The 111,056-nt window shown below is 71.3% G+C and carries 113 protein-coding genes (1 of these 113 only partly in view); 61 read left to right on the forward strand and 52 right to left on the reverse strand.

Going from position 1 to position 111,056, the window contains the following annotated elements; genetic code table 11:
- Positions 1 to 109: 109 nt before the first annotated feature.
- A complete protein-coding gene (locus tag ACFU8V_RS05995; protein WP_378869757.1) occupies positions 110 to 955 on the reverse strand; it encodes an SDR family oxidoreductase in 846 nt (281 codons plus the stop codon).
- A gap of 93 nt (positions 956 to 1,048) precedes the next feature.
- On the opposite strand from ACFU8V_RS05995, the gene ACFU8V_RS06000 reads away from it, so the two are divergent.
- From ACFU8V_RS06000 to glmM, 7 genes are all read left to right on the forward strand, one after another.
- Positions 1,049 to 1,414 carry a helix-turn-helix domain-containing protein gene (locus ACFU8V_RS06000; protein ID WP_025104389.1) on the forward strand — a complete coding sequence of 122 codons (366 nt, stop codon included), beginning with the start codon at positions 1,049 to 1,051 and terminating at the stop codon, positions 1,412 to 1,414.
- Positions 1,415 to 1,512: 98 nt separating this feature from the next.
- On the forward strand, positions 1,513 to 3,051 hold the full coding sequence (locus ACFU8V_RS06005; RefSeq protein ID WP_378869761.1) for an APC family permease: 1,539 nt from the start codon (positions 1,513 to 1,515) through the stop codon (positions 3,049 to 3,051).
- A 38-nt stretch (positions 3,052 to 3,089) separates the two neighbouring features.
- Positions 3,090 to 3,938 (forward strand): tRNA pseudouridine(38-40) synthase TruA, encoded by an 849-nt coding sequence (gene truA / locus ACFU8V_RS06010; RefSeq protein ID WP_378869764.1) that lies wholly within the window; start codon positions 3,090 to 3,092, stop codon positions 3,936 to 3,938.
- 53 nt (positions 3,939 to 3,991) lie between these two features.
- Positions 3,992 to 4,660 (forward strand): endonuclease/exonuclease/phosphatase family protein, encoded by a 669-nt coding sequence (locus ACFU8V_RS06015; protein WP_378869767.1) that lies wholly within the window; start codon positions 3,992 to 3,994, stop codon positions 4,658 to 4,660.
- Between the two features lie 191 nt (positions 4,661 to 4,851).
- Complete coding sequence (gene rplM, locus ACFU8V_RS06020; RefSeq protein WP_025104385.1) at positions 4,852 to 5,298, forward strand: 50S ribosomal protein L13; 447 nt, start codon at positions 4,852 to 4,854, stop codon at positions 5,296 to 5,298.
- Positions 5,299 to 5,324: 26 nt separating this feature from the next.
- Complete coding sequence (rpsI, locus tag ACFU8V_RS06025; protein ID WP_025104384.1) at positions 5,325 to 5,810, forward strand: 30S ribosomal protein S9; 486 nt, start codon at positions 5,325 to 5,327, stop codon at positions 5,808 to 5,810.
- 14 nt (positions 5,811 to 5,824) lie between these two features.
- Entirely contained in the window at positions 5,825 to 7,183 is a 1,359-nt protein-coding gene (glmM, locus tag ACFU8V_RS06030; RefSeq protein WP_062766240.1) for a phosphoglucosamine mutase, read from the forward strand.
- 21 nt (positions 7,184 to 7,204) lie between these two features.
- Here glmM and ACFU8V_RS06035 read toward each other — a convergent pair whose 3' ends face one another.
- Both ACFU8V_RS06035 and ACFU8V_RS06040 read right to left on the reverse strand, forming a co-directional pair.
- The gene (locus ACFU8V_RS06035) at positions 7,205 to 7,666 is read right to left on the reverse strand and encodes a VanZ family protein (RefSeq protein ID WP_366216112.1); all 462 of its coding nucleotides are present in this window, start codon (positions 7,664 to 7,666) and stop codon (positions 7,205 to 7,207) included.
- 47 nt (positions 7,667 to 7,713) lie between these two features.
- The gene (locus ACFU8V_RS06040; RefSeq protein WP_366216111.1) at positions 7,714 to 8,649 is read right to left on the reverse strand and encodes a Ppx/GppA family phosphatase; all 936 of its coding nucleotides are present in this window, start codon (positions 8,647 to 8,649) and stop codon (positions 7,714 to 7,716) included.
- 28 nt (positions 8,650 to 8,677) lie between these two features.
- Here ACFU8V_RS06040 and coaA point away from each other — a divergent pair, with 28 nt between their 5' ends.
- The 8 genes from coaA to ACFU8V_RS06080 all read left to right on the forward strand — a co-directional run bounded on the left by coaA (position 8,678) and on the right by ACFU8V_RS06080 (position 17,375).
- Entirely contained in the window at positions 8,678 to 9,631 is a 954-nt protein-coding gene (gene coaA, locus ACFU8V_RS06045; RefSeq protein WP_025104380.1) for a type I pantothenate kinase, read from the forward strand.
- 63 nt (positions 9,632 to 9,694) lie between these two features.
- Positions 9,695 to 11,542, forward strand: a complete 1,848-nt coding sequence (glmS, locus tag ACFU8V_RS06050) for a glutamine--fructose-6-phosphate transaminase (isomerizing) (RefSeq protein WP_062766244.1) — start codon at positions 9,695 to 9,697, stop codon at positions 11,540 to 11,542.
- A gap of 105 nt (positions 11,543 to 11,647) precedes the next feature.
- On the forward strand, positions 11,648 to 12,007 hold the full coding sequence (locus ACFU8V_RS06055; RefSeq protein ID WP_025104378.1) for a holo-ACP synthase: 360 nt from the start codon (positions 11,648 to 11,650) through the stop codon (positions 12,005 to 12,007).
- Positions 12,004 to 13,110: an alanine racemase gene (gene alr, locus ACFU8V_RS06060; protein WP_338565508.1), complete on the forward strand. Its 1,107-nt coding sequence runs from the start codon at positions 12,004 to 12,006 to the stop codon at positions 13,108 to 13,110. The genes ACFU8V_RS06055 and alr overlap by 4 nt, the downstream gene beginning before the upstream one ends.
- Positions 13,107 to 13,598 carry a tRNA (adenosine(37)-N6)-threonylcarbamoyltransferase complex ATPase subunit type 1 TsaE gene (gene tsaE / locus ACFU8V_RS06065; protein WP_374460673.1) on the forward strand — a complete coding sequence of 164 codons (492 nt, stop codon included), beginning with the start codon at positions 13,107 to 13,109 and terminating at the stop codon, positions 13,596 to 13,598. The genes alr and tsaE overlap by 4 nt, the downstream gene beginning before the upstream one ends.
- Positions 13,595 to 14,440 (forward strand): response regulator transcription factor, encoded by an 846-nt coding sequence (locus ACFU8V_RS06070; RefSeq protein WP_378869777.1) that lies wholly within the window; start codon positions 13,595 to 13,597, stop codon positions 14,438 to 14,440. The genes tsaE and ACFU8V_RS06070 overlap by 4 nt, the downstream gene beginning before the upstream one ends.
- A gap of 209 nt (positions 14,441 to 14,649) precedes the next feature.
- Positions 14,650 to 16,242, forward strand: a complete 1,593-nt coding sequence (locus ACFU8V_RS06075; RefSeq protein WP_378869780.1) for a sensor histidine kinase — start codon at positions 14,650 to 14,652, stop codon at positions 16,240 to 16,242.
- Positions 16,239 to 17,375, forward strand: coding sequence for a hypothetical protein (locus ACFU8V_RS06080; protein WP_378869783.1), 1,137 nt, complete (start codon positions 16,239 to 16,241; stop codon positions 17,373 to 17,375). The genes ACFU8V_RS06075 and ACFU8V_RS06080 overlap by 4 nt, the downstream gene beginning before the upstream one ends.
- A gap of 15 nt (positions 17,376 to 17,390) precedes the next feature.
- Here the strand turns inward: ACFU8V_RS06080 and ACFU8V_RS06085 are convergent, their stop codons facing one another.
- Complete coding sequence (locus ACFU8V_RS06085; protein ID WP_025104372.1) at positions 17,391 to 18,059, reverse strand: FadR/GntR family transcriptional regulator; 669 nt, start codon at positions 18,057 to 18,059, stop codon at positions 17,391 to 17,393.
- 278 nt (positions 18,060 to 18,337) lie between these two features.
- Here ACFU8V_RS06085 and ACFU8V_RS06090 point away from each other — a divergent pair, with 278 nt between their 5' ends.
- The gene (locus ACFU8V_RS06090; protein ID WP_378871801.1) at positions 18,338 to 20,032 is read left to right on the forward strand and encodes a 2-isopropylmalate synthase; all 1,695 of its coding nucleotides are present in this window, start codon (positions 18,338 to 18,340) and stop codon (positions 20,030 to 20,032) included.
- Here the strand turns inward: ACFU8V_RS06090 and csrA are convergent.
- Genes csrA through ACFU8V_RS06150 form a run of 12 tightly spaced genes read right to left on the reverse strand, consistent with a single transcriptional unit; the run spans position 20,029 to position 29,257 of the window.
- Positions 20,029 to 20,280, reverse strand: coding sequence for a carbon storage regulator CsrA (csrA, locus tag ACFU8V_RS06095; RefSeq protein ID WP_378869786.1), 252 nt, complete (start codon positions 20,278 to 20,280; stop codon positions 20,029 to 20,031). The genes ACFU8V_RS06090 and csrA overlap by 4 nt on opposite strands.
- A 4-nt stretch (positions 20,281 to 20,284) precedes the next feature.
- Complete coding sequence (locus tag ACFU8V_RS06100; protein WP_025104369.1) at positions 20,285 to 22,348, reverse strand: flagellar biosynthesis protein FlhA; 2,064 nt, start codon at positions 22,346 to 22,348, stop codon at positions 20,285 to 20,287.
- Positions 22,345 to 23,436, reverse strand: a complete 1,092-nt coding sequence (locus tag ACFU8V_RS06105) for a flagellar biosynthesis protein FlhB (RefSeq protein ID WP_025104368.1) — start codon at positions 23,434 to 23,436, stop codon at positions 22,345 to 22,347. The genes ACFU8V_RS06100 and ACFU8V_RS06105 overlap by 4 nt, the downstream gene beginning before the upstream one ends.
- Positions 23,433 to 24,194, reverse strand: a complete 762-nt coding sequence (locus ACFU8V_RS06110) for a flagellar biosynthetic protein FliR (RefSeq protein WP_378869790.1) — start codon at positions 24,192 to 24,194, stop codon at positions 23,433 to 23,435. The genes ACFU8V_RS06105 and ACFU8V_RS06110 overlap by 4 nt, the downstream gene beginning before the upstream one ends.
- Positions 24,195 to 24,198: 4 nt before the next feature.
- The gene (gene fliQ, locus ACFU8V_RS06115; RefSeq protein WP_025104366.1) at positions 24,199 to 24,471 is read right to left on the reverse strand and encodes a flagellar biosynthesis protein FliQ; all 273 of its coding nucleotides are present in this window, start codon (positions 24,469 to 24,471) and stop codon (positions 24,199 to 24,201) included.
- Positions 24,468 to 25,277, reverse strand: coding sequence for a flagellar type III secretion system pore protein FliP (gene fliP / locus ACFU8V_RS06120; protein ID WP_378869793.1), 810 nt, complete (start codon positions 25,275 to 25,277; stop codon positions 24,468 to 24,470). The genes fliQ and fliP overlap by 4 nt, the downstream gene beginning before the upstream one ends.
- Positions 25,274 to 25,759, reverse strand: coding sequence for a FliO/MopB family protein (locus ACFU8V_RS06125; RefSeq protein WP_378871804.1), 486 nt, complete (start codon positions 25,757 to 25,759; stop codon positions 25,274 to 25,276). Before ACFU8V_RS06125 ends, fliP begins: the two co-directional genes overlap by 4 nt.
- Entirely contained in the window at positions 25,756 to 26,415 is a 660-nt protein-coding gene (gene fliN, locus ACFU8V_RS06130) for a flagellar motor switch protein FliN (RefSeq protein WP_378869796.1), read from the reverse strand. Before fliN ends, ACFU8V_RS06125 begins: the two co-directional genes overlap by 4 nt.
- Complete coding sequence (locus tag ACFU8V_RS06135; RefSeq protein WP_164498194.1) at positions 26,412 to 27,332, reverse strand: flagellar motor switch protein FliM; 921 nt, start codon at positions 27,330 to 27,332, stop codon at positions 26,412 to 26,414. The genes fliN and ACFU8V_RS06135 overlap by 4 nt, the downstream gene beginning before the upstream one ends.
- Before the next feature lie 49 nt (positions 27,333 to 27,381).
- Entirely contained in the window at positions 27,382 to 28,191 is an 810-nt protein-coding gene (locus ACFU8V_RS06140; protein ID WP_025104361.1) for a flagellar motor protein MotB, read from the reverse strand.
- The gene (locus ACFU8V_RS06145; RefSeq protein ID WP_025104360.1) at positions 28,188 to 29,003 is read right to left on the reverse strand and encodes a motility protein A; all 816 of its coding nucleotides are present in this window, start codon (positions 29,001 to 29,003) and stop codon (positions 28,188 to 28,190) included. Before ACFU8V_RS06145 ends, ACFU8V_RS06140 begins: the two co-directional genes overlap by 4 nt.
- Positions 29,003 to 29,257 carry a flagellar FlbD family protein gene (locus tag ACFU8V_RS06150; protein ID WP_025104359.1) on the reverse strand — a complete coding sequence of 85 codons (255 nt, stop codon included), beginning with the start codon at positions 29,255 to 29,257 and terminating at the stop codon, positions 29,003 to 29,005. The genes ACFU8V_RS06145 and ACFU8V_RS06150 overlap by 1 nt, the downstream gene beginning before the upstream one ends.
- A 217-nt stretch (positions 29,258 to 29,474) precedes the next feature.
- Between ACFU8V_RS06150 and ACFU8V_RS06155 the strand changes: the two genes are divergently transcribed.
- Positions 29,475 to 30,851, forward strand: coding sequence for a M23 family metallopeptidase (locus ACFU8V_RS06155; protein WP_036292979.1), 1,377 nt, complete (start codon positions 29,475 to 29,477; stop codon positions 30,849 to 30,851).
- Positions 30,852 to 30,948: 97 nt separating this feature from the next.
- On the opposite strand, the gene ACFU8V_RS06160 is transcribed toward ACFU8V_RS06155, so the two are convergent.
- From ACFU8V_RS06160 to ACFU8V_RS06235, 16 genes are all read right to left on the reverse strand, one after another.
- Positions 30,949 to 32,109 carry a flagellar hook protein FlgE gene (locus tag ACFU8V_RS06160; RefSeq protein WP_025104357.1) on the reverse strand — a complete coding sequence of 387 codons (1,161 nt, stop codon included), beginning with the start codon at positions 32,107 to 32,109 and terminating at the stop codon, positions 30,949 to 30,951.
- A 25-nt stretch (positions 32,110 to 32,134) separates the two neighbouring features.
- Complete coding sequence (locus tag ACFU8V_RS06165) at positions 32,135 to 32,593, reverse strand: flagellar hook assembly protein FlgD (protein ID WP_378869801.1); 459 nt, start codon at positions 32,591 to 32,593, stop codon at positions 32,135 to 32,137.
- 14 nt (positions 32,594 to 32,607) lie between these two features.
- A complete protein-coding gene (locus ACFU8V_RS06170; RefSeq protein ID WP_025104355.1) occupies positions 32,608 to 33,984 on the reverse strand; it encodes a flagellar hook-length control protein FliK in 1,377 nt (458 codons plus the stop codon).
- Positions 33,981 to 34,403 carry a hypothetical protein gene (locus tag ACFU8V_RS06175; protein ID WP_025104354.1) on the reverse strand — a complete coding sequence of 141 codons (423 nt, stop codon included), beginning with the start codon at positions 34,401 to 34,403 and terminating at the stop codon, positions 33,981 to 33,983. The genes ACFU8V_RS06170 and ACFU8V_RS06175 overlap by 4 nt, the downstream gene beginning before the upstream one ends.
- On the reverse strand, positions 34,400 to 35,692 hold the full coding sequence (locus ACFU8V_RS06180; protein ID WP_025104353.1) for a FliI/YscN family ATPase: 1,293 nt from the start codon (positions 35,690 to 35,692) through the stop codon (positions 34,400 to 34,402). Before ACFU8V_RS06180 ends, ACFU8V_RS06175 begins: the two co-directional genes overlap by 4 nt.
- Complete coding sequence (locus tag ACFU8V_RS06185) at positions 35,689 to 36,297, reverse strand: FliH/SctL family protein (RefSeq protein ID WP_025104352.1); 609 nt, start codon at positions 36,295 to 36,297, stop codon at positions 35,689 to 35,691. Before ACFU8V_RS06185 ends, ACFU8V_RS06180 begins: the two co-directional genes overlap by 4 nt.
- Complete coding sequence (fliG, locus tag ACFU8V_RS06190; protein WP_025104351.1) at positions 36,287 to 37,291, reverse strand: flagellar motor switch protein FliG; 1,005 nt, start codon at positions 37,289 to 37,291, stop codon at positions 36,287 to 36,289. The genes ACFU8V_RS06185 and fliG overlap by 11 nt, the downstream gene beginning before the upstream one ends.
- Complete coding sequence (gene fliF, locus ACFU8V_RS06195) at positions 37,288 to 38,910, reverse strand: flagellar basal-body MS-ring/collar protein FliF (RefSeq protein ID WP_025104350.1); 1,623 nt, start codon at positions 38,908 to 38,910, stop codon at positions 37,288 to 37,290. The genes fliG and fliF overlap by 4 nt, the downstream gene beginning before the upstream one ends.
- On the reverse strand, positions 38,910 to 39,170 hold the full coding sequence (gene fliE / locus ACFU8V_RS06200) for a flagellar hook-basal body complex protein FliE (RefSeq protein WP_051582258.1): 261 nt from the start codon (positions 39,168 to 39,170) through the stop codon (positions 38,910 to 38,912). Before fliE ends, fliF begins: the two co-directional genes overlap by 1 nt.
- Positions 39,171 to 39,211: 41 nt before the next feature.
- Entirely contained in the window at positions 39,212 to 39,607 is a 396-nt protein-coding gene (locus tag ACFU8V_RS06205; RefSeq protein ID WP_025104348.1) for a flagellar basal body rod protein FlgC, read from the reverse strand.
- Complete coding sequence (gene flgB / locus ACFU8V_RS06210) at positions 39,604 to 39,945, reverse strand: flagellar basal body rod protein FlgB (RefSeq protein WP_025104347.1); 342 nt, start codon at positions 39,943 to 39,945, stop codon at positions 39,604 to 39,606. The genes ACFU8V_RS06205 and flgB overlap by 4 nt, the downstream gene beginning before the upstream one ends.
- Positions 39,946 to 40,057: 112 nt before the next feature.
- Entirely contained in the window at positions 40,058 to 40,354 is a 297-nt protein-coding gene (locus ACFU8V_RS06215; protein WP_025104346.1) for a hypothetical protein, read from the reverse strand.
- Positions 40,351 to 40,737, reverse strand: coding sequence for a flagellar export chaperone FliS (gene fliS / locus ACFU8V_RS06220; protein WP_025104345.1), 387 nt, complete (start codon positions 40,735 to 40,737; stop codon positions 40,351 to 40,353). The genes ACFU8V_RS06215 and fliS overlap by 4 nt, the downstream gene beginning before the upstream one ends.
- A 2-nt stretch (positions 40,738 to 40,739) precedes the next feature.
- Positions 40,740 to 42,128, reverse strand: a complete 1,389-nt coding sequence (gene fliD / locus ACFU8V_RS06225; RefSeq protein ID WP_025104344.1) for a flagellar filament capping protein FliD — start codon at positions 42,126 to 42,128, stop codon at positions 40,740 to 40,742.
- 88 nt (positions 42,129 to 42,216) lie between these two features.
- Complete coding sequence (locus tag ACFU8V_RS06230; protein ID WP_025104343.1) at positions 42,217 to 43,047, reverse strand: flagellin; 831 nt, start codon at positions 43,045 to 43,047, stop codon at positions 42,217 to 42,219.
- A gap of 81 nt (positions 43,048 to 43,128) precedes the next feature.
- Entirely contained in the window at positions 43,129 to 43,932 is an 804-nt protein-coding gene (locus tag ACFU8V_RS06235; protein WP_025104342.1) for a sigma-70 family RNA polymerase sigma factor, read from the reverse strand.
- Positions 43,933 to 44,150: 218 nt separating this feature from the next.
- On the opposite strand from ACFU8V_RS06235, the gene flgN reads away from it, so the two are divergent.
- The 10 genes from flgN to ACFU8V_RS06285 are packed head-to-tail and all read left to right on the forward strand — an operon-like array spanning position 44,151 to position 52,353.
- A complete protein-coding gene (flgN, locus tag ACFU8V_RS06240; RefSeq protein ID WP_025104341.1) occupies positions 44,151 to 44,633 on the forward strand; it encodes a flagellar export chaperone FlgN in 483 nt (160 codons plus the stop codon).
- 13 nt (positions 44,634 to 44,646) lie between these two features.
- Entirely contained in the window at positions 44,647 to 46,056 is a 1,410-nt protein-coding gene (gene flgK, locus ACFU8V_RS06245) for a flagellar hook-associated protein FlgK (RefSeq protein ID WP_085605847.1), read from the forward strand.
- Between the two features lie 13 nt (positions 46,057 to 46,069).
- Positions 46,070 to 46,951: a flagellar hook-associated protein FlgL gene (gene flgL, locus ACFU8V_RS06250; RefSeq protein ID WP_060923324.1), complete on the forward strand. Its 882-nt coding sequence runs from the start codon at positions 46,070 to 46,072 to the stop codon at positions 46,949 to 46,951.
- Entirely contained in the window at positions 46,948 to 47,319 is a 372-nt protein-coding gene (locus tag ACFU8V_RS06255) for a flagellar assembly protein FliW (protein ID WP_085605846.1), read from the forward strand. Before flgL ends, ACFU8V_RS06255 begins: the two co-directional genes overlap by 4 nt.
- Before the next feature lie 57 nt (positions 47,320 to 47,376).
- A complete protein-coding gene (gene tsaB, locus ACFU8V_RS06260; protein ID WP_025104337.1) occupies positions 47,377 to 47,994 on the forward strand; it encodes a tRNA (adenosine(37)-N6)-threonylcarbamoyltransferase complex dimerization subunit type 1 TsaB in 618 nt (205 codons plus the stop codon).
- Complete coding sequence (gene rimI, locus ACFU8V_RS06265; RefSeq protein WP_025104336.1) at positions 47,991 to 48,479, forward strand: ribosomal protein S18-alanine N-acetyltransferase; 489 nt, start codon at positions 47,991 to 47,993, stop codon at positions 48,477 to 48,479. The genes tsaB and rimI overlap by 4 nt, the downstream gene beginning before the upstream one ends.
- A complete protein-coding gene (tsaD, locus tag ACFU8V_RS06270) occupies positions 48,476 to 49,564 on the forward strand; it encodes a tRNA (adenosine(37)-N6)-threonylcarbamoyltransferase complex transferase subunit TsaD (RefSeq protein WP_025104335.1) in 1,089 nt (362 codons plus the stop codon). The genes rimI and tsaD overlap by 4 nt, the downstream gene beginning before the upstream one ends.
- A complete protein-coding gene (locus tag ACFU8V_RS06275; RefSeq protein WP_025104334.1) occupies positions 49,561 to 50,043 on the forward strand; it encodes a hypothetical protein in 483 nt (160 codons plus the stop codon). Before tsaD ends, ACFU8V_RS06275 begins: the two co-directional genes overlap by 4 nt.
- An 11-nt stretch (positions 50,044 to 50,054) precedes the next feature.
- Positions 50,055 to 51,176, forward strand: a complete 1,122-nt coding sequence (locus tag ACFU8V_RS06280) for a hypothetical protein (RefSeq protein ID WP_157544437.1) — start codon at positions 50,055 to 50,057, stop codon at positions 51,174 to 51,176.
- Complete coding sequence (locus ACFU8V_RS06285; RefSeq protein WP_338565537.1) at positions 51,160 to 52,353, forward strand: hypothetical protein; 1,194 nt, start codon at positions 51,160 to 51,162, stop codon at positions 52,351 to 52,353. Before ACFU8V_RS06280 ends, ACFU8V_RS06285 begins: the two co-directional genes overlap by 17 nt.
- Positions 52,354 to 52,362: 9 nt before the next feature.
- On the opposite strand, the gene ACFU8V_RS06290 is transcribed toward ACFU8V_RS06285, so the two are convergent.
- Positions 52,363 to 53,562: a class I SAM-dependent methyltransferase gene (locus ACFU8V_RS06290; protein WP_378869820.1), complete on the reverse strand. Its 1,200-nt coding sequence runs from the start codon at positions 53,560 to 53,562 to the stop codon at positions 52,363 to 52,365.
- Between the two features lie 156 nt (positions 53,563 to 53,718).
- Between ACFU8V_RS06290 and groES the strand changes: the two genes are divergently transcribed.
- The 3 genes from groES (at position 53,719) to ACFU8V_RS06305 (ending at position 56,483) form a co-directional block, all read left to right on the forward strand.
- Positions 53,719 to 54,015, forward strand: a complete 297-nt coding sequence (gene groES, locus ACFU8V_RS06295) for a co-chaperone GroES (protein ID WP_017203655.1) — start codon at positions 53,719 to 53,721, stop codon at positions 54,013 to 54,015.
- Between the two features lie 134 nt (positions 54,016 to 54,149).
- On the forward strand, positions 54,150 to 55,082 hold the full coding sequence (rarD, locus tag ACFU8V_RS06300; protein ID WP_378869823.1) for an EamA family transporter RarD: 933 nt from the start codon (positions 54,150 to 54,152) through the stop codon (positions 55,080 to 55,082).
- 144 nt (positions 55,083 to 55,226) lie between these two features.
- Positions 55,227 to 56,483, forward strand: a complete 1,257-nt coding sequence (locus tag ACFU8V_RS06305; protein ID WP_025103729.1) for an ABC transporter substrate-binding protein — start codon at positions 55,227 to 55,229, stop codon at positions 56,481 to 56,483.
- A gap of 65 nt (positions 56,484 to 56,548) precedes the next feature.
- Here the strand turns inward: ACFU8V_RS06305 and ACFU8V_RS06310 are convergent, their stop codons facing one another.
- From ACFU8V_RS06310 to ACFU8V_RS06325, 4 genes are read right to left on the reverse strand one after another with little or no spacing between them, the layout of a single operon-like run.
- Entirely contained in the window at positions 56,549 to 57,316 is a 768-nt protein-coding gene (locus tag ACFU8V_RS06310; protein WP_025103730.1) for an ABC transporter ATP-binding protein, read from the reverse strand.
- Complete coding sequence (locus tag ACFU8V_RS06315) at positions 57,313 to 58,311, reverse strand: ABC transporter ATP-binding protein (RefSeq protein ID WP_126894304.1); 999 nt, start codon at positions 58,309 to 58,311, stop codon at positions 57,313 to 57,315. Before ACFU8V_RS06315 ends, ACFU8V_RS06310 begins: the two co-directional genes overlap by 4 nt.
- Positions 58,301 to 59,278, reverse strand: coding sequence for a branched-chain amino acid ABC transporter permease (locus ACFU8V_RS06320; protein WP_025103732.1), 978 nt, complete (start codon positions 59,276 to 59,278; stop codon positions 58,301 to 58,303). The genes ACFU8V_RS06315 and ACFU8V_RS06320 overlap by 11 nt, the downstream gene beginning before the upstream one ends.
- A gap of 3 nt (positions 59,279 to 59,281) precedes the next feature.
- On the reverse strand, positions 59,282 to 60,568 hold the full coding sequence (locus ACFU8V_RS06325) for a branched-chain amino acid ABC transporter permease (protein WP_085605837.1): 1,287 nt from the start codon (positions 60,566 to 60,568) through the stop codon (positions 59,282 to 59,284).
- 316 nt (positions 60,569 to 60,884) lie between these two features.
- On the opposite strand from ACFU8V_RS06325, the gene guaB reads away from it, so the two are divergent.
- On the forward strand, positions 60,885 to 62,387 hold the full coding sequence (guaB, locus tag ACFU8V_RS06330) for an IMP dehydrogenase (RefSeq protein ID WP_025103734.1): 1,503 nt from the start codon (positions 60,885 to 60,887) through the stop codon (positions 62,385 to 62,387).
- 72 nt (positions 62,388 to 62,459) lie between these two features.
- Here the strand turns inward: guaB and ACFU8V_RS06335 are convergent, their stop codons facing one another.
- The gene (locus ACFU8V_RS06335; RefSeq protein WP_378869830.1) at positions 62,460 to 62,870 is read right to left on the reverse strand and encodes a hypothetical protein; all 411 of its coding nucleotides are present in this window, start codon (positions 62,868 to 62,870) and stop codon (positions 62,460 to 62,462) included.
- Positions 62,871 to 62,970: 100 nt separating this feature from the next.
- Here ACFU8V_RS06335 and ACFU8V_RS06340 point away from each other — a divergent pair, with 100 nt between their 5' ends.
- From ACFU8V_RS06340 to ACFU8V_RS06420, 17 genes are all read left to right on the forward strand, one after another.
- Positions 62,971 to 63,282 (forward strand): DUF2277 domain-containing protein, encoded by a 312-nt coding sequence (locus ACFU8V_RS06340; RefSeq protein ID WP_378869833.1) that lies wholly within the window; start codon positions 62,971 to 62,973, stop codon positions 63,280 to 63,282.
- A 138-nt stretch (positions 63,283 to 63,420) separates the two neighbouring features.
- Positions 63,421 to 64,467, forward strand: a complete 1,047-nt coding sequence (locus tag ACFU8V_RS06345; RefSeq protein WP_378869836.1) for a response regulator — start codon at positions 63,421 to 63,423, stop codon at positions 64,465 to 64,467.
- Positions 64,467 to 65,456 carry an ATP-grasp domain-containing protein gene (locus tag ACFU8V_RS06350; RefSeq protein ID WP_378869839.1) on the forward strand — a complete coding sequence of 330 codons (990 nt, stop codon included), beginning with the start codon at positions 64,467 to 64,469 and terminating at the stop codon, positions 65,454 to 65,456. Before ACFU8V_RS06345 ends, ACFU8V_RS06350 begins: the two co-directional genes overlap by 1 nt.
- Positions 65,453 to 66,166, forward strand: a complete 714-nt coding sequence (locus tag ACFU8V_RS06355) for a PHP domain-containing protein (protein ID WP_378869842.1) — start codon at positions 65,453 to 65,455, stop codon at positions 66,164 to 66,166. Before ACFU8V_RS06350 ends, ACFU8V_RS06355 begins: the two co-directional genes overlap by 4 nt.
- Positions 66,166 to 67,653, forward strand: a complete 1,488-nt coding sequence (locus tag ACFU8V_RS06360; RefSeq protein WP_249520989.1) for a glycosyltransferase family 2 protein — start codon at positions 66,166 to 66,168, stop codon at positions 67,651 to 67,653. Before ACFU8V_RS06355 ends, ACFU8V_RS06360 begins: the two co-directional genes overlap by 1 nt.
- Entirely contained in the window at positions 67,650 to 67,793 is a 144-nt protein-coding gene (locus ACFU8V_RS06365) for a hypothetical protein (RefSeq protein ID WP_157524008.1), read from the forward strand. Before ACFU8V_RS06360 ends, ACFU8V_RS06365 begins: the two co-directional genes overlap by 4 nt.
- Complete coding sequence (locus tag ACFU8V_RS06370) at positions 67,790 to 68,137, forward strand: response regulator (protein WP_025103741.1); 348 nt, start codon at positions 67,790 to 67,792, stop codon at positions 68,135 to 68,137. The genes ACFU8V_RS06365 and ACFU8V_RS06370 overlap by 4 nt, the downstream gene beginning before the upstream one ends.
- Positions 68,134 to 69,954, forward strand: a complete 1,821-nt coding sequence (locus ACFU8V_RS06375; RefSeq protein WP_085606878.1) for an ATP-binding protein — start codon at positions 68,134 to 68,136, stop codon at positions 69,952 to 69,954. The genes ACFU8V_RS06370 and ACFU8V_RS06375 overlap by 4 nt, the downstream gene beginning before the upstream one ends.
- Positions 69,955 to 69,987: 33 nt before the next feature.
- Positions 69,988 to 70,233, forward strand: coding sequence for an AbrB/MazE/SpoVT family DNA-binding domain-containing protein (locus tag ACFU8V_RS06380; RefSeq protein WP_025103743.1), 246 nt, complete (start codon positions 69,988 to 69,990; stop codon positions 70,231 to 70,233).
- Entirely contained in the window at positions 70,230 to 70,595 is a 366-nt protein-coding gene (locus ACFU8V_RS06385) for a type II toxin-antitoxin system VapC family toxin (RefSeq protein WP_025103744.1), read from the forward strand. The genes ACFU8V_RS06380 and ACFU8V_RS06385 overlap by 4 nt, the downstream gene beginning before the upstream one ends.
- An 80-nt stretch (positions 70,596 to 70,675) precedes the next feature.
- On the forward strand, positions 70,676 to 72,364 hold the full coding sequence (locus tag ACFU8V_RS06390) for an ABC-F family ATP-binding cassette domain-containing protein (protein WP_025103745.1): 1,689 nt from the start codon (positions 70,676 to 70,678) through the stop codon (positions 72,362 to 72,364).
- A gap of 45 nt (positions 72,365 to 72,409) precedes the next feature.
- Complete coding sequence (locus ACFU8V_RS06395) at positions 72,410 to 73,525, forward strand: GuaB3 family IMP dehydrogenase-related protein (protein ID WP_025103746.1); 1,116 nt, start codon at positions 72,410 to 72,412, stop codon at positions 73,523 to 73,525.
- Positions 73,526 to 73,582: 57 nt separating this feature from the next.
- Positions 73,583 to 74,341: an SURF1 family protein gene (locus tag ACFU8V_RS06400; RefSeq protein ID WP_085606918.1), complete on the forward strand. Its 759-nt coding sequence runs from the start codon at positions 73,583 to 73,585 to the stop codon at positions 74,339 to 74,341.
- Positions 74,342 to 74,582: 241 nt separating this feature from the next.
- The gene (locus ACFU8V_RS06405; RefSeq protein WP_378869850.1) at positions 74,583 to 79,223 is read left to right on the forward strand and encodes an ExeM/NucH family extracellular endonuclease; all 4,641 of its coding nucleotides are present in this window, start codon (positions 74,583 to 74,585) and stop codon (positions 79,221 to 79,223) included.
- 103 nt (positions 79,224 to 79,326) lie between these two features.
- Positions 79,327 to 79,839: a DUF3817 domain-containing protein gene (locus ACFU8V_RS06410; protein WP_062635876.1), complete on the forward strand. Its 513-nt coding sequence runs from the start codon at positions 79,327 to 79,329 to the stop codon at positions 79,837 to 79,839.
- The gene (guaA, locus tag ACFU8V_RS06415) at positions 79,836 to 81,422 is read left to right on the forward strand and encodes a glutamine-hydrolyzing GMP synthase (RefSeq protein ID WP_378869853.1); all 1,587 of its coding nucleotides are present in this window, start codon (positions 79,836 to 79,838) and stop codon (positions 81,420 to 81,422) included. The genes ACFU8V_RS06410 and guaA overlap by 4 nt, the downstream gene beginning before the upstream one ends.
- Before the next feature lie 8 nt (positions 81,423 to 81,430).
- Entirely contained in the window at positions 81,431 to 82,816 is a 1,386-nt protein-coding gene (locus ACFU8V_RS06420) for a glycosyltransferase (protein ID WP_378869856.1), read from the forward strand.
- Positions 82,817 to 82,876: 60 nt separating this feature from the next.
- Here ACFU8V_RS06420 and ACFU8V_RS06425 read toward each other — a convergent pair whose 3' ends face one another.
- Complete coding sequence (locus tag ACFU8V_RS06425) at positions 82,877 to 84,967, reverse strand: glycoside hydrolase family 10 protein (protein ID WP_085606870.1); 2,091 nt, start codon at positions 84,965 to 84,967, stop codon at positions 82,877 to 82,879.
- Positions 84,968 to 85,150: 183 nt separating this feature from the next.
- Between ACFU8V_RS06425 and ACFU8V_RS06430 the strand changes: the two genes are divergently transcribed.
- Positions 85,151 to 85,579 (forward strand): YciI family protein, encoded by a 429-nt coding sequence (locus ACFU8V_RS06430; RefSeq protein WP_085606868.1) that lies wholly within the window; start codon positions 85,151 to 85,153, stop codon positions 85,577 to 85,579.
- A 13-nt stretch (positions 85,580 to 85,592) separates the two neighbouring features.
- On the forward strand, positions 85,593 to 86,894 hold the full coding sequence (locus ACFU8V_RS06435; RefSeq protein WP_378869861.1) for an RNA polymerase sigma factor: 1,302 nt from the start codon (positions 85,593 to 85,595) through the stop codon (positions 86,892 to 86,894).
- Positions 86,895 to 86,990: 96 nt separating this feature from the next.
- Here the strand turns inward: ACFU8V_RS06435 and ACFU8V_RS06440 are convergent, their stop codons facing one another.
- Positions 86,991 to 87,263, reverse strand: a complete 273-nt coding sequence (locus tag ACFU8V_RS06440) for a GlsB/YeaQ/YmgE family stress response membrane protein (protein ID WP_025103755.1) — start codon at positions 87,261 to 87,263, stop codon at positions 86,991 to 86,993.
- Between the two features lie 160 nt (positions 87,264 to 87,423).
- A complete protein-coding gene (locus ACFU8V_RS06445; protein WP_303708602.1) occupies positions 87,424 to 88,344 on the reverse strand; it encodes a Bax inhibitor-1/YccA family protein in 921 nt (306 codons plus the stop codon).
- A gap of 92 nt (positions 88,345 to 88,436) precedes the next feature.
- Here ACFU8V_RS06445 and ACFU8V_RS06450 point away from each other — a divergent pair, with 92 nt between their 5' ends.
- The gene (locus ACFU8V_RS06450) at positions 88,437 to 89,423 is read left to right on the forward strand and encodes a glycerophosphodiester phosphodiesterase family protein (RefSeq protein ID WP_338565567.1); all 987 of its coding nucleotides are present in this window, start codon (positions 88,437 to 88,439) and stop codon (positions 89,421 to 89,423) included.
- Positions 89,424 to 89,433: 10 nt separating this feature from the next.
- On the opposite strand, the gene ACFU8V_RS06455 is transcribed toward ACFU8V_RS06450, so the two are convergent.
- Positions 89,434 to 89,832, reverse strand: coding sequence for a YccF domain-containing protein (locus ACFU8V_RS06455; protein ID WP_060922036.1), 399 nt, complete (start codon positions 89,830 to 89,832; stop codon positions 89,434 to 89,436).
- An 89-nt stretch (positions 89,833 to 89,921) separates the two neighbouring features.
- Between ACFU8V_RS06455 and ACFU8V_RS06460 the strand changes: the two genes are divergently transcribed.
- From ACFU8V_RS06460 to ligD, 6 genes are all read left to right on the forward strand, one after another.
- On the forward strand, positions 89,922 to 90,911 hold the full coding sequence (locus tag ACFU8V_RS06460; RefSeq protein WP_085606864.1) for an ABC transporter ATP-binding protein: 990 nt from the start codon (positions 89,922 to 89,924) through the stop codon (positions 90,909 to 90,911).
- Complete coding sequence (locus ACFU8V_RS06465; protein ID WP_126894123.1) at positions 90,908 to 91,924, forward strand: ABC transporter permease; 1,017 nt, start codon at positions 90,908 to 90,910, stop codon at positions 91,922 to 91,924. The genes ACFU8V_RS06460 and ACFU8V_RS06465 overlap by 4 nt, the downstream gene beginning before the upstream one ends.
- A 133-nt stretch (positions 91,925 to 92,057) precedes the next feature.
- Entirely contained in the window at positions 92,058 to 95,183 is a 3,126-nt protein-coding gene (locus ACFU8V_RS06470; RefSeq protein WP_378869870.1) for a lamin tail domain-containing protein, read from the forward strand.
- Positions 95,184 to 95,267: 84 nt separating this feature from the next.
- Positions 95,268 to 97,721, forward strand: a complete 2,454-nt coding sequence (locus tag ACFU8V_RS06475) for an ATP-dependent helicase (protein ID WP_378869873.1) — start codon at positions 95,268 to 95,270, stop codon at positions 97,719 to 97,721.
- A 44-nt stretch (positions 97,722 to 97,765) separates the two neighbouring features.
- Positions 97,766 to 98,905, forward strand: a complete 1,140-nt coding sequence (locus tag ACFU8V_RS06480) for an SseB family protein (protein ID WP_085606857.1) — start codon at positions 97,766 to 97,768, stop codon at positions 98,903 to 98,905.
- A 63-nt stretch (positions 98,906 to 98,968) separates the two neighbouring features.
- Positions 98,969 to 100,039, forward strand: coding sequence for a non-homologous end-joining DNA ligase (gene ligD, locus ACFU8V_RS06485; RefSeq protein WP_085606856.1), 1,071 nt, complete (start codon positions 98,969 to 98,971; stop codon positions 100,037 to 100,039).
- A gap of 6 nt (positions 100,040 to 100,045) precedes the next feature.
- On the opposite strand, the gene ACFU8V_RS06490 is transcribed toward ligD, so the two are convergent.
- Positions 100,046 to 101,089: an ATP-dependent DNA ligase gene (locus tag ACFU8V_RS06490; RefSeq protein ID WP_025103765.1), complete on the reverse strand. Its 1,044-nt coding sequence runs from the start codon at positions 101,087 to 101,089 to the stop codon at positions 100,046 to 100,048.
- A gap of 43 nt (positions 101,090 to 101,132) precedes the next feature.
- Positions 101,133 to 102,584 (reverse strand): NAD(P)/FAD-dependent oxidoreductase, encoded by a 1,452-nt coding sequence (locus ACFU8V_RS06495; protein ID WP_303708612.1) that lies wholly within the window; start codon positions 102,582 to 102,584, stop codon positions 101,133 to 101,135.
- 65 nt (positions 102,585 to 102,649) lie between these two features.
- Between ACFU8V_RS06495 and ACFU8V_RS06500 the strand changes: the two genes are divergently transcribed.
- Together ACFU8V_RS06500 and ACFU8V_RS06505 are read left to right on the forward strand one after the other, a co-directional pair.
- A complete protein-coding gene (locus ACFU8V_RS06500; RefSeq protein ID WP_085606851.1) occupies positions 102,650 to 103,132 on the forward strand; it encodes a hypothetical protein in 483 nt (160 codons plus the stop codon).
- Positions 103,132 to 103,683 carry a GNAT family N-acetyltransferase gene (locus ACFU8V_RS06505; protein WP_303708613.1) on the forward strand — a complete coding sequence of 184 codons (552 nt, stop codon included), beginning with the start codon at positions 103,132 to 103,134 and terminating at the stop codon, positions 103,681 to 103,683. The genes ACFU8V_RS06500 and ACFU8V_RS06505 overlap by 1 nt, the downstream gene beginning before the upstream one ends.
- On the opposite strand, the gene ACFU8V_RS06510 is transcribed toward ACFU8V_RS06505, so the two are convergent.
- From ACFU8V_RS06510 to ACFU8V_RS06545, 8 genes are all read right to left on the reverse strand, one after another.
- Entirely contained in the window at positions 103,680 to 104,915 is a 1,236-nt protein-coding gene (locus ACFU8V_RS06510; protein ID WP_249520975.1) for an acyl-CoA dehydrogenase family protein, read from the reverse strand. The two genes, ACFU8V_RS06505 and ACFU8V_RS06510, sit on opposite strands and share 4 nt — an antisense overlap.
- Before the next feature lie 67 nt (positions 104,916 to 104,982).
- Positions 104,983 to 105,648 carry a TetR/AcrR family transcriptional regulator gene (locus tag ACFU8V_RS06515; RefSeq protein WP_025103770.1) on the reverse strand — a complete coding sequence of 222 codons (666 nt, stop codon included), beginning with the start codon at positions 105,646 to 105,648 and terminating at the stop codon, positions 104,983 to 104,985.
- Positions 105,649 to 105,657: 9 nt separating this feature from the next.
- Positions 105,658 to 105,945 carry a hypothetical protein gene (locus ACFU8V_RS06520; RefSeq protein ID WP_338565580.1) on the reverse strand — a complete coding sequence of 96 codons (288 nt, stop codon included), beginning with the start codon at positions 105,943 to 105,945 and terminating at the stop codon, positions 105,658 to 105,660.
- Complete coding sequence (locus ACFU8V_RS06525) at positions 105,942 to 106,385, reverse strand: hypothetical protein (protein WP_303708614.1); 444 nt, start codon at positions 106,383 to 106,385, stop codon at positions 105,942 to 105,944. The genes ACFU8V_RS06520 and ACFU8V_RS06525 overlap by 4 nt, the downstream gene beginning before the upstream one ends.
- Entirely contained in the window at positions 106,382 to 106,666 is a 285-nt protein-coding gene (locus ACFU8V_RS06530; RefSeq protein ID WP_126894112.1) for a hypothetical protein, read from the reverse strand. Before ACFU8V_RS06530 ends, ACFU8V_RS06525 begins: the two co-directional genes overlap by 4 nt.
- Complete coding sequence (locus ACFU8V_RS06535) at positions 106,663 to 108,141, reverse strand: TNT domain-containing protein (RefSeq protein ID WP_338565581.1); 1,479 nt, start codon at positions 108,139 to 108,141, stop codon at positions 106,663 to 106,665. The genes ACFU8V_RS06530 and ACFU8V_RS06535 overlap by 4 nt, the downstream gene beginning before the upstream one ends.
- Positions 108,138 to 108,467 (reverse strand): type VII secretion target, encoded by a 330-nt coding sequence (locus ACFU8V_RS06540; protein WP_025103775.1) that lies wholly within the window; start codon positions 108,465 to 108,467, stop codon positions 108,138 to 108,140. The genes ACFU8V_RS06535 and ACFU8V_RS06540 overlap by 4 nt, the downstream gene beginning before the upstream one ends.
- Positions 108,467 to 108,880, reverse strand: a complete 414-nt coding sequence (locus tag ACFU8V_RS06545; RefSeq protein ID WP_378869886.1) for a YbaB/EbfC family nucleoid-associated protein — start codon at positions 108,878 to 108,880, stop codon at positions 108,467 to 108,469. Before ACFU8V_RS06545 ends, ACFU8V_RS06540 begins: the two co-directional genes overlap by 1 nt.
- A gap of 170 nt (positions 108,881 to 109,050) precedes the next feature.
- Between ACFU8V_RS06545 and sucC the strand changes: the two genes are divergently transcribed.
- Positions 109,051 to 110,217 (forward strand): ADP-forming succinate--CoA ligase subunit beta, encoded by a 1,167-nt coding sequence (gene sucC, locus ACFU8V_RS06550; RefSeq protein ID WP_025103777.1) that lies wholly within the window; start codon positions 109,051 to 109,053, stop codon positions 110,215 to 110,217.
- 28 nt (positions 110,218 to 110,245) lie between these two features.
- On the forward strand, positions 110,246 to 111,056 hold the 5' portion of the coding sequence (gene sucD / locus ACFU8V_RS06555) for a succinate--CoA ligase subunit alpha (protein WP_025103778.1). Its footprint extends 92 nt past the window's final position; only the first 811 of its 903 coding nucleotides appear in the window; it begins with the start codon at positions 110,246 to 110,248; the stop codon falls past the right edge of the window.

Below are 111,056 nucleotides of genomic sequence, written 5' to 3' on the forward strand. Positions count from 1 at the left end.
GAGGAGATGGCGGGACGGGAAACCCCCCTCACGTAGAACCCGAAGGGAGCCGCGCAGCAGAAAGAAGAGAGAACACCCCCCCCCCCCCCCCCCCCCCCCCCTCCACGGGTCACACCAGGGCGCGGAGGCCCTCGACGAGCGGGGTCGTCGGGCGGCCGATGAGGCGGCGGAGGGTGCCGTCGGTGTCCGCCAAGGCGCCGTCGCGGATGCCGGCGTCCAGGGCGACGACGAACCCGGCGGTGCCCTCGTCGAGGCCGGCGGCGCGGAGCGCGGCGAGCTGCTCGTCGGCGGAGAGGGGGACGAACACGACCTCGCGGCCCGTCACCTCGGTCATCGCGGCGGCGAGGTCGGCGTAGGTCCATGCGACGTCCCCGCCGAGCTCGTAGACCGCACCGAGGTGTCCGTCCTCGGTGGCGACGACGGCGGCGGCCTCGGCGTAGTCCTTCCGGCTGGCGGAGGCGACGCGGCCCTCTCCGGTGCCGGCGCTGAGGGTGCCGGTCTCCGCTGCACGAGCCAGGTCGGCGGCGTAGTTCTCGGTGTACCAGTTGTTGCGGAGGATCACCGCGGGAAGACCTGCAGCCGCGATGAGCTCCTCGGTGGCCTTGTGCTCGGGAGCCAGGACGAGGGAGCTCGTGGTGGCCTTCGGAGCGCTCGTGTAGACGAACTTCGACACCCCGGCATCCTTCGCGGCCTCGATGACCGCCTGATGCTGCGCGACGCGCTGGCCCACCTCCGAGCCGGAGACGAGCACGACGGTGTCCACGCCGTCGAGCGCCGCCGCGACCGACGCCGGGTTGGTGTAGTCGAGACGGACGACGGGCACGCCGAGGTCGGCCCCCTTGGCGAGGTCGCGCGCACCGGCGCGGATCGTCTGCGGGTCGACGCCGCGCGCGAGCAGGGCGGCGACGATGAGGCGGCCGAGGTGACCGGTCGAACCGGTGACGAGGATGGTCATGGGAGTCCTTTCGTTGCTGACTCCCCGGACAACCCCGGCAGCCGTGCTCCGCATTCCTTTCGGCGGGTACCCACTTTTCGGTAAGGTACCCACATGACGGTGAGTTTTGCGCAGATCCGCGATTCCCAGCCCGCTCTCTTCGATCAGGGATGCGGGACACGCGTCATCCTCGACCACATCATGAGCAAGTGGGGCGTGCTCGTACTCTCCTGTCTCTCCGACGGCACGCGGCGCTGGGGCGAGCTGCGTCGGGAGGTGGACGGCATCAGCGAGAAGATGCTCGCGTCGACCTTGCGGACCCTCACCGACGACGGCCTGGTGCATCGGGAGTCGCTGCCGACGGTGCCGCCGCATGTCGAGTACAGCCTCACGCCTCTCGGGCGTGACCTGATGGAGCGGATGCTTCCGCTGATGGAGTGGGTCGCGGCGCACGCCGACGGAATGCTCGGTCGCGACTGACCCACGGAATCCTTCGCGTATCTGAACGCGACGCATGGATTCCGTTGCAGAAACAAAAGGATTGACGGGATACCGCAGCGAGCCGTACTGTTCAGGACATGGCAACGACGCCCATCCACCTCGAACGCCCCGACGGCAAGGGCCTGGCCGCAGGCACCCTCGGCCTGTGGGGCTCCACCGTCATCGGGCTCGCCTCCACGGCCCCCGTCTACTCGCTCGTCGCGACGCTCGGCTTCGTCGTGCTCGCCGTCGGCGCGCAGGCGCCGATCGCCTTCATCATCGCCTTCGTGCCGATGCTGCTGATCGCCTTCGCCTATCGCGAGCTCAACAACGCCGTCCCCGACTGCGGCACCACGTTCACCTGGGGCACCAAGGCCTTCGGGCCGTGGGTGGGCTGGATGGGCGGCTGGGGCGTCGCGGTCGCCGGCATGGTCGTGCTCGCGAACCTCGCGCAGATCGCCTCCGTGTACTTCTGGTCGCTGATCGGGCAGGACCTCGAGAACAACGACTGGCGCGTCGTCGTCGTGGCGGTTCTCTTCATCGCGGCGATGACCTGGGTGAGCTGGCGCGGGGTCGAGATCGGCGAGCGCATTCAGAACGTGCTCCTCGCGATCCAGTACCTCGCGCTGGCGATCTTCATCGTGGCCGCCCTCTGGCAGTTCTTCACGGGCGACGCCCCCGACGCCACCCCGTTCTCGTGGGAGTGGCTGAACCCCTTCGGCTTCACCGACTGGTCGGGCTTCACCGAGGCGATCCTCCTCGCGCTCTTCATCTACTGGGGATGGGACACCTGCCTCGCCCTCAACGAGGAGACGAAGGACCCGAAGCGCATCCCCGGCCGCGCCGCGGTGCTCACGTGCGTCATCCTCCTGGTGACGTACGTCGCGGTGACGATCGCCGCGATGATGTACGCCGGACTCGGCGAGGACGGCACGGGACTCGGCAACGAGGCCAACGCCGACGACTTCTTCCTGGCCATCAAGGACGGGCTGCTCGGACCGTTCGGCTGGGTGCTGGTGGTCGCGGTCATCATCTCGGCGATCTCGTCCACCCAGACGACCATCCTCCCGACCGCCCGCGGCACGCTCGCGATGGGCGTGTACCGGGCGCTCCCGGCGAAGTTCAAGGACGTGCACCCGGTCTACAAGACGCCGTCGTTCTCGACCATCGTCATGGGCGTGGTGGCTTCCCTCTACTACGTCGGCATGACCTTCATCAGCGACAACATCCTGCAGGACTCGATCCTCTCGCTGGGCCTCGCGATCGCGTTCTACTACGCCATCACCGGTTTCGCCTGCGTCTGGTACTTCCGTGCCGACCTGCGCCGCTCGACCCGCGACCTGTTCTTCAAGGGCATCTTCCCGCTGCTCGGAGCGCTGCTGCTGACCGGCGCGTTCGTGCAGTCGGCGATCGACATGTGGGATGTCGACTACGGCTACACCGTGCTCTTCGGCATCGGCGGCACGTTCGTGATCGGCATCGGGTCGCTGGCGATCGGCCTCGTCCTGATGTTCCTCTGGTACCTCTTCCCGCGGTCGAAGCGGTTCTTCCGGGGCGAGAGCCTGAACCGGGAGACCGAGGTGATGGTGCCGGAGGAGCCGGGCGCGATGATCCGCTCGGTCGACGGCGGCATCTGAGGCGCAGGGTGCGCGCGCGGCTGTCCTAGGCTGGCCTCGTGCGCATCCGGCTCGACATCGCCTACGACGGCACCCATTTCCGCGGGTGGGCCACGCAGCCCACGCTCCGCACGGTCCAGGGGACGCTGGAGGCGGCGCTCGCCCGGATCGTCGGCTCCGACGTGCGGTTCGTCGTCGCCGGACGGACGGACGCCGGCGTGCATGCGAGCGGACAGGTCGCGCACGTGGATCTCGACGAGGCGCAGTGGGCCCGGATCCAGGCACGACACGGCCGCGCCGCCGAGGATCCCGCGGCCAGCATCGCGGCGCGCATGCGCGGGGTGCTCGGCGCCTACCCCGACGTGTCGGTCGTGCGCTCCTCCCTCGCCCCCGAGGGCTTCGACGCGCGCTTCTCCGCGGTCTGGCGACGCTATCGGTACCGGCTCGCCGACGACCTCGCCGGCTATGACCCGCTGCGGCGTCTCGACACCACGACGATCCGCGGTCGGCTGGACGCCGAGGCCATGGACGCCGCCGCCCGGACCCTCATCGGTCTGCACGACTTCGCCGCCTACTGCAAGCCGCGCGAGGAGGCCACGACCATCCGCACGCTGCTCGACTACCGGTGGCAGCGGGACGCGGACGGGGTGCTCGTCGCGGAGGTGAAGGCCGACGCGTTCTGCCACAGCATGGTGCGGGCCCTCGTCGGCGCCTGCGCGGCGGTGGGGGAGGGGCGCCTCGACGTGGGCGACCTCGTCGTGCTCCGCGATGCCCTCACGCGGACCAGCGAGTTCAAGGTGCTCGCCGCCCGCGGGCTCACGCTCACCGAGGTCGGATACCCCGCCGACGATCTCCTCGCCGCGCGGGCAGCCCAGACCCGCGCCCGCCGGGACCACGAGACCGACTGATCGTCCGGATCCGGAGCCGGGGCACAGATGGGGCGGGTAGCGTGGGGACGATCATGAAGGTCATCTCCTACAACCTGCGCAAGCACCGGGCCGCCGGCGAGCTCGCGGCGCTCGTCGATGAGCATGATCCCGACATCCTCTGCCTGCAGGAGTGCGACGTCCCGGAGCTGCCGGACCGAATCGGCGGCCTCGTGCTGGCGGATGCGACACAGGGCAACCGCCTCGGTCTCGCGCTCTTCTATCGCGAGAGCACCTACCGCCTGCACGGCATCCGTACCCTCGGCCTGAAGAAGTCGCTGCACGATCGCATCGCGAAGCCGGCGCACGAGCGCGTGCTCGGCGCGCGCCTGCGCGACATCGACGACGGCGGCGAGTTCATCGTCGCGTCCTTCCACGCCGCGCCCCTGACGGCGTTGAACTCGTTGCGGCGGCATCAGATCCGTGCGGCGCTCGCCGAGCTCGCGACGCTGGGCGAGGGACTGCCGCAGCTCATGGTGGGCGATTACAACTACCCCGTGTTCAAGGAGAACCTCGGGCAGGCCGTGCGCGACCAGGGCTACGCGCTCTCCCTCAGCGACGACCACACCTACACGCGCTACCGCGTCTTCCGCGGGCACTACGACTTCGCGACGTCGTCCGGCTTCGAGATCGAGCGCATCACCACGCTGCCGCAGCGCTCCAGCGACCACCGCCCGATCCTCGTGACGGTCCGCCCGGACTGAGTCCGGGCGCCGGCGGGTTTGGGAATGCCGTTCCGGTGGCGTATGCTGACTCTTTGGTGCCCTTCCCTGTCCTGCGGGGAAGACGCACATCCGAACGTGAGCCCTCCACTGGCGTGTTCCTCCCCGTAGGGAAGAACCACCCCGGAGTGGGATTCACGAACACCTCCGTTCGACAAGAAAGCAGCACTATCGTGACGCGCACTTACACCCCCAAGGCTGGCGAAGTCCAGCGCGACTGGGTCGTCATCGACGCCACCGACGTCGTTCTCGGCCGTCTGGCTTCGCACGCGGCGACGCTCCTGCGTGGCAAGCACAAGCCGACCTTCGCCAACCACATCGACTCGGGTGACTTCGTCATCATCGTGAACGCCGACAAGGTCGCGCTCACCGGTCAGAAGCTCCAGAAGAAGATGGCGTACCGCCACTCCGGCTACCCGGGTGGCCTCAAGGCCGTCAGCTACGCCGAGCTCCTCGAGAAGAACCCGGTCCGCGCCGTGGAGAAGGCCATCCGTGGCATGCTCCCGAAGAACAGCCTGGGCCGCCAGCAGCTGTCGAAGCTGAAGGTGTACGCCGGTGCCGAGCACCCGCACGCCGCGCAGCAGCCCCAGCCGTACACCCTCGACCAGGTCGCCCAGTAAGCGCCGTACAGACTAAGGACATACTCGTGGCTGACATCCAGGACTCCACCGAAAACCTCCAGAACTTCTCGACGTCGACCCCGGAGACCGACGCGGTCGAGGCGGCTCCCCGCCCCGTGCTGAGCGTCCCCGGCGCCGCTGTCGGCCGTCGCAAGCAGGCCATCGCCCGCGTGCGTCTGGTTCCCGGCTCGGGCACCATCACGGTCAACGGCCGCACGCTCGAGGACTACTTCCCGAACAAGCTGCACCAGCAGCTCATCAACGACCCGTTCACCGCGCTGAACCTCGCCGGTGCCTACGACGTGATCGCCCGCATCTCGGGTGGTGGCGACTCCGGCCAGGCCGGCGCCCTGCGTCTCGGCATCGCCCGTGCCCTCAACGGCATCGACGCGGAGAACAACCGTCCGACCCTGAAGAAGGCCGGCTTCCTCTCGCGCGACGCTCGCGTCAAGGAGCGCAAGAAGGCCGGACTCAAGAAGGCCCGTAAGGCGCCTCAGTACTCGAAGCGTTAAGGTCCACTGCTCCGATGCCGATCTTTGGCACGGACGGCGTGCGAGGACTCGCCAATGGCATCCTCACCGCCGACCTGGCGCTCACCCTGGCCCAGGCGACTGCTGTCGTCCTGGGCCAGGGCCGTACTGCGGAGGCTCGCAAGGCCGAAGGCAAGCGACTCACCGCCGTCGTCGCCCGTGACCCCCGGGTCTCGGGGCACTTCCTGACCGCCGCCGTCTCCGCGGGACTCGCCTCCTCCGGCGTCGACGTCCTCGAGGCCGGGGTCATCCCCACGCCGGCGCTGGCATTCCTCGTCGCGGATCGCGACGCCGACTTCGGCGTGATGATCTCCGCGTCGCACAACGCGGCGCCCGACAACGGGATCAAGATCTTCGCCCGCGGCGGACGCAAGCTCCCTGACATCGTGGAGCAGCGCATCGAGGAGGCCATGCACGGCGAGATGCTGCGCCCGACCGGTGCCGGCGTCGGCCGCATCGACCGGTTCTCGGACGCCGAGGACCGCTACGTGGTGCACCTGCTCGCGTCGCTGCCGCACCGTCTCGAGGGCATCCACGTCGTGCTCGACTGCGCCCACGGCGCCGCCTCCGGTGTCTCGCCGGAGACGTTCCGCGATGCAGGCGCCGAGGTCACGGTGATCGGTGCCGACCCCGACGGCTGGAACATCAACGACGGCGTCGGTTCGACCCACCTCGACAACCTCGCCGAGGCCGTCGTCCGGCTCGGCGCCGACGTCGGCATCGCGCACGACGGCGACGCGGATCGCTGCCTCGCGGTCGACGCACAGGGCAACGTCGTGGACGGCGACCAGATCATGGCCATCCTCGCCGTGTCGATGAAGGAGCGCGGTCGTCTCACCGACGACACCCTCGTGGCCACGGTCATGAGCAACCTCGGCCTGCACGTCGCGATGCGCGAGCACGGAATCACGGTGCGTCAGACGGCCGTCGGCGACCGCTACGTGCTCGAGGACATGAACGCCGGCGGCTACGCCCTCGGCGGCGAGCAGTCCGGCCACGTCATCATGAGCGAATACGCCACCACGGGTGACGGCCTGCTCACCGGTCTGCATCTGGTGGCCGAGATGGCGCGGCAGGGCAAGTCCCTCGCCGAGCTCGCGTCCGTCATGACCGTGTACCCGCAGCTGCTGATCAACGTCCGCGACGTCGACAAGGATCGCGTCGCCGATGACGAGGTCGTGCAGCAGGCGGTGCGCGACGTCGAGGCCGAGCTGGGCGATACCGGGCGTGTGCTGCTGCGCAAGTCCGGCACCGAGCCGCTGGTGCGCGTCATGGTCGAGGCGGCCGACTCCGAGTCGGCACGGGCTCACGCCGAACGACTGGCTGCCGTGGTGCAGGAGCGCCTCGCCCTCTGACGGGGGCGGGGGCTCGCTGCCTCACCCTGCCGTCGAGGTCGGCTGCACGGCTCTCGGGCGCGGCCGCAGGCCCACGGCCACCCGGACGAGCAGGCATCCGACGATGGTGCCCAGGGTGTTCGCGATCACGTCCGACAGCGTCGGGTAGCGGCTGGGCAGCAGCGTCTGCACGAGCTCGATCGTGGCGCTCGCGGCGTAGCCCGTCAGGATCACGAGCCAGGGGCTCCAGCGCGGCCATCCCGCGGCCAGGAGAAGCCCGAGCGGGACGAACAGCGCGATGTTCGCGAGGAACTCGAACACGGTGTAGCTCGTCGAGAGCGAGATCCCGAGATGGGCGGAGGCGTACTCCGCGAGACGGAACGCGATACCCGTCACCCGCGACGCGACCGTGGCCGGCAGCCAGACGATCATCGCGACGGCGACGACGTACGGGACGAGCAGCACGCGCGCCGCGATGGCGGTCTTCGTCAAGCGGGAGGGCATGGCGCGAGCCTAGGGGGCGAACCTGGGGATCCGTCCGGCGGCGGGGGTCACCCGGGCGGGCCCTGCTGCTCGATGTACCGCAGCAGCACGCCTTCCCGCAGCGCCCAGGGCGACACTTCCAGCTCCTCCACGTCGAGCGCCGTCATCGCCGCATGCAGCGACACCGCCGCCGCGACGATCTGGAAGGTGCGGTCGGGAGTGATGCCGGGAAGCTCCTGCCGCGCCGATGCGGGCAGACGCGCCAACCGCGGGATCCACGACCCGAGGGCCGCACGAGGCAGCAGCATCCGCTCGCTCCCCGACCAGCCGGGGACCGGGTAGCCGACCAGACGCGCGAGGGAGCGGATGGCCTTGGACGATCCGACGACGTGGTCGGGACGGGGGAGCGCCGTGAACGCGGGGACGACGGAGGCGAGCGTCGTCGTCGCATGCGCGCGGAGCCGGTCCACGTCGTCCTCGCCGGGTGGGTCCTGCGGGAGGAAGCGCACCGTCATACGTCCCGCGCCCAACGGCACGGAGGTGGCGATCTCCGGGAGCTCCTCGGCCCCCGCGGCGATCTCCAGCGAACCGCCGCCGATGTCGAGGAGCAGCAGTCGGCCGGCGGACCAGCCGAACCAGCGTCGCACGGCGAGGAAGGTGAGCGCGGCCTCGGTCTCGCCGTCGAGCACCTGCAGCGGCTGGCCGAGCGCGGCCTCGATGCGGGCGATCACGGCAGCCCCGTTGCGGGCGTCGCGCACGGCGCTCGTGGCGGTGGCGAGGAGAGCGTCGACGCCCTCGGTCTCGGCGACCCGACGCGCCTGGGCGACGGCCGCCTCCAAAGCCCGCACGCCCTCCTCGGCGATCGCGCCGTCCGGTGTGAGGTAGCGCATGAGGCGCAGCACGGTGCGGTCGCTCGTCGTCGCGAGCGGTCGTCCGCCGGGACGCACGTCGGCCGCGAGCATGTGGACGGTGTTCGATCCGATGTCGATGACTCCGAGGCGCACGGGATGAGGATACTCGCGCGCGGTTACGATGGACGACGTGACCACCGTCGACCCCACGCTGCCGCTGTCGCCGTACCGGGAGATCGGGCGCGCGGAGTGGGCGCGTCTCGCCGCGGGACTCGACCAGCCGCTCACCGAGACCGAGGTCGTCGAACTCCGAGGCATCGGCGACCGGCTCGACCTCACCGAGGTGCGCGAGGTCTACCTCCCGTTGAGCCGGCTGCTGAGTCTGTACGCGAGCGCGACCAAGCAGCTCGGCGCCGCGACCTCGACGTTCCTGCAGGAGGACGACACCACGACGCCGTTCGTCGTCGGCGTCGCCGGCTCCGTCGCGGTGGGCAAATCGACGATCGCCCGGCTCCTCCGCGAGCTCATGAGCCGCTGGCCGGGGACGCCGCGGGTGGAGCTGGTCACGACGGACGGCTTCCTCTACCCGAACGCCGAGCTGGAGCGCCGCGGCCTCATGGACCGCAAGGGCTTCCCCGAGTCGTACGACCGCCGGGCGCTGATCCAGTTCCTCACGGAGGTCAAGAGCGGGGCTCCCGAGGTGCGCGCGCCGTTCTACTCCCACATGCGGTACGACATCGTCCCGGACGCCCACGTCGTGGTGCGCCGGCCGGACGTCGTGATCGTCGAGGGGCTGAACGTCCTGCAGCCCCCGCCGGCGCCGAACGACGTGGCCGTGAGCGATCTCTTCGACTTCTCGATCTTCGTGGACGCCGACACGGCACACATCGAGAAGTGGTACGTCGACCGGTTCCTCGCTCTGCGGCAGGGTGCCTTCAGCAACCCGAACTCGTACTTCAACGTGTTCGCGCACCTCACCGACGAGGAGGCGATCACCACTGCATTGGGATACTGGAACGAGATCAACATGCCCAACCTCGTCGAGAACGTGATGCCGACTCGGCATCGGGCACGGCTCGTCCTGCGGAAGGGCGCGGATCACGACGTGGAGAGCGTGCTCCTGCGCAAGCTCTGACCGCTCGCGGCGGCGGCCGATTGTTCGGACGGTTCGCAAAAAATGCCGCTTACCCTTATCCGCATGTGTGGAATCGTCGGATACGTGGGCCCGCGGCCCAGCCAGGACATCCTTCTCGCCGGCCTCGCCCGGCTCGAGTACCGCGGCTATGACTCCGCGGGCATCGCCGTGATCGACGGCGAGGGGACGCTGGGCATGCGCAAGAAGGCGGGCAAGCTCGCCATGCTGCGCGACTCGCTCGGCGACGCCCCCCTCGCCGACGGCACGACCGGCATCGGCCACACCCGCTGGGCGACGCACGGCGGACCGACCGACGTCAACGCGCACCCGCACCTCGCCGACGACGACAAGCTCGCGGTGATCCACAACGGCATCATCGAGAACTTCGCGGCCCTGCGCGACGAGCTCCTCGCCGACGGCGTCGCCTTCCGCAGCGAGACCGACACCGAGGTGGCCGCCGCCCTCCTCGGCCGCGAGTATGCGGGCAACGGCGGCGATCTCGCCCTCGCCTTCCGCACGGTGGTGAACCGCCTCGAGGGGGCCTTCACGCTCCTGGCCATGCACCAGGACCACCCGGGGCTCGTCGTCGGCGCCCGCCGCAACTCGCCGCTCGTGATCGGTCTGGGCGAGGGGGAGAACTTCCTCGGCTCCGACGTCGCCGCCTTCGTCGAGCACACCCGCAAGGCACTGGCGATCGGTCAGGACCAGATCGTCTCGATCACCCCGGACGCGGTGACCGTGACCGACTTCGCCGGGACGCCCGTCACCGCCGAGCCCTTCGACGTCTCCTGGGACGCCGCCGCCGCCGAGAAGGGCGGATGGTCGAGCTTCATGGCCAAGGAGGTCGCGGAGCAGCCCGAGGCGGTCGCGAACACCATCCGCGGACGCATCCGCGACGGTCAGGTCGTGATCCCGGAGCTGGACGGCCTCGACGAGCTCTTCGTCGGCATCAACCGCGTCATCATCACGGCGTGCGGCACGGCCTCCTATGCCGCGCTCGTCGGCAAGTACGCGATCGAGCAGTGGGCCCGCGTGGCCGTCGACGTCGAGCTCGCCCACGAGTTCCGCTACCGCGACCCGGTCATCGGCGCGGACACCCTCGTGGTCTCGATCAGCCAGTCCGGCGAGACCATGGACACCCTCATGGCCGTGAAGTACGCCCGGGAGCGCGGTGCCCGCACGCTGTCGGTCTGCAACACGCAGGGCGCGACCATCCCGCGCGAGTCCGACGCCGTCGTGTACACCCACGCCGGCCCGGAGGTCGCCGTGGCCTCGACCAAGGCGTTCTCCGCCCAGATCACGGCCCTGCTGCTGCTCGGCCTGCACATGGGCCGCGTCCGCGGTGTCGTCGCCGACGCCTCCACGGACGTCGAAGAGCTCGCCGCGCTGCCGGAGAAGGTCGCGAAGGTGCTGGAGAGCGAGCACGAGCACGTCTCGCAGCTCGCCGGCTGGATGGCCGACACCCGCTCGGTGCTCTTCCTCGGCCGCCACGTCGGCTATCCGATCGCGCTCGAGGGTGCGCTCAAGCTCAAGGAGATCTCCTACATCCACGCGGAGGGCTTCGCCGCCGGTGAGCTCAAGCACGGTCCGATCGCCCTGATCGAGCCGGGACAGCCGGTGTTCGTGCTCGTGCCGTCGCCGCGGCACTCCGCGCTCGTGCACTCCAAGGTCGTCTCCAACATCCAGGAGATCCGCGCCCGTGGCGCCCGCGTGATCGTCGTGGCGGAGGAGGGCGACGCCGCCGTGCTGCCCTTCGCCGACGAGGTCATCCACATCCCGCTCGCCGGGCCCATGTTCGAGCCGCTGCTCGCCGTGGTTCCGCTGCAGATCTTCGCGATGGCGCTGGCCACCGCGAAGGGTCTCGACGTGGACCAGCCGCGCAACCTCGCGAAGTCCGTCACGGTGGAGTGACCGCCGACCCACCCCCTTGTGTTCCTCCCACCCCTCTGCGTGCGCACGCAGAGGGGTGGGGTGTACGGAGAGGGGTGGGTGGGCAAGCCCGGGTAGGCTGAACGCGTGATCATCGGCACCGGCATCGACCTCGTGGACATCCCGAGGTTCGAGCGCACGATGACCCGCACCCCTCGCCTGCGCGAGCGGCTGTTCGCTCCGTCCGAACGGGAGCTCCGGCTGCCGTCTCTGGCCGCGCGATATGCCGCGAAGGAAGCGCTGATCAAGGCGCTCGGCGGCTCCGACGGCGTGCACTGGACCGAGATCGAGATCGCCTCGGAGGCCTCCGGAAAGCCGCACTTCGTGCTGTCCGGATCCACCGCCGCGGTCGTCGAGGAGCGCGGCATCCGCACGCTGCATCTCACCCTCACCCACGATGCCGGCCTCGCCGCCGCGTTCGTCGTCGCCGAAGGAGCCCCGCTGTGACCGTCCCGTTCCGCGAGGCCACGATCGACCTCGATGCGATCGCCGACAACGTGCGGCACTTCCGCCGGCTCACCGGAGTCGAGGTGCTCGTCGTCGTCAAGGCCAACGCCTACGGCCACGGCGCCGCCGCGACCGCCGTGGCCGCGCTCTCCGCCGGTGCGACGCGGCTCGGCGTGGCCGAGATCCCGGAGGCGCTGGAACTGCGGCGTCAGGGCGTGCACGCGCCTGTGGTGGCCTGGCTGCACGCCCCGGGGGAGCGGTTCCTGGAGGCGGCTGCGGAAGGGGTCGAGGTCGGCATCTCGTCGTACGACCAGCTGCAGGCGGCCGCCGCCGCCGCGTCCGCGGACCGCCCGGTCGCCGTGCACCTGAAGCTCGAGACCGGGCTGTCACGCAACGGCATCGCTCCCGACGACTGGGGGACGGTGCTCGCCGAGGCCGCCCGGCTGGAGCGCATCGGCCGCCTGCGCATCGTGGGCCTCTTCTCGCACCTCTCCAACGCCTCGCCGGCCGACGACCGCGCCGCGCTCGCCCGGTTCGAGGAGGGTGTGGCGCAGGCCGCGGCGCTCGGCGTACGCCCGGAGATCCGCCACATCGCCGCCACGGCCGCCGCGATCGACCTGCCTGAGACACGGCTGGACGCCGTCCGCATCGGCATCGGCACGTACGGCCTCTCGCCCTTTGACGACCGCTCCTCCGCGGAACTGGGTCTGCGCCCGGCCATGACCCTGCGCGGGGCGGTGGCGGCCGTCCGTCGTGTTCCCGCCGGTACCGGGGTCTCCTACGACTACGTGCACCGCACCGACCGCGAGACCACCCTGGCGCTCGTGCCCCTCGGTTATGCCGACGGCGTGCCCCGCAGCGCCTCAGGACGCCTGCCCGTGTCGATCGGAGGGCGCCGCTACACGAACGTCGGACGGATCGCGATGGATCAGTTCGTCGTGGACGTCGGGGATGCGCCGGTGGGTGTCGGTGACGAGGTCACCCTGTTCGGGGATCCGACCCTCGGCGTGCCGTCAGCCACGGATTGGGCGGAGGTCGCCGGCACGATCGGCTACGAGATCGTCACCCGCATCGGTCACCGGGTGCCGCGGAGGACGACGTGAGCCTGGACCCCGCGTTCCTCGGACGCCGCCGGATCTCCACCTCCGAGGAGATGGAGCAGCTCGGCCTGCGCATCGGCGAGCAGCTCGAGCCGGGCGACCTCCTGATCCTCACCGGGCCGCTGGGGGCGGGCAAGACCACGTTCACCCGCGGCCTGGCCGAGGGCCTCGGGGTGCGCGGTCCCGTGCAGAGCCCCACGTTCGTGATCGCCCGCACGCATCCGTCGGTCGTCGGCCGCGCGCCGCTCGTGCACGTCGACGCCTATCGCCTCGGCTCCGCGGCGGAACTCGACGACCTCGACCTCGACCTGGAGCGGTCGGTCGTGGTCGTGGAATGGGGCCGCGGTATGGCGGAGGAGCTCGCCGACGCCTGGTGGGACATCGAGATCGAACGCCCCGTCGGTGCCGGCGAGGACGACGCCCTCGACCCGTCGGAACTCGACGCCGACGCACCTCGCGTCGTCACGATCACCCGTGAGGAGCGCGCGTGACGGCGGGGGAGCCGCTGGTCGCGGTCATCATCGAGGACGACCCCGGGGTCCGGTCGCTGCTGGACGAGGTGTTCCTCGCCGCGGGGTTCCGCACCGTGCTGGCCGGCTCCGGGCCGGAGGGGCTCGCGGCGGTCGCGGCGCACCGTCCGATCATCACCACGCTCGACATCAACCTCCCCGGCATCGACGGCTTCGAGGTCGCGCGGCGCATCCGACAGGTCAGCGACACCTTCATCATCATGCTGTCCGCCCTGGCCGACGAGTCGGACGTGGTGCTCGGCCTCACCTCCGGTGCCGACGAGTACCTGGTGAAGCCTTTCCGGCCGCGCGAGCTGCGTGCCCGGATCGAGGCGCTCCTCCGGCGCACCCGCACCCCGGCGACGGACCCGCTCCCTCTCGCCGCCGCGCAGGTCCCGGCGGCTTCGACCCCCGTGCCCGCGGCCTCACCCGCCCCGAGTGCCGCGCTCCCGGCCGGTGCCGCCGCCGATGCCACCGTGGCCACGTGGCGAGGGCTCGTGCACCGTGACCTCAGTCTCGACCTCGACACGCGCCTCGTGCTCGTCGCCCAGCGCCTCGTCGAACTCACCCCCACCGAGTTCGACCTGCTCGCGGCGCTCCTCGAGGCCGGCCGCCGGGTCTGCAGCAAAGCCGACCTCGCGCTCGGACTGCGCGGAGCCTCCGGCGACGCCTTCGATCGGGTAAGCGAACCCGACAAGCGGGCGATCGAGACGCACATGGCCAATCTGCGTCGGAAGCTCGGCGACAGTCCCACCGCCCCTCGCTACATCGAGACGGTGCGTGGCGTCGGATACCGCCTCACGTCCGACGATCGGCGCCCCTGACGGGAGGGGTCGAGGCCGCGGCTCCCCCACCGCGGCCCCGGATGCCTGCGAATCCCCACTCGCGCGGCCCCAGCTTCTGCGAAATCCCCAGTCGCAGCGTCGGCTCCCACTCAGAATCGTAGGGCGCGAACGCCTCCTGAAGAGCGAGATGTGACGATCTTTGAGTAATCTTGCGTGAATGCTGAGGATCGACCGGGAGGTGGACCTTGATGATCCGCACGGTCTCGATCTGGCGGTGGCAGCTGGTGTTCACCGCGAGCATCGTCGCCATCGTGGTGATGGTCGCGGGCTTCAAGCCGCAGACCCTCGCGATCCCGCTGTTCATCGGGGGGATCGGCCTCATCGTCGTCACCACCCTGGTGGCGCTCATGGTCCCGTGGCGACGTCTGCCGCGCACGGCGGTGACGGTCCTCCCGCTGCTCGACGTGCTCGGGGTCGGACTGACGACGAACGTGCCGGATCTCCGGCTCGGCTTCCTCTGGGTCTTCCCCGTGGTCTGGCTGGCGACCTACTTCTCGATGCCCTGGGTGTTCGTCGGCATCGCGCTCAGCGGCGGCTGCCTGGTGTTCTTCTCGGACCGCTCCGGCCCGCCGGAGGACGTGCTGCTGCGCGTGCTCACGGTCGTCATCACCTTGAGCTTCCTCGGCGTGACGGTCCGCATCGGCGCCCAGCGCTCCGGCGCGGCACGGCGGCTCCTGCAGCGCCGCTCCGAGCAGGTGAACCGGGCGGCGGAGCGGGCCGAGACGAACCAGGAGCGCGTCACGCAGGTCATCGACGCGCTGCGCATCGCGCTGGTCGTGGTCACCTCCGCGGGCCGCATCCTGCAGATGAACGACGCCTACCGCACCCTCTACGGCCGTGACCGCTTCGGCGCGGCGCTCCCGTCGGCGTCCGTCGAGTACGACGCCCGGCGCGGGACGGCTCTGACCCCGGAGCGCACGACGCTGGCGCGGGCGGCCGCGGGGGAGTCGATGCGGGAGGAGCGGGTGTGGCTGTACGACGGGGCAGGGCAGTGGCACGCCCTGGCCGTGACCACGCAGCCCATCGCCGGAGCCCGGGAGGGGGAGCGCATCACCCTCGTCGTCATCGACGACGTCACCGCGCTCCTGGAGGCCGCCGAGGAGCGGCGGGCGCTGACCGCCGTGATCTCCCACGAGCTGCGCAACCCGCTGACCGCGATCATCGGCCACGTCGAGCTCCTGCGCGAGCGCGACGACCTCCCCGGCCGCGTGCCCGCGCAGATCGAGGTCATCGCGGACGCGGGGGAGCGGCTGCAGGATCTCGTCACGAGCATGCAGGCCCAGACGGGGCGGGTCTCGCACGACCCCTTCGAGCCGGTGGACCTGCGCGTGGTCGTCGAGGAGTCGGCCGCGTCGTTCGCGCCCCTGATGGGGGCCGCGCGGCAGGAGCTCATCCTCGACGGGGCCGAGCGGATGGTGATCACGGGCGACGCGTTCCGGCTGCGTCAGGTGCTGGACAACCTCCTGGGCAACGCCGTGAAGTACACGCCGGGGGGCGGGCGCATCACGGTGCGGCTGGCGGAGTCGGACGGACACGCCGAGGTCACCGTGGCGGACACCGGGATCGGCATCGCCGAGGAGGAGCTGCCGCGGCTGTTCGAGCCCTACTTCCGCGCCGACAGCGCCGTGCGCGGCGGCATCGCCGGCACCGGTCTCGGCATGGGCATCGCGCGGGACATCGTGGTCGCGCACGGCGGCGCCATCCTTGTGGCGAGCGAGGTGGACGTCGGGACCACCGTCACCGTCCGCTTCCCCCGACGAATGAGAGAGGACCCCGTATGACGCCGCTCGTGCCCGTCAGCGTCGACGTCACCACGAGCATGGTGGCCGTGGTGACCGTGCTCACCGCGATCGTCGTCGGTCTCGCCACCCTGGCGCGGCCGAGCAGGGCGACCATCGTCTGGGGCGTCGCCTTCGGCATCGGGATGCTCGGCGCCTACCTCTGGTTGGCCGGTCACCACACCGGCAGCCCCATGCTCCGCGCGGCCGCCTCCGCGATCGTCGTCTCCTTCGTGCCGCTCGTGTGGCTCGGGGTGCGGATGCACTTCGGACGGTCAGCGCCCTGGCTGCCGGTCGTCCTCGCGCTCGTCGGCGTCCCCACGGCGCTGATCCTCACGGCGGGCACGCGCTGGTATCTGCCGGTCTTCCACGTCGTCTTCCTGGCGATGGCGGTCTTCGCCGGCCTGCTCGCCTGGGAGCTGCTCCGAGGGCAGCCGGCGTCGCGGGACATCGTGCTGCCTCTCGCGCTCGCCGCGTGCGGCTTCGTCGTGGTCGCCGTCGTGAGCGCCGGCTCCGCCCTCGTCTCGGGAGGCGTGAGCACGGAGGAGCAGCTCAGCGCGCTGCGCGGGATGAACGCGGTCGGGACGATCGTCGTGAGCACGTGCGCAGCCTTCACCCTCGTGCTCCTCGTGCGGGTGGAGAGCGCGACGCCCGGGACGGACGGCGCGGCGGAGCGCGCCAGGGAGCGGCTTCGCAAGGCGTCAGCGCAGAAGGACCCCGCCTGGTCGATCCTCGACATCCGCCTGGACGACCCCACCGACCTCCGCGAGGCGTCGAGCAGCGCCGGCTTCCGACGCATCGCCGATCGGTTCCACGCGGACATCGGCGACGCGCTTCCGGCGACAGCCGATGCGGAGCGGGTCGCCGACGACCGCGCGATCGTCATCATCCACGGAAGCGACGAGGCGGTGCGGTTCCACCTGCGGGCGATCCTGGCATCCGTGTCGATCATCGATCTGGAGGCGCCTGCGAGCGGGATCCGCTCCTCCGCCAGCATCGGCTGGGCGACCGCAGCCGTCGCGGGATACGACTACGACACACTCGTCGCGGCGGCGGCATCCGCGGCGGAGCGGGCGCGCGACGCCGGCGGGGATCAGTGGAAACGGGCGCAGGAGTCGGATCTGACCGCCGTCTGAGCTCGCCTTCCGGCGTCAGCCGAACAGCCTCTTCACCGTATCGAGGTGCTCGCGGGTCAGGGCGCCGGCTGTCCGGGGGTCGCGCGCGGCGATCGCATCGCCGATACGCCCGTGCGCGTCCTGGTCGGCGGCGTCGCCGTGATGGCCGCGGATGCGCAGCATGTCGATCATGGCCTGCAGCGAGCGCGGGGCGAAGCCGTCGAACAGCTCTCGCAGCACGGGATTGCCGGAGGCGACGACGACGGCCCGGTGGAAGGCCATGTCCGCCTCGACGTGCGCGCGGATGTCCGTGCGTCGACGGTCGCGTTCGGCGAGCGTGCGCCTCAGCTCGTCCAGGTCGGCCGCGGTCCGGCGCTCCGCAGCGAGCGCCGCGGCCTCGACTTCGATCGCGGTGCGGGCCTCGAGGACCGCGATGATGTCGGCGCGGTCGAGGACGGCATCCCAGGTCGGGGCGGGCTCGACGGCCGTGACGAAGACGCCCGCGCCCTGGCGGGTGGCGAGCACACCGCGCCCGGCCAGGATGCGGATCGCCTCGCGGGCCGTCGAGCGACCCACGCCGAGCTGCGGAGCGAGCGTCGTCTCGCCGGGCAGCTTCCCGCCGACCTCCCATTCGCCGGCTCCGATCCGGGCGAGGAGCAGCTCGGCGGCCTGTTCGGCGAGGGATTCGCGGCGCACGGTCGTCATGGGTCCATTCTCGCAGGTGACTCGACTGCTCTGCTTGTCTGAGGAGTTGTGCTAGGTTCTCCCTATGCGCACATCCGGGTTCCTCCTCCTTCGTCGCCACGACGGGGTCTAGTCAGACCGGCTCCCCGTCGTGGGGAGCAGGACGCGCCGGTCGCCTTCCTCGCGATCCGAACAGGAACCAGATCATGACCCCATCCCGCGCCTTCCCGACCCTCGCCACCCCGTCCGGCGCCCTCCCCGACGACGCTCCGCACTGGAACAGGCAGCGGCCCTCGCAGATGCCCTCGCATCGCTATCGAGACGTGTACTCCCGTGTCGCCGTGCCGCTGCAGACGCGGACCTGGCCGAGCGCGCGACTGACCCAGGCCCCCCTGTGGGTCCCTGTGGATCTCCGGGACGGGAACCAGGCGCTGGCCGAGCCCATGGACCCGGCCCGCAAGCGGCTCTTCTTCGAGCTCATGGTCGCGATGGGCTACAAGGAGATCGAGGTCGGATACCCTTCGGCCTCCCGGACGGACTACGACTTCGTCCGGCTCCTCGCCGAGACCGACCTCGCTCCTGCCGACGTGACGATCGTGGTGTTCACGCCCGCGCGGCGCGACCTGATCGAGCGCACCGTCGAGTCCGTGCGCGGCATCCGGAACCCCGTCGTCATCCACATGTACACCGCCACGGCACCGACGTGGCGCGATGTCGTCCTCGGCCAGGACAGGGAGGGGCTGAGGGCGCTGATCCTCACGGGCGGGCAGGACGTGCTCCGCCTCGCGGGGGAGCTCGACAACGTCCGCTTCGAGTTCTCTCCCGAGGTGTTCACCCTCACCGAGCCGGACTTCGTCCTCGACGTGTGCGGGGTGATGACGACCCTGTGGGACGCGACCCCCGAGCGTCCCGTGATCCTGAACCTGCCGGCGACCGTCGAGGTCGCGACCCCGAACGTCTACGCGGACCAGATCGAGTACATGCACCGCAACCTCGGGCGTCGCGACGGGGTCATCCTCTCCGTGCATCCGCACAACGACCGCGGTACCGGCGTCGCCTGCGCGGAACTCGCCGTCCTCGCCGGTGCGCAGCGGGTCGAGGGGTGCCTCTTCGGCAACGGGGAGCGCACCGGCAACGTCGACCTCGTGACCCTCGCCCTCAACCTCCACGCACAGGGGGTCGATCCGATGATCGACTTCTCCGACATCGACGAGATCCGCCGGACCGTCGCGCACTGCAACGGCATCGACATCCACGCGCGGCACCCGTATGCCGGCGACCTCGTGCACACCGCCTTCTCGGGCACCCATCAGGACGCCATCCGGAAAGGGTTCGCGGAGCATCGCGCCCGTGCCGCGGAGGAGGGCCGCCCCGAGGACGAGATCGAATGGCGCGTGCCGTATCTGCCCATCGACCCGGCGGACATCGGCCGCAGCTACGACGCCGTGATCCGCGTCAACTCGCAGTCCGGGAAGGGCGGCATCGCGTACCTGCTGGAAGACGCCTATGGGATCGAGCTGCCGCGGCGCCTGCAGATCGACCTCGCCCGTCTCGTCCAGCGGCGCACCGAGCAGACGGGACGCGAGGTCACGGCCGCGGAGGTGTGGGACATCTTCCACGCCGCCTACCTCGCGAGCGCGGACACGGGACCGCTGAAGCTGCGGGCGGATGCCGACGTCGCGGGAGGGTGCACGACGATCACGCTCCATGCCGACGGCGTCGAGACGCGGACCCGCCACGACGGCGTCGGTCCGGTGGAGGCGCTGGGCACGGCGCTCGCGGCAATCGGTCTGCCCGTCGAGATCCTAAGTCTGCACCAGACGAGCATCGGAACGGGCACGGACAGCGACGCGCTCACCCTGATCGAGTACCGCGACGGCGCACGCTCGGAATGGGCGGCCGGCCGCGACCGCTCCGTGCTGGCGGCGACCCTGCACGCCGTGCGGAACGCGGCGGAGCGCCGCGCCGCGACGACGCCGGCCCGCGGGGACTAGGGGGTCTGCTTCTCGCGCCCCCGCGCGAGTGCCGCGGAGATCGCATCCGCGGCGCTCGCGTCGGTGTCGGCGGCGGCGGACATGTTCTCGGCCACGACGGCTTCGATGATCTCGGTGCGCTGGATGCGGGTCTCGCGCGGGGCCTTGACGCCGATGCGCACGCTGTCGCCCTTGATGTCGAGCAGCGTGACCTCGATCTCGCCGTCGATGCGCACGCTCTCACCGATCCGCCTCGTCAACACCAGCATTCGTTCAGCCTACTGGTGCGGCGGGGGCGGCCCCGAGCGACGCGGTGGAGGAGTCGCGGACCACGCCGATCGTCTCGATCGTGAGGGGAGCGGCGGTCGCCTCGCTGTAGGAGAGGACGGGGAGGCCGTCGGTCTGCGCCGACACCAGCCGCCGCACGGCGGGACGCAGCGAGGGGGCGCAGACGAGCACCGGTTCACCGCCGTCCGTCGGCGTCGCCACGGCCTGCTTCACCGACGCGATCACCGCTTCCATCCGCGGCGGGTCGAAGACGATCTGCGAGCCCTCGTCGCCGGGACGGAGGCTCTCCAGCATCGCCTGCTCCAGCAGCGGGGCGATCATGACGACCCGGAGGGTGCCGTCCTCCGCGAAGCGGGAGGCGATGGCCGGCCCCAGGGCGGCACGGGCGGCCTCGATCAGGCCCTCCGGGTCGGTGGAGGTCTTCGCGCGGAGCGCGAGCGCCTCGTAGATGCGGCTGAGGTCGTTGATCGGCACCCGTTCGGCGAGCAACCCCTGCAGCACCCGCTGGACCTCCGCGAGCGACAGCAGCGCGGGGGTGAGCTCCTCGACCGCCGAGGGGGAGACCTGCTTCAGGGCGTCGGTGAGCTGACGCACGTCCTCGCGACTGAGCAGGCGGGCGGCGTGCGTCTGGATCACGCTCGACAGGTGGGTGATGATGACGCTCGCCCGGTCGATCACCGTGGCTCCGGCGAACTCGGCGCTGTGGCGCATCTCCATCGGGATCCACTTGCCCTCGAGACCGAACACGGGGTCGAGGGCGGCGGTCCCCGGCAGGCTGTCCAGGCCCTGCCCGAGAGCCAGCACCGACCCGGTCGGCGCGGTGCCCCGCCCGGTCTCGACGCCCGCGATGCGGATGACGTAGGTCGCCTGGGGGAGCTCGATGCTGTCCCTGGTGCGCACGGGCGGGGTGACCAGACCGAGGTCGAGCGCGATGCGCCGCCGCAGCGCCTTGACCCTCGCGAGGAGGTCGTCGGGTCCGCCGGTCACCAGATCCACGATGTCCGGGGCGAGGAGGATCTCGAGGGGGTGCACCCGCATGCGCTCGATGAGCTCCTCCGGTTGGTCCACCGGCGCGGGAGCGGGTGCCTGCGCCGCCTCCGCCTCCTCCCGCTTGCGGGTCGCGGTGATGCGCTGGGCGATGAGCAGCAGCAGGGCGCCGATCACCAGGAAGGGGAGCATCGGCATGTGCGGGATGAGCGCCATGACGATGGCCGCTGACCCCGCGATGATGAGGGCGTTGCGCGACTGGCCGAGCTGCGTCGATGCGGCCGATCCCATCTCGGCCTCGGCGGTCGAGCGGGTGACGATCATGCCGGTCGAGACCGCCATGAGCAGCGCGGGGATCTGGGTGACGAGGCCGTCGCCGATCGTGAGCAGGCTGTAGGTGCTCACCGCCTGGTCGATCGACATGCCGTGCTGGACGAGGCCGATCGCGATGCCGCCGACGAGGTTGATGATGATGATCACGAGCCCGGCGATCGCGTCGCCCTTGACGAACTTCGAGGCGCCGTCCATCGCGCCGTAGAAGTCGGACTCGGCGGCGACCTCCGCCCGGCGCTCGCGGGCTTCGGTGTCGCTGATGAGGCCGGCGTTGAGGTCGGCGTCGATGGCCATCTGCTTGCCCGGCATCGCGTCGAGCGTGAACCGGGCGCCCACCTCGGCCACGCGCTCCGCGCCCTTCGTCACCACGACGAACTGGATCACGACGAGGATGAGGAACACGACGGCGCCGATGATGAGCGAGCCGCCCACCGCGATCGCCCCGAACGCCTCGATCACCTGTCCCGCGTACGCCTCGCCGAGGACGAGGCGGGTGGAGGCGACGTTGAGCCCGAGCCGGAACAGCGTCGCCACGAGCAGCAGCGAGGGGAACACCGAGAAGTCGAGCGGCTTCTTCACGAACATCGACGTCAGCAGGATCACCAGCGCGAACATGATGTTGAGGATGATCAGCACGTCGAGCAGGAACGGCGGCACCGGGACGACGAGCAGCATGATGATGCCGACGACGCCGATCGGCACCCCGAGCGTGGTGAGGAGCTTCTTCATACGGTCCTCCGGTAGGGGAGCGAGTGGATGCCGCGGGCGGCGCCTCGGCGCCGCAGCGCGTCGACGAACACGAGGACCCGTGCCACGGCGTTGTAGAGGTCTTCGGGGATCTCCTGGCCCAGCTCGCACGCGGCGTGCAGAGCGCGAGCGAGGCTGATGTCGCGGACGAGGGGGACGCCGGACTCGAGCGCCTTCTCGCGGATCCGCTCGGCGATGACGCCGCTGCCCTTCGCGACGACCCGCGGGGCGGACGTGCCGGGGTCGTATTCGAGCGCGATGGCGATGTGCGTGGGGTTGACGACCACGACGTCGGAGCCGGCGACCGCGGCGATCATGCGGTTGCGGCTCACCGCGAGCTGACGCGACCGGCGCTGCTGCCGGATGAGCGGGTCGCCCTCGGAGTTCTTGTTCTCGTCGCGCACCTCGCGCTTGGTCATGCGCGTGTGCTTGCGGTTGCGGCGCATCACGACGAACAGGTCGATCGCGGCGAGCACCAGACCCACGGCGATGGCGGTCTGCAGCAGGGCCGCGGTGCCGTCCGCCGCGGTGCCGAGCAGCCGCGACACGGAGTGCGCGCCGCTCGCCGTGAGCACGGGCATGAGCCCGGAGATGACGACCCACAGGGCGAGGGCGATGGCGGCCGTCTTCAGGAGCGCCTTCGCCCCCTCCCACAGCGCCTGCAGGCCGAACACCCGCCGCACGCCGGAGACGAGGTTGAACTGCTCGTAGCGCCCGGACAGCTTCCGCAGGTGCACGCCGCCCTGCACCACCGCGCCGAACAGCGTCACGATCGCGACCGCGGCCAGCAGCGCGCCCAGCGTGGGCAGCACCGAGGCGAGGGCCCGTCCGAGGGCGGCGAGCGCGGCCTCCGGAGAAGGCGCCTGCATGAGCCCGGCGAGGGTCACCAGCTGCTCGGTGCCGGCGGCGGTCCCCGCGGCGATGGCGGCGGGCATCATGACGGCTGCGGCGCCGATGCCGAGCCACGCCGTGAGGTCCTGACTGCGGGCGATCCGACCCTTCTGCCTGGCCTCCCTGAGGTGCTTCTCGGTGGCCTTCTCGCTGCGTTCGCCGCTGTCCGAGCCGCTCACGGTGTCACCCCCTGCATCAGGCGGAACGCCTGGGTGGCGAGGGCGTCGACGATTCCCGGGAACGCGACGTACACGGCGCCCGCAAGCAGGAGCGTGAGGAGGATCTTGACGGGGAAGCCCATCGCGAAGGCGTTGAGCGCCGGCGCCACGCGCGTGATGAGACCGAGCCCGACGTCGGCGAGGAAGAGCACCAGGACGAGAGGACCCGCGATCTGCACGGCCGCCAGCACCATCTGGGACACCCCGTCGACGAGCAGCTCGGCGGGTCCCGCCACGCGGAAGATGCCGTCGACCGGCACCGCGTCGAAGCTGCGGGCGAGCCCGGCGATGATGAGCTGATAGCCGCCGGAGGCGAAGAGCAGCGTCAGCGCGGTGAGGTGGAAGAGCCGGGTGAACTGCGCGCCGTTGACCATCGCCGCCGGATCGAAGGCCTGGGCGAGCTGGAAACCGCCGAACACGTCGATGAGGCTGCCCGCGGCCTGCACCGCGGAGAAGCACAGCAGCACGAGGAAGCCGAGCAGGGCCCCGGTGAGCAGCTGGATCACGAGCGCACCGAGGAACGGCCCGGTGTCCAGGCTCTCGTACCCGGGCGCGACGGCAGCCCCCACCGCGAGCGACAGTCCGATCGAGAGCATCGCCTTCACACGCACCGGAATCGCGCCGTACGAGAACGGCGGGGCGATCATGATGAACGCCGTGATGCGCACGGCGGCGAGCAGGGTGGCCTCCAGCCACGCGAAGTCGATCGGGATGAACACGGGCTCATCCGCTCAGCAGCGACGGGATGCGGGCGAACATCTCGTTCGTGAAGGCGATGATCTCGGCGATCATCCAGTTCCCCGCGATGAGCAGGGCGATGCCCACCGCGACGATCTTCGGCACGAACGACAGCGTCACCTCCTGCACCTGGGTGATGGACTGCAGCAGCGAGATCGCGAAGCCCACCACGAGCGCGGTGATGAGCATCGGGGCGGCGAGCTTGGCGGCGATCAGCAGCCCCTGGGCACCGATGTCGAGGACGGCTTCGGGACTCATCCCACACCTCCGTAGCTCTCCAGGAGCGCTTTGATGATGAGCCCCCACCCGTCGACGAGGATGAACAGCAGGATCTTGAACGGCAGCGAGATCATGACCGGTGGGAGCATCATCATGCCCATCGACATCAGCGCCGCCGCCACGACGAGGTCGATCACGAGGAACGGCACGAAGATCACGAAGCCGATGATGAAGGCGGCCCGCAGCTCCGAGATCATGAACGCGGGGATGAGCGTGTACATCGGCACGCTCGCGGCGTCCTCCGGATTGTCCTGCCCGGCCATCCGGGTCATCAGCGCGAGGTCCTCCTCGCGCGTGTAGTGCAGCATCCACTCCCGCAGGGGGGCCTGCCCGACGTCCACGGCCTGCGTGAACGTGAGCGCCCCGTCGACGTACGGCTGCACGGCGAGCGTGTTGATCTCGGTCAGCACGGGCCACATGATGAACAGCGAGAGGAACAGCGACAGGCCCGCGAGCACCTGGTTCGGCGGGATCGTCGGGAGGGACAGCGCGTTCCTGGTCATGGCGAGCACGACGAAGATCTTCGTGAACGACGTCATCATCAGCAGCAGCGCGGGGGCCACCGACAGCAGGGTGATCCCCAGGAGGGTGAGGATCGAGCCGGACGGGCCGCCGTCGATGCCGTTGATGTCGATCGTCACGCCCTCGCCGTCGTCCGGGGTGACCTCCGCGTGCGCGGCGGTGCCGGTGAGGGCGATGAGGACGACGGCGAGGAGGATCGCGACCGCGACGAGGACGAGCAGCCGCGAGGCGCGACCGCGATCGACGGCACGGGTCGCGGTCATCGTGCGCGCCGGAGGGCCTCGGCGGTCTGCCGCCAGGTGTCGGGGGAGAGGATGGAGCCGCGGAGCGGGTCGTTGCGGTGCCGCACGCGGCGACGGAGTTCCGGGACCGGGGCGACCGCCGGCGGCGCGCTCGTGAGTGCGGCGGCGGCGAGGATGCGGTCGAACTCGGCGTCGTCGGCCGTGCGGGTGGCCGGCGGGCGCCCCTCCTCGGACTCCGCGGGCTCCGGCCGCAGGGGAAGGCGGTCGACCACGCTCACACCGTGCTCGGTGACCCCGAGCACGTAGCGGGCGTCGTCGGTCTGCACGACCACGAGCTGCGCCTTCGGACCGATGCCCTGCCGCCCGAGCACCGTGATCGCCTCGGCGTCGCGGCGCCGCGCCTGGGTCTTCGAGACCCGGCGCTGCAGGAACCAGAGCAGCCCGAGGACGGCGGCGAGCGACAGCCCGACCCGCAGCGCGAGCAGGAGGTCGTCCAGGGTCAGGCCTCGACGTTCTCGAGGATGCGGGTGATCCGCACCGCGTAGTCCTGATCGACGACGACGACCTCGCCGTGCGCGATCGTGCGGCCGTTGAGCTTGACGTCGGCGGGGGCGCCCGCGGAGCGATCGAGCTCGACGATGCGGCCGGGCTCGAGGTCGAGCACGTCGCGGACGGCCATGCGGGTGCGGCCGATCTCCACCGTCAGCTCCATCTCGACGCCCGCGATGCGGTGCAGGCGGCCGTCGGCCCCGGTCGGGCGCGCGGGGCGGTGGGTGATCCGCACGGCGAGGCGGCCGATGGTCCGCTCGGTGTGGTCCACGAGGTCGAAGAGCTGGGTCTGCGGGTCGGCGAAGACGGCCGAGGCGTCGCCGACCGCGGCCTCGCCGAGCAGGCCCGGACCGAGGGCGGTCGCCGCGGCCTCGAGCGCGTCCAGCAGCCGGTCGGTGAGCGGGCGGTCCCCGAGGCCGTCGACGAGCACGTCGGCGTCGAGGAGCTGCACGGCGAGCTGGGCGCTCGCCTCGCCGACGAACTGCGCGACCACCGCGTCGCCGGTGTCGCCGGACACCTGCGAGGCGCGCGCGGTGACCGGTGCGGCGGTGGGCAGCCGGGCCGCGAACGCGGCGGCGACGGCGGACTCGTAAGCGGTGGTGCTGATCACGCGGACTCCTGAGCGGGGGCGGTTTCGGGGACGGTGGCGGTCACGACGCAGGCGAGCCGGGCGCCCGCGCTGCCGACGGCGGCGGTCGCGACCGTCTGGTCGCCCACGGTGAGGAGCAGGGGACGGTCGGCGGCGTGCGGCAGGGGCAGCAGGTCGCCGACGGCGAGATCGAGCACCTCGCGGGGGAGCACCGTGCGGGGGGCCAGCCGCAGCGCCACCTCGACCGGGGCGGCTTCCACCTGCCGCCGGACCAGTCCCGGGGTCTCGGTGCGGTCGGCGTCGGAGGCGCGTACCGCGAACCCGGCGAGGACCGACGCGGGGAGCATGATGCTGGCGGGCACCGTCCGGCCGCCGTGGCGCATCGACAGGCGGGCGACGATCACCGGCTCCCCGGCGGCGGCCACCTGCGCGAACTGGGAGCTGTACTGGATGCCGGCGACGGCCACCCCGGCGGGCAGCAGGCCGTCGAGACTGCCGGTGAGGTGGTCGATGGCGTCGGCGATCAGCGATCGGATCAGCGCCTGCTCGATCGGGGTGAAGGTGCGGTCCTCGGCGGTGGACGTCGATCGTCCTCCCACCATCTGCACGATCCACGAGGTCGCGGTCGGGATCGGCACCTGGACGATCATGCGCTCGTCCGAATCGGGGAGCGCGCACACGATCATGGTCGTCGTGGTGGGAAGCGACTGCGCGTACTCGCCGTACGTGAGCATGCCGACGTGCTCGACGGCGATGGTGGCGCGCACGTGGATCTTGCCGGAGAGCTGGGCCGACCACTGCCGGGCGAACGTCTCGAACGCGAGCTCCAGGGTGCGGGCGTGCTCGCGCGACAGCGTCGCCGCGCGTCCGAAGTCGTAGACCTCGACGTCGGCGATCGCCGTCTCCGCGCGCGCCCGAGAGCGCACGCCGTCATCCATCACCACGAACCCGACTATCGGGCGGTGAGCGGCGTGCGTTAGGGACGGGTCAGGGGGAGGTCTGCGCGGCACCCGCGGCCGGGATCAGCGCTCGCACCTCCTCGCTGGCATCGGAGAGGATGACGATGTCCACCCGGCGGTTCTCCGCGAGCTGCTCCGGCGTGCTGCCGGCGGCGACCGGGCGGGTGTCGCCGAACCCGACGGACTTGAGGTGGGCAGGGGGCAGGCCGGCGGCCTCCACGAGGTAGCGCAGCACCTGCGTGGAGCGCCCGGCGGAGAGCTCCCAGTTGGTCGGGAAGGGGGCGACCGAGCCGCGGGCGTCCGCGTGCCCCTCCACCGAGATCTCGTTGGGGGCCGAGACGAGGACCGACCCGAGCGCATCGAGCACCTGCGTCGCGGCCGGGCTGAGGTCCGTGCTGTTGGTGGTGAAGAAGGTCTCCGCGCTCACGAGTCCGATGGTCAGACCGCGCTCGTCGATCGTGAAGGTGACGTCGGCTTCGAGCCCCCGGTCCGCCAGCACCTGGCGCAGGCGCTCGCGGAGGGCGGAGAGCTCGTCGAACTCGCGCTGGGCGGCCTCCAGCCCGGTGTCGGCGAAGTCCTCGCCCTCGTCGTCCACGAGCTCGGGCGGCACGACGACGCCGCTGGTCACGTCGATGTCGTCGGAGGGCTCCTGGCCGAAGCCGGTCGCGAGGGACGCGCTCAGGGCCTCGAACTTCTCCTGGTCGACGGTCGACATGGCGAAGAGCACGATGAACATGCACATCAGCACCGTCACCATGTCGAGGTAGGACGCCATCCAGCGCTCGTCCGGCCCGCTGTGCTCGGACTCCTGGACGCGGCGTCGGGTGCGCACGCTCATGAGAAGAGGTCCTCGTGCTCGGCCGCCGCCTCCGCCGGCTGCTCGCGGCGGCGGGAGCGGCCGGGGGAACGGTCGGAGACGAGCGCGCTCAGGCGCTCGCGGACGTGCGCGGGGGCGGCGCCGGCCTGGACGGCGAGCATGCCCTCCATGAGCACCGTCATGCGCTCGAGCTCCAGCTCGCCCAGACGCTGCAGGCGGCCGCCGATCGGGAGCCAGATGAAGTTCGCCGACAGCAGGCCCCACAGCGTGGCGACGAAGGCGGCGGCGATCATGGGTCCGAGCGTGTCCGGCTTGTCGAGCTTCTCCAGCACGTGGGTGAGGGAGACGACCGTGCCGATGATGCCGACCGTCGGGGCGAAGCCGCCGAGGGTCATGTAGAAGCGGGAGGCGGTACGGTTCCGGGCGGCCGTGGACGACAGCTCGTCCTCGAGCAGTACGCGGAGGTCTTCCGCGTCGGTCCCGTCGGCGATGCTCTGCAGGGCCTGCCGCAGGAACGGATCCTTCTCCTCGTCCAGCCCTTGCTCCAGCGCCAGGAGCCCTTCGGCGCGGGCCTTCTCCGCGTAGCCGACGACCGTGTCGATGGTGCTCTGCGCGGTGCGGCGCTCCCCGCGGAACGCGCGGGGGAGGGACTTCACGGCGTGCAGGGCGTCGCGCAGCGTGCCGCTGGCCAGCCCGACCGCGATCGTGGCGCCGAAGACGAGCACCATCGGCGCGGGCAGGAGGAGCGACCCGATCGTCGCGCCCTCCAGGTTGATCATGGCGATGAGGGCGCCGAACGCGAGGACGAGCCCGAGGATGAGAGACGGATCCATCAGGCGTCCCCTCCCGTGACGGATACGGCGGGAGCGCCGACCTCGTCGCCGGCCGCGACCAGTGCGGCCGCGGTCGCGAGGATCCCGGCGCGGAAGCGGGTGATCCGGGCGATCACGTCGTCCATCGTCTCCGTGACGACGAAGGTCGCGCCGTCGACCATCATGATCGTCGTGTCCGGCGTGGCCTGGACACGTTCGATCAGGTCGGGGTTCACCGCGAACCGGGAACGGTTCAGGCGCGTGAGGACGATCATGGGCTCCATCCTGGAAAAAGCTCGCCCCGCCCGAGAGCGGGGAACCGACGGCCCGTCCTGGGCTGTCGGAGAGGACTGTCGGCCGGGTGCTGCGCCGCGTTAGCGCGGGGTCGGACCGAGCGGGATCTTTCTCACGGCGGGCGCGTCGTCGCCGATAGGGACCAGGGGCGGGGGACGATGAGCAGCGGGCGAAGGGAGCCTTGTGCGGGATCGGAACGTGGAGAAGGCCGCGGCGACGGCGGCCGAGGAGTGCGGCTGCGCGCCGACCGCTGCCGAACGCGGCGCGCTGTGGAACCAGCCGGTCAGCCGGCGCCATGCCTTCGGGATCGGCGCGCTGGGCGTCGTCGCGCTCGCCGCCTTCGGCGTCGGTTCGGGGGTCACGGCCGCGCATGCCGCGTCGTACCCGAGCTGGGACGACGTGCAGCGCGCGAAGAACAACGAGGCGGCCAAGGCCGGCGAGGTCAGCCGGATCCAGGGGCTGATCCAGTCGTTGGAGCGCAAGGTCGCGGAGACCCAGGCGGCGGCACAGGTCGCGTCCGACGAGTTCTTCGAGGCGCAGCAGGCCTACTTCGCCGCGATCACCGAGGCGGACGCCCTGCAGGCCCAGGCCGACGAGAAGGCGGCGCTCGCCGACGAGACCGCGAAGAAGGCCGGCCAGATCGCGGCCCAGCTCTACCGCAGCGGCGGCGACGACACCGCACTGGAGCTGTTCTTCGCCGGGTCGGGAGCCAACGCCGACGAGCTGCTGTCGCGGCTCGGCACCATGAACAAGTTCCTCGAGTACAACCAGACCACCTACGACAACGCCGTCTCGGCGCGCAACACCGCGCAGGCTCTGACCGCGCAGGCGCAGGTCGCCAGGGACGAGCGCGACCGCCTGCAGCAGGTCGCCGAGCAGAAGATGGTCGCGGCGCAGCAGGCGGCGGACGCGGCCCAGGCCGCGCTCGACGAGCAGGCGGCGAACCTCGAGACCCTCAAGGCCCAGCTGGCGGCGCTCAAGGACACCACGACCAAGACGGTCGCGGGGTACCAGGCGGGCGTGGAGGCACGGCGGCGCGAGGAGGAAGCCCGTCGCAAGCGCGAGGCGGCGGCTGCTGCCGCGGCGGCGGCTGCGGCCGGCCGCGGGACGAGCGGCGGCGGTGGTGGCGGTGGCGGCGGCGGTGGCACGCCGGGCAACGGCGGCTGGGTGCGCCCGCACGGCGGGGCGCGGAGCTCGAGCTACGGTCCGCGCACGCCCATCTGCGGTCCACAGGGCTGCTCGTCGAGCTTCCACTACGGGGCCGACCTCGCCAACGGCTGCGGCGCCGCGATCTACGCCGCGAACTCCGGGACGGTGGACTACGCCGGCCCGAACGGCAACTACGGCAACTACGTGCGCATCCAGCACGGCGGCGGCGTCAGCACGGGGTACGCGCACATCAAGCCGGGCGGCATCATCGTCCGCAGCGGGCAGTGGGTGCAGTCCGGTCAGGTCATCGCCTACGCCGGCGACACGGGACGCTCGTTCGGCTGCCACCTGCACTTCGAGGTCTACATCAACGGTGGGTACACCAACCCCGTGCTCTTCATGGAGCAGCGCGGCATCTACGTCTGACCCACAACGCCGCGAGACCCCGCTTTATCGTCGAGGCCCCGCCGTATCCACGTGGATAGGGCGGGGCCTCGACGCGAAGACGGGGTCTCGGGAGGGGTCAGCGCTTGAGGTTCGTGAGCTCCTGCAGCACCTCGTCGCTCGTGGTGATGATGCGGGCGTTGGCCTGGAAGCCGCGCTGCGCGACGATGAGGTTGGTGAACTCCTGCGAGAGGTCGACGTTGGACATCTCGAGCGCGCCGCTGATGATGCCGCCCAGGCCGCCGGTGCCCGGTTGTCCGAGCTCGGCCTGACCGGAGTTGCCGCTCGGACGGAACTGCGAGGAGCCCACCTTCTCCAAGCCGCCGGGGTTCACGAACCCGGCCAGCGCGATGCGTGCCAGCACCTGGGTGTCGCCGTTGCTGAAGGTGCCGACGAGGCTGCCGTCGTTCGTCAGGGCGTAGGAGCTCAGCGTGCCCGCCGGCTTGCCGTTCTGCTCCTTGATCGCGATGTCGTTGACGTCGGCGAAGCCGGTCACACCGGACAGGTCGACGGTGACGCCGCCCGACACGATGCTCCCGGCGCCGTTCTGCACCCCGTCGGTGAAGGTCAGTGCGGTGCTCGCACCCGCCCCGTCGGTGACGTCCCACCCGGTCGCGCTGCGCGTGAACGTCAGCCGCAGGGTGGACGCGGAGCCGTCGGCGCCGTAGGTCTTGATGTCGCGCACGAGCGTCTCGCCGACCGCAGCACCGGAGGGCAGGTTGCCGGTGGCGCGCGCGGTGGTGGTGGCGGCCGCGGGGCTGAGGGCGCCGACGGGGAGCGTGATGTCCCCGATGCCCTGACCGGGGACGATCGCCCCGTTGGTCGCGGTCCAGCCCTGGACGAGGGCTCCGCCGGCACCGACGAGACGGCCGCTCGCGTCGAAGGTGAAGCCGCCGTTGCGGGTGTAGAGGGTCTCGCCGCCGGAGCGGACGACGAAGAAGCCGTCGCCCGAGATCATCAGGTCGGTGGGGACGCCGGTCGGCTGCGGGGCTCCTCCGGCGAAGTTGGTGCTGATGCCGGCGACCTGCACGCCGAGTCCGACCTGGGCGGGGTTCTGCCCGCCGGCCGCCTGCTGCGGCAGCATCGAGTTGCGCAGGAGCTGGGAGAGGGAGTCCTGGAACTGCACGGAGGACGCCTTGAAGCCGGTCGTGTTGACGTTGGCGATGTTGTTGCCCGTGACGTCGAGCATGGTCTGGTGCGAGCGGAGTCCGGAGATTCCGGAGAAGAGGGAACGGAGCATGGTGGTGCCTTTCTGGGGAGCGGGGTCAGGCAGCGGTGCCGGGGACGAGGGAGACGCCGGAGATCGCGTCGAGGGGGATCGACTTCTCGCCGATGGTCACGGTGGGGACGGCTCCCGCGTAGGAGACCGCGGTGACGACGCCCTTCTGGGTGACACCGCCGGCGTCGACGTACTGCGCCTCCTGCCCGAGGAGGGCGGCGGCGGTCTGCCGCATGCTGAGGGCGAAGCTCTCGGTGCTGGTCGAGGCGAGCGCCGTCAGCTGTTCCATCGAGGCGAGCTGCGTCGTCTGGGAGATCATCTCGTTGGTGTTCATCGGCGAGCTCGGATCCTGGTTGGTGAGCTGGGTCACGAGCAGCTTGAGGAACACCTCCGAGTCGAGGGTCTTCTTGCGCTCTGTCGCCGGCGTCGTGCTGCCGGTCTGCACACCGGACGTCGGCGTGGCACCCGGGGGCAGGGTGCCGGTGATGGAGTCGACCGTGGTCATGGAGTCCTCTCTGATCAGGCGTAGACGTCGATGCCGCCGGTGGGCGCGGCGGGCGGTGCGGGCGGGGGCGGGGAAGCGGTCGGCGCCGAGGCCGGGGGACGCGGGGTGGTCGGCGGGCGCGGGGTGTCCGGGTCGCCGTTCCCGGTCTGGCCGTGCGTCGTCGCGCCGTGCTGGGGCGAGGAGGACGAGCCGTCCCCGGTGCTGAGGCTCAGGGTGGCGTGCGGCGCGGCGACCGCGAGGTCCCGGCGGAGATCGACGAGGAGGGCGCGCAGGGCGTCCCTGCCGATCTCGCTCGGGGCCTGCAGCTCGATGCGCAGGGTGGAGCCGGCGATGTGGGCCCGCACGGTGACGGGACCGAGGTTCTCCGGCGAGACGGTGAGCGTGATCCGGTGATCGCCGTCGGGGGCCTGGGCCAGGGACAGCACCGGAGCCGCCACCTGGGGGAGCAGGGCCGGTCGGACCGGCGCGGGGACGGCGCTCGGCGGCGTGACGGGCGCGGTGGCCGTGGCGGCGACCGGGCTCGGCGCGGGCGTGGACCCGGCTGCGACCGGGTCGACGGCGCTCGAGCCTGCGGGGGTGGCGGCGGACGGCACCGGGATGGAGGGCGTCCCGGACACGGAGGGGGTCTCGGGGACGGTCGGGGCCTCGGTCGGGAGCGCGAGCGTGGCCGTCGCTCCGTCCGGCGCCGGCCCGGCGAGGTGGGACGTCCTGCCGTCCGATCCTGCGCTCGTCCCGCCGTCCTCGCCGGTACGCGCGCCCGCCGCTGCCTCGATGGACGAGGAGGGCGGGGACGGCACGACCGCTCCGGTCGTCGGAGGCGCGGTCGATGGCGCCGACGACGCGAGAGCGGGGGCCGACCGGACCGCTCCGGCGTCGACCGGTGCGTCGACCGGTGCCATGCCGGCCGCCGTGGGCACCGCCTCCGCATGAGGAGGCGTCGCCGCGGGGGAGGCGGAGTCGACGGCGGGCAGGGGGAGCGCGTCGGTGCCGGAGATGGCCGGACCCGCCGGAGACGGAGGTGCCGGAGACGGAGTCGCCGGAGTCTGCTCTCCCTCGGGCGGCGTCGGAACCACCGTCGGGCCGGCGTCCGGCGGAACGACAGTCGGGATCGCGGGCGGCGCGACCACCGACCCGGAGGGCGACGGGGCCGGGAGCGGAAGCGGCGTGGCGACGGCACCGTCGGCGGGAACGGCCGCGGTGCCGTCGCTCCTCGGCGCTGCGTCGGTCGCGGGGTCCTCGGGCGACGTGGGGCCGGCCGGCTCCGTCTCCCGCGCGGCATCGCGCACGGCGTCGGCGAAGGCGGCGGCTCCGGGGGCGCCGCCGCGGCCGGCCGGGGCTGCGGAGCGCGGGGGGCGCACGTCGAGCGCCGCGAGGAGGTCGAGAGCGGTCATGCCGAGCCCTCCGTCCGGGAGCGGGAGGCGATCTCGTCCAGCTCCGCCTGCTCGGCGTGCAGGTCGGCGGCGCGTACCGCCTCGGCGTGGCCGTCCGCGAGACGCTCGAGGCCGCGCAGCGTGCGCCGGGCGTCGGCGTGCGCGGACCGTGCCTCCGCGACCGTCTCCTGCTGGAGGGCCGACAGCGTCGTGAGGTCGGCCAGCAGCGCCCGGCCGGAGACCCGGGCCGCCGCGAGCGCCGCCAGCGCACGGACGTCCACGGCCTCCGTGTCCGTGCCGGCAAGGTGCGCGCGCAGTGCCCGGTCCCTGGCCTCGGTGTGCTGCGCGTCGATCACCGCGCGCGACAGACGCTGCGCGGCGGCGCGTTCCTGGATCTCCCGGACGCGCAGGAGACCGGCGAGCGAGAACCCTCTGCTCATGAGACCCCCTCGAAGGCGGAGACGAGGCTCTCCAGGCGGGCCCAGGAGTCGTCGATCGCGCTCGTCTCGTCGAGCGGCTGGGTGAGGAACGCCGAGATCGGCCGTTCATGGGCGATCGCCGCGTCGATACGGGCGTCGGCGCCGGCGTGATAGGCGCCGATGTCGATGAGGTCGTTCGCCCGGCGTCGGGCCGCGAGCACGGCGCGGAGGGTGGCCGCCTGTGCGCGGCGCTCCCGGCTCGTGATCTTGCCGGCCACGCGGGACACGGACCCGAGGACGTCGATGGCGGGGTGGTGACCGGCGAGGGCGAGGGCGCGGTCGAGTACGACGTGGCCGTCGAGGATGGAGCGGACCGCGTCGGCGATCGGCTCGTTGTGGTCGTCGCCGTCGACGAGCACGGTGTAGATGCCCGTGATGGAGCCGGCGCGGTCGGTGCCGGCGCGTTCCAGCAGCCCGGCGAGGAGCGAGAAGGTGGAGGGCGGGTAGCCGCGGGTGGCCGGGGGCTCGCCCGCGGAGAGCCCGATCTCGCGCTGGGCCATGGCGACGCGGGTCAGCGAGTCCATCATGAGGATCGCGTGCGCCCCGTCGTCGCGGAAGGCCTCCGCGATCCGGGTGGCGGTGAACGCGGCGCGGATGCGGGCCATCGCCGGCTGGTCGGAAGTGGAGACGACGACGACCGAGCGGGCGAGTCCCTCCGGGCCCAGGTCGTCCTCGATGAACTCGCGCACCTCGCGGCCCCGCTCGCCGACGAGGGCGATGACGGTGACCTCGGCCTCGGTGCCGCGCGCGATCATCGACAGCAGCGACGACTTGCCCACGCCCGATCCCGCGAACAGGCCGACGCGCTGACCTCGGCCGACGCTGACGAGGGTGTCGAGCGCGCGCACGCCGAGGGGGAGCGGGGTGTCGATGCGATCGCGCTCCATGATCGAGGGGGTGTCGTGATCCAGGCTCACCTGCGGCGCCGCGAGCGGACCCTTGCCGTCGATGGGACGCCCGAGGCCGTCCAGGACCCGGCCCAGCAGCGCGCGTCCGGTGGGAACGCGCACCGGGCCGCCCCGGCCGCGCACCGGGGCGCCAACGATGAGTCCGGCGACCGGGGCGAGCGGCATGCAGCGCAGCCCGTCTTCGCCCGTCGCCACGACCTCGGCGTCGATGCCGTCGAGCGTCACCACGTCCCCGATGGCGCCGTCGAGCCCGCGCACCTGCACGCTGAGTCCGCGCACCTGGGAGACCTCGCCGATGCGCTCCGGCCGCGCCGCCTCGAGCACCGCCGCCCAGGAGCTCACGGCGTGCCCTCCGCGAGGGCGCGGCGCGCGCGCTCGAACGCCGTCCCGACCCTCGCGTCGATGACGCCGTGCGCGAGCACGGCCACGGCGTCGCCGCGGGCGAGGGTGTCGTCGGCGACGAGCGGGAATGCGGCGAGGTCGTCTCCGGTCTCCGCGGCGAGGAGCCGGAGATCCTCCGGATGGACGCGGAGGCTGCGTACCGCGGCCGGCGCGGTCGCGCTCAGGGCGCGGCGGGCCGCAGCGGCCGCCGCGGTGCCCGCATCGCTCAGCTCGGCCGCGAGGAGGAGCTCCGCGAGGTCGATCGCGTGGGAGAGCACCTGGGTCGTCGCGGCGGCCTCCAGTTCCGCCTCCCGCTCCGCCAGGGAGCGTGCCGCGGCGTGCAGGGCCGCCACCGCGGCGGCCATCTCCTCGGCGCGATGGCGCTCCCGCTCCGCCTGCTCGGCCGCGGCGGCGCGGTGCGCGGCTTCGGCGTCGGCCGTGCCCGCCCGGAAGCCCGCGGCGTGGCCCTCGGCGTACCCGCGGCGGCGCGCGCGCTCCTGCTCCCCGCGGTGGTCCGAGCCGCCGAGCCGGGGGAACGCGGCGGGGGCGAAGGCGTCAGTAGACATACTCGTCCTCGTCGGCCCGCTGCACGGTGATGTCCCCGGCGGCCTCCAGCGCCCGGATCGTGCGGACGATCTCAGCCCGCGCCTCCTCGACCTGGGAGACGCGCACGGGGCCCAGCGACCTGGCCTCCTCGTCGAGGTTCTCGCGGTTGCGCTCGGACACGTTGCGGCGGATGAGGTCGACGATCGGCTGCTGGGCGCCCTTGAGGGCCAGCGCCAGCGACCGGATGTCCATGCCCCGCAGCACGCGCTGGGTGTCCCGGTCGTCGAGCTTGACGATGTCCGCGAACGTGAACATGCGCGAGCGGATGTCCTCCGCGAGGGCGCTGTCGCGGTCCTCGATGCTCGCCAGCAGGGCCTTCTCGATGGTGGCCCCCGAGCGGCCGATGATCTCCACGAGCGGCTCGACGCCGCCGAGCACCTCGGGGCTGTCCCGCGACGCGAGGCTGCCGGTCCGCGCCTTGAGGGCGTCGGCGACGATGGCGATGGCCTCCTGGGAGGCGGTGCCCATGGTGGCGATGGCCTGCGCGACGTCGGTCCGGGCGGGGTCGGGCAGCGCGGCGAGCACGGCGGCGGCCTGATCGGCGGGGAGGTGCGCGAGCACGAGTGCGACGGTCTGCGGCAGCTCGCCGTCCAGGAGCGTGGCGAGATGGGCGGCGTCGGCGGAGGCGAGGAAGTCGAACGAGGCGCTCATCGACGTGGAGCCCACGCGGCCGAGCACGGCGGCCGCCCGCTCCGACCCGAAGGAGGCCTCCAGGAGCCCGGCGGCGATGTCGCGCCCGCCGCGGGCCGGGGGCAGGTGCCCGGCCGCGATGCGATGGAACTGTCCCAGCGCCTGGGCGGTCGTCTCCGCATCGAGGTCCTGCAGCCCGATGATCTCGGTGGCGACGGCCTCGGCCTCGGTCTCCGAGAGATGCTTCATGACCTCGACGGCCTGCGCGCGGTCGAGGTTCATGAGGACGATGGCGGCCGTCTGCCGATCGGTGAGTCCGCTCATGCCCGTGACCTGTCGTCGATGAGCGTGCGCAGCAGCTCGGCCGTGCGCTGCGGGTCCTGCCGGGTGAGGGCGTCGATCTCGGCACGGCGGCGCTCGAGGCTGATCTGCGCGGGCTCGGGCTCGGGGTCCGGGTCGAGATCCGGCACCGGCTCGAGGAAGGCGAGCGGGGTTGTCGGCGCCTCCAGCACGGCCGTCGGTGCGTCGGCGGAGAGCGCGGCGAGCTCGGCGGGCCGGTCACCGAAGAGCTGGTCGAACTCCTCCACACCCGCCGCCTTCCGTCGGGACCGGATGATCAGCGCGGTGATCGCGGCGATGAGCGGGATGGCGATGGCAGCGGCGATGATGACGGTGTTCAGGAGCGCGGCCTGACGGGCGCCCTCTTCGGCCTCCTTCGCCGCCTGCAGCGCGGCCTGGGCGGCCTCGGCGTCCGTCTGGCTGAACGCGACGAGCTCGACGGCGAGTTCGTCGCCGCGGGTGCGGTCGATGCCGGCTGCGGTGGCGACGAGGTCGCTGAGCTGCGCGGAGCTGAGGTCTCCGCCCGCGCCGGCGTCCACGGCGACCGACACCGACTGCCGCAGCAGGTTTCCGGCGGGGGTGGACGTGCTCTCCGTGGCCTTGTTCACCGCGTTGGTGCGCGTCTCCTCGGAGGACCGGTAGGTGCCGTCGCCGTTCCCGTTCGGCACGGCGATGTTGTCCGGACCCAGGACCCCGGCTTCGGAGGTGGAGCCGTTGCTGTTCTGCTCGCGGACCTCTTCGGTGAGAGGGGGTGCGCCCTCGGCCGGCGTGTACGTCTCCTCGACGCGTTCGTTCACCGAGCGGTCGATCTCGGCGACCACCGTCACGGTCGCGTTGCCCGGGCCGACCACGGTGTCCAGCATCTGCTGCACGCTCGCGGCCACGCGGGCCTCGTAGTCGCTCGCCTGCTGGTCGAGGCCGCCGGTGGCCCCGCCGCCCACGGTCGACAGCGTCCGCCCGGTCTGGTCGACGACGGCCACGTTCTCCGGCTTCATGCCGCTGACGGCGGCCGAGGTGAGGTGCACGATGGCCTCGACCTGCTTCTGGTCGAGCGTCGTGCGTCCGGCGGTCTCCACGAACACGGAGGCCGTCGCGTCGACGGTCTCCGACACGAAGACGCTCTCCTCGGGGATCGCGAGCTGCACGGAGGCCGCGGAGACGCCGTCGATCGCGGAGATCGTGGCGGCGAGCTCGCCCTCGATCGCGCGCTTGTAGGTGACCGACTGCTGGAACTCGCTCGTGGTGACGCCCATGTCGTCGAGCAGCGAGTACCCGGCCGATCCGGCGCTCGGCAGTCCGGCGGACGCGGCCGCGAGCCGCTGGTCGTAGACGTCCTTCTCGGGGACGAGCACGGTGGCGCCGCCGTCGGCGAGCTCGTAGGGGACGGAGGCGGAGCGCAGCTGCTCCACCACGGCGTTCGCGTCCGTGGCGTTCAGCCCCGAGAACAGCGGTGTGTACGTGGGGCGGGTGAGCCAGCTGGACAGGGCGATGATGCCGAGTGCGAGCACGGCGATGCCGATGATGGCGATGGTCCGCTGCGCGAGCGAGAATCCGGCGATCACCCGCCGCATCCGCTGGAACGCCCCGGTCACTGCCGGGGGCATCAGGCCTGCATCCGCATGATCTCGTTGAACGCGTCGACGCCCTTGTTGCGGACGGCGGCGACGAGTTCGAGGGTGACCGCGGCGCGCGACGAGGCGATCATCGCGGCGTGGATGTCGTCGAGGTCGCCGGTCACGGCGGCGACCTTCAGGGTGTCGGACTCGGACTGCAGCGAGCGCAGCTCGTCGATCGCCCCGGTGACGCTGTTCGCGAAGGCCGTGTCGTCGCCGGTCTTCGCACCCGTCACGGGCGAGGTGGTCATGCCGAGGGACGAGGCGACGGCCTCGATGCCGGCGACGGCGCTCACGCGTTCCGCCCGATCTGCAGCGCCGCCTCGTAGGAGGTGCGGGCGCGGTCCACGATCGCCGCGCTCGCCTGGTATCCGCGCTGCGCGAGGATCAGCTGGCTCATCTGGTCTCCCAGGTCGATGTCGGGGTAGCGCACGTAGCCGTCGGCGTCGGCGAGCGGGTGGTCGGGCTGGTGCACGAGCCGGCCCTCGGCGTCGCCCTGGACGGTCCCGGCGACGTAGACCCCGGGGGACTGGTCGCTGGTCTGCGCCAGGATGTAGCGCGCCCGGAACGCCGCGCCGTCGGTCGACGTCGCGGTGTTGATGTTGGCGATGTTGTCGCTGATGGCGTCGAGCCACTTCCGGTGCACGGTCAGTCCCGTGCCGGCGATCCCGATGGCGTCGAAGGTCATGACGTCCTCATCGCGGTGCGCATCGAGGAGAACGATCCGTTCACGGCCTGCGTCGCGAACTGATAGCGGAGCATGGTGTCGATGCTGGAGAGGGTCTCGGTGTCGAGGTTCACGTTGTTGCCGTTCAGCCGTGTCGGCTCGAGCGATGTCCCGACCGTGGCGGACACGTCCCCGTCACCGGCGGCGATCGAGTCGGCGAGCGCGGCCTCGAACTGCACGCGCTTGGCGTGGTAGTCGGGGGTGTTGATGTTGGCGATGTTGTCGGCGATGGCTCGCTGGCGCAGCGAGAGGCCGTTCAGCGCACTGGTCAGTGCGGTGATGGTCACAGAGTCGAACACGAACCGGCTCCCCGTGTGTGGGTGAAGTGGCCGTTCCCTGGCCGAGTCTTGCGAGCCATCCGTGCTCTCGGGGGACTGTCGGCCGTCCGTGCGGTTTCGTTAGGAGGGTTCCTCACCCGTCCACGTCGAGGTAGGCGGGGGCATCGGGAGAGCGGGGTGCCGGCACGCGCCGGACGGCACCGAGGTGCTGCCGCAGCCCCTCGAGCTCCGACCGGGCGCGTTCCATGGCGGCGTGCTGCCGGTCGATCACCGCACGGGCGCGATCGGCCAGGTGCGGGGGGAGCGGGGAGGACGGCGGCGCCCAGGGGATGATGTCGTGCACCTCGACGGCTCCCGCCGGCGCGGCGATGATCCGGTCGGCGTCCGCTTCGAGCCGGTCGAGCAGCGCGGCCCAGTCCTCGTCCGTCATGCGCGGCCCTCCACGACGGCCAGGGCGGCGGCGTGCCAGGCGTCGCGCAGCGGCACGACGAGCTCGCGGCAGGCATGCGTGCGCTCCGGATCGCGGCCGATGTTGGCGCCGATCAGCGTCTGCGAGAGGAAGACGTACAGCGAGCGCAGCCCGGCGCTGCCGCTCCAGTCGTCGGTGAGGGACGACGACAGCTCGGCCACGATCGCCTGCGCGTGCTGGAGCTGGGTGTTGGCCTCGGTCCAGTCGGCCGCCCGCTGCGCCGTCTCGGCGCGTTCGATGTCGAGCAGGAGCCGGTCGTAGAGCATCGTGACCAGGCGCTCCGGCGGGGCGGACAGGATGGCGTCCTCGCGGTACCGCTGCTGGGCACGCAGGGCGGCGTTCATGCTCACGAGTCCGACCCGGAGCGGCTGCTCGGCAGCGCGTTGATCTGGGAGGCGAGGTACGACGACTGCGACTGCATCTGCGACAGCATCACCTCGAGGCGCGCGTACGTGCGCTCCAGCGACGCCTTGCGCTGCGCGAGGCGCACGTCCCAGCGCTCCATCTGCTCGCCGAGGCTCTTGACCTCGCTCTCCTGACCCGTGATCCGCGAGGTGAGCAGCCCGTCGTACTTGTCCGAGTACGAGGTCGCCGTCTGCTCCACGCGTGCCGCGACCGCGGAGAAGAGCGCGCCGACGGCCGCGGGGTCCTTCGCCAGCGCCTCGGAGAACTTCTCCTCGTCGAACGTGAGCTTGCCGTACATGTCGGTCGAGATGCCGATCGTGGAGGGCGAGACGCCGTCCACGGGGTGCTGCACGGCGTCGGCGAGGGCCGTCCGCAGACCGCGGATGGTGCTGTCGCCGGTGAAGACGCCGAGGGTGGTCTTCTCGCCCTGTCCCGCGGCGACCGTCGCCTTCGAGCCGTTGTCGATGCGGGTGAAGATGTCCGTGAGGAGGGCGATGAACTCGCCGGAGGCCTTGGTCCTGGCCTCGCCGTCGACGGCGACGGTGACCGTGACGGGGGTCGTCGAGACGGTGGAGACCGTCACGTCGACGCCCTCGAAGAGATCGGTGAACGTGTTGCCGGACGAGGTGATGACCTGTTCGGCCGCCGTGCCGGCCCAGAGGCGCAGCTGCGCATCCGTGCCTGTGGCGATGACAGCGGCGCCCGGCTCCGTGGACACGTCCGTGGCGGTGCCGGCGGCCACCGCGGCGAGGTCGCCCGCGTAGACGCGGAAGCGTCCTGCCTCTCCGGACTCCTCGGCCCGGAGCTGCAGGCGGTAGACGGGGGTGCCGTCGGCATCCTTGCCGGCGGGGACGGCCGTGGCGAGGACACCGGTGTCGGCGTCGTTGATGGCCTGGGCGATGTCCTGCATCGACGTCGAGTCGGCCTGCACCTGGACGCGCTTCCCCGTGGCGTCCTCGAGCGTCAGGACGGGCGGGTCGGCGGGCCAGCGGCTCGCGGACGCGGAGACCACCGTGTGCGCCTGGGCGAGACGGTCGACGACGATGTCGGTCGACACGGGCGCCGCGCCGGTGCGCAGGGCGACCTTCACCGACTCGGACGACGCGCTGCCGGTGAAGCGGTCGAGACCGCCGGGCGCTGCGGCCTTCTCGGCGGCGGCGGCGAGGTTCTGCACGGCCGTGTTGAGGGTGCGCAGCTGCGTCATGACGACGTTCTTGTCGTCGATCTTGGCCTTGAGCAGCGTGCGGGGGATGGCGTGCACGTCCATGAGGGCCTTGATGACCTCGGTGGTCTTGAGCCCCGACACGAGGCCGTCGAGCGAGAGCGACATGCGGCTTCCCTTCTGTGTGCGGCGGGGCCCGGGCGACGGCCGAAGCCGTCACCCGGACCCCCGGAGTGATTCCGTGCGGCGGCGCGGATCAGCGCAGCAGCTGGAGCACGCCCTGGTTGGCCTGGTTGGCCTGGGCCAGCATGGCCGTTCCCGCCTGCGACAGGATGTTCGCCGACGTGAACTTGACCATCTCGGACGCCATGTCGGTGTCGCGGATACGGCTCTCGGCGGCGGCGAGGTTCTCGGCCGACACGTTGAGGCTGTTGATGGTCGACTCGAAGCGGTTCTGCAGCGCACCGTAGCCGGCACGTGCGGTCGAGACCGCCTGGATCTGCGTGTCGATGCCCGCCAGAGCCGCACCGTACGATGCCGCGTCGGTCATGGTGCCGGCGAGCGTCTCGATGGTGGTGCCGAGGTTGGCGAAGTTGGTCAGGCCGACCGAGATCTGGTCCTCGGCGGCGACCGCGCCCGCACCCACCTGGAACGTCAGCGTCGTGCCGCCCGAGAGCAGCTTGATGCCGTTGAAGTTGGTGCTGTCGGCGATCCGGGTGAGCTCGTCGGCGAGGGCGCCGATCTCAGTCTGGATCGCTTCGCGCGACTTCGCGTTGTTCGAGTCGTTCGCACCCTGAGCGGTCAGGTCGCGCACGCGCTGCAGGATGGAGTGCACCTCGGTCAGGGCGCCTTCCGCGGTCTGGATGACCGAGATGCCGTCCTGGGCGTTGCGAGCCGCGACGTTCAGGCCGTTGACCTGCGAACGCAGGCCCTCGGAGATCGCGAGGCCGGCGGCGTCGTCCGCGGCGCGGTTGATGCGCAGACCGCTCGAGAGCTTCTCGAGCGACTTCGACAGGTCGTTCTGCGTGTTGGACAGGTTGCGGTAGGCGTTGAGCGCGCCCACGTTGGTGTTGATCTGCATACCCATGAGGGTTTCCTCCGTGATGTGTTGTGCAGGAGACCATCCGTGGTCTCCTGCACTCACCTATCGGCGGAGGATGCGGACGCGTTAGGCGGGGGCGGCGGCGCGGAAGACCTCACCGATCCGGACGCCGGCGGCCTCGGCGATGCGGCCGAAGTACGCATCCCGCGCGGCGGGCGAGACGCGGGTGGTGGTCGTGGTCTCTGTGCCGCCCTCGGCGAAGTAGCGGTCCAGGGCGTCGCGGAGCAGGCGCACCGCCTCCGCCCGCTGCTGCGAGACGGCCGAGTGGGTCACGCCCAGCTCCTCGGCGATCTCCTTGACGGGGCGCTCCTCGACGTAGACGGCCACGACGATGCGCCGCATGCGCTCGGGGAGAGCGGTGATGGCGTGCTCGAGCACCTCTCGTCGCTCGCCGACCAGCGCGGACTCCTCGGGGAGAGGGATGTCGGCGACGAGGTCCCGCGTGGCGGGGTCGTCGAGCGGGGCGACGGTGCGCGCGGCGTCGGCGAGGGCCTCCACCACCGCCTCCTTGGGTGAGCCCATGGCGGTGGCGATCTCGGTGGCGGTCGCCGTTCGACCGAGGGCGGCGGTGAGGGTGTCGCGGACGGCGACGGTCTCCTTGATGCGCTTGCGGATGCCGCGGGATGCCCAGTCCATGGCGCGCATCTCGTCGGCGAACGCGCCGAGGATGCGGCGGCGGGCGTACGCGCCGAACGGGACGCCGAGCGCGGGGTCGTAGGCGTCGGCGGCGGTCACGAGGGCGAGCGCGCCGACGGCGGCGAGCTCTTCGCGGGGGATATGGGTAGCCCGAGCATGGGTGTCTGCAGCGAGGTAGCCGACCAGGGGGAGGTTGGCCTCGACGAGGCGGTTGCGCTCAGCGCGCGACGACATGGGGGATGATCCACCTCTCTGGATGCACTCCGGAAGCTCCATGGCGAGGGGTAGATGGTCATATCACAAGGTCCGGGATATGTCCATGGGGAGCACTAACCGCCGCCAGTCCACATAGTAACCTTAGGGGCGCGGTGGCCGATAGAGATTTATGAACCGTTAACAGGCGGGCCGATCGCACCTGCGTGGGGCGGGGGATCGCTGGGGACAAGGGGATCATGGGAGCCAACGAACTATCGATGCAGCTCTGGCGCGAGCGCGAGCTGCTCGAGATGCTGCTTTTCAAGCTCGACGAGCAACAGCTGCTGCTCGCCGCCGGCCGGTCGCACTGGATCCAGTTCGCGGCCAGGGAGATCGATCAGGTGCTCGACCGCCTGCGCGCCGCGAGCCTGGCCAGGGCCGTCGAGGTCGCCGGCGTCGCCGAGGAGTGGGGGGCTCCTCAGGACGCGACGATCGGCCAGCTCATCGAGCACGCCCCGGACGGGGCCTGGGGCGACGTCTTCACCGACCACATGCGCGCGCTCGTGAAGCTGACGGCGGAGGTCGAGCAGATGCGCGACGCCGCCGCGGAGCAGCTCAGCGGAGTACTCCGCGCCACCCAGGAGACCATCGCCGCTCTCGGCCAGGAGAGCGGCGAATACACCACCCGCGGCGACCGCGCCCGCGAGGATGCCGCCCGCATCATCGACACCGAGATGTGACCGAGAGGGATTCATGTCGACTTTCAGTGGACTGACCACCGCCGCCAGCGGCCTCGCCGCCGCGCGGCGGGGCATGGATGTGGTGGGGCAGAACATCGCCAACCAGAAGACCGAGGGGTACACGCGGCAGCGCGTCGAGACCTCCTCCATCGCCGCCGTCGCGCAGACGGGGCGCTTCAGCATGGGCGCGCTCCCCGGACACGGCGTCTCCATCGACGGGGTGTCCCGCCTCGGCGACGCGCTGCTCGACGCCCGGGTCCGCGACACCCTCGGGGCCTCCGGCTACTGGGCCACCCGCGCGCTCGCCGCGACGACCGCCGAGTCGGCGCTCGCGGAACCGACGGACAAGGGCCTCGCGAACCGGCTGACGAACTTCTGGGCGGGGTGGCAGGATCTCGCCAACACCCCCGACTCGGGGGCCGCGGCCGCGAGCATCCTGGAGTCGGCGAAGGAGCTCGCCGCCCACATCTCCGGCGGCTATCGCACCGTCGCCGCGCAGTGGACGGCCGCACGGGGAACGGCCGAGCGCACCGTCAGCCAGGTCAACGCCGCGGCCGACCAGATCGCGGTGCTGAACACCGAGATCCGCGACGCTCTGGCCTCGGGCCGCTCGGCCAACGAGCTCACCGACCGCCGCAATCTGCTCGCCGAGGACGTGGCCCGGCTCGCCGGCGGCACCGCCACCGTGGAGGCGGACGGCACGCTCACGGTCCGCCTCGGCGGCAACGCCCTGGTCTCCGGGGGCGACGCGCGTCACCTCGCCCTGACCGGCGCGGCGACGATCGACGGCGCACCCCGCGTCGGCGTGGTCTGGGAGTCGGTCCCGGATCTTCCCCTCGTGGTCGACGGCGGAGAGCTCGGCGGCTCGCTCGCGGTGCTCGCCCCGGCCGCCGACGGCGGGATGCTGGCACAGCTCGCCGCCACCTACGACCGGGTGGCCACGGCGCTGGCGGAGTCGCTCAACGCGCAGCACCGCGCCGGTGTCACGGCGTCCGGACAGCCCGGGGGCGACTTCTTCACGCTGCCGGCGACCGGCTCCGCCGCGCTCGGGCTGCAGGTGGCCGTCACCTCGGCGGCCGACCTGGCCCTCGCCGCGCCCGGAGCGGGCTCCAAGGACGCGACCAACGCCGACCTCATCTCCCAGATCGGGCAGCGCGCGACCTCTCCGGATGCGCTGTGGACCGACCAGGTGACCCGCTTCGGCGTGTCCACCGCGGCCGATGTGCAGCGTGCGAAGGCGTCGGATGCGGCGGCGGTCGGCGCCGTCGGCGCCCAGCAGTCGGTCGCGGCCGTGGACGGCGACGAGGAGACGATCAGCCTCCTCACGTACCAGACCGCCTATCAGGCGGCGGCCCGCGTGCTCACCGCCGTCGACGAGGCCCTCGACGTCCTCATCAACCGCACGGGCGTCGTCGGACGCTGACCGGAGGAGCCCCATGATCTCTCGCGTGACCCAGACCACGATGACGCAGACGGCGATGCGCCAGCTGCAGTCCAACCTCTCCGAGCTCGCCCGTCTGCAGGAGCAGGCCACGTCGCAGAAGGCGTTCGCCGCGCCCTCGGACGATCCGGCCGCGGCCGCTGCCGCCCTCGCCCTGCACGCCGAGCAGCGCCGCACCGAGCAGTATGCGCGCAACATCGACGACGGCCTGGCGTGGGTGACCGCGGCCGACACGGCGATCACCTCCAGCACCTCGCTGCTCTCGCGGGTGCGGGACCTCACCGCGCAGGGAGCGAACGACGGGGCGCTGGACGCCGCGGCGAAGGAGGCCCTCGCGGTGGAGCTGGAGGGCATCCGCGATGAGCTGCTCTCGCAGGCGAACACCCGGCTGCTCGGGCGGTCCGTGTTCGCGGGTACCTCGGACACGGCGGCCTTCGCCGCCGACTACTCATACAGCGGCGTCGCCGGCTCCGAGGTCACGCGACGTGTGTCCGATGCGGCGGCCGTCCGCGTCGACACCGACGGGGCGGCGGTGTTTGGCACGGGCGACGACTCGGTGTTCGCCCTCGTCGACCGCATCGTCGCCGACCTCCGCTCCGGCACCAACGTCGGACCACGGCTCGCGGAGATCGACGACCGCCGCACGGCGATGCTGGGCGTGCAAGGCGCGGTCGGCACCAGGCAGGCTCAGATCGAACGCGCCAAGGAGGCGGCAGTGCAGAATTCCGTGTCCCTCGAGTCCCGCCGCGCCGCGGTCGAGGACGTCGACTCGGTCGAGGTGCTCATCCGCCTGCAGGCGCAGGAGCTCGTGTACCGCTCGGCGCTCGCGGTGAACGCGCGCGTGCTGCAGCCGTCGCTGATGGACTTCCTGCGATGACCGCCGCGCTCACCTTCACGGCCCCGCCGCCCGGACTGGCACCCCATGTGGACTTCGCCCTCGCACCGGTCGAGGGCGCCGACGGGCTCTTCGCGATGCGGGCGGTCGAGGACGAGGCCCTGCGGCTCTACCTGGTCGACCCGAACACCGTCCTCACGGAGTACGCGCCGACCCTCACGGACGCGCAGGTCGCCGACCTCGCTCTCTCCTCGGCGGACGACGCCTTCGTGCTCGTGGTCGCCCACCCCGCCGCCGAGGGCGTCAGCGTCAACCTGCTGGCACCGGTCGTCGTGAACCGGGCGACGGGAGCGGCGGCGCAGGTCATCCTCGAAGGCCAGGACTACCCCGTGCGGGCGCCGCTGGGCTGACCCGTGCGGGGTCGGATCGCCGGCCGTGACGGGCGGGGTGACGACTACCCTGGAGAGGTGATCCTCGCCGTCGACACCTCCCTTGGCACCGCCGTCGCCCTCATCGACCCGGACGGGACGCGTCGTGCCGAGGCCGGTACCGCCGACCCGCTGGGCCACGCCGAGGTGATCGGCGACCTGGTGCGCGACGTGCTCCGCGAGGGCGGGTCCGACGGCATCACGCACGTCGTGGCGGGAATGGGCCCCGGCCCGTTCACCGGGCTGCGCATCGGCATCGCGACCGCGCGGGCGTTCGCCCTCGGCCGCGGCGTCCCCGTCGTCCCGGTCCCCAGCCACACGGCGGCCGCGCTCACGATCCAGGCCACCGTGACCGGACCGTTCGCCGTCGTCACCGACGCCCGCCGCCGCGAGGTCGCCGTCACCGTGTTCGACGGGCAGGACGAGGACGGGATCCCGCGCACGATCGCCGACACCGTGCTCGTGCGCGCCGCCGACGCCGACGAGCATCTCGCGGGCCTCCGCCGGGTGGACGTGACGACGCTGTCCGCGGTCGACCTCGCCCGGGTGGGGGCGCGGGCGCTCGCCGCCGGCCGGGTCCTCGCCGGCGAGGAGCCGCTCTACCTGCGGCATCCGGACGTCACCCTGCCCGGTGCCCCGAAGAAGGTGGGCGCATGACGCTCCGGGACGCGCGGCCGGACGACCTCGACGCGATCATGGCCATCGAGGAGCGCTCGTTCCCGACCGACGCGTGGAGCCGGGAGACCATGGCGAGCGAGCTGGCGAGCCCGCACGGCCGCTACCTCGTCGACGAGCAGGGCGGGGCGATCGTCGGCTACGGCGGGGTCCGAGCCCTGCAGGGCGGCGCGGACGCCGACATCCAGACCATCGCCCTCCTCGCCGAGGTCCGGGGGCAGGGACGCGGGCGCGCGCTGCTGCGTGCCCTGCTGCGGACGGCTGCCGCCCGGGGCGCGCACGAGGTGTTCCTCGAGGTGCGCGCCGACAACCCGGCGGCCGAGGGGCTGTATCGCACGGAGGGCTTCGAGGAGATCGGCAGGCGCCCCCGTTACTATCAGCCGGACGACGTCGACGCGATCGTGATGCGTCTGGACCTGCGCCGCCACCCGGCGCCCGCCGATACGCCGGAGGAGGCGACCGCATGAGTGAGCCCCTGGTGCTCGGCATCGAGACGAGCTGCGACGAGACCGGCATCGGCATCGTGCGGGGGCGCACGCTGCTGTCCAACACGATCGCCTCCAGCATGGACGAGCACGCCCGGTACGGCGGCGTCGTGCCGGAGGTCGCCGCCCGCGCGCACCTCGAGGCGCTGCAGCCGGCCATCGACGCCGCCCTGGCCGAGGCCGACGTCCGTCTCGCCGACCTCGATGCGGTGGCGGTGACGAGCGGCCCCGGCCTCGCCGGAGCGCTCATGGTCGGCGTGGGAGCGGCGAAGGGACTCGCCGTCGCCCTCGACAAGCCGCTGTATGCGGTCAACCACCTCGTGGGTCACATCGCGGCCGACATCCTCACCCCGGATGCGGCGCCGCTGGAGTACCCGACGATCGCGCTGCTGGTCTCCGGCGGCCACACCTCCCTGCTCCACGTGCGCGACCTCACGACCGATGTCGAGCTGCTCGGCGAGACCGTGGACGACGCCGCGGGCGAGGCGTTCGACAAGGTCGCCCGGCTGCTGTCCCTGCCGTATCCCGGCGGCCCCGAGATCGACCGGGCCGCGGTCGGCGGAGACCCGGACGCGATCCGCTTCCCGCGCGGGCTCTCGCGTGCCTCGGACCTCGCGAAGCATCGCTACGACTTCTCGTTCTCCGGGCTGAAGACCGCTGTCGCCCGCTGGGTCGAGCGCTTCGAGGCGGAGAACGCCGCCGCGGGCGCCGACGCGCGCGAGCTGCCGATCGCCGACGTCGCCGCGAGCTTCCGGGAGGCCGTCGTCGACGTCCTCGTCACCAAGGCGCTCAACGCCTGCGCCGACCTCGGGGTGCCGCGCCTGCTGCTCGGGGGCGGCGTGATCGCGAATCGCCGGCTCCGCGAGGTCGCGCTGTCGAGGGCCGCCGAGGCCGGGGTCACCGTGCGCATCCCGCCGCTGTCCCTCTGCACGGACAACGGCGCCATGATCGCCGCGCTCGCCGCCGAGCTCATCGCATCGGGGCGTCCCGCCTCGACCCTCGGCTTCGGCGCGGACTCGACGCTGCCGGTCACGGAGATCCAGGTCGCGGAGGCGGTGCCGGCGTGACCGGGCTCGCGCAGGAACCGGAACCGGACGGGGTCGCCCCCCGCGCGCGGGTCGAGCGCGCGAGCGGGCAGGTCGAGCGCCCGGCCGGGACCGCGCGCCTTCCCGGAGCTCCGCGGGAGGGCTACACGAAGCTCCCCACGGGCCCGGTGGGCATCGAGCCCGTGGTCGTGAGCGGGCCCGACCTCGACCACGGGGAGGAGGACGCCTGGGAGCCGGCGTCCGAGCCCGTGCCCGTGGACGACACGCGGCTGGCGCCGTGGGCGCTGCTTGCGGCGATCGTCGCGCTCGGCGCATCGTTCTTCGTGGGCTGGGGGATCCCGGTCGCGGTCGTCGCCGTGATCGCCGCCATCATGTCGCTGCGCCGCCCCGTCGAGAACCGCGCGATCGCGCGCTGGGCGCTCGTGCTGGGGCTGTGCGCGACCGTGTACAGCCTCGGCTGGCTGGTCTGGGCGGGGATGCAGTTCGAGAGACTCGGCTAGGCGGGATGGCCATGACGGACGACGACGATGTCGAGGAGCGCAGGGCCCTGCAGCGCAAGGCCTTCGGCCCGGGCGGAGGCCTCACGGACGCGGAGGCCGCGCGCCTGCGACAGCTCGACGATGCCCGGCGGCGTCCGTCTCCGGGACCGAGCACGTCGGATCCGATGGCCGGCTCTGTGCAGGAGACCCGGCAGCCCGGTCCTCCGCGGTCCCGGCACTCCCTCGCCACCGTGCCGGACGACGGCGAGACTCCGACAGGAGACGACGCTCCCGTGGTGCCGGACGACGAGCCCGTGGACGACGCCACCCGGACCGACCGCCCCGCCGTGACCGAGGCGCGGCACCGTTCGCGCGGGATGCTCGCGCTCGCCGCGGTCGTCATGGTCCTCCTGGGGCTCGGCATCGGGTGGCTCGCCTTCGGCCGGACCGGCGGTGCCGCGGTCGCGCTCAGCGCCGAGCAGCAGGGGTGGCAGTCCGAACTCATCGCATCCGGGAAGTACGACCCCGGATCGGTGCGCGCCGTCGCGACGGAGGAGGGCGCGGTCGTCTGGATGGCGACACAGAACGGCGGGGCGAGCGTCTGCCTGGTCCTCGGATCGGCGGAGAGCACGACGCCGAGCTGCAACCAGCGGGAAGCCGTCCAGAAGGAAGGGCTGTGGGGCGAGGTGACGACGCAGCGGGACGACGAGTACACCCGACAGGTCATGGCGCAGTTGCTCCTCACGCCCGACGGCGAACCGGCGGTGGCCGTCGGCGTCTCGGAGTTCGGCTCCGGTGAGGGCAGCGGCATCACCTATGCGAACGAGGAAGAGACCCGCACGGCCGCGCGTCTGGTCGAGGACGGGTTCGACCCCCACTCGATCTGGGTCGTGGGGTACGACCGCGACGTCCCGATCTGGACGGCCTCCGAGGCCGAGACGGGGCGGCAGTGCCTCGTCTACGACGGGGCGACACCGGACGCGCCGAAAGCCTGCGAGACGACGGAGACGCTGCAGGAGCACGACGGTCGGCTGAGGTTGCAGCTGACCGACGCGGAGACCGGCGGCCTGACGACCTACGAGCTGCCGGGCGGTGGCTCCCCGTCCTTCGTGATCATCCGAGAAGGGAGCGACGTCGGTGCGGGAGGAGACTGACCGACCCCAGTCCAGAGACGACGACGCGGAGCGCCGGGCGCTGGAGCGTGCGGCATACGGCCGTGACGGCGGGCTCGACGCTGCCGCAGCCCTCCGGCTGGAGGAGCTCCAGGCGGAGCGCCGCCGCACGGCCCTGTCCGCGTCCGAGGAGCCGGCGACGTCCGCACCCCCGGACCCCGGCGGTGCGAAGGAGGTCGCGGACGCTCTCCCGGAGCCGGAGAAAGGGCCGGTCGCGGAAGACGCCGCGCCGGAGGACCCGGAGGACGTCTCCGCGTCCGAGGCGCCGGCCGCGAACCGCCGCGGTCTCATGCCGGTGCTCGTGGCGTCGGCGGCTCTCCTCGCGATCGGCGTGGGGGCCGGGTGGGCGCTGTTCGCCCCGCGACCGGACGCGTTCCCCCTGACGAAGGCGCAGGAGGACCGGCGGATCGAACTCGCCGGGGAGGACTACGATCCCGGCTCCGTCCGCCCGGTGGGAGAGGCGGAGGGGGCGCTCGCCTGGTTCGCCACACAGGACGACGGGGCCACCCGGTGCCTGATCCTCGACGTGGGCGCCGACTCCCAGTCGACCTGCCTGGCCGGGGAGGAGGTGGGGACGGGCCTGTACGCCTCGCTCCCCGTGCCGGTCTCCTCCGCGGACGACGAGGAGAGCTCCTTCTCCTTCGACAGCGTGACGGCGGTCATGCTCTTCTCCACCACGGACGAGCCGATGGTGAGCATCCAGCGCTGGGGAGGCAGCTCCACGCTCGTCGCCCAGTTCGGCGAGGCGGAGCGCGCGAGGGCGGAAGAGCTCGTCGGCGACGGCTATGACCTCAACCTCTCCGTCCTCGGGTCGTTCCGCGAGCAGCCGGTCTGGCTCGGCGACCGCAGCACGGAGAGCGGGCCCTCCCAGCGCTGCCTGATCGTCGACGCCGACGGCTCGCGCCAGTGCGCCACGATCGACGAAGCCGTCCAGTCCGGGCTCCGCGTGCAGTTGCTCGACGTCGACCAGGAGACCGGGGAGCTGCTGTCGGCATCCGTCATCGAGGTGGACTTCACGCGCTGGCAGACGCCCTATCTCACCGTGACCTCGGGCCCCGCCGTCGTCGACGCGGCGACGGGCGAGTCCTACCTCGTGACCACCGGCCCGCCCGGGGATCCGATCCGCGTCGACATCCCGGGCCGCGACCCGGAGGGCTGACACGCTCTCTCAGTCCGCGGCGGGCACCCGGTCGGCGAGGATCGCGCGGCGCTGATCGCCGAACCGGGCGAGGATCAGGGTCGCCTCGGCGTCGCCGCGCAGGGTCAGCTTGCGCCGGAAGGCCGCCGGATCGACGTCCACCCCGCGCTTCTTGATCTCGATGCGGCCGATGCCGTGGGTCTTCAAGGCCGCGTTGATCGTCTTCGGCGTGATCGGCAGCGTCTCCCGGACGCGGAAGGACTGCACGAACGGGCTCGTCAGGGCGGCGTCCGAGGTCAGGTACGCGATGCGCGGATCGAGCATCCCCGCGTCGAGGCTGCGGGCGACGTCGCCGATGAGCCGGGCCCGGATGACGGCCCCGTCCGGCTCGTGGAGGAAGGCCCCGAGCGCACGGACCGGCGCGTCCTCGGCATCCGCGGATCCGGTGAGCTCGTGCGAGCGCTCGCCGCGGATGACGAGAGCGGAGCGCCGCACCCCTTCCCTCGCGAGCTCGCGCGACCACACCACGAGCTCGACCACGCTCCCGTCGGCGCTGACCCACTGCGTCTCCGCGTCCGTGGGCAGGCGGTCGCGGTCGTGGGCGGGGCCGAGCTTGATCCCGGTGGGGCGCTGCGCGGCGACGGCGAACGCCCAGTCGAGCGACGGCGAGTAGTCGTCGGCGGAGACGCGCCGGGTCTCGCTGTGCCCGGAGGTGCGGCGGGCGGGGTCCATCCAGATCGCCTGGCCGGGGACCGGTTCTCCGAGGGCCTCCTCCGCGGTCGCGTGGCGTACTGTGGCGTCCTCCCCGAACGGGGCGAGGTTGTAGGCGGCGAAGGCCGCGGTCACCTCGTCGGCGTCCACGGCGTGCACCGCCAGTCCGGCGCCGGCGAACGCGAGGGCGTCGCCGCCGATCCCGCAGCCGAGGTCGGCGACGCTCGTGAGGCCGGCCCGGCGGATCCGCTGGGCGTGGCGGGCGGCCACTCCGAGGCGTGTGGCCTGCTCGAGGCCCGCGCGGGTGAAGAGCATGCGGGCGGCGAACGGGCCGAACTTCGCCGTGGCCTTGGCGCGCAGGTGCGCCTGGCCGACGACGGCGGAGACGAGGTCGGGGGAGTGGCCGGCGGCGCGCAGCCGGGAGACGGCTGCGGCCGCCTCGGCGGTGGAGGTGACCGGCCCGAGCGCATCGAGCAGCTCGAGGCCGGCGGGGGTCAGCAGGGCGCGCAGCTCGGACATCTCCACCCTCCCACCCTAGGACCCGGTCGCCGCCGGATCGGGGTTGGCACTCGCATTGCATGAGTGCCAGCCGACCGCCTACACTGGCATTAGCACTCTCGGGTTGAGAGTGCGAACGAGTCTTTCGTGTCAGCGTCAAGAAAGAAGAGGTAGACCGTGTCGGTTTCCATCAAGCCGCTCGAGGACCGCATCGTCATCAAGCAGGTCGAGGCCGAGCAGACCACCGCGAGTGGCCTGGTCATCCCCGACACCGCCAAGGAGAAGCCCCAGGAGGGCGAGGTCGTGGCGGTCGGCCCCGGCCGTATCGACGACAACGGCAACCGCGTTCCGCTCGACGTCGCCGTCGGCGACCGCGTGCTCTACAGCAAGTACGGCGGCACCGAGGTGAAGTTCGGCGCGGACGAGTTCCTCGTCCTGTCGGCTCGCGACGTCCTGGCGGTCGTCGTCCGCTGATCGCACACCCGGTTCCCTCCGCTCGCCGGACGGGAACCCGGTCCGCAGAAGAGGGCCCGGATGCATCGGCATCCGGGCCCTCTTCTGCGTCCCGAACGGCGCGTCGCCCGGCGGCGCAGGCATAGGGTTGTGCGGTGACCGTTGAGACGACCCGCGCCACCCGGACGGCGGGCGTCGCCTACGCCGGGAGCGCCTACCTGCTGTGGGGCGTCCTGCCCCTCTACTTCCTCCTGCTGCAGCCCACCGGTCCGTGGGAGGTCGTCGCCTGGCGGGTGCTGCTCTCCTTCGTCTTCTGTCTCCTGCTGCTCACGGCCACGAGGGGATGGGCCGCCTTCCTCGCGATCGTCCGGAGTCCGCGGCTGCTGGGGTGGACGGCCCTGGCCGGCCTCCTCATCTACGTCAACTGGCAGGTCTTCGTCCTCGGCACGCTGAGCGGGAACGTGGTGGAGACGGCGCTCGGCTATTTCATCAACCCGATCACGACGGTGCTGCTCGGCGTCTTCGTGCTCAAGGAGCGCATCCGCCGGCTGCAGTGGGTGGCCGTCGGTATCGCGGCCATCGCGGTCGTGGTCATCGTCGTGGCGTACGGCCACGTCCCCTGGATCGCCTTGACGCTCACGGCCTCCTTCGGCCTGTACGGGCTCATCAAGAAGAAGATCGGCCCCGCCGTCGACGCGGTCAGCGGGCTGACGCTCGAGTCGTTCTGGCTGATCCCCATCGCGGTGGTGCAGCTCGTGATCGTGGCGACGACGCCGGCCGGCCTGACCATGGGGACTGCGGGCGGGCCGCATGCCGTGCTGCTCGCGTTCGCGGGAGTGGCGACGGCCGTCCCTCTGCTGCTGTTCGCGGCCGGCACGCGTCGCGTCGACCTCGCCGTCATCGGCATGCTGCAGTTCCTCACCCCGATCCTCCAGTTCCTCATCGGGGTCGTCGTGCTGCACGAGCCGATGCCGCCGGAGCGCTGGATCGGGTTCGTCCTGGTGTGGATCGCGATCGCGGTCTTCGTCGTCGATCTGCTCCTCGCCGCACGGCGCGGCCGTCGGGACACCCCCGCCGCGGGGCTCTGATCCCGCCCGCCCACCGGCGGAAACAGCGGTCCTGGATCGTTAACGCACCGAGATACTTGCCCCTCCTGCGCGCGGGGCGCACGCCCTAGTGTTAGAGCACCCGACTGTGGTCACCATCCACGTTCGTTTACGCAAGGGAGCATCATGAACGCACTGAAGGGCTCGCGCAGCGCGAGGATCTTCGCCGGGATCGCGCTGGTCAGCGCCTCCGCCCTCATCATCGCGGGCTGCAGCAGCACGCCGAACGCGGAGCCGTCGGACGGGGGTGGCGACAAGCCCGCCGCCGACCTGACGCTCAAGCTCGGTTCGCTGCTGCCCGCCACCGGTACGCTCGCGTTCCTGGGCGCGCCGATGGAGGCCGGCGTCCAGCTCGCCGTGGACCAGATCAACGAGGCCGACGCCGGCATCACGATCGACCTCAGCACGGCCGACGAGGGCGACCTCGACAACAAGGCCTACGAGACCTCCATCACCAACCTGCGCAACGACGGCATCACCGCCATGATCGGCGCGGCGTCCTCGAGCGTCACCAAGCTCATCCTCGACGGCAACGCGGGTGCCGACATTCTGACGGTGTCCCCGTCCAACACCTCGCCGGACTTCACGGGCATCAACCCGCTGTACTTCCGCACCGCGCCGAGCGACAACCTGCAGGGCGAGGTGCTCGGCAACGAGATCGCCGAGGACGGTCACAAGACGCTGGGCATCATCTACCAGAACGACCCGTACGGCACGGGGCTGTTCGAGGCGATCAAGGCCACCTTCGAGAGCACCGGCGGCGAGGTCGTCGCCGACGCCTCGTACAACCAGGGCGACGGACAGTTCAACGCCCAGGTCTCGGAGATCGCCGCGGCCAAGCCGGATGCGGTCGCCGTCGTCTCCTACGACCAGTTCGCCACGATCGCGCCGCTGCTCGGCAACGCCGGGGTCGACACGGGGTCGCTGTACCTCGTCGACGGCAACCTCAAGGACTGGGGTGCGGACGTGTCGGTCAGCCTCGAGGGCTCGAAGGGCACCCGCGCCGGCGCCGAGCTTCCGCAGGACTTCCTCGACCAGCTGAACGCGGTCTGGACGGCCGAGGGCAACGACCCGATCGACGCCGTGACGTACTCGGCCGAGGCGTACGACGCCGTGGTGCTGATCGCTCTGGCCGCGCTGAAGGCCGGCTCGGTCGAAGGCCCGGACATCGCCGCGGAGATGATCACCGTCTCCGGTGGTGACGGCGACGGCGAGAAGTGCGACAACTACGCCGACTGCGCCGCGATCATCAACGACGGCGGCACGCCGGACTACGACGGCCTCTCCGGTGAGATCACGTTCGACGAGAACAACGACCCGAAGGGCGCTGCCATCGGCGTCTACGAGTTCGACTCCGAGAACGTCACCTCGCGCATCAAGTAACGCAGCGACGACGAAGGCCCCGGATGCTTCGGCATCCGGGGCCTTCGTCGTTCCGGGGCCGCGTCTCAGGCCGCGTCGGTCCCGAGGGTGCCGAGGTAGAGGCCGATGACCTTCGGGTCGTTCAGCAGCTCCCGGCCGGTGCCCTCGTAGGCGTCCTTGCCCTGGTCGAGCACATAGCCGCGGTCGCAGATCTGCAGGCACCGGCGGGCGTTCTGCTCGACCATGATCGTCGTGACGCCCGCCTTGTTGATGTCGGAGACGCGGATGAAGGCGTCGTCCTGTCGCACGGGGGAGAGACCGGCGGACGGCTCGTCCAGCAGCAGCACCGAGGGGTCCATCATGAGCGCGCGCGACATGGCCACCATCTGCCGCTCACCGCCGGAGAGCGAGCCGGCCCGCTGCTTCAGGCGCTTGCCGATCTCGGCGAAGATGCTGCTGACGAACTCGAGTCGCTCCGCGAAGATCTTCGGGTTCTGGTAGAGGCCCATCTCCAGGTTCTCCTGGATGGTGAGCGACGGGAACACGTTGTTCGTCTGCGGCACGAAGGCCACACCGCGGCGCACGAGCTTGTCGGCCTTGAGACCGACGATGCTCTCACCCTTGACCGTGATGTCGCCCTCGCGGACGTTCACCATGCCGAAGATCGCCTTGAGGAGCGTCGACTTCCCGGCGCCGTTCGGGCCGATGATGCCGATGAGCTCACCCTGGCGGGCGACGAGGTTGGCGCCGTTGAGGATGTTGACTCCCGGCAGGTAGCCGGCGTGCACGTCCTTCAGCTCGACGACCACGTCGTCGGCCCGGGCGGCGCCCTCGGCGGGGGTTGCGGTGCTCATGCCTTGCCCTCCTCGGCGGCGTCCTCGGCCTCGACCTCGGCCTCGACCTCGGTCTCGATCTGCTCGCGGATGCGCTCCGCGTCGGCGTCGGAGATCACCGGGAGACGGCCGGTGACGGCGCCGAGGTCCACGTCCTGGTGGGCGCCGAGGTAGGCGTCCACCACCGCGGGGTCCTCCATGACGGTCTCCGGCGGCCCCTCGGCCACCACGCGCCCCTCGGCCATCACGACCACCCAGTCGGCGATGTGACGGACCATGTGCATGTCGTGCTCCACGAACAGCACGGTCATCCCGAGGTCCTTGAGGTCGAGGATGTGATCGAGGAGCGACTGCGTGAGGGCGGGGTTCACCCCGGCCATCGGCTCGTCGAGCATCACCAGGCTCGGGTCGCTCATGAGGGCCCTGGCCATCTCCAGCAGCTTGCGCTGCCCGCCGGAGAGCGACGCCGCGAAGTCCTGCTCCTTGGCGTCGAGCTTGAAGCGCGCGAGGAGCTCGTGGGCGCGCTGCTCGATCTCCTGCTCCTGCTTGCGCCAGAGGAAGGGGAACAGCCCTGCCCAGAAGCCCTCGCCGCGCTGGTCCTTCGCGCCGAGCTTCATGTTCTCCAGCACGGTCAGCAGCGACAGCGATTTGGTGAGCTGGAAGGTGCGCACCTGTCCCATCCGGGCGACCTTGAACGACGGGATGCCGGACAGGTTCTTGCCGTCGTAGGACCACGTGCCGCTGTTGGGCTTGTCGAAGCCGCACAGGAGATTGAACAGCGTGGTCTTGCCGGCGCCGTTGGGGCCGATGAGCGCCGTGATGGCGCCGCGCGGGATCTCAAGGTGGTCGACGTCGACCGCCGTGAGGCCGCCGAAGCGCCGCTGAACGGCGTCCACGACGAGGATCGGGTCGACCTTCTTGACTCCGGGGGCGGCGGGACCCGCGGCGAGGCCGGTGGTCTTGGCGCGGGGAGCGCTCTTCGCGGGCGTGACGGCCGCGTCGTTCTCACTTGACAAAGGTCATCTCCCTCTTGTTCCCCAGGATGCCCTGCGGGCGGAACACGACGATGAGCATCAGCACGATGCCGATGAGGATGTAGCGCACCACGTCGGCCTGAGCGCTCGTCATGGGCAGGTAGCCGGCCGTGGCCATCGCGGGGAGGAGCGCGCCGAGGAAGGCGAACACCACCCAGAACAGGACGGCGCCGAGCGTGGGGCCGAACACCGTGGCCGCGCCGCCGAGGAGCAGGATCGTCCACAGGAAGAATGTCAGCGACGTCGAGTAGCTGCCGGGGATGACCGCCGACGGCAGGACGAAGACGATGCCGCCGAGCGCACCGATCACACCGCCCACCACGAGCGCCTGCATCTTGTAGGCGAAGACGTTCTTGCCGAGCGAGCGCACGGCGTCCTCGTCCTCGCGGATGCCCTTGAGCACCCGGCCCCACGGGCTGCGCATGAGCGCCCAGACCACGAGGATCGTCAGAGCGAGGGTGAGCAGTCCGAACACCCGCACCCAGAGGTCGTTGGCGTTGTACGTCCACGGGCCGAAGCCGTAGGTCCCCGGGGGGAACGGGTTGGCGTCGCGGAAGCTCTGGTGGTACCCGGACAGACCGCCCGCGGAGTTCGTCCAGTCCTTGAAGAGCTCGGTGACGAACATCAGGCGGACGACCTCGGCGGCCGCGATGGTCGCGATGGCGAGGTAGTCGGCGCGCAGCCGCAGGGTCGGGATGCCCAGCAGCAGGGCGAAGAGCGCGCCGCCGGTGATGCCGACGAGCACGCCCAGCCACCACGGGAATCCGAAGGTGAGGATCGAGATCGCGTAGCCGTAGCCGCCGATCGCCATGAACGCCGCCATGCCGAAGTTGAGCAGACCCGTGTACCCGAAGTGCACCGCGAGGCCGGTGGCCGCGAGCGCGTAGGCGATCGTCGTCGGGCTGAACAGGTAGGAGGCGGTGTTGCCGAAGATGCTTCCGAAGTCCATGCGTCAGCCCAACCTTTCCTTGCGTCCGAGGATGCCCTGCGGTCGCACGAGCAGGATGATGATCAGCGCGACGAGGGCGCTGGCGTACTTGAGGTCGGTCGGCACTCCGAGGAGCGTGGAGACCTCGACGGCGAGGCCGACGATGATCGAGCCGATCAGCGCGCCGATCGCGGAGCCGAGACCGCCGAGCGTGATGGCGCAGAACATCAGCAGCAGCATCTGCATGCCCATGTCCCACTTCACGCCGGGGCGGAAGTACGCCCAGAGGATGCCGGAGATCGCGGCCAGGGTACCGGCGAGGATCCAGACGACGCGGATGACCTTGTCCACGTCGATGCCGGAGGCGGCGGCGAGCTGCGGGTTGTCCGAGATCGCCCTCGTCGCCTTCCCGGTGCGGGTGCGGGTGAGGAAGAACGCGACGCCGAGGATCACGATGATGCTCGTGGCCATGCCGATCATGTCGATGTACGACAGGGAGATCGGACCGAGGCGGATCGGCTCCGGACTCGCGCCGGGCAGTTGGTAGGTGTTGCCGCCGATGATGTACTGCAGGCCGTAGCGCAGGGCCAGCGAGAGGCCGATGCTGACGATCATGAGCTGGACGACGCCCAGACCACGGCGCCGCAGCGGCTTCCAGATGCCGGCGTCCAGCGCCCAGCCGAGCGCCGCGCCGCCGATGACCGCGGCGATGATGCCGGCCCACAGCGGGAGCTGCCAGAAGGAGGTGACGACGAGGGTGATCACCGCACCCCACGTCACCATCTCGCCGTGCGCGAAGTTCGACAGCCGGGTCGTGCCGTAGATGAGCGCGGCGCCCATCGAGGCGAGCCCCAGCAGGAGTCCGAAGTTCAGACCGCCCACCAGGCGCGACAGGAGCTGATCGAGGAAGGAGACGGTCACCCGCTCGCCTTCGCCGAGGAAGAGGTTGACGATCTTCGTCCCGGTGAGACCGAACTCCAGCTCGAACGAGGCGGTGGTGCCTGCGACGGGCTGGATGCCCTCGGGAAGCTGCGTCGCGTCGACGATCACGCCGTCCGGAAGCGTGGACTCGTCCACCGTGAGGGTGTACGTCTCCTTCTCCGGCACGTAGAGGCGCCACTTGCCCTCGGCGTCCGTCTCGGTCTCGGCGTCGAAGCCGTTGCCCTCGATCGTCATGACGACGCCTTCGACGGGCTCGTCGCCGTTGGTGACGACGCCGGCGAAGTAGAAGTCGGTGACCTCCTGCCCGTCGTCCGTGGTCTCGGCGGAGGCCGCTGAGGGAGGGAGCAGGAGCGATGCCGCGAGCGCCATCAGGATTCCGAAGAAGGCGAAGGCCCAAGGGCGCTTTCGCGGTCCGGCGAGTGCTGTGGGTCCCACGCAACCTCCACTGTGAGTGCTGTCTCCGCGGGCTCGGGTCGAACCGCGGGGATGGACGACGCACTTGAGCGTAATGGGCGATCGGCGAATCACCTATCGTCCCGGCCAACGGTCCGGTAACGACAGGGCCCTGGGAATGTTCTCGGGCGTGTCTCGCTTAGAATCTCCATACGGGTCACGCCCGCGCACCGGCCGACGTCGACCCCCCATTCGCACCCGGATCCGCGCCACTCGCGCAGGAGGAGATTCCATGGACCAGCACGATCCCTTCGGCTTCGTCGGACTGACCTACGATGACGTGCTGCTGCTCCCCGGGCACACCGACGTCATCCCCAGTGAGGCCGACACGTCGTCCCGGATCACCCGACGGATCTCCGTCGCGACGCCGCTGCTCTCCAGCGCGATGGACACGGTGACCGAATCCCGCATGGCGATCGCCATGGCCCGGGAGGGCGGCATCGGCATCCTGCACCGCAACCTCTCGATCGCCGACCAGGCCGCGCACGTCGACCGCGTGAAGCGCAGCGAGTCCGGCATGATCACCGACCCGATCACCACGACGCAGGACGCGACGGTGGAGGAGGTCGACGCGCTCTGCGCCAAGTACCGGATCTCCGGCCTCCCGGTCGTGGACGACGAGGGTCGCCTGGTGGGCATCATCACGAACCGCGACATGCGCTTCGTCTCCGGCTTCGAGCGTCAGAGCACGTTCGTCAAGGACGTCATGACGAGGGAGAACCTCGTCACCGCCCCCGTCGGCGTCGCCGCGGGCGAGGTCATCGCGCTGTTCGCGAAGCACCGCGTCGAGAAGCTGCCCCTCATCGACGAGGACGGCAAGCTCGCCGGCCTCATCACCATCAAGGACTTCGACAAGAGCGAGAAGTACCCGCTCGCCACCAAGGACGACCAGGGCCGCCTGCGGGTGGGCGCGGCGATCGGCTTCTTCGGCGACGCGTGGGAGCGCGCCGAGGCCCTCCGCGACGCCGGGGTGGACGTGCTCGTCGTGGACACCGCCAACGGGCAGTCGCAGGGCGTGATCGACCTCGTCAAGCGCCTCAAGGCCGACGAGTCGTTCGCCCACATCGACGTGATCGGCGGCAACGTCGCCACCCGCGAGGGCGCGCAGGCGCTCGTGGACGCGGGCGTCGACGCGGTCAAGGTGGGCGTGGGCCCCGGCTCGATCTGCACCACCCGCGTGGTCGCCGGTGTCGGCGTGCCGCAGGTCACCGCCGTCTACGAGGCCTCGCTCGCGGCGCGCCCCGCCGGCGTCCCGGTGATCGCCGACGGCGGCCTGCAGTACTCGGGCGACATCGCGAAGGCGCTCGTCGCCGGTGCCGACGCCGTGATGCTCGGCTCGCTCCTGGCCGGCACGGACGAGTCGCCGGGCGAGATCGTCTTCCAGTCGGGCAAGCAGTTCAAGCAGTACCGCGGCATGGGCTCGCTCGGTGCCATGCAGACGCGCGGCAAGCAGACGTCCTACTCGAAGGACCGCTACTTCCAGGCCGACGTGCCCAGCGACGACAAGCTGATCCCGGAGGGCATCGAGGGCCAGGTCCCCTACCGCGGCCCGCTCTCGGCCGTCGCCTACCAGCTCGTCGGCGGCCTGCGGCAGTCGATGTTCTACGTCGGCGCCCGCACCATCGAGGAGCTCAAGCAGCGCGGCAAGTTCGTGCGCATCACCTCGGCCGGGCTCAAGGAGTCGCACCCGCACGACGTGCAGATCGTCGTCGAGGCGCCGAACTACAAGAAGTGACCGCGACCCCCGCAAGGGGACGCACGAGGGGCCGGATGCGCTGCATCCGGCCCCTCGTCATTAGCGGTGCGGTCAGCCGCAGCGGTAGGTGACGCCGCCGACGTCCCAGACCCCGGGGCCGAGCTCGGCGCACGTCCCGATCACGCCGGCCAGCACGGTCGCCAGCAGGATGATGCCGATGATCGCGAAGATCGTCAGGACGGCGCCGACGATGATGCCGGCGATCGCGATGCCCTTGGGAGCCTTCGCCTTGCCGAGCTGCACGGCGGCGATGATGCTGAGGATGAGGCCGACCGGCGGCAGCAGGAACGCCAGCACGAGGCCGATGATCGACAGCACCCGCCCCGGGGGCGACGTCGGCACGTCCTGCGCGGCGGCGGTGCCGGGCGGGGGAGCGGAGGCGGCGGGATACGGCGAGGGCGTGCTGCTGGGCGGCGGCGGGTTGTAGGGCGGCGGGGCGTCGGGCGGCGGTGCGTCGGTCATGATCTCTCCTCGGTTCCGGTCGTAGCCCAGAGCGTAGCGACGGCGGGACGGGCATGCCATCCCCCTTTCGCGGCCCGCGAGCCGCGCGTACGGTGCCGGTATGTGCCGGAACATCGTGCCTCTGAACAACCTCGAGCCCGCGGCCACCGACGAGGAGTGCCGCGAGGCTGCGCTCCAGTTCGTCCGCAAGATCTCCGGGACGACGGCGCCGTCGCGGGCGAACCGTGAGGTCTTCGATCGCGCGGTGGCCGAGATCGCCGCGGCCACGCGGCGGCTGCTCGATGATCTCGTGACCTCGGCGCCGCCCAAGAACCGCGAGGAGCAGGCGGCGAAGAGGCGGGCGCGATCGGCGGAGCGGTACGAGGCGATCCGGCTCTACCAGGAGGAGAAGCGGGCGGCGCGCGCGGGCTGAAGCGCTGCGGGCCGGGGGTGGAGCCCTGTGCCAGAATCGACGTACCCCGCTCGACTTTCCCTGCGGCCCGGTGATGAAGGCACCGCGGTCGCACCGCCGAATCCCCTCGGCAGGGAATCTCCCCAAGGAGAGCTGTACATGGCTGAGGTCACCCCTCGCATCCTCGTCGTCGACGACGACCACGACGTCGCCCTGCTCGTGAAGACCGTCCTGGAACGGCGTGCGGGCTGCGTCGTCGATCTCGCGGACGACGGCCGGTCGGCGCTCGAGAAGGCCGCGGCGGTGAAACCGGACGTCGTCGTCACCGACATCGAGATGCCGGGACTCAGCGGCCTGGAGCTCCTCGCGGAGCTGCGCCGCCTCATGCCCACCGTGCCGGTCATCGTCATGACGGCGCACGTCTCGGTCGAGTACGCCGTCTCCGCGCTCCGGGCGCAGGCCGACGAGTTCCTCACCAAGCCGCTCGACAACGCCCGGCTCGTGGAATCGGTCACCCGGCTCGTCGAGGAGTCCCGGCGCCGGACAGCGGAGGCGAAGACCGGTGAGGTCGTCCTCGCGGTCGGAGCGCACCCGGACGACGTCGAGATCGGTGTCGGCGGCATCCTCGCAGCCCATGCGGCCGCCGGCGATCGCATCACCATCCTCACGCTCTCCCGCGGAGCGCGCGGCGGTGATGCGGACAGCCGCCAGCACGAGTCCCTCGCCGCCGCCGAGCAGGTGGGCGCTCGGCTGTTCGTGAAAGACCTGGTCGACACCGAGATCTCCGGTGGCGGGTCGACCGTCCGCCTCATCGAGGAGGTCGTGCAGGAGATCCAGCCGACCATCGTCTACACGCACTCGCACCATGACCGCCACCAGGATCACCGCGCGGTGAACGAGGCGACGATCGTCGCGACGCGCCGCGTCGGCACGGTCGCGTGCTACCAGAGCCCTTCCGCGACCATCGACTACCGGCCCACGCGCTTCGTCCGCATCGACCGCTTCCTCGACGACAAGCTGCGGCTGCTGGAGTGCTTCCAGTCCCAGGCCGCCGCGAACCGGGAGTACCTCGCGCCGGAGTTCGTCACGGCCACCGCCCGCTACTGGTCGCGGTTCGGCGGCGGCGTGGCCGTCGAGCCGCTGGAGGTCGTGCGCGAGACCGCCGAGTTCATCGGCGCCCATGAACTGACCCGACGGGAGAGCTGATGAAGAAGCGCGTACTGGTCACCGGAGCCGGGGGCCCCGCCGGAGTCGCGGTGATCCGCTCCCTGCTGCGCCGGTCCGATCTGACGGTCTTCGCGGCCGACATGGACGGCTGGGCGAGCGGCATCTACCTCGTCCCGCCGGCGCAGCGTCGTCTGGTTCCCCCGGGGCGGGATGCGGACTTCGTGCCGGCGATCGCGCGGATGGTCGCCGAGGACGGTCTCGACCTCGTGATCTCCACCGTCGACGTGGAGCTGATCGCGCTCGCGGACCGCCGGGACGAGCTGGCCCCCGCGGTCCTCGCCGCGCCGCCCGCCGACACGCTGCACACCGCCCTCGACAAGCTCGCCCTCGCGGAGCGCTGCGCGCCGACCGGTCGTGTGCCGCGCACCGTGCTCGCCGGCCCGGATGCCGCGGAGGTCGCGTGGGAGTTCCCCGTGTTCGCCAAGCCCCGGCAGGGGGCGGGCAGCCGCGGCGTGCGCCTCGTCCCCGACGCGGAGGCGCTCGCCGCCCTCCCTACGGATGAGGGGCTGATCGTGCAGGACTTCCTCCCGGGCGAGGAGTACTCGGTCGATGTGATCGCCGACGCCTCCGGTGGCGTGGTCGCGGCGGTGCCGCGCACCCGTGCCCGCGTGGACTCCGGGGTCGCGATCGCCGGCCGCACCCTCCGTGACCCCGAGCTCGAGGCGACCGCTGCCGCCATCGCGCGGGCGATCGGCCTCGTCGGCGTCGCCAACGTGCAGCTCCGCCGCGATCGGGACGGGCGGGCCGTGCTGCTCGAGGTCAACCCGCGCTTCCCCGGGGCGCTCCCGCTGACGATCGCCGCCGGGGTCGACATCCCGTCGCTCGTCGCCGACCTCTTCCTCGGCCGGGAGATCCCGGTGCAGGTGCCCTTCCGTGAGGTCGCCTCCGTGCGCTTCCTGGAGGACGTGATCGTCGAGGTCGACGACGTGCTCGTGTCGGCGCACGCCGGTCACCAGGAGGAGCTGTGAGTCATCCCGCTCTGCGCGGAGACCACCACGTCCACTCCACGTTCTCCGACGACGCGGTCTCCACGCTGGAGGAGAACGTCGCCGCGGCTGCGGCCGTCGGTCTCGACACCGTCCGTCTCGTCGACCACGTGCGGCAGACCACGACCTGGGTGCCGGAGTACCTCGCCGCCGTCCGCGGCCTGCGCGTCCCGGACGGACTGACGGTGCTCACCGGAGTGGAGGCGAAGATCCTCGACGCCTCGGGCGCGCTCGACATCCCGGCGCTTCCGGCGGGCATCGACCGGATCCTCATCGCCGATCATCAGTTCCCCGGTGTGGACGGGCCGCTCGGACCCACCGCGGTCCGCGAGCGCATCGCCGCGGGCTGGGCGCCGGCCGACGTCCTCGACCAGTTCGTGGACGCCGTCATCGCCACCATGCGCCGCCATCCGGGCAACCAGCTCGCGCACTGCTTCTCGATCCTGCCGAAGATCGGTCTCGCGGAGGAGGAGCTCGGAGCCGAGCGGCTGGACGCGTGGGCGCGCGCCGCCGCGGAGACGGACACCCTCGTCGAGGTCAACGAGAAGTGGGTGTGCCCCGGCGCGGAGGCGCTGAACGCCCTGGAGCGCGCGGGCGCCGGCATCGTGGCCTCCACCGACAGCCACGTGGCCGCAGACGTCGGCCGGTACTCCCGCATCGTCCCGCTGCTCACCGGGACGGAAGGACGCTGATGCCCGAACTGACCTGGATCGAGACGGTCGTCGTCGTCATCCTCCTCCTCTGCGTGTTCGTCGGCACCCTGCCCGTCGTCAACACCGGGCTGCAGTTCCTCATGCTGCCGCTGCACGCCTTCCGCAACCACTACGGCAAGGCTGTGCCGTACCACCCGAACGTGGCCGTGGTCATCCCGGCATGGAACGAGGGCCTCGTCATCGGCCCCGCGATCGAGCGGCTGCTCCAGCTCGAGTACCCCGCCGAGCGCCTCCGTGTCTTCGTCGTCGACGACGCCTCCACGGACGACACCCCGGCCATCGTGCAGCAGAAGGCGGCGACCTATCCGGGGCGGGTCGTCCACCTGCGACGCGAGAAGGGTGGCGAAGGCAAGGCGCACACGCTGAACCACGGCCTCGACGTCGTGCTCGCCGACCCGTGGACCGAGGCGGTGCTCATCATGGACGCCGACGTGATCTTCGCGCGCAACTCCCTGCGCAAGCTCACCCGGCACCTCGCGGACGAGGAGGTCGGGGCCGTCACGGCCTACATCGCGGAGGGCAGCAGGGACCGCAACTACCTCACCCGGTTCATCGCGATCGAGTACGTCATCGGCCAGCTCTCGGCACGGCGCACGCAGAACGTCGGGGGAGCGATCGCCTGCCTCGCCGGGGGCGCCCAGCTGCATTCCCGCGCGAACCTCGAGGCGATCGGCGGACGCATCCCGACGGGCACGCTCGCCGAGGACACCATGACGACCTTCGAGAGTCAGCTCCACGGCCGCCGGATGGTGTTCGAACCGCACGCCGTGGTGCTCGCCGAGGAGCCGCGGACGATCGACAGTCTCTGGAAGCAGCGGCTGCGCTGGGCGCGCGGCAACGTGCAGCTCACCTCGATCTACAAGAAGCTCTGGTTCCGTCCGAGTCGCGACCACAACCTGGGCAGCATCCCCTTCGGGCTGGCCTGGTTCACGATCCTGCTGATGCCGGCGCTCCTGCTCCTCGCCGCCACCGCGATGATCGTCCTCCTGCTCCTGCACAGCGACGTCGCGGAGTTCGTGTTCCGGTTCATGTGGATCGCCGCGGCGGCCATCTACATCTTCTCGATGCTCTACTCCGTCCAGCTCGATCCGCGCATCGGGCGGCAGTCCTGGCGCGAGGCGATCATGTTCCCGGGGCTCGGGGCGCTGATCCTCATGGCCCTGGCGCTGTTCCCCTGGGCCCTGGACGGTCTGATCGGCGCGGCGGGGCAGGAGTCGACGGAGCAGACGCGGGTGCTGTGGCTGATGGCGTTCGCCCTCTGGGGGCCGGTGTCGATGCTCGGCATCTGGCTCGCGCGGGCGGTCGAGCCGCTTCCGGCCGGACGCTTCTTCGCGGGCCTGCTGCTCTACGTCTGCGGGTACGGATCGCTGCTGTGCGCGATCACCGCCGACTCGTACCTCAAGGAGTGGCGTCGCGCGGACGCCTCCTGGATCAAGACCGAGAAGATCGGACGGGTCGACTCATGACCGACGCACCATCGCACGACGCCGAGGTGGAGGAGATCGCGGCCGACGCCCGGAAGGAGCGCCGCCTCATCCCGCAGGCGCTCATCTCCCTCGCCGTCGTGGTCGTGATCGTCGTCGTCCGAGAGCTGCTCCTGCGATGACCGGACGGCCGCTCGCCCTGGTCGTCGAGGACGCTCCGGATCAGGCGACCCTCCTGGGGCGGTACCTCGACCGGGAGGGCTTCGACGTGTTCGTCGCGCCCGATGCGGAGTCTGCCATCGCCGCCTTCCCGGACATCGACCCCCAGGTCGCCGTCCTGGACCTGCTGCTGCCCGGCATCTCCGGGCAGGCCTGCTGCCGCCTGATCCACGAACGCTATCCGGAGTGCTTCCTCATCGTCAGCTCGGTGCTGGATGTCGCGGAGTACCCGCCGGCGGACGCGGCCCTGCCGAAGCCGATCACCGGGGCCGACCTCCATCGCGCCGTGGAACGGGTTCCGCGATGAGGGCGACACCGCTGGAGCGCGCCGAGAACCGCTGGTACCGGGTCGTCGACAACCCGAACCCGATCATCAAGCAGGTCCCGACGCTCGTCGCCGCGGCGATCGCGGGCGTGATGACCTGGGCCATCCCCAGCCTGCCGTTCACCGATCTCACCCTCGCCCTCGCCGGCCTCGCGATCGTCCTCGTCGCGACGCTCCACGCCGGAGTGCTCAGCGCGTTGCACATCCGGGAGGGCTGGATCGTGCTCCTGGTCCCGATGGTCGACATCCTGGGACTGGGGCTCTTCCGCGCGGGGACGGGAGGGGCGGCCTCGCTCTTCAGCGCGCTCGTGCTGCTCCCCGTGATCTGGATCGCGGCGGCGCCCGGCATCCGCTGGGTCTTCGTCGTCGGCGCGTTCACGTCGCTCGCGCTCCTGATCCCCTACGTCATCGAACCGCCGACGAACGCGGTCGTGTGGCTCCGCGGCGTCGTCGGTCCTCTCGTCTTCGCGGCCGTCGCGGCCGTGGTGAACGAGCTCTCCCGGCAACAGCGCCTGCGGGTGCAGCAGGCGGAGGAGCTCGTCACGGAGCGGACCAAGGCGCTGTCCGAGAACGTCTCGATGATCGTGCAGCTGCGGCAGAAGGAGCACGAGTACCGCGTGCTGCTCGACTCGTTCGAGGGCCTGTGGGCGTCGATCACCGCGCAGGCCGTGATCGGCACCGATCGCGAGGGGCGCGTCACGGCCTGGAACCCCGGGGCTGTCCGCCTGCTCGGGCTCTCTCACGACGAGGCTCTCGACGACGTACGTGTCGATCGCTTCTTCTCGTCGTCGGCGTTGACCATGCTGGCCGAGGACACCGCCGCACGCGAGGGGGTCGCGCGCGCACCGCGCGTGCCCGGTGCGCCCGACGAGCGCGCGGACGTGCCGGAGGGCCTCTGCGAGCTCTTCGCCCAGGCGGACGCGGGGAACACGGTCGACGGCGACATCGAGGTCAAGACCGCGGGCGGCACGACGGTACCCGCCCGGGTGACCGTGACGCCGCACAAGGATCCGTCCGGCGCGCAGCAGGGCTACCTGTTCGTGCTCACCGATGAGACGAGAGCCGTCGAGGTCGCGCGCATGAAGGACGAGTTCGTGGGGATGATCTCCCATGAGCTGCGGACGCCGCTGAGCGCGATCATCGGCTTCCTCGACCTGCTGCAGAACGATCCGGGTCAGCCGCTGACGGAGGACCAGCAGGAGTTCGTCGGCATCATCGAGCGCAACGCGAAACGCCTGCTGAACCTCGTCGGCGACCTGCTCTTCACGGCGCAGGTGGAGTCGGGGCGCTTCCCCCTGGAACGGGACGAGGCGGACGTCGCGGCGCTCGTGCGTACGGCCGTGGCCTCGGCGGGGCCGCACGCGCAGCGCGAGGGGATCGAGCTGGACCTGCAGGTCGGGGACGAGCCGATCCCGCTGCTCGTCGATCCCGGACGCCTCGGGCAGGCGGTGGACAACCTCCTCTCGAACGCCATCAAGTTCACCCCGCGCGGGGGTCGGGTGACGGCCGCCGTGCGTCGCCTCGACGGCGGGGTGCAGGTCGCCATCGCCGACACCGGGGTCGGGATCCCGCAGGACGAGCAGCGCATGCTCTTCACCCGGTTCTTCCGGGCCTCGACGGCCACCCGCAACGCCGTGCCGGGGGTGGGGCTGGGGCTCACGATCACGCGGGCGATCGTGCTGGCCCACGGCGGGTCCATGGACGTGACCAGCGAGGAGGGGGTGGGCACCGAGTTCCGGTTCTTCCTCCCGGCGGCTCCCAAGACCGAGGTGCTGCAGACCCTCAGCCGCGCGGACTGACCACGCGAGGACGGGCAGTGGTATCGTGGGTTGATGGATACCACCTTCGTCGCTCCGATGGGAGACCGCGGCCGTCTGGTGATTCCGGCTGAGCTGCGCGCGCGGCAGCACTGGGATCAGGGCGTTCCCCTCCTGATGATCGAAGCGGAGGGCGGCGTCGTCCTCCTCACTCGCGAACAGGCGAAGGCGCTCATCCGCAGTCAGCTCGAGGGGCAGAGCGTCCTGGAGGCTCTGCTCGCCGAGCGCCGCGCGGCCGCTGCGCAGGACGACGCGGCGTGACGGTCCTCGACGCGTCGGCTGTGCTGGCATTCCTTCAGGACGAGCCCGGTGCCGCCCGCGTGGAGCAGGCTCTCGATGGCGGCGTCATCGGTGCGGCGAACTGGTCGGAGGTGGCCCAGAAGGTGCGCGCCGCCGGGGCCGACTGGGGCATCGCCTCCGGACTCCTCCTCAGCTATCGTCTGACGATCGAGCCCGTCTCGCATCGCGACGCGGAAAGGGCGGCAGCGCTCTGGGCCCGGGGCACCGGGCTCTCTCTCGGAGACCGGTTGTGCCTGGCGCTCGCCGAACGGATGGACGCGGCGGTGCTGACCGCGGACCGGGCATGGGGCGACGGCGGGCGCATCGAGCAGCTACGACCGTAGCTCGTCCCGGTCGTCGCGAAGCCCTGCGGACTGATAGCCTGGTCGGCTCGCTGTCCGCGGGCGGAAGGACGGCCACGCCTGTGGGGTACATCGACGCATCCGGAGTCTCGCTGACGCTTCCCGATGGCAGACCGCTTCTCGACGAGGTGTCGTTCCGTGTCGGGGCGGGCTCGACGAGTGCTCTCATCGGACCGAACGGTGCCGGGAAGACGACGCTGCTGCGGATCATCCGCGGCGAGCAGCCGGCCGACGACGGGGTCGTGACCATCGACGGCGGCCTCGGCGTCATGGACCAGTTCGTCGGACACGGCGAGCCGGGCCAGACCGTGCACGAGCTGCTCGTGCGGGTGGCTCCCACCCGCCTCCGTGCCGCCGCGGAGGCGCTGGAGGCCGCGGAGAACGCCCTCATCGACCGCGACGAGCACGACACCCAGATGGCCTACGCCTCCGCGATCGCCGAGTACGCGGATGCCGGCGGCTACGAGCACGAGACCGTGTGGGACCAGTGCACCGTGGCGGCGCTCGGCGTGCCGTTCGAGCGGGCGCGCTACCGCGAGCTCACCTCCCTCTCCGGCGGCGAGCAGAAGCGGCTCGCCCTGGAAGCGCTGCTGCGCGGCCCGGACGAGGTGCTCCTGCTCGACGAGCCGGACAACTACCTCGACGTGCCGACCAAGCGATGGCTCGAGGAGCGGCTGCGCGCCACCGACAAGACCGTGCTGCTGGTCTCGCACGACCGCGAGCTCCTCGCCAGGGCCGCCGATCGTCTGATCACGCTGGAGCCCGGCGCGGCGGGGTCGACCGCCTGGGTGCACGGCGGGAGCTTCGCCACCTATAACCAGGCGCGCACCGATCGGATGGACCGGCTCGACGAGCTGCGCCGACGGTGGGACGAGCAGCACGAGAAGCTCCGCGTCCTCGTCGCGAACCTCAAGGTCAAGGCGTCCGCGAACGACGGCTTCGCGTCCCGCTACCAGGCGGCGCAGACGCGGCTGCGGAAGTTCGAGGAGGCGGGCCCGCCCGAGGAGCGGCCCCCGGCGCAGGAGTTCGACATGCGCCTCCGCGGCGCCAGGACCGGCAAGCGGGCCGTCGTCGCGGACCGGCTGGAGCTGACCGGCCTCATGCGTCCGTTCGACACCGAGATCTGGTACGGCGACCGCCTCGGCGTGCTCGGCTCCAACGGCTCGGGCAAGTCGCACTTCCTGCGGCTGCTGGCCTGCGGCGGCACCGACCCGGACCCGTCCCTCGGGCACGTGACCGCGGTCGCGGAGGAGCTCCGTCCCGTCGCGCACACGGGGCGTGCGGTGCTGGGCGCCCGCGTGGTGCCGGGGCTCTTCGCGCAGACCCACGCGCATCCGGAGTTCGTCGGCCGCACCCTGCTCGAGATCCTGCACCGCGGGGACGACCTCCGAGACGGGATGCCCCGCGACGCGGCGAGTTCGGCGCTGGACAGATACGGCCTCGTCCGCCAGGCCCAGCAGCCGTTCGAATCGCTCTCCGGCGGACAGCAGGCGCGGTTCCAGGTGCTCCTGCTCGAGCTCTCCGGCGCGACCCTGCTCCTCCTCGACGAGCCCACCGACAACCTCGACCTCGAGTCGGCCGAGGCGCTGGAGGAGGCGCTCGGACGCTTCGAGGGCACCGTGGTGGCGGTCACGCACGACCGGTGGTTCGCGCGCTCCTTCGACCGGTTCCTCGTGTTCGGCACGGACGGCGAGGTCTACGAGTCCGACGAGCCGGTGTGGGACGAGCGGCGGGTGGCGCGTGCGCGCTGACCGCCGCGGAGGCCGCCGGGTGCCGGGTAGGCTGGACGGGTGACCATGGAGATCGAGCTCGGCCGAGGAAAGCGCGCGCGTCGCGCGTACACGTTCGACGACATCGCGGTGGTGCCCTCGCGGCGCACGCGCAACCCGGAGGACGTGTCCACCGCGTGGACGATCGACGCCTTCGGCTTCGAGATCCCGGTGCTCGGTGCGCCGATGGACTCGGTCGTCAGCCCGCGCACCGCGATCATGCTCGGGCAGCTCGGCGGTCTGGGAGTGCTCGACCTGGAGGGGCTCTGGACCCGCTACGAGGACCCAGAGCCGCTGCTCGCCGAGATCGCGGGCCTCGCGGAGGACCGGGCGACCGTGCGCATGCAGGAGCTCTACTCCGAGCCCATCAAGCCCGAGCTCATCACCCGCCGCCTCGCCGAGATCCGGGAGGCGGGCGTCACCGTCGCCGGCTCCCTCACTCCGCAGCGCACGCAGGAGTTCTACGACACCGTCGCCGCGGCCGGGGTCGACCTGTTCGTCATCCGCGGCACGACCGTCTCCGCGGAGCACGTGTCGAGCGTGGCGGAGCCGCTGAACCTCAAGAAGTTCATCTACGATCTCGACGTTCCGGTGATCGTGGGCGGAGCGGCGACCTACACCGCGGCGCTCCACCTCATGCGCACCGGCGCGGCCGGCGTGCTCGTGGGCTTCGGCGGCGGTGCGGCGTCCACCACCCGTGCCACTCTCGGCATCCACGCCCCCATGGCGACCGCGGTGTCGGATGTGGCGGCCGCGCGTCGGGACTACCTCGACGAGTCCGGCGGGCGCTACGTGCACGTGATCGCCGACGGCGGCGTCGGCACCTCGGGCGACATCGTGAAGGCGCTCGCCATGGGCGCCGACGCGGTCATGCTCGGTGTCGCCCTGGCCCGTGCCACGGACGCCCCCGGACAGGGGTTCCACTGGGGTCCCGAGGCACACCACCCCAAGCTCCCGCGCGGACGACGCGTCGAGGTGGGCGGCATCGGAACGCTGGAGGAGATCCTCTACGGCCCCGCCCCGGTCGCCGACGGCACCGCGAACCTCATCGGCGCGCTGCGCAAGTCGATGGCCACCACCGGATACTCCGACCTCAAGGAGTTCCAGCGGGTGGAGGTCGTGCTGGCTCCGTACGAGGCCTGAGGTCTCCGCATCACCGTGACCGCACCTGCTCCCTTCCCGCCGACCCTCCGTGAGGTCATGCTGCGGGGACGCTGGATCGCGATGCTGCTGCTGTGCCTGGTCGTCGCCGGCGTGTTCGCCTGGCTCGGCCAGTGGCAGCTGGAGCGGGCGATCGAGACCGATCCTCCGGCGCCGGGGGCGACCGAGCAGGTCCGACCGCTCGACGAGGTCGTGGAGCCGGGGGAGTACCTGCCCGAGCCCCTCGTCGGACAGCGCGTGGAGACCGAGGGCGTCTGGATCCCCGGAGACTTCCTCGTCGTGGGCAGCCGCTTCAACGACGGCGCCGAGGGGTACTGGGTCACCGGTCAGCTCCGCGTCGACGAGCGCGTCTCGCTGGCGGTGGCGATCGGCTGGGCGCCGGATCGCGAGGCCGCCGATGCCGCGGTGGAGCGCCTCGAAGCCGAGGCGGACGGCGGCGTGGTCCCCGTCGCGGGTCGCATCATCTCGGATGAGGGGCCGGCGGTGCCTCCGCGCTCGGATCCGGAGCAGATGGACCGGATGTCGCCGGCCGCTCTCCTGAGCCGCTGGCACGACACCGAGCAGCTCGACGTCTACCGTCCCTACCTGACCGCCACGACCGCGACCGCGGGACTCGTGGACATCGCCTCCCCGGCGCCCGACGAGCAGTCGCCGGTCAACTGGCTCAACGTGTTCTACGCCGCCGAGTGGGTCATCTTCGCCGGCTTCGCGTTCTACCTCTGGTACCGCCTGGCGAAGGACGCCTGGGAGCGCGAGGTGGAGGAGTTCGACGAGGCGCAGGGCTCCGCGGCTCCCTGACACCCGCTGCGCATCCGCGCGTCGGATGCTGCGCTTCTGCGCGTCGGGTCGGCCCGGTGTGAACCTTCGTCAGGGGGTGTCGCGGCCATTCGGTGAGCGCTCGGTGACCAATGGGAAAACTCCGTTGAGGATGTCTGAACCGCTCCGTATGCTCGCTCCATGTGCGCACGCTGGGAGTTCCCGATGTGTGCGATGACAGCGTCCTGAGCAGCGCCGGAACACGATCGAGGAGACAGCACCGATGATGTCCGCTCCTGAGCACGGGGAGACCCTGACCCCCGTCTCGCACCGCAGAATCCGAGGGCGCGTGGGCGCTCTCGCCGCGACGTGCGTCGCCGCCCTGAGCCTCGGCTCGCTGGTGGCCGCGCCCGCGTCGGCGAACACCGACGGCACCGGGGTGGTGATCAACGAGGCGTATCTGTCCGGCGGCAGCGCCGGGGCGGCGTTCACGAACAAGTTCGTGGAGCTGTACAACCCGACGACGGCGCCCGTCACCCTGGACGGCCTGTCCCTGCAGTACCGCTCCGCGACCGGGACCGGCGCCTTCAACGGCGTCGCACCGCTGAAGGGGACGATCCCCGCGGGCGGCTACTTCCTCGTGCAGGGGAACAGCAACGGCACCAACGGCGCCGCCCTCCCGACCCCCGACGCCACGACGACGCTGAGCCCGAGCGGCACCAACGGCACGCTGGCCCTCGTCGAGGGCACCGCGGCGGTCACCCTGACTCCCGGCTCGACGGTCGGCGTCGACGGCGTGATCGACCTCCTCGGCTACGGCACCTCGAACACCTTCGAGACGGCGGCCGCCGCCGCCCCCACGAGCAACACCGACGTCCGGTCGCTGAACCGCACGGACGGCGCGGACGCGGACGACAACAAGACGGACTTCGCGCTGTCGGCGACCATCACCCCGCAGAACTCCGGCGGCACCGATCCCGGCACCGACCCGGGCGAGGAGCCGGAGACGGAGCCCACGACCGCCACGATCGCCGAGGTCCAGGGCACCGGCGACGTCTCGCCGCTGGCCGGACAGCGCGTCCGCGTCGAGGGCGTCGTCACCGCCGATCATCGGACGGGCGGCTACAAGGGCATCGTGATCCAGACGCAGGGCTCGGGCGGCGAGACCGACGCGACTCCCGGCGCCTCGGATGGCGTGTTCGTCTTCCTGAACGCGCTCGCGCCCACGCTCGAGATCGGCGACCTCGTCTCGGTGACCGGCACCGTGAGCGAGTACTACGGCCAGACCCAGATCGCTCCCGCCGCGGTGGCCGACGTCTCCGTCGTCACCGCCGGTGTGGGCGTGCCGGCCCTCACGCCGCTCCCGGACACCGTGCGCGGTGCCGACCGCGAGCAGTACGAGAACATGTACGTCGCCCCGACCGGCACCTACCGGCTCGCGTCGAGCCACCAGCTGTACAACTACGGGGCGCTGTGGCTGAACGCCGGCGACGACCTCAACGTCAAGAGCACCGAGACCACGCGTCCCGGGGCCGACGCGGCCGCCATCGCGGCCGAGAACCGCGCCAACCGCATCCTGCTCGACGACGCCTGGTCCATCCAGGTGACCAACAACGGCCACCCGGGCCAGCAGCCGTACTTCACGGAGGACACGGTGGTCCGCAACGGCGACACCGTCGACTTCGGGTCCAACGGCTACGTGCTCCAGTGGGGCTTCGACGACTGGCGCCTGCAGCCTGTCGTCCCGATCGACGACGCCTCCCCGGCGGAGCGCAAGGTCACCTTCGAGCCGACGAACCCGCGTCCCGAGAAGGCCCCCGAGGTGGGCGGCGACGCGCAGGTGGCGTCGTTCAACGTCTACAACTACTTCACGACGCTGAAGAGCGAGAACGCGGACGCCCGCGGTGCGGCGAACGCCGCCCAGTTCGCGATCCAGAAGTCCAAGATCGTCTCGGCCATCAACGGCCTCGACGCGGAGATCGTGGCGCTGATGGAGATCGAGAACTCGGTCAAGCTCGGCAAGCCCGTCGACACCGCCCTGAAGGACCTCGTCGCCGGCCTCAACGCCGACGCGGGCGCGGACGTGTGGGACTACGTGCGCACGCCCAAGGCGCTGCAGGACCCGGCGACGACGGACTACATCACCAACGCGATCATCTTCAAGAAGGACGCCGTCAGCACGGTGGGCGACAGCGCCACCGTCACCGACGAGTCGGTGTGGGGCAACGCCCGCGAGCCGATCGCGCAGGCGTTCGACATCGACGGCCGCGTCGTCACCGTCGTCGCCAACCACCTGAAGTCGAAGTCCCCGCCGCAGGGTGCCGGCGCGGAGCCGGCCGACGGCCAGGGATTCTTCAACGCCGACCGGGTGAAGCAGGCGCAGGCCATCCTCGCCTTCACGGATGAGCTGACCGAGAGCAGCGGCAGCAGCGACATGCTGCTGATCGGCGACTTCAACGCCTATGGGCAGGAAGACCCGATCGACGTGTTCACCTCGCAGGGGTGGAGCGACGTGGCCGCCGACAAGGCCGCAGGGCAGTACACGTACACGTTCGACGGGGAGCTCGGCTCGCTCGACCACGTGATCGCCTCGCCGTCGCTCGTCTCCTCGATCACGGGCGCCGGTGTGTGGGGCATCAACTCGCCGGAGTGGAGCGACCGCGGCTACGCGTTCGGCGCCACCGAGGAGGGCACCCCGTACCGGTCCAGCGACCACGACCCGATCCTCGTCGGCGTCTCCTCGGAGGTCCCGCCGGTGAACATCGACGTCGTGACGGTGAACGACTTCCACGGCCGTATCGAGGCCGACGGGGCCGCGGCCGGCGCCGCCGTGCTCGCGGGGGCGGTGCAGCAGTTCCGTGCGGCGAACCCGAACACGATCTTCGCCGGAGCCGGCGACCTCATCGGTGCGTCGACGTTCACCTCCTTCATCAACGACGACAACCCGACCATCGACGCGCTCAACGCCGCCGGCCTGGACGTGAGCGCCGCGGGCAACCACGAGTTCGATCAGGGCTGGGAAGACCTGCGCGACCGGGTGCAGGAGCGCGCGGACTGGGAGTACATCTCCTCGAACGTGTTCCTCACGGAGACCGGTGAGCCCGCGCTCGCCCCGGCGTGGGTCAAGGAGCTCGACGGCGTGCGCGTCGGCTTCGTGGGCGCCGTCACGGAGGATCTCGACTCGCTCGTCTCGCCCGAGGGCATCGCGGATCTCGAGGTGCGCAGCATCGCCGACTCGGTGAACGCCGTGGCCGACGACCTGCGTGACGGGGATCCGGCCAACGGCGAAGCGGACGTCGTGATCCTGCTCGTGCACGAGGGTGCGGAGAGCACCGCGCTGTCCGCGATCACCGAGGACTCGCCGCTGGGCGAGATCGTCTACGGAGTCGACGACGACGTGGACGCGATCGTCTCGGCGCATACGCACCTCGCCTATAACCACGTCATCGACGGCCGACCGGTCGTCTCGGCGGGGCAGTACGGCGAGAACCTCGGCCTCATGAACATCCAGGTCGACCCGAAGACGAAGGAGCTGCTCTCGATCACCAACGAGATCAAGCCCCTCACGTCCGCGGGCAAGCCGCTGTACCCGGCGGTGCCGGAGGTGCAGGCCATCGTCGATAAGGCGAAGGCGGAGGCCGACGTGCTGGGAGCGGTGAAGGTGGGCGACATCACCGCCGACTTCAACCGCGCGCGGCAGACCAACGGCTCCGAGAACCGCGGTGGTGAGTCCACCATCGGCAACTTCGTCGCCGACGTGCAGAAGTGGTCCACGGGTGCGGACATCGCTCTCATGAACCCCGGTGGCATCCGTGCCAACCTGACCTACGCGTCGAGCAACCCCGAGGACCCCGACGGCAACGTCACCTATCGGGAGGCGGCGACCGTCCAGCCCTTCGCCAACACGCTCGTCACGCTGACCCTCACCGGCACGCAGCTGAAGGGTGTGCTGGAGGAGCAGTGGCAGCCCGCCGGATCGGCCCGACCGTTCCTCAAGCTCGGCGTCTCCGAGGGTCTGGTCTACACGTACGACCCGACGGCGGCCGCGGGTTCGCGGATCACCTCGATCACGCTGAACGGCACCGCGATCGACCCGAACGGGGAGTACACGGTGGCGGCGAACTCCTTCCTCGCGGCGGGCGGCGACAACTTCGCCACCTTCAAGGAGGGGGCGGGCAAGCGGGACACCGGCAAGATCGACCTCCAGTCGATGGTCGACTGGTTCGACGCGAACAAGACGGCCTCGCCGGACCTCGCCCAGCGTGCGGTCGGTGTGACCGTCAGTCCGGCGGACGCCGACGGCTACCGCGCCGGCGACCAGGTGACGGTCTCGCTCTCCTCGCTGGCGTTCAGCGGTGGTGAGGCGGCGCCGGGAGCGGTCACGCTGTCGCTCGGCGACACCCAGCTCGCGGCCGGCACGGTCGACCCGACCATCGTGGACACCACCGACGAGGGCGGCCGCGCCACCCTCACCTTCACGGTGCCGTCCGGGGTGTTCGGTGAGCAGCAGCTCACGGTCGAGGTCCCGGCGACGGGCACGACGGTGCAGGTGCCGTTCACGATCGCCGGCGAGGAGGAGTTCGCGGGGACCATCGCGCTCGGCTCGTCGAAGGTGGCCGCGGGCAAGAAGCTCGACGTCACGGGCAAGGACTACCAGCCCGGCGAGACGGTCACGGTCGAGCTCCGGCCGAAGAAGGGCCAGGGCGTCCAGGTGGGCACGGTGCAGGTCCGTCAGGACGGCACGTTCAGCACCTCGGTGACGGTGCCGAAGAACGCCCAGCCCGGGAAGTACACCGTCGCGGTGGCTCAGGCCGACGGGGACGAGGCCACGGCCACGGTCACCGTCAACCGCGCCGGCGGCATCGGCGGGATCATCAAGGACATCGTCGACTGGCTGTGGGACCTCCTGACCGGATGGTTCTGATGCCGATCGGCGGATGACGAGGCGGAGGCCGTCGGGGAGACCCGGCGGCCTCCGTCGTTTCCGCGGGGTCGGGGCGTCGCCCGCCGCCGACTAGACTGGGGGCATGCCCGAACCGAAAGTCGCCAGCTTTCCGGCGATCCGCGGTGCGCTGAAGTTCTACCAGATCGCGTCGATCATCACGGGAGTCATGCTGCTCCTGCTGCTCGCCGAGATGGTGCTGAAGTACACGCCGATCCACCTCGAGCTCTTCGCCGGAGGATCGGGCGGCCCGCTCTGGTTCGCCGGCGTCATCGCGGGGCCGGACTGCCAGTGGTGGTCGCTGTTCGCGCCGTGGACGAACTCGTGCGAGATGACCTCCCTCGGGGACGGCTTCAACATCTCGCTGTTCATCCTCGTCGCCCACGGCTGGTTCTACGTCGTCTACCTCTTCGCGTGCTTCCGCATGTGGAGCCTGATGCGCTGGCCGTTCCGCCGGTTCATCCTCCTCGCGCTCGGCGGTGTCATCCCGCTGCTGTCGTTCTTCATGGAGGCGATCGTCGCCCGTGAAGTCAAGACCTATCTCGCCACCCGGGAGGCCGCCGAGGCCTCCGCGATCGCCCCGGAAGGTGTCCGTTGACCGAACAGTCCGAGACCCAGCAGCGCCCCGCGCTCGTCGTCGACTTCGGCGCCCAGTACGCGCAGCTCATCGCCCGCCGCGTCCGCGAGGCCGGCGTCTACAGCGAGATCGTGCCGCATACCGCCACGGCGGAGGAGATCGCCGCCAAGAACCCCGTCGCGATCATCCTCTCCGGCGGACCTTCGTCGGTGTATGAGGAGGGCGCGCCGAAGCTCGACCCGTCGGTCTTCGACCTCGGCGTCCCCACGCTCGGCATCTGCTACGGCTTCCAGTACATGGCCCAGACCCTCGGCGGCGAGGTCGCGCACACCGGCCTCCGCGAGTACGGCGCCACGGATGCCGTCATCTCCGGTGACGGCGGCACGCTGCTCAGCGGGCAGCCGACCGAGCAGAACGTGTGGATGAGCCATGGCGACCAGGTCGCGAAGGCACCGGAGGGCTTCGAGGTGCTCGCGACGACGGAGGCCACGAAGGTCGCCGCCTTCGCGAACGAGGAGCGCGGCTTCTACGGCGTGCAGTGGCACCCGGAGGTCAAGCACTCGGATCACGGTCAGCGCGTGCTCGAGAACTTCCTCCACAAGGGTGCGGGCCTCGCGTCCGACTGGAACCCCGACAACGTGATCGCCGAGCAGATCGAGCGCATCCGCGAGCAGGTCGGCGACGCCCGGGTCATCTCCGCGCTGTCCGGCGGCGTGGACTCCGCCGTCTCGACCGCTCTCGTGCACAAGGCCATCGGCGACCAGCTCACGGCCGTCTTCGTCGACCACGGTCTCCTCCGCAAGGGCGAGCGCGAGCAGGTCGAGAAGGACTACGTCGAGTCCACCGGTGTGCGGCTCATCACGGTCGACGCCGCGGAGACCTTCCTCGGTCACCTCCAGGGCGTGACCGACCCCGAGGAGAAGCGCAAGATCATCGGCCGCGAGTTCATCCGCGCGTTCGAGAAGGTGCAGCTCGACCTCGTGGAGGAGGCGAAGGCCGACGGCGGCGCCCCGGTGAAGTTCCTCGTGCAGGGCACGCTCTACCCGGACGTGGTGGAGTCGGGCGGCGGTGCGGGCACCGCCAACATCAAGTCGCACCACAACGTGGGCGGTCTTCCGGACGACCTCGACTTCGAGCTCATCGAGCCGCTGCGGGCCCTGTTCAAGGACGAGGTCCGCGCGATCGGCCGCGAGCTCGGCATCCCCGAGACGATCGTCGGGCGCCAGCCGTTTCCGGGGCCCGGTCTCGGCATCCGGATCATCGGTGAGGTCACCGCTGACCGCCTCGAGATCCTGCGTGAGGCCGACGCCATCGCCCGCGAGGAGCTGACCAAGGCCGGGCTCGACCAGGAGATCTGGCAGTGCCCGGTCGTGCTCCTCGCCGACGTGCGCTCGGTGGGCGTGCAGGGCGACGGCCGCACCTACGGCCACCCGATCGTGCTGCGTCCGGTCTCCAGCGAGGACGCGATGACCGCCGACTGGACCCGTCTGCCGTACGACGTGCTCTCGAAGATCTCGAACCGGATCACCAACGGTGTCCGCGACGTCAACCGGGTGGTGCTGGACGTCACGTCGAAGCCGCCGGGGACGATCGAGTGGGAGTAGGGGGCGCGATGCCCCCGGTCTCGGCACCGGTCCTCCCGGACGCCGAGTACCTGGTGCTGTCCAGCCGTCTGATCCCCGGGCTGGACGGCGGGTACACGATCGCGACACTCGCGCGAGCCCGGCTGCTCGCCGGAGCGGGCGCCGGCGAGGGCCGGGGTCCGCAGCTGCTGACCTTCGATCCGGGGACGATCGCCGATCACGCCGAGCATCGCCGCGTGTTCGCCGACCGCGGCGCGCTTGCGGACCCGGATCGTCTGCGGAACCTCTTCGACGAGGCCGTCGCCCCGGAGGGCGGAGCCGCCGCCTGGCTGCGAGACGCGGCTGATGACGCGGTGACGGCCGACCCCGACGTGGAGTACCGGGTGCTCGCGGACCCGGAGGGTCGTCCCTTCGTGGCCCTCCCGGTGATCCCCGGCGACCCGGACTGGCACCTCACGGACGAGCCCGTCCTCGTCCACGACGAGAGCGGTGCGGTCGTCGGGGCGTTGCACGGCTTCCGCGGGCTCTACGGTGCCTGGCTCGACCACGTCGCGGCGGCGCTGGGCGACCGGCCGATCGTCGTGATCTGCGAATCGCGTCAGCTCGGCGAACTGGTCGCCGACTGGGACGACCCGCGCGTGCGCATCCTGCACCCCATCCACACCATGCACGTCGAGGCTCCCTACACGCCGGACGCACCCATGAACACGCTCTGGACGCGGTGGTTCCGCCTGGCCGACCGCTTCGACGCGGTGATCTGGCCGACGGCCACGCAGCGCGACGACGTGGTGGCGCGATTCGGCTCCTCCGCGAACCACGTCGTGGTGCCGAACCCCATCGAGCCCGTGGAACGTCGGGAGAGTCTGCGCGAGGACGGCCTCGTCGTCGTGCTGGGCCGACTCGCGGCGGGCAAGCGCGTCGACCACGCGATCCGCGCCTTCCTGGCGGCGGACGTGCCGGGCACCCGGATGGAGATCTGGGGCACGGGTGCGGAGGAGCAGCGGCTGGCGGCGCTGATCGCCGAGCTCGACGGCGCCGACCGCGTGCGGCTCTGCGGGTACACCGCCGATCCGGCGACCGTGCTCGATCGTGCGTCCGTCCTGGTGACCTCGACCGCGTTCGAGGGACAGCCGCTCGGCGTGGTCGAGGCGCTGCTGCACGGCACCCCTGTGGTGTCGTACGACGTGCGGTACGGCATCCGCGATGTGCTCGGCGCCGGCGGAGGTGTGCTCGTGCCCGCCGGTGACGTCACGGCGCTGGGGGAGGCCCTGCGGGACCTCCTGACCGATCCGGACCGGCTCGCGGCGCTCCGCGCGGAGGCGCCGCTCGTCGCGGCGGCGTGGAGCCCGGCGCGCTCCGTGGAGGCGCTGACCGCGACGATCGCCGCGGCCGTCCGCGCTCCCTCGCGGCGCTGACCGTCCGCGACCCGGTCGACCGCCGGGGAGTCGCGGACGACGCCCCGGCGGTCGACGGTCCTATCGCGTGCGCCGCCGGAAGGCGGTCACTCCGACCGTGACGGCGCCGGCGGTCAGCAGCAGTCCGCCCAGGAGCAGCGCCATCATCGGGACATCGCCGCCGGTCGCGGCGAGGTCGCCGCGGTCGCCGCGCGACGCGCCGCCGACGGGAGAGGCGGCGGCGTCATCGTCACCCCCGGAGTCCGGGTCCTCCGGCGTGCCGGGATCGGTGGGATCCGTCGGAGTTCCCGGATCGGTGGGATCCACCGGCTCGTCCACCGCGACAGCCACCGGCGCGCTCTCGACGGCGGCCGCGTCCAGCGCGGTCACCACCCAGGTCTCCGTCGCGGCGCGCGCGGCGGCCGGGGCCTCGTCGGCGGGGAGGGGGAAGCGGAACGACGCCGCACCGCCTGCCCAGACCGTGTCGACCAGCGCGCCCGGGGTGGTGACGATCTGCGCCGGATCGCCGGTACCGCGATAGATCGCATACTGGCGGGCCTCCCGCGCGTCGCCGGCCTGCCAGCGGAGCTCGCCGTCGACGACCTCGGGGGCCACCGGGGCGGCCACCTGTCCGTCCGAGAGCCAGGGCTTGGCCGGAACGAGCGTGGGGTGGGCGAAGGCCTCGCCCTCGAGGAGCTCGATCGCGGTGTTCTTCGCCTCGTGCTTGGGCTGCTGATCCGCGGGCAGAGCGGCCAGGTCGCTCGGCTTCATGTCGTTGTAGCTGAACAGGACGCTGCCCTCGATGCCGTCGAGCTTCTGGTTGTACCGGATCTGATTCGGCACCTCTTCCGGATTCATCCAGGCCTGCTCCCAGCCGCCGTTGTTGACGTGCTTGTAGAGCGCATGCCCCACGTAGACCTGGGTGCGGCTGCCGGCGGCCACGTCGCTCCACCACTGCGCCAGCTCCCCGTACGGGGCGGCCGCCTGATCGAAGCTCCAGTAGATCTGCGGCACGATGTAGTCGATCAGCTCGTCCTGCACCCACCCGCGGGTGTCGGCGAAGACCGCCTGACTGTACGTCTGCGACGAGCTCGTCGGCGTGTGGGATCCGGCCGGGTCGAGCGCCTCGTGCTCCCAGATCCCGAACGGGCTGATACCGAGCTGCACGGCGGTGCCGCGGGCCGCGTTGCCGGCGTCGATCGCGTCGCCGACGAGGGTGATCAGACCCGTGATGTTGTCGCGCCGCCACGCCTCGATGCCGGCGACGGTGTCGGGATAGCCCGCCGTGAGGCCGAACTCCTCGAACGTCGCCCGGTCCTCGCCCTGCGCGCCGAAGAACACGTTCTGACCGTCGACGGTGATCCGGTACGGGTAGAAGTAGTCGTCGAAGTGGATGGCGTCGACGTCGTAGTTCTCCGTGATCTCGGCGACGGTGGCCGCGACGTACGCGGGGACCTCGGGCTGGCCGGGGTCGAGGAACAGCTTCTCCTCGAAAGACAGGACCCAGTCGGGGTGCTGCACGGCGAAGTTGTCGTCGGCGAGGATGCCGGCGTCGTTCAGTGCCGCGATGTACTGCGGGATGGAGAGTGCCTTCACCTGGTCCGCGGTGAGGCCGAGGGCGGTGAGGATCCCCGGCGAGGTCATCTTCGCGTTGGTCACGCGATAGGGGTTCAGCCACGCGTGGAACTCCATGCCGCGGGCATGGGTGGCCTCGACCATGCGCTGCAGCGGGTCATAGCCGGGATCGGCGCCCTGGGCGCCGGTGAGGAACTCGGACCACGGGTTGAGCGCCGACGGGTAGTAGGCGTCCAGCAGCGGACGCACCTGGAAGATCACGGCGTTCATGTTCCAGGAGGCGAAGTCGTCGAGCACCGTCGCGTAGCGGGCGTCGAAGTCCGCCGCGTCGGCGGGTTTGCCGAAGTTCAGGTTGCCGATCGTCCCGACCCAGGCGCTGGAGAAGCGGCGGTTCTCCGGCGTCAGCGTCGTGGGGATGGCGACCTGCTCGCCGGATCCCGGATAGGTGTGCACGGGCTCCGTGCCGTAGCCGTAGGTGCCGGAGGCGTCCTTGACGTACCGGGTCAGCGGCTCCTCGTCGGGGGCCGCTCCGGCGGTCGTGGGGAGCGCCAGCAGGAGCAGGGCAGCCGCGGCGGTGGCGGCGATGCGTCTCTTCATCGAGTCCTCGTTCGATCTGGAAAAGAATTTCCACTGAAAGGGGTTGAACTGAAACTCTATGCCGATGTGGCTCTCGGCAGAAGACCGGGAGGAATTTTCGCCCCGATGTCGATCTCCGCCGTTCCCGTTCGACGTCTGTGATGAGAGGGTCGAGGAACGGCCCTTCGGAACAAGGAGAACATCATGAAGTTCATGCTCATCATGCGCGCGACCGACGACGCGGTGGCGGTCTATCAGGAGATGCCCTTCGAGCAGGTCATCGAGGCCATGGGCCGCTACAACGAGTCGATGATGAAGGCGGGCGTCCTCGTCGCCGGGGAAGGCCTGACCGACGCGGCGGAGGGCTTCGTCGTCGACTTCAGCGCCGAGAAGCCGCTCATCACGGACGGCCCCTACGGGGAGACGAAGGAGCTCTTCAACGGCTTCTGGATCATCGAGGTCTCCTCGCGTGAGGAGGCCGCGGAATGGGCGAGCCGGGCGCCGCTCGGACCGGGATCGTTCCTCGAGGTGCGCCGGGTGACCGGCCCGGAGGACTTCCCGGCCGACAACGAGTGGATCGAGAAGGAGGCGGGCTGGCGGGAGGAGCAGGCCCGCCGCGCCGAGCAGGCGTGACCCCCGTCCGCTGATGGACGGCTCCCCGGGCCCCGCGACGACCTCGGCCGCCTCCGCGCAGGAGGCGGCCGAGCGCGCGGTCGCGGCCGTGTGGCGCATCGAGTCCGCGCGCATCGTCGGCGCACTGACGCGGATGGTCGGCGACTTCGGCCTGGCAGAAGATCTCGCGCAGGAGGCCCTGGTCGCCGCGCTGCGGCAATGGCCCGCCGAGGGCGTGCCGCAGAATCCCGCCGCGTGGCTGACGGCCGTGGCGAAGCGGAAGGCGATGGACGGATGGCGCCGCCGCGAGCGGCTGGACGACCGTCTGGCGCTGATCGCGCACGACCTGGAGCAGGAGCAGGAGCAGGCGCAGGGGCATGAGCTGCCGTGGGACCCGGATGCCGTGGACGACGATGTGCTGCGCCTCCTCTTCATCGCGTGCCACCCGGTCCTCTCCCGGGAGGCGCAGGTCGCGCTCACGCTGCGGGTCGTGGGCGGTCTGACGAGTGAGGAGATCGCCCGCGCCTTCCTCATCCCCACGGCGACCGTGCAGCAGCGGATCGTGCGCGCGAAGAAGACGCTGGCGGCCGCGCACGCGCCGTTCGAGGTGCCACCGCGGGAGGAGCATGCGGCGCGGCTCGGCGCGGTCCTCGGGGTGCTCTATCTCATCTTCAACGAAGCGCACGCGGCCAGCAGCGGTCCGGAGTGGATGCGGCCGGAGCTGAGCGACGAGGCCATCCGGCTCGCCAGGGTGCTCGCCGCGCTGCAGCCCCGGGAACCGGAGGTGCGCGGCCTGCTCGCGCTCCTGGAGCTCACGGCCGCACGTTTCCCGGCGCGGACCGACCGGAACGGCGACCCGGTGCTGCTCGCCGATCAGGACCGTCGGCGGTGGGACCGCAGCCGCATCGCGCGGGGGAGAGCAGCCCTGGCGCGGGCGGACGGACTCGGCCGCGGACGCGGGCCTTACAGTCTGCAGGCCGCCATCGCCGAATGCCATGCCGTCGCGCCGTCCGTGGAGGAGACCGACTGGGACCGCATCGTCGTCCTCTACGAGGCGCTGGGCCGGCTCACCCCGTCCCCGGTGGTGGAGCTGAACCGCGCGGCCGCCGTGGCCATGGCGACAGGGCCCGCCTCCGCGCTGCGGCTGATAGATGAGTTGGCGGCGTCCGGGGCGCTGCGCGGCTACCACCTGCTCCCGGCCACGCGTGGCGAGCTGCTGCGCCGACTCGGCAGGGAGAGCGAGGCGCGCGGCGAGTTCGCGACCGCCGCGGCACTGGCGGGCAACGACCGCGAGCGCGGACTCCTGGAGCGCAAGGCGCGCGGTGCCGGGAGCTGATCGTCCGCAGCACGAAAAGACCCGCCCCTCACGGATGCTCTCGCAGCCGTGAGGGACGGGCGTGGGTGACGCGGGGCGCGTCGAGTGGGGTCTGCGTCAGTCGTTGACCCGCTGGCCGCGGCCGGCGATGAGACCGTAGATCAGCAGCACGATGATCGAACCGCCGATGGCGAGGAGCCAGGTGCCGAGGTCCCAGAACTCGGTGAGCGGACGGTTGAGGATCAGGCTGCCGAGCCAGCCGCCGAGCAGGGCACCGACGACGCCGAGCAGCAGGGTGATGAACCATCCGCCGCCCTGCTTGCCGGGCAGGATCAGCTTCGCGATGGCTCCGGCGATGAGGCCGAGAAGAAGAAAGCCGAGAAAACTCATGGTCAGCTCCTTGGGTCAGGAGCCCCGGGGTGCCGGGGCTTCGTGACACCTACTGTGCCCGGCTCCGGAATCGCGTGCCAACCCCTTGCGCGCTCCGTCCCGGATATGGCAAGAGGCCCGCCTCCCCAGGGAGACGGGCCTCTGGTCGCGACGGATCGGGTCAGTTGTTGCCGCGGGCGATCGCGATGATCCGCAGGATCTCGACGTAGAGCCAGACGACCGTGACCATGATGCCGAAGCCGCCGAGCCAGCCGTACTTGCGGGGAGCGCCGTTGCGCACGCCCTGCTGGATCTGGTCGAAGTCGAGCACCAGCGAGTACGCCGCCATGATCACGACGAGGACGCCGATGATGAGGCCGAGCGGGATGCCCATGATCTTCATGCTGAAGAGGCCGAAGGCGTTGTCATTGATCCCGGTCCACATGAGAACGAGGTTCAGGAGCGAGAAGACCAGGTAGCCGATCATCGCGATCATGAAGATCTTCGTGGCCTTCTTGGACGCGCGGATCTTGCCGCTCGCGAAGAGGGCGAGGGTCACGCCGACGACCGAGACGGTCGCGAGCGTCGCCTGGAAGACGATGCCGGGCCAGCGGACCTCGAAGAACGCCGAGATGCCGCCGATGAAGAGACCCTCGAACGCCGCGTAGGCGAAGATCAGCGCGGGGCGGACCTTCTTGCGCGAGGTGAAGGTGATGACCATCGCCAGCACGAAGCCGCCGAGCGCCCCGAGGGCCCAGGGCAGCACGTTGACGGCGGCGGGGTTGTACGGGTCGTAGCGCGGCACGTCGAGGCCGCCCAGGGTCAGCACCCAGCCGACGACGGCGGTGACGAGGAGGATGCCGAAGAGGCCGGCGGTCTTCCACACGGTGTCCTCGACGGACATCCGGTCGGTCTCGAGCGCGCCTGCGGCGGGAGCGGCGTACATGCCCTCGAGCTGCGCGTTGGCGGCGGCATCCATCGCGCCGTGCTGGAGCGACGCGGCCTGCGCGCCCTGAGCGCCCTGGGGCGCACCCGGGTAGGTCGCGACGTTGCGCGGGTCCTGCTGCTGGAAAGCAGGATTGTTGAAAGCGAAGTTGCTCATCAGGTGGGCCTCACTCCAAAAGGGGGGTCGTAGGTCGCTTTCCTCCACGATACCCGTGAGGCGACACTCCCGGGGTGCCTTACGCTGTGAGCGTGCCCAGCAAATCCCCGCTCGTCATCGGGCACCGCGGTGCCCCGGGCCACCGACCGGAGCACACCCGTTCGTCTTACGAGGTCGCTCTCGCGATGGGGGTCGACGCGGTCGAGCCGGACGTGGTCGCCACCCAGGACGGCGTCCTGGTCGTGCGGCACGAGAACGAGATCTCCGGCACCACGGACGTCGCCGATCACCCGGAGTTCGCGGACCGCCGCACGACGAGGCGCGTGGACGGTGCCGCACTGACCGGCTGGTTCACGGAGGACTTCACCTGGGCGGAGCTGTCCACGCTGCGCTGCCGGGAACGGCTGCCGAAGCTCCGGGCATCCAGCGCTTCCTTCGACGGCACGGAACCCATCCTGCGCCTGCGCGACGTCCTCGACCTCGTACGGGCGGCCGCGCAGGAGCAGGGCCGGCCGATCGGCGTCGTGCTCGAGGTGAAGCACGCCACGCATTTCGCGGGCATCGGACTCGACCTCGCGCCCCTCATCGCGCGGGAGCTGCGCGACGCCGGATGGGCGGCGGGGGAGCTGCCGCTGATCGTGGAGAGCTTCGAGTCGACCGTGCTCGGGCAGCTCCGCGCCGCGGGCGTCGACGCGAGCTTCGTGTACCTGATCGAGGCGGCGGGACAGCCGTACGACCTGCTCGTCGCGGAGGGTTCGAAGGCCCTGAGCTACCCGGAGACGGTGACACCCGGGAATCTGGACCGCCTGGTCGGTCAGGTCGACGGGATCAGCGTCGACAAGAAGATGCTCCTGGCGCCGGGCACGACGCTGGTCGCCGATGCCCATGCCCGCGGCCTGACCGTCTTCACCTGGACCTGCCGTCCGGAGAACGCCTTCCTCGCGGCGCCCTACCGCGGTCCGGGAGGCAAGAGCGCTTTCGGGCACTACGAGGCCGAGTGGGGCGTGATCGCCCGGCAGGGCGTGGACGGCGTCTTCGTCGACCACCCCGATCTCGGCGTGGCGTTCTTCCGCAGTTGACCCGTCGGGGTCAGAGCGTGCGGTCGAACGCGCCCTGACGGGTGGAGACGATCTCCTTGCCGAGCGGCATGAGCGACACCGGGACCATCTTGAAGTCGGCGATGCCCATCGGGATGCCGATGATGGTGATGCACAGCGCCAGTCCCGACACGATGTGGCCGAGCGCGAGCCACCACCCCGCGAGGATGACCCAGAGCACGTTCCCGAGGAACGAGCCGACGCCGGCCGTCGGCTTGCTGACGACCTCGCGGCCGAACGGCCAGATGGCGTAGGCGGCGATGCGGAAGGACGCGATGGCCCACGGGATCGTGATGATCGGGATGCACAGCAGCAGGCCGGCCAGCACGTAGCCGAGGAAGAGCGCCCAGCCCGCGAGGATGACCCAGATGATGTTGAGGATCGTGCGCATACAGCGATTGTGTCACCCGCGGGGCGGCGCGGCTGGGCATCAGCCCGGAGGTCCCCGGCGCTCGCGCCCGGCGATGCCAGACTGACCGCATGACCGGAATAGTGGTGGACGACGTCAGCAGGGCGTTCGGGGACGTGCAGGCCGTGCGAGGGGCCACGCTGCGCGCAGAGGCGGGAAGGGTGACGGGCCTGGTGGGCCCGAACGGCGCGGGCAAGACGACGCTGCTCCTGATGCTCGCCTCGTTGCTCGCCCCCGACAGCGGCTCGATCCGCATCGGCGGCATCGACCCCGAAGCCGATCCGCTCGCGGCGCGTCGCGTGCTGGGGTGGATGCCGGACGCCCTCGGCGCCTGGCCCTCCCTCACAGCCCGCGAGACCATCGTGACCACGGCCCGCCTCTACGGGATCGACCGCGCGGACGCGGAGCGGCGGGCGCAGCACCTCCTCGGTCTCGTCGGCCTGGGAGAACTCGCGGACTCCGCCGCGAAGGTGCTCTCCCGGGGGCAGAAGCAGAAGCTCGGCCTGGCCCGCGCTCTCGTTCACGACCCGCAGGTGCTGCTTCTCGACGAGCCGGCGTCGGGCCTCGATCCCGAGGCCCGCGTGCAGCTGCGGGTGCTGCTGCGCCGCTTCGCGGCCGAAGGGCGCACGGTCCTCATCTCCAGCCACGTGCTGTCCGAGCTGGAAGAGGTCGTCGACGATGCCGTCTTCCTCGTCGGCGGGGCCGTGGTGGATGCCGCTCCGGCGCAGAGCACGGTCCGCGCCTGGCGGGTGCGGCTCGCCGGTGCCACCGCGGAGCGCCTGAACGCGGACACGTGGCAGGTCGCGTCGACTCTCGGACTGGCACCTGAGTCCCTCGCCGTGGACCGCGGCGCCGTCCTCGTCGGCTTCCCCGGGGAGGACGCCGCCGCCCGGTCGCTGCGTCTCCTCGTGGAGGCGGGGCTGCCGGTCGCGGAGTTCGCACCCGCGCAGAGCGATCTGGAGCACACGTTCCTCGCGCTCCGGCACCCGCAGCCGCTCGCGGCGACGACCCCGCCGCCCCCGCCGCCTGCGGCACCCCACGGAACGGAGGCGGGAGCATGAGCCTGGCGAACATCGGCGTCATCGCGCGCCTGGAACTGACCCAGCGGCTGCGGAGCATCGGCTGGTACGTGCTTCTCGGCGTCTTCGCGCTGGTGCTCCTCGGCGTCACCGGTCTGTCGTTCGCCGTGTACTCCTGGGGGGAGGACGTCGGGGCGGGCGTGTCGTCCATCGTCGTCAACGTGGTCCTGCTGCTCGTCGTGCTCGTCTCGCCGACGCTCAGCGGCAACGCGATCAACGGCGACCGGGAGGCGGCCACGCTCGCGCCGATCCAGGTCACCGCGGCGTCGACCGGCGACATCATGCTGGGCAAGCTGCTCGCGGCGATCGCGACGGGCGGCGCGTTCCTCCTGGTGGCGGTTCCCTTCCTCGCGGCGTCGCTGCTGGCGGGCGGGACCGATCCGATCGTGCTGTTCGTGGCGCTGCTCATCCTCGCCGTCGAGATCGTCATCGTCGCCGCGATCGGCGTCGGCCTGAGCGGCCTCATCGCCCGCCCGCTGTTCTCCGTCGCGTCCACCTACCTCGTGGTCTCGGCGCTCGTCATCGGCACGATCATCGTCTTCGCGCTCGGCGGCCTGGCCGTGCGCAGCGAGGCGACGAGCTACAGCCGCCCCTACGACAACAACGGCAACGTGGACTGCGAGAGCTGGGAGAGCTACACGTACGAGGCGCCGCGGTTCGACCTCGTGTGGTGGGCGCTCGCCGCCAACCCGTTCGTCGTGCTCGCCGACGCGACCCCCACCGAGTTCAGCAAGGACGGCTACCCGGTCGACCTCTACGGGCAGATCAAGTGGGGCGTCCGCAGCGCGCAGCTCTCGCCGCTGGAGCAGCGCTGGGACGACTGCGATCCGGAGAGCGGCTCTCAGACCGCCGAGGAGGTGATCGACGAGACCGTGCCGAGCTGGTTCGTCGGGCTCGGCGTGCAGGTCGTGCTCGCGGGGGCGCTGTTCGCGGGAGCATGGGCCCGCACCCGGACGCCCGCGCGGCGGCTGCCGCCGGGCACCCGCATCGCCTGAGCGTCGGGGCCGAGGAAGACGCCACCGACCGTTCACCGGCCGTCCACCGACGGGTCGACGGACGGCCATGCGGCAGCGGTGGTCTGGACGGGTACCCGTCTGCGCTCAGTCGAGCCTTCTTCCAGGAGCCCCCATGCCCCGACTGCACTCCGTGGCCGCCGTCACGGCGGCGTGCGCGCTGAGCGCCGCCGCCCTGATCTCCGCCCCCGTCGCCGCCTCCGGTGCCATCCCTCCCGGCGAGCCCGCGCCGACCGGCGAAGCAGGGCTCGTCCTCAACGAGATCGTGTACGACGACGCGGCGACCGGGCTCGCCGACCAGATCGAGATCTACAACGCGGGCTCGGCGAGCGTCGACCTGACCGGCTGGCGGGTCTCGGACGAGAAGCGCGACAGCTTCGGCGCGGCACCGGCCGGGACGGTGCTCGCACCGGGCGCGTTCCTCGTCCTGGTGAAGGACGTGGACTTCGCCTTCGGCCTGGGCAAGGGGGACGAGGTCGTCCTCCACGACCCGGAGGGGGTCGAGGTCGATTCCTACGCCTACGCGAACACCGCGCCGCTGGCGGTCTGGGCGCGCTGCGCCGACGGGACGGGCGCCTGGGCGCATGCCATGGCGGCGACACCGGGCGCGCCCAACGACTGCCGGGTCGCGCCGGTCGCGGGGTCGATCCGCATCAACGAGGTCGACTCGCAGCCGGCCGACTGGGTCGAGTTCCACAACTCGGGGACGGAGGCGCTCGATGTCTCCGGATACGAGATCCGCGACAACTCCGATGACCACCGGTGGCGCTTCCTGCCGGGCGCCACGATCGAACCAGGAGCGTTCCTCGTCGTCGATGAGGGCACGATCGGGCTCGTCGACGGCGTGGAGGCGGCGTTCCGCGACTCCATCGGGATCGGCAGCGCCGACCGCATCCGCCTCTTCGACACCGCGGGCACGCTCGTCGACGACACGCAGCCCTGGGAGGGACACGCCGCCATCGACGGGGACTTCGCCGCCGCCACGCTCGCGCGCTGCCCGGACGGTGCCGGCGCCTTCGTGCTCGCCCACGCGACCCCGGGAGCGGCGAACTCCTGCGTCCTCCCGGACGTCGCGATCAACGAGATCGAGTCCAACGGCGACGCGACCGACTGGGTGGAGGTCGTGAACACCGGCAGCGCCACGGTCGACCTGTCCGGCTGGACCGTCATGGACGGCGATCCGGTCGGACACGCCTCGGAGACGACGCCGCTGCCGGCGGGGACGCTGCTGCCCCCGGGCGGATACCGGGTCTTCGATCAGCCCACCGACTTCGTCTTCGGGCTGGGCAACGGCGACACCGTGACGCTGCGGGACGCGAACGGACTCACCATCGACGAGCACGTCTACTCCGCGCATGCCGACGGCGTCTGGGCGCGCTGCGCCGACGGGACGGGCACGTTCATCGACGCGCCGGCAGCGACGAAGGGGCAGCGCAACGCCTGCGGGAACCCGGTGCGGATCAACGAGGTCGAGTCCGACGGTGGGGCGCCGGACGACTGGATCGAGCTCGTCAACCCGACCGGCGCCTCGCTCGACATCGGTGGCGCCGTCGTGAAGGACGACGACGACGCCCACGCCTACACCGTTCCCGTCGGCACGACGATCCCGGCCGGAGGCTTCTTCGTCATCGAGCGTTCGGCCCTCGGCTTCGGGCTGGGCGCGGGCGACGCCGTCCGCCTCTTCGACGGTGAGCTGCTCATCGACGAGACCGCCTGGGGCGAGGGCCACGCGGCGACCTCCTGGGGCCGCTGCCCTGACACCACGGGAGCCTTCGCGGCGACCGCGACGCCGACGAAGGGCGCGCCGAACGTGTGCGCGGGCGAGGTCGCCGTCGGCACCTGGCCGGGGTCGGCCGAGGTGCGGGTGCTCGACGACGTGCCGACGTTCCTCGAGGACAGTTCCGGCCTCGACGTGCAGGAGACCGCGGACGGGGCATTCCTCTGGGCCGTGGACAACGGCGAGGGGCGCATCTGGAAGCTCGAGGCCCACGCGGACGGCTCGGTGGAGAAGGCCGCGGGCTGGGACGAGGGCAAGCGCGTGCGCTTCGCCAAGGACGCCGGGAACCCGGGCGCCGCAGGGCCGGACACCGAAGGCATCACGGTCGACGGGAGGGGCCTGGTCTACGTGGCGTCCGAGCGCGACAACAGCGCCAAGGGTGTGAACCAGAACGTGCTGCTGCAGGTCGATCCGGACGCGGCGGCCGGCGATCTCGTGGCGCAGCGGGAATGGGATCTCACGGCGATGCTCCCGGCGGTCGGCGCGAACCTCGGCATCGAGGCCGTGCAGTGGGTGCCGGACAGTGCGCTGAACGGAAAGCTCTTCGACGACACCACCGGGACGGCCTACGACCCGGCCGTGCATCCGGGACACGGCGACGGTCTCTTCTTCGTCGCGGTGGAGGACAATGGGCACGTCTACGCCTTCGCGCTCGCCGGGGACGGCACGGCCACGCTCGTCTCCGAGATCTCCTCCGGGCTCACCGGTGTCATGGCGCTCGACTGGGATGCCGTCCGCGGCACCCTGTGGGCGGTGTGCGACGACGGCTGCCAGGGCCGCTCCGCCGAGCTCAGCCTGAACGGGACCGCCCAGCCCGGGATCGCCCACTACGCACGGCCCGCGGGCATGCCCGACATCAACAACGAGGGCTTCACCACGGCTCCCGCATCGCTCGCGGTCGACGGACGGCGTCCGGTGTGGTGGTTCGCCGATGGCTTCGCCTCGGAGGCGCTGCGCACCGGCACGCTGCCGGGCGGCACAGGCGCCGAGAACCCCGGCGGCGAGAACCCTGGTGGGGAGAACCCTGGTGGGGAGAACCCTGGTGGGGAGAACCCGCCGCTTCCCGGCTCGGAGCTCGTGGACGGCAACCGCCACGGCGTCACCGTCGATCCGGCGGTGGCCGCACGGGGGCAGCGGGTCACCGTCACGGTCGGCGCGGATGCCGTCGGAGCGCGGGCGGAGGTCTGGATGTACTCCGACCCGGTCCGCCTGGCTGCGGGGACGCTTTCGGCGACGGGTGCCCTCACGGTCACCGTTCCGATGGACGCGCCGCTGGGCGCGCACCGCATCGCCGTCTACGCGGCGGATGGGACGCTCCTCGGCTGGGCCGACCTGCGCGTCACCGCCGCGGGCGAGGGGCTGGCCGCGACCGGAGCGGACCTGCCGGTGGCCGCCACCGCGCTCGCGCTGATGCTCCTCGCGACCGGGGTCCTCGCGCTGCGCCGTCGGAAGCGCACCGCCTGACCGGGGGAGGGGTGCGGGCGGTCGCCTGCATCCCTCCCCGGCGGGGACCTCGATGTCGGTGCCGCCGCCTAGACTCGAGAGGTCATGACCGAAGCCCCTCTCATCGTCCCCGGTTCCGTCGGCCCGCAGTCCTCCGGCGCCCCCGCGCAGGACGACCTCCTCGCCGGCCTCAACCCCCAGCAGCTCGAGGCCGTCACGTATCGCGGCCCCGCGCTGCTCATCGTCGCCGGTGCCGGCTCGGGCAAGACGAGCGTGCTCACGCGCCGCATCGCCTCGCTCCTGCGCAGCCGCGAGGCGTGGCCGAGCCAGATCCTCGCCATCACCTTCACCAACAAGGCCGCCGGCGAGATGCGCGAGCGCGTCGAGGGGCTCATCGGCGACGCCGCGCGCGGCATGTGGATCTCCACGTTCCACTCCGCGTGCGTGCGGATCCTCCGCCGCGAGGCGCAGCAGTTCGGGTTCACCAAGAACTTCACCATCTACGACTCCGGAGACTCCCGCGCCCTCCTCAAGCGGCTGGTCAAGGAGCACGAGGCCGACGCCTACGGGCTCACCCCGGCGGCGGTCCAGGGGCGCATCTCCAAGCTCAAGAACGAACTCTCCGATGCCGAGTCCTACGCGCGACAGGCCAACGTGAGCGACCCGGCCGAGCGCGTCTTCGTCGAGGTCTTCGCCGACTACCAGCGCCAGCTCCAGAAGGCCAACGCCTTCGACTTCGACGACCTCATCGGGCAGACGGTCTACCTGTTCCGGGCGTTCCCCCAGGTCGCCGACACCTACCGCCGCCGCTTCCGGCACATCCTCGTCGACGAGTACCAGGACACCAACCACGCGCAGTACGCGCTCATCCACGAGCTCACCCGTCCGGTGTCCGGCGTCGGCGCGACGCCGGAGCCGTATGCCGCCAACGGCATGATGATCTTCGAGCCCGATCCCGAGCCTGCGCCGGGAGCCGGTGAGGCCGGGGCGTCGCTGACGGTGGTCGGCGACTCGGATCAGTCGATCTACGCCTTCCGCGGCGCGGACATCCGCAACATCAGCGAGTTCGAGCGCGACTTCCCGGGGGCGAAGGTCGTGCTCCTCGAGCAGAACTACCGCTCGACGCAGAACATCCTCTCCGCGGCGAACGCCGTCATCGGCAACAACTTCGACCGCAAGGACAAGAAGCTCTGGAGCGACCGCGGCGAGGGCGACAAGATCATCGGCTTCACCGGCTACTCGCAGCACGACGAGGCCCAGTTCGTCGCCGACGAGATCGAGGCCCTGCACCGCAAGGGCATGCCGTACTCGGAGATGGCCGTCTTCTACCGCACGAACTCGCAGTCCCGCGCGCTGGAGGAGATCTTCATCCGCTCGGCCGTGCCCTACAAGATCATGGGCGGCACGAAGTTCTACGAGCGCGCCGAGATCAAGGACGCGCTGGCCTATCTCGTGGCGGTCGCCAACCCCGCCGACGAGATGGCGGTGCGCCGTATCCTCAACAAGCCGCGGCGCGGCATCGGCGACGTCACCGAGACCGCCATCGCCCGCTTCGCCGAGGAGCACGGCATCTCCTTCCGCGATGCCCTGTCGCTGCCGGGCCAGCTCGGCGTGGGACCGAAGATCCAGGCTGCCATCGCCCAGCTCGACGCCGTGCTCGCCGAGGCGACGGCGATCATGCTGCCGCCGACGGGGGAGGTGCCGCCGCCCACCTCCGTGGCGGACGGGCTCAGCCTGCTGCTCTCCAAGAGCGGCTACCTCGACGCGCTGCGCGCCAGCCGCGATCCGCAGGACGAGGCCCGCGTGGAGAACCTCGACGAGTTCGTGGCGGTGACCCGCGACTTCGCGCGCAACAACCCCGAGGGCACCATCACCGACTTCCTCACCGAGGTCGCGCTGGTCTCCGACGCGGACGACCTCGACGACGAGTCCGGATCGGTCTCGCTCATGACGATGCACACCGCCAAGGGCCTGGAGTACGACGCGGTCTTCGTCACCGGCGTCGAGGAAGACCTCATCCCGCACCGCATCTCGGCGGGGGAGCCCGGGGGACCGCAGGAGGAGCGACGCCTGTTCTACGTGGGCATCACCCGCGCCCGCAAGCGCCTGCACCTGTCCCTGGCGATGACCCGCGCGCAGTTCGGCGAGGTGACGGTCGCCATGCCCAGCCGGTTCCTGCAGGAGATCCCGGCCTCCCTCATCGACTGGCGGCAGTCCCCGGGCGACGTGAACTCCCGCGGGGGCATGCAGTCGCGTGCGCTGAACGCCCGTCGCTCCGGTGGGTCCGGCGACCGCTTCGGCGTGAAGGCCCTGCCCCGCGAGTCCCTCAAGCCGCTCTCCACGGCGATGGACAAGATCCCCAACCGCGTCACCGCCAAGATGCGCGACAACGGCGACCTCGAGCTCGCCGCCGGCGACCGCATCCGGCACGACGACTTCGGCGAGGGGAGGGTCGACGCCGTCACGGGCGAAGGCGCCAAGCGCATCGCCCATGTCCGGTTCGACACGGCAGGGCAGAAGAAGCTGCTCATCAAGGTCGCCCCGATCCAGAAGCTCTGACGTCGCGGCGGAGAGGGCGGGGAGACACGGTTAGGCTGGCTCCCATGGCCCTCTTCTCCCGCCGTAAGAAGTCCGGCGACGACGCCGTCGCTCCCGCCCCCTCCGCCGCTCCGGCCACCGAGAGCGAGGAGGACGCGAGCACGGCGACCGAGGAGTCGGAGGCTCCGACGGCCGAGGCCTCGCCCACCGTCGGCATCTCGGTGCAGGCGTTCCGCGGTGTCGGCGCCGAAGCCGGGCCCGAGGTCGCGCTTCCGGATCCGGAGGCCGCGGCGGCAGCCGCGGCGCCCGCTGCCGCGCCGACGCCGCCGAGCCCCACCGCGGAGCCCGCGGCACCGGCGGCCGAGCGGAAGCTCCCGCTCGCTCCCGCGCTCCCGCCGGAGCAGACCGAGACCGTGGCCGGCATGAAGGACAACGTCCTTCTGCGCGAGTCCCTGGCGCAGATCGAGGCGGGGGCCTCGAACGAGCAGCTCCTCGGGGTGCTCCGCCAGGCTCTCCAGGGGCACCTCTACATCCGCGTGAACGGCGATGCCCGCGCGCAGATCAGCGAGGGCAAGCCGCTCGCCGTCGCCGTGGTCCGCGATGGGGAGCGCCAGTTCATGCTGGCGTTCAGCTCGGCGGCCGCCGTCCGGGATTCCGTGCAGCTCGAAGCCGATCCGTCCGCGACCTCCGCTGTCGCCCAGCCGACGACCTCGGTGATGCAGCAGGTCGTCTCCGGCGACTTCGCAGGTCTCATCATCGACAACGCGTCCGCGCCGCATCGTGTGGTGTTCCCCACCGAGCTCCTGCAGAAGACGCTCGAGCAGGCCGACGTCGACATGACCGTGAAGTCCCTGCTCGCGGCACCGCGGGAGCAGGACTCGCCCGCCAAGGTGGGCGAGGCTCTCGCCACGACCCGCATGTGGGTGGCGGTGAACGACGGATCCGGCACCGGGCAGGTCGGCATCGCCGAGGCGCAGACCGCCGACGGCCGCCGCTTCCTCCAGCTCTTCTCGCACCCGCTGGAGGTCATCGCGCTCGGCCGGGGCGACCGCCCGCTGCCGTTCGAGCCGGACCAGCTCGCGAAGGTGCTGTCGAGCCACTCCGAGATGGCCGGCGTCATCATCGACTCCGCAGGGCCCTCCATGGTGGTGGAGCGCGACGCCCTCGCGCCGGTGCTCGTGCGCGCGGTGCGGATCGAGGACTGACGGCGCGCACACCCGGAGTCGCCGGGGGTTCCGCGGGTCGTGACCGCGCCCTAGGGTCGGAGCATGGCCTCTGAACGCGTGACCCTGACCGTCGCCGACACCGATGGAGGGCGTGAGGTCGCGCTCTCCAGCCCGAACCGGGTCGTCTGGCCCGACCTCGGCATCACCAAGGCCGAGCTCGCCGAGTACGTGCAGCTCGTGTCGGTGCCGTTCCTCGCGGCGAACGGCAACCGGCCGGTGTCTCTGGAGCGCTTCCGGGACGGCGTGGGGACCGCCGGAGGACCGCGGCCGGAGGGCTTCTTCTCGAAGAACCCGCCCAAGGGCACTCCGGACTTCGTCGACGCCGTCACGGTCACGTACAACAGCGGCCGCCGCCATCCCCAGATCGTCCTGAACCGCACCAGCGCGATCGTGTGGGCGGTGCAGATGAACACCATCGTCTTCCATCCCTGGGCGTCGTTGGCGACCGATTCCGACAACCCCGTCGAGCTGCGGATCGACCTCGACCCGCAGCCGGGCACCGGCTTCGCCGAGGCCGTCCCCGCGGCCCACGCCCTGCGGGAGGTGCTGCGGGAGGCCGGCCTCGAGGCGTTCGCGAAGACGAGCGGCAACCGGGGCCTGCACGTCTTCGCCCCGATCGAGCCCACCCACGAGTTCCTCGACGTGCGGCATGCCGTGATCGCCGCCGGCCGGGAGCTCGAGCGCCGGATGCCGGACCGGGTCACGACGAACTGGTGGAAGGAGGAGCGCGGCGAGCGCCTCTTCGTCGACTTCAATCAGGCCAACCGCGACCGCACGATGGCCGGCGCGTACAGTCCGCGTGCCCTCCCCGGTGCGACCGTCGCGACGCCCGTGCACTGGGAGGAGCTCGACGATCTCGACCCGCGCGTCTTCACCGTGCGGAGCATCCCGCAGCGGCTCGAAGAGGTCGGCGACCCGTGGGCCGACATGCAGGCGAAGCCCGGGCGCATCGACACGCTCCTGGAGTGGTGGGAGCGCGACACGGCGAACGGCCTCGGGGAGCTGCCCTTCCCGCCGGAGTTCCCGAAGATGCCGGGCGAGCCGCCGCGCGTGCAGCCGAGCAAGAAGAACGCCGCGAACTGGGACGCCGACGGCAACCCCGCCGACGACTGAGCGGGCTCAGCTCAGGACGTCGGCGAGGTCGTAGCCCTCGACGGTGTCGAGCTGGTCGTACGTGCAGGAGCGGGCGTCGCGGTCCGGCCGCCACCGCTCGAACTGCACGGTGTGACGGAAGCGGGCGCCCTCGAGCTGGTCGTACCGCACCTCCAGCACCCGCTCGGGACGCAGCCGCACGAACGAGACATCCTTCGACCCGCTGAACCGCGAGCGCTCGCCCTCGCCCGTCACCGCCGCGCCGTCCTCGTCACGCTCGACCAACGGTGCGAGCTCCTCCACGAGCTGCTTCCGCTTCGCGTCGCTCCATGCCGCGACCCCGCCGACCTGACGCAGGGTCCCCTCGGCGTCGTAGAGCCCGACGAGCAGCGACCCGACCCCGGTGCCGGACTTGTGGATGCGGTAGCCGAGGGCGACGACGTCGGCGGTCCGCGCGTGCTTGATCTTGAAGAGGGTGCGCTTCCCCGGTGCGTACGGCTGCGCCAGCGGCTTGGCCACGACGCCGTCGAGGCCCGCGCCCTCGAACTCCTGGAGCCAGCGGACGGCGGCGTCACGGTCGCGGGTGGTCCTGGTCAGGTGCAGCGGGTGCTCCACGGACTCCATGAGCGTCTCCAGCCGGGCCCGCCGCGTCTCGAACGACTGGTCGCGCAGGTCGTCCTCACCGGAGGCGAGCAGGTCGAACGCGATGAACAGGGCCGGGGTCTCGACGGCGAGCTTCGCGACCCGGGAGGCGGCCGGGTGGATGCGCTGGCTGAGGGCCTCCCAGTCCAGACGCTGCGCGCCGTGCGGACCCGTGGCCACGACGATCTCGCCGTCGAGGAGGCAGGGCACGGGCAGCAGCTCAGGGATCGCATCGACGAGCTCCGGGAAGTAGCGCGTGAGGGGCTTCGCGCCGCGGGACCCGATCTCGACCGTCTCGCCGTCCCAGGCGATGAGCCCCCGGAACCCGTCCCACTTCGGCTCGTAGAGCAGCCCGCCCGGGGTCTTGTCGGGGTCGGGGACGGCCGCGACGGCCTTGGCGAGCATAGGGGCCGGGATCTCGTAGCGCATGCACCCATCCTGGACCGGGCGGCGAGCGGGGGAAAGGGCAGGATCAGCCGAACAGGTCGTCGAGTTCCGCGGGCGTGCCGGCATCGTGGAGCACGGTGTGTGCCGCGTGCCACCCGGCCATGCCGTTGACCGCGGGCCCGGGCGGAGTGGAGGCCGACGCGAGGTACACGCCCGGCATCGGTGTGCGCCACGGCGCGGGGGAGAGGACGGGGCGGCGCAGGGCCTGACGCATATCGAAGACGCCGCCGGAGATGTCGCCGCCGATCTCGGCCGGGTTGATCGCCTCGCGGGAGGAGGCCGGCACCGCGTGGTGGGCGAGGATCCGGTCGCGGAAGCCCGGCGCGAACCGCTCGACCTGCGCGGTGATGAGCTCGGTCGGGTCGAGGTCGGAGCCGTTCGGCACGTGGATGTACGCCCAGAGCACGGCCCTGCCGTCGGGTGCCCTGGTCGGGTCGAAGAGCGACGGCTGGACGGCCAGGACGTAGGGGCGCTCGGACACGCGACCGACGGCGACCGCGTTCTCGCTGTTCCACACCTCGTCCCTCGTCCCGGCCACGTGCACGGTGGGCGCGTTCCGCACGTGCTCGTTCGTCCACGGGATGGGGCCGTCGAGCGCGAAGTCGACCTTGGCCGCCGCGGCGCCGTAGCGGTAGCCGCGGAGCGCACGGGCATACGACGCCGGGATGTCCGGGTGGGTGAGGGCGAGCCGGGGGGAGGCGTTGAGCAGGAGCACGTCGCCGCGGGTGGGGTCGCCCCAGTCCAGCGCGGCGAGATCGGTGACCCGGGTGCCGGTCTCGATCGAGCCCCCGTGAGCCTCCAGGTCGGCGATGAGGGCGTCGGCGATCACCTGCGAGCCGCCGCGGGGGTACGGCCAGCCGCCGGCGTGGGCGAGTCCGGCCAGCAGGAGCCCGGCCGCAGCCCCCGCGAGCGTGGGCTGCGGGGAGTTCGCGTGCGCGACGACTCCCGCCATGAGCGCGGCCGCCTCCTCGGTGCGGAAGGCGGCGCGCGCCAGGGGAGTGCCCTGGTCGAGCATGCGGATCGCGTAGCGGACCGCGGTGACCGGGTCGTGCGGGAGGCGGAGGAGCTGGTTCCCGGTGAAGTCCGTGACGCCGTCGATGTGGGTGCTGAGGGGGCGGAGCCGGCGCCGCCACGCGTCGCCGTCGATGCCGAGCTCGGCCGCGGTGCGCTCGATGTCGCGCCAGGCGATGGCGGCACGGCCCCCGTCCAGCGGATGGGCGAACGAGATCTCGGGGCGGATCCACTCGATCCGCTCGTCGAGCCCGAACGCCTGGAAGAACGGCGAGGCCACGGCCGCAGGGTGGACGGCCGAGCAGACGTCATGACGGAAGCCGGGGAGGGTGGCCTCCTGGGTGCGCAGGCCGCCTCCCACCGTGTCCGCGGCCTCGAGCACGCGCACCCGGTAGCCGGCGCGGGCCAGGGAGACGGCGGCGGCGAGGCCGTTCGGTCCGGATCCGATGATCGTCGCGAGTGCCATGCGGCCAGTCTCGCACGCGAGCCCGCGGTCAGCGGAGGGGGTTGCGCCGTGCGATCCTGGAAGGGATGAATGAAGTCCAGGGCCCGACCCCCGCCGGCACCTCCCGTCCGTACCGCTCGCTTCCCGAGGCGCTCCGCGCCCATCGCATCGATCCGGTGAACCACGCGTTCATCACCGAGATCGTCGAGGTCGCGGGGGTGACCTCGCTGATCGACCGCGGTCGCTACATCGAGGCGATCCGCCGCGAGGGGGCGGCGCTGCACATCGGCCGCACGTACACCAACGGCTTCACGGAGGACGAGGTCGTGACCGTCGGGTCCACCCGCCTCCGCCTGCAGCCCAGCGAGGGGCGCGCGCCCTACTTCTACGTCACGCACCCGAGCGAATTCGCCCCGCAGGCCCCGGTCAAGGCCAAGCGCTCCACGACGCCGCGCACCCCCGCCGCTCCCCGCACGCCCGCGGCTCCGAAGCCCGTCGAGCGCGACTACGGCGTGTGCGACGTGTGCTTCATGGTGAAGACCCCCGCCGGCGGCTGCGGCTGCGACTGATGCCCGCCGCCTCCGCGTCGCGCCGCGGCGTCACCGTCCGCGAGGCGGAGTGGCCGGGTGACGCGGCCTTCGTCGGTGCCGCGGTGTCGACGTATCTCCGGCAGACCGAGCAGGAGAAGCACGACGTCCTGGGTGACCCCGCGGAGCCCGAGGCCGAACTCCCCGAGCGATACCGGCCGGAGGTCCGCGATCCGGCGACCGCGTACGCCGGCGGACGGGTGCTCGTGGCGGAGCTCGCCGGGGCTCCGGTCGGCGTGGTGATCGCGCTTCCGCATGCCGGGTACACCGAGATCAAGCGGCTCTGGGCGGATCCGGCGGTCCGCGGTCGCGGCGTCGGTTCCGCGCTGCTCGACGCCGTCCTGGTGGAGGCCGAGGGCGCGGTGCGGCTGTCGGTCTGGGACTGGCGCGACGCCGCGATCCGGCTCTACGCGTCCCGCGGCTTCCGTCCCGTCGACCCCTGGGACGACCGCGACCGCCTCCTCTGCTTCGAGTCGCGCACTTCGCTGCATCCGGCCGCCGAATCCAGCACAGTGCGCGATTCGAAGGGCTAGGCGAAGGCGCTCATCCCGGTGATGTCGCGGCCGAGCAGCAGGGCCTGCACGGATTCGGTGCCCTCGTAGGTGTGGATGGCCTCGATGTCGGCCAGGTGCTGCATGACGCCGTTCTCCAGGAGGATGCCGTTGCCGCCGAGGAGATCCCGCGCCGTCGCGGCGATCCGCCGGGCCGCCCGGGTGTTGTGGAACTTCGCGAGCGAGGCCTGCGTCGGCCGCAGCGCCCCCGCCTGCTCCAGATCGGCCATGCGGCGGCAGTAGAGCTGCATCGCCGTCAGATCCTCCAGCATGTGCGTGAGCCGCTCCTGCACCATCTGGAACTTCGCGAGCGGCTTGCCGAACTGCACACGCTCCTTCGCGTAGGCCAGCGCCGCCTCGTAACAGGCCGTCGCGTGACCCAGCGCCGACCACGCGACCCCGGACCGGGTGGCGTACAGCACGGTCGAGGCGTCCTTGAAGCTCTTCGTCCCCGGCAGCACCGCGTCCCGCGGCACCCGCACGTCGTCCAGGCGGATGTGGGCCTGATGGATCGCGCGCAGGGAGGCCTTCCCGCGGATCACGGTGCCGGTGTATCCGGGGGTGTCCTGCTCGACGAGGAAGCACCGCACCGCGCCGTGCTCGGCGGCGGACTCGTCGTCGACCCGCGCCCAGACGAACGTGATCCCGCCCGAGGCGCCGTTGCCGATCCACTTCTTGGCACCGCGGAGCACCCAGGAGTCCCCGTCGCGGCGGGCCACGGTCTCCAGCGAGACGGAGTCGGAGCCGTGGTCGGGCTCGGTCAGGGCGAAGGAACCGAGCACCGTGCCGTCGGCGAGTGCCGTGAGCCAGCGGTCCTGCTGGGCGGGCGAGCCGAACAGCGCGAGCGTCCGCAGCGCGAGCCCGCCCTGCACCGCGAGGATCGTGCCGAGGGAGCCGTCCCCGCGCGAGATCTCCATGTTGACCAGGCCCGCGGCGAGCGGGGAGAGCCGGGTCAGCGCGGGGTGGTCGACGCCGTCGACGACGAGGTCCATCTCGCCCATGCGGCGTGCGGCGTCGAGCGGGTACTCGGCGCGGTCCCACGCCTCGGCCATCTGCGGGGCGACCTCATCGACGTACGCCTTCGCGCGGTCCCAGGCCTCCCGGTCGGCGGCGGGGATGTCGGCGAAGACCGCGTAGTAGTCGCTGTCCTGCCGCCCGGTGACGTCGTAGGACGAGACGCGCTCGCCGGGGAAGGGGGAGGCTTCAGTGCTCATGGGTGCTCCTTCGTGACACCAGGTATCGTACTCCTCGATACTCGGTACCACGACCGCCTCGGTCGGCTCAGTCGAGCTCGGAGCGGAGCCTCCTGGTCACCTCGGCGATCGGCATCGACCGGGGGAAGACCGCCACGACCACATCGTCCGGAGCGCCCGCGTCGGCGGCCTCGCCCACGCCGTACCGCCGACGTGCATCCGCGAGCGCGGACTGGAGGGTGGACAGCGGCACCTTCTTCCGTCCGCGCAGGAGCTGCCGCAGCACGTGGTTGTGCACCGCCGTCACGAGCGCGGCGAAGCCCACCGCGTCCAGCGGATCCACCCCCGGCAGGGCACTGCGCAGGTACTCGTCGAACAGCCGCTCGTAGCGGAACACGGTGATGATCTCGCGTTCGCGGAGCACCGGCACCTCCCGCACGATCTGGTAGCGCCGTCGCGCGAGCTCCGGGTCGTTCGCGAAGTGCGTGAACACGGACTCCGATGCGGCGCAGACCGCGCCCCACGGATCGTCGTGCCCCTCGTCGAGGAACTCGCGGAGCTGCTCCAGCAGGACCTCGTGATCGGCGAAGACCACGTCCTCCTTGCCGCCGAACTGCCGGAAGAAGGTCGACCGGGAGACGCCGGCGGCCTTGGCGATCTGCTCCACGGACGTCTGGTCGAACCCCTGGGCGCTGAAGAGTTCGAGCGCGGCGGCGACGACGCCCCCGGTGCGCAGCTCTGCGGATTCGTGCATGGCGAAAGCCTAGACCGCCGCGGCACCGGCGCCCGACGGCCCCGGGGAGAGCACTCCGCTGACGCGGTTCCAGAGCTGCACGCGATGGGCGAAGTCGGCCAGCGCCTCCTGCTCTGCGGCGAACACCCGCAGCGACCGCTCGATCGGCTGGGCGCGCTCGTCCTGGATCCAGGTCTGGAAACCCTCTCTGCCGTACGACACCACGACGGTGTTCGTCTTGCCCCGGGGGTCGTCGAAGAAGCAGAAGCCGACGGAGCCACGCGCGCGGAGGTCGGCGAGGACGGTGTCGCGGTTCATGCGGATGCTCCGGGGACGGCCAGCTCCCGGACCAGGCCGAGACGCAGGTAGAACGTGAGGGGGAGGGGCAGCACGAGTTGGGTCGCGCCGCCGGGGTCGCCGAAGGCCGGGGCCACCGTGCCGCGGAAGATCGGGGAGTCCCAGCGGTAGTAGCCGATGTCCACGAGGTCGTCCAGGTCCCGTCGGAGGACGGCGTCCTCCGAGCGCTCGTATGCCGCGCGGATGTGGACGCAGTCGCCGACGACGAGGAACTGGTGGTACGCCGCGGGGTTCTCGACCCAGGGCAGGGAGCGCTCCGGATAGGCGGCCGGCCGTCCGTTCTCCACGAGGTAGACGTAGCGCGTGTTGAGCGGCCCGTACATGTCCCACACCTCCGCGCCGCGGGGGAGCGGCTCGCGATCGATCGCGACGCCGTCGGGTCCGATCCACAGCTCCGTCATTCCCGGCCCTCGATCCGTCGGACGGCGTGCGAGTCCGACGCCCGGTAGCGGCGCGCGATCCGCAGGAAGAAGTCCAACGCCTCCGACTCCGAGTCGAAGCGGACGGGATCGTGGAATCTGCCGCCGCGCTCGTCCGTCTCCCACACGATCCACGCGTCGCCGTCGCGGTCGATCCACGCCGATGACTGTGGTCGACCGGTGGGGCCGAACCAGTTCGCGGTGGCGGTGAGCTTCTCATCGGCGATGATGCGCTGCACGTCGTCGGAGGTGAGCTCGGTCATGGAATCTCCTTCAATACGCCGAGTGTGATCAACTGTGCGGCCGTGAGGGGAAGCTGGACCTGCACCCCGCCACCCGTCGAGCCGAACCCGGGCGCGATGTCTCCTCGGTAGCCCTGCGAACCCAGATACTCGGGCTTGAGCCCGCCCGCCAGGAGTTCGTCCTTGACGTGTTGCGGAGCGCGGTCGTAGACGCTCCGTAGGTCGGACATGTCGCCGACCACTTCATAGCGGTGGTAGTGGGCCGGGTTCTCCACATACGGGAGGGACCGCTGATCGTAGGTATACGGGCCGCTCTCGGGGACCGGGGACGTGTAACGGCCCTCCGGAGGACCGTAGCGGTCGAGGACGTCCCCGACCTGTGGAGTGTGCGGCTGCCGGATCGGTTCCCCGCCCGAATCCAGCACGTACCCCTCGCCGGGAACCTGGCTCCAGTCGATGCTCCCGTCGGGCTGGAGCACGTCCGGTCCCTTGGGGATCTGGACGTCGGGCGGGAGCGTGCCGTTGTCCGCGAAGTCGTCAGCGTATTCCGGGTAGTTGCGGTCGAGGTACGTCTGGATCTGCTCGTCTGTGAGCGTGCTCTGGTCGCGCACGCTGGGGCCCGCGGGGCCGGAGCCGCCAGGCGAGGTGCCGTCGGGAGACGAGCCGTCGGGGGACGAGCCCCCGGGGGAACTGCCGTCAGGGCCGTGCGGGGCTCCGGGGCCGGACGGGCCATGCCCACCGCCCGGGCCGCGCGAGAAGAGGTCGCCGAGGCGCTGGAACAGCGACTTGAGCTCGTCGAGGTGCTTCGTGAGGGCTGTTACGGCATCCACGAGCTTGAGCACGGTGCCGGAGATCCGGGCGGTCATGGCCGAGACGCGACTCGTGGCCTGCGCGATGACGTACGGGGTGGCGGTGCCCAGCGACACGACGAGCGTGCTCGCATAGGAGATGAGGGAGCCGACCAGCTGCGACAGGGTGTCGCGGACCAGCTCGTGCACGATCTGCACGAGCATGGACGCGGTCTCCATGCCCGTCTTCATCCCGCCGGCCCAGGCAGCGGCCGCGGAGATGTGGGCGGCGACGTCGGACTGCAGCCGGAGGTAGGCCGCGATCGCCTCGCCCGACATCGAGCTGACGTCGGAGAGGCGGGCGTCGAGGGTCTCGCCCGCCTGCTCCAGCTGCTGCGCGATGTTGCCCCAGGTCGCCGCGAAACCGGCGACTTCGCCCGCATCGCCGGTCAGGTCGTTGAGCCAGCCCTTGAGCGGCTCGAGGTGGTCCATCAGCCACCCCAATCCCGCGGCGATCAGCGAGCCGAGCGGATCCATGGCCGTGGCCACGGTGTTCGCGAGAGCGGAGAAGGACGCGAGTCCTCCGGAGACCCAGTCCCCGCTCTCGATCGCGTTCACGAGGTCGTAGCCGTCCTCGAGCAGACCGGCTCCGCTGAACGGTGTCGTCGGGTCGATCGGTCCCGCCACCAGCGGGTTCGGCGGGGTCATCGGCGAGCGCCCTCCACGGACGACAGCAGCCCACGGATCGAATCGAGCTGACGCTGCTCTCCCTCATCGAAGTCGTCCGCCAGGCCGCGGAGCTGCTCCTCGGACTTCTCCAGCATCGTCGCGGCGGCGGTGATCGCCCCGGCGGCGATCGACGAGACGATCTGTGCCGGGGGGACGAGGAAGGCGCACATCACGCCGAAGGCGCCGCCGCCCACGTTCATCGAGCCGGCGGCGTTCTCGGCGAGCCGGACGTCCGCGGCGATCTGCGCGACGCGCTGGGCGTGCTGGCGGACGGTCTCGGTGTCGACGGCGATCAGCTCGGCCATCAGCGGTACTCGATCTGCGGTCGGCCGTCCTGACTCGGGTTGGGGAGCTCGGCGATCTCCTCACGCAGATGCGCGACCGCCGCGTCCTCCGCGCCGAACGCCTCCGCCGCGATCTCGACCGCCCGCGCGCCCGCCGCCTTCTGCGCGGTGGCGGCGAGGGTGACGATGAGGGCGCCGAGGGCGGCGGGGGAGCGCTGCAGAGCGGCATCCGTGAGCGCGACGTCGGCGAGGCGCCCGGAGGCGTCCACCGTCACGGTGACGTCGCGGCCCGGAGAGGTCGCCTGCTCCCGCACGCCTGCGATGTCGTCGCGCACCTGCGCGGCCTGCGCGGCGCGGCGCTCCGCGTCCTTCACCTGCTGCTCGATGCGTGCGCGTGTCGCCACCGGATCCGACCAGTCGAAGGTGTCCGTCATCTCGTCTCCCCTGCCTCGACGCTCAAGAATCGTACCGGAGGCGTCGGCGCGTCGGGGAGGGCGTCGGGGCGTCGGAGCGCTCAGCCTGCGGTAGTAGGCTGGGGGACTGGTCGATGTCTCGACATCGAGAGAATCACCAGACCAGACCGCAGCCCAGTGAAGGAAGCACAGTGGATCTGTACGAGTACCAGGCACGAGACGTTTTCGAGAAGTACGGAGTGCCGGTCCTCGCCGGCATCGTCGCGGACACCCCCGAGGAGGTGAAGGCGGCTGCCGAGAAGATCGGCGGTGTCGTGGTCGTCAAGGCCCAGGTCAAGACCGGAGGCCGCGGCAAGGCCGGCGGTGTCAAGGTCGCCAAGACCCCCGACGAGGCGTACGAGGCCGCGAAGGCCATCCTCGGGCTCGACATCAAGGGCCACGTCGTCAAGCGCGTCATGGTCGCGCAGGGCGCCCGCATCGCCGAGGAGTTCTACTTCTCCGTGCTGCTCGACCGTGCCAACCGCTCCTACCTCTCCCTCTGCTCCGTCGAGGGCGGCATGGAGATCGAGCAGCTCGCCGTCGAGAAGCCCGAGGCGCTCGCGCGCGTCGAGGTCAACCCGCTGACCGGCATCGACAAGGAGAAGGCGGTCGAGATCGCCCGCGCCGCGAACTTCCCGGAGGACCTCGTGGAGAAGGTCTCCGACGTGTTCGTGAAGCTCTACGACGTCTACAAGGGTGAGGACGCGACGCTCGTCGAGGTCAACCCGCTCGTCCGCACCGAAGACGGCGACATCATCGCGCTCGACGGCAAGGTCACGCTCGACGACAACGCCTCCGAGATCCGCCACCCCGAGCACGAGGCGCTCGAGGACAAGGACGCCGCCGACCCGCTCGAGGCCAAGGCCAAGGCGTCCGGCCTCAACTACGTCAAGCTCGACGGCGAGGTCGGCATCATCGGCAACGGCGCGGGCCTGGTCATGTCGACGCTCGACGTCGTCGCCTACGCCGGTGAGAACCACAACGGCGTCAAGCCCGCCAACTTCCTCGACATCGGCGGCGGCGCCTCGGCCGAGGTCATGGCCGCCGGCCTCGACGTCATCCTCGGCGACCCGCAGGTCAAGAGCGTGTTCGTCAACGTGTTCGGTGGCATCACGGCGTGCGACGCCGTCGCCAACGGCATCAAGGGCGCCCTCGAGACGCTGGGTGACACGGCTTCCAAGCCGCTCGTCGTCCGCCTCGACGGCAACCGCGTGGACGAGGGTCGCGCGATCCTCGCCGACTACGCGCACCCGCTCGTGACCCTGGCCGCCACGATGGACGAGGGCGCCGACAAGGCCGCCGAGCTCGCCAACGCCTGACGCTTCGACAGGATTTAAGGAACAGAACATGTCGATCTACCTCAACAAGGACTCCAAGGTCATCGTCCAGGGCATCACCGGCGGCGAGGGCACCAAGCACACCGCGCTGATGCTCAAGGCCGGCACCCAGGTCGTCGGCGGCGTCAACGCCCGCAAGGCCGGCACCACGGTCTCCCACACGGACAAGGACGGCAACGCCGTCGAGCTCCCCGTCTTCGGCTCGGTCGCCGAGGCGATGAAGGAGACCGGCGCCGACGTGTCGATCGCCTTCGTCCCCGGCGCCTTCACGAAGGACGCGATGATCGAGGCCATCGACGCCGAGATCCCGCTGCTCGTCGTCATCACCGAGGGCGTCCCCGTGGGCGACTCGGCCGAGGCCTGGGCGTACGCGCAGAGCAAGGGCAACAAGACCCGCATCATCGGCCCGAACTGCCCCGGCATCATCACCCCCGGCGAGGCGCTCGTCGGCATCACGCCCGCCAACATCACCGGCAAGGGCCCGATCGGTCTCGTGTCGAAGTCGGGCACGCTGACCTACCAGATGATGTTCGAGCTGCGCGACCTCGGGTTCTCGACCGCCATCGGCATCGGCGGCGACCCGGTCATCGGCACCACGCACATCGACGCGCTCGCCGCGTTCGAGGCCGACCCCGAGACCAAGGCCATCGTCATGATCGGCGAGATCGGCGGCGACGCCGAGGAGCGTGCGGCCGAGTACATCAAGGCGAACGTCACCAAGCCCGTCGTCGGCTACGTCGCGGGCTTCACGGCCCCCGAGGGCAAGACCATGGGTCACGCCGGTGCGATCGTCTCCGGCTCGGCCGGTACCGCGCAGGCGA

It is taken from the genome of Microbacterium sp. NPDC057658, assembly GCF_042799975.1.
Taxonomy (GTDB): domain Bacteria; phylum Actinomycetota; class Actinomycetes; order Actinomycetales; family Microbacteriaceae; genus Microbacterium.

Coding starts and splice junctions, on each gene's coding strand:
- ACFU8V_RS05995 (WP_378869757.1), bottom strand. CDS start 955: ATGACCATCCTCGTCACCGGTTCGACCGGTCACCTCGGCCGCCTCATC.
- ACFU8V_RS06000 (WP_025104389.1), top strand. CDS start 1,049: ATGACGGTGAGTTTTGCGCAGATCCGCGATTCCCAGCCCGCTCTCTTC.
- ACFU8V_RS06005 (WP_378869761.1), top strand. CDS start 1,513: ATGGCAACGACGCCCATCCACCTCGAACGCCCCGACGGCAAGGGCCTG.
- ACFU8V_RS06015 (WP_378869767.1), top strand. CDS start 3,992: ATGAAGGTCATCTCCTACAACCTGCGCAAGCACCGGGCCGCCGGCGAG.
- glmM (WP_062766240.1), top strand. CDS start 5,825: ATGCCGATCTTTGGCACGGACGGCGTGCGAGGACTCGCCAATGGCATC.
- ACFU8V_RS06035 (WP_366216112.1), bottom strand. CDS start 7,666: ATGCCCTCCCGCTTGACGAAGACCGCCATCGCGGCGCGCGTGCTGCTC.
- coaA (WP_025104380.1), top strand. CDS start 8,678: ATGGACGACGTGACCACCGTCGACCCCACGCTGCCGCTGTCGCCGTAC.
- glmS (WP_062766244.1), top strand. CDS start 9,695: ATGTGTGGAATCGTCGGATACGTGGGCCCGCGGCCCAGCCAGGACATC.
- ACFU8V_RS06075 (WP_378869780.1), top strand. CDS start 14,650: ATGATCCGCACGGTCTCGATCTGGCGGTGGCAGCTGGTGTTCACCGCG.
- ACFU8V_RS06080 (WP_378869783.1), top strand. CDS start 16,239: ATGACGCCGCTCGTGCCCGTCAGCGTCGACGTCACCACGAGCATGGTG.
- ACFU8V_RS06085 (WP_025104372.1), bottom strand. CDS start 18,059: ATGACGACCGTGCGCCGCGAATCCCTCGCCGAACAGGCCGCCGAGCTG.
- ACFU8V_RS06090 (WP_378871801.1), top strand. CDS start 18,338: ATGCCCTCGCATCGCTATCGAGACGTGTACTCCCGTGTCGCCGTGCCG.
- csrA (WP_378869786.1), bottom strand. CDS start 20,280: ATGCTGGTGTTGACGAGGCGGATCGGTGAGAGCGTGCGCATCGACGGC.
- ACFU8V_RS06100 (WP_025104369.1), bottom strand. CDS start 22,348: ATGAAGAAGCTCCTCACCACGCTCGGGGTGCCGATCGGCGTCGTCGGC.
- fliQ (WP_025104366.1), bottom strand. CDS start 24,471: ATGAGTCCCGAAGCCGTCCTCGACATCGGTGCCCAGGGGCTGCTGATC.
- fliP (WP_378869793.1), bottom strand. CDS start 25,277: ATGACCGCGACCCGTGCCGTCGATCGCGGTCGCGCCTCGCGGCTGCTC.
- ACFU8V_RS06135 (WP_164498194.1), bottom strand. CDS start 27,332: ATGGATGACGGCGTGCGCTCTCGGGCGCGCGCGGAGACGGCGATCGCC.
- ACFU8V_RS06140 (WP_025104361.1), bottom strand. CDS start 28,191: ATGAGCGTGCGCACCCGACGCCGCGTCCAGGAGTCCGAGCACAGCGGG.
- ACFU8V_RS06145 (WP_025104360.1), bottom strand. CDS start 29,003: ATGGATCCGTCTCTCATCCTCGGGCTCGTCCTCGCGTTCGGCGCCCTC.
- ACFU8V_RS06150 (WP_025104359.1), bottom strand. CDS start 29,257: ATGATCGTCCTCACGCGCCTGAACCGTTCCCGGTTCGCGGTGAACCCC.
- ACFU8V_RS06160 (WP_025104357.1), bottom strand. CDS start 32,109: ATGCTCCGTTCCCTCTTCTCCGGAATCTCCGGACTCCGCTCGCACCAG.
- ACFU8V_RS06165 (WP_378869801.1), bottom strand. CDS start 32,593: ATGACCACGGTCGACTCCATCACCGGCACCCTGCCCCCGGGTGCCACG.
- ACFU8V_RS06170 (WP_025104355.1), bottom strand. CDS start 33,984: ATGACCGCTCTCGACCTCCTCGCGGCGCTCGACGTGCGCCCCCCGCGC.
- ACFU8V_RS06175 (WP_025104354.1), bottom strand. CDS start 34,403: ATGAGCAGAGGGTTCTCGCTCGCCGGTCTCCTGCGCGTCCGGGAGATC.
- ACFU8V_RS06185 (WP_025104352.1), bottom strand. CDS start 36,297: ATGTCTACTGACGCCTTCGCCCCCGCCGCGTTCCCCCGGCTCGGCGGC.
- fliG (WP_025104351.1), bottom strand. CDS start 37,291: ATGAGCGGACTCACCGATCGGCAGACGGCCGCCATCGTCCTCATGAAC.
- fliF (WP_025104350.1), bottom strand. CDS start 38,910: ATGCCCCCGGCAGTGACCGGGGCGTTCCAGCGGATGCGGCGGGTGATC.
- fliE (WP_051582258.1), bottom strand. CDS start 39,170: ATGACCACCTCGCCCGTGACGGGTGCGAAGACCGGCGACGACACGGCC.
- ACFU8V_RS06205 (WP_025104348.1), bottom strand. CDS start 39,607: ATGACCTTCGACGCCATCGGGATCGCCGGCACGGGACTGACCGTGCAC.
- ACFU8V_RS06215 (WP_025104346.1), bottom strand. CDS start 40,354: ATGACGGACGAGGACTGGGCCGCGCTGCTCGACCGGCTCGAAGCGGAC.
- fliS (WP_025104345.1), bottom strand. CDS start 40,737: ATGAACGCCGCCCTGCGTGCCCAGCAGCGGTACCGCGAGGACGCCATC.
- fliD (WP_025104344.1), bottom strand. CDS start 42,128: ATGTCGCTCTCGCTCGACGGCCTCGTGTCGGGGCTCAAGACCACCGAG.
- ACFU8V_RS06230 (WP_025104343.1), bottom strand. CDS start 43,047: ATGGGTATGCAGATCAACACCAACGTGGGCGCGCTCAACGCCTACCGC.
- ACFU8V_RS06235 (WP_025104342.1), bottom strand. CDS start 43,932: ATGTCGTCGCGCGCTGAGCGCAACCGCCTCGTCGAGGCCAACCTCCCC.
- flgN (WP_025104341.1), top strand. CDS start 44,151: ATGGGAGCCAACGAACTATCGATGCAGCTCTGGCGCGAGCGCGAGCTG.
- flgK (WP_085605847.1), top strand. CDS start 44,647: ATGTCGACTTTCAGTGGACTGACCACCGCCGCCAGCGGCCTCGCCGCC.
- flgL (WP_060923324.1), top strand. CDS start 46,070: ATGATCTCTCGCGTGACCCAGACCACGATGACGCAGACGGCGATGCGC.
- ACFU8V_RS06255 (WP_085605846.1), top strand. CDS start 46,948: ATGACCGCCGCGCTCACCTTCACGGCCCCGCCGCCCGGACTGGCACCC.
- rimI (WP_025104336.1), top strand. CDS start 47,991: ATGACGCTCCGGGACGCGCGGCCGGACGACCTCGACGCGATCATGGCC.
- tsaD (WP_025104335.1), top strand. CDS start 48,476: ATGAGTGAGCCCCTGGTGCTCGGCATCGAGACGAGCTGCGACGAGACC.
- ACFU8V_RS06280 (WP_157544437.1), top strand. CDS start 50,055: ATGACGGACGACGACGATGTCGAGGAGCGCAGGGCCCTGCAGCGCAAG.
- ACFU8V_RS06290 (WP_378869820.1), bottom strand. CDS start 53,562: ATGTCCGAGCTGCGCGCCCTGCTGACCCCCGCCGGCCTCGAGCTGCTC.
- ACFU8V_RS06305 (WP_025103729.1), top strand. CDS start 55,227: ATGAACGCACTGAAGGGCTCGCGCAGCGCGAGGATCTTCGCCGGGATC.
- ACFU8V_RS06310 (WP_025103730.1), bottom strand. CDS start 57,316: ATGAGCACCGCAACCCCCGCCGAGGGCGCCGCCCGGGCCGACGACGTG.
- ACFU8V_RS06320 (WP_025103732.1), bottom strand. CDS start 59,278: ATGGACTTCGGAAGCATCTTCGGCAACACCGCCTCCTACCTGTTCAGC.
- ACFU8V_RS06325 (WP_085605837.1), bottom strand. CDS start 60,568: ATGGCGCTCGCGGCATCGCTCCTGCTCCCTCCCTCAGCGGCCTCCGCC.
- guaB (WP_025103734.1), top strand. CDS start 60,885: ATGGACCAGCACGATCCCTTCGGCTTCGTCGGACTGACCTACGATGAC.
- ACFU8V_RS06335 (WP_378869830.1), bottom strand. CDS start 62,870: ATGACCGACGCACCGCCGCCCGACGCCCCGCCGCCCTACAACCCGCCG.
- ACFU8V_RS06340 (WP_378869833.1), top strand. CDS start 62,971: ATGTGCCGGAACATCGTGCCTCTGAACAACCTCGAGCCCGCGGCCACC.
- ACFU8V_RS06345 (WP_378869836.1), top strand. CDS start 63,421: ATGGCTGAGGTCACCCCTCGCATCCTCGTCGTCGACGACGACCACGAC.
- ACFU8V_RS06350 (WP_378869839.1), top strand. CDS start 64,467: ATGAAGAAGCGCGTACTGGTCACCGGAGCCGGGGGCCCCGCCGGAGTC.
- ACFU8V_RS06360 (WP_249520989.1), top strand. CDS start 66,166: ATGCCCGAACTGACCTGGATCGAGACGGTCGTCGTCGTCATCCTCCTC.
- ACFU8V_RS06365 (WP_157524008.1), top strand. CDS start 67,650: ATGACCGACGCACCATCGCACGACGCCGAGGTGGAGGAGATCGCGGCC.
- ACFU8V_RS06370 (WP_025103741.1), top strand. CDS start 67,790: ATGACCGGACGGCCGCTCGCCCTGGTCGTCGAGGACGCTCCGGATCAG.
- ACFU8V_RS06375 (WP_085606878.1), top strand. CDS start 68,134: ATGAGGGCGACACCGCTGGAGCGCGCCGAGAACCGCTGGTACCGGGTC.
- ACFU8V_RS06380 (WP_025103743.1), top strand. CDS start 69,988: ATGGATACCACCTTCGTCGCTCCGATGGGAGACCGCGGCCGTCTGGTG.
- ACFU8V_RS06395 (WP_025103746.1), top strand. CDS start 72,410: ATGGAGATCGAGCTCGGCCGAGGAAAGCGCGCGCGTCGCGCGTACACG.
- ACFU8V_RS06400 (WP_085606918.1), top strand. CDS start 73,583: ATGCTGCGGGGACGCTGGATCGCGATGCTGCTGCTGTGCCTGGTCGTC.
- ACFU8V_RS06405 (WP_378869850.1), top strand. CDS start 74,583: ATGATGTCCGCTCCTGAGCACGGGGAGACCCTGACCCCCGTCTCGCAC.
- ACFU8V_RS06410 (WP_062635876.1), top strand. CDS start 79,327: ATGCCCGAACCGAAAGTCGCCAGCTTTCCGGCGATCCGCGGTGCGCTG.
- ACFU8V_RS06420 (WP_378869856.1), top strand. CDS start 81,431: ATGCCCCCGGTCTCGGCACCGGTCCTCCCGGACGCCGAGTACCTGGTG.
- ACFU8V_RS06425 (WP_085606870.1), bottom strand. CDS start 84,967: ATGAAGAGACGCATCGCCGCCACCGCCGCGGCTGCCCTGCTCCTGCTG.
- ACFU8V_RS06430 (WP_085606868.1), top strand. CDS start 85,151: ATGAAGTTCATGCTCATCATGCGCGCGACCGACGACGCGGTGGCGGTC.
- ACFU8V_RS06435 (WP_378869861.1), top strand. CDS start 85,593: ATGGACGGCTCCCCGGGCCCCGCGACGACCTCGGCCGCCTCCGCGCAG.
- ACFU8V_RS06440 (WP_025103755.1), bottom strand. CDS start 87,263: ATGAGTTTTCTCGGCTTTCTTCTTCTCGGCCTCATCGCCGGAGCCATC.
- ACFU8V_RS06445 (WP_303708602.1), bottom strand. CDS start 88,344: ATGAGCAACTTCGCTTTCAACAATCCTGCTTTCCAGCAGCAGGACCCG.
- ACFU8V_RS06455 (WP_060922036.1), bottom strand. CDS start 89,832: ATGCGCACGATCCTCAACATCATCTGGGTCATCCTCGCGGGCTGGGCG.
- ACFU8V_RS06460 (WP_085606864.1), top strand. CDS start 89,922: ATGACCGGAATAGTGGTGGACGACGTCAGCAGGGCGTTCGGGGACGTG.
- ACFU8V_RS06465 (WP_126894123.1), top strand. CDS start 90,908: ATGAGCCTGGCGAACATCGGCGTCATCGCGCGCCTGGAACTGACCCAG.
- ACFU8V_RS06470 (WP_378869870.1), top strand. CDS start 92,058: ATGCCCCGACTGCACTCCGTGGCCGCCGTCACGGCGGCGTGCGCGCTG.
- ACFU8V_RS06475 (WP_378869873.1), top strand. CDS start 95,268: ATGACCGAAGCCCCTCTCATCGTCCCCGGTTCCGTCGGCCCGCAGTCC.
- ACFU8V_RS06480 (WP_085606857.1), top strand. CDS start 97,766: ATGGCCCTCTTCTCCCGCCGTAAGAAGTCCGGCGACGACGCCGTCGCT.
- ligD (WP_085606856.1), top strand. CDS start 98,969: ATGGCCTCTGAACGCGTGACCCTGACCGTCGCCGACACCGATGGAGGG.
- ACFU8V_RS06490 (WP_025103765.1), bottom strand. CDS start 101,089: ATGCGCTACGAGATCCCGGCCCCTATGCTCGCCAAGGCCGTCGCGGCC.
- ACFU8V_RS06495 (WP_303708612.1), bottom strand. CDS start 102,584: ATGGCACTCGCGACGATCATCGGATCCGGACCGAACGGCCTCGCCGCC.
- ACFU8V_RS06500 (WP_085606851.1), top strand. CDS start 102,650: ATGAATGAAGTCCAGGGCCCGACCCCCGCCGGCACCTCCCGTCCGTAC.
- ACFU8V_RS06505 (WP_303708613.1), top strand. CDS start 103,132: ATGCCCGCCGCCTCCGCGTCGCGCCGCGGCGTCACCGTCCGCGAGGCG.
- ACFU8V_RS06510 (WP_249520975.1), bottom strand. CDS start 104,915: ATGAGCACTGAAGCCTCCCCCTTCCCCGGCGAGCGCGTCTCGTCCTAC.
- ACFU8V_RS06515 (WP_025103770.1), bottom strand. CDS start 105,648: ATGCACGAATCCGCAGAGCTGCGCACCGGGGGCGTCGTCGCCGCCGCG.
- ACFU8V_RS06520 (WP_338565580.1), bottom strand. CDS start 105,945: ATGAACCGCGACACCGTCCTCGCCGACCTCCGCGCGCGTGGCTCCGTC.
- ACFU8V_RS06525 (WP_303708614.1), bottom strand. CDS start 106,385: ATGACGGAGCTGTGGATCGGACCCGACGGCGTCGCGATCGATCGCGAG.
- ACFU8V_RS06530 (WP_126894112.1), bottom strand. CDS start 106,666: ATGACCGAGCTCACCTCCGACGACGTGCAGCGCATCATCGCCGATGAG.
- ACFU8V_RS06535 (WP_338565581.1), bottom strand. CDS start 108,141: ATGACCCCGCCGAACCCGCTGGTGGCGGGACCGATCGACCCGACGACA.
- ACFU8V_RS06540 (WP_025103775.1), bottom strand. CDS start 108,467: ATGGCCGAGCTGATCGCCGTCGACACCGAGACCGTCCGCCAGCACGCC.
- ACFU8V_RS06545 (WP_378869886.1), bottom strand. CDS start 108,880: ATGACGGACACCTTCGACTGGTCGGATCCGGTGGCGACACGCGCACGC.